Annotated in this window: 63 protein-coding genes; 27 read left to right on the top strand and 36 right to left on the bottom strand. The window is 42.5% G+C overall.

What is annotated here, in order from left to right; translation table 11 throughout:
* The 19 genes from F597_RS0117075 to F597_RS0116960 all read right to left on the bottom strand — a co-directional run.
* A partial coding sequence (locus tag F597_RS0117075; RefSeq protein ID WP_026327413.1) for a cysteine peptidase family C39 domain-containing protein occupies positions 1-290 on the bottom strand: 290 nt, incomplete at its 3' end.
* A gap of 33 nt (positions 291-323) precedes the next feature.
* Complete coding sequence (locus tag F597_RS0117070; protein WP_044060437.1) at positions 324-1,601, bottom strand: HlyD family secretion protein; 1,278 nt, start codon at positions 1,599-1,601, stop codon at positions 324-326.
* Between the two features lie 205 nt (positions 1,602-1,806).
* Complete coding sequence (locus tag F597_RS0117065; protein ID WP_019540970.1) at positions 1,807-2,700, bottom strand: lanthionine synthetase LanC family protein; 894 nt, start codon at positions 2,698-2,700, stop codon at positions 1,807-1,809.
* Positions 2,701-2,710: 10 nt separating this feature from the next.
* Entirely contained in the window at positions 2,711-3,589 is an 879-nt protein-coding gene (locus tag F597_RS21110) for a glycosyltransferase family 2 protein (RefSeq protein WP_019540969.1), read from the bottom strand.
* On the bottom strand, positions 3,582-4,475 hold the full coding sequence (locus tag F597_RS21105) for a glycosyltransferase family 2 protein (protein WP_019540968.1): 894 nt from the start codon (positions 4,473-4,475) through the stop codon (positions 3,582-3,584). The genes F597_RS21110 and F597_RS21105 overlap by 8 nt, the downstream gene beginning before the upstream one ends.
* 559 nt (positions 4,476-5,034) lie before the next feature.
* Complete coding sequence (locus F597_RS0117035; protein ID WP_019540964.1) at positions 5,035-5,991, bottom strand: IS1595 family transposase; 957 nt, start codon at positions 5,989-5,991, stop codon at positions 5,035-5,037.
* A gap of 612 nt (positions 5,992-6,603) precedes the next feature.
* A complete protein-coding gene (locus F597_RS23005; RefSeq protein ID WP_019540962.1) occupies positions 6,604-6,726 on the bottom strand; it encodes a hypothetical protein in 123 nt (40 codons plus the stop codon).
* A gap of 78 nt (positions 6,727-6,804) precedes the next feature.
* The gene (locus F597_RS0117025) at positions 6,805-8,226 is read right to left on the bottom strand and encodes an L-fucose/L-arabinose isomerase family protein (RefSeq protein ID WP_019540961.1); all 1,422 of its coding nucleotides are present in this window, start codon (positions 8,224-8,226) and stop codon (positions 6,805-6,807) included.
* A 25-nt stretch (positions 8,227-8,251) separates the two neighbouring features.
* Positions 8,252-11,386: a glycosyl hydrolase gene (locus F597_RS0117020; RefSeq protein ID WP_019540960.1), complete on the bottom strand. Its 3,135-nt coding sequence runs from the start codon at positions 11,384-11,386 to the stop codon at positions 8,252-8,254.
* 19 nt (positions 11,387-11,405) lie between these two features.
* Complete coding sequence (locus tag F597_RS0117015) at positions 11,406-13,847, bottom strand: alpha-L-rhamnosidase-related protein (RefSeq protein ID WP_019540959.1); 2,442 nt, start codon at positions 13,845-13,847, stop codon at positions 11,406-11,408.
* 140 nt (positions 13,848-13,987) lie between these two features.
* Positions 13,988-15,121, bottom strand: a complete 1,134-nt coding sequence (locus tag F597_RS0117010; RefSeq protein ID WP_081624409.1) for a DUF4998 domain-containing protein — start codon at positions 15,119-15,121, stop codon at positions 13,988-13,990.
* A gap of 26 nt (positions 15,122-15,147) precedes the next feature.
* Positions 15,148-16,401 (bottom strand): DUF4959 domain-containing protein, encoded by a 1,254-nt coding sequence (locus tag F597_RS0117005; RefSeq protein ID WP_019540957.1) that lies wholly within the window; start codon positions 16,399-16,401, stop codon positions 15,148-15,150.
* Positions 16,402-16,434: 33 nt separating this feature from the next.
* Positions 16,435-18,357: a RagB/SusD family nutrient uptake outer membrane protein gene (locus F597_RS0117000; RefSeq protein ID WP_026327582.1), complete on the bottom strand. Its 1,923-nt coding sequence runs from the start codon at positions 18,355-18,357 to the stop codon at positions 16,435-16,437.
* Between the two features lie 59 nt (positions 18,358-18,416).
* A complete protein-coding gene (locus F597_RS0116995) occupies positions 18,417-21,536 on the bottom strand; it encodes a SusC/RagA family TonB-linked outer membrane protein (RefSeq protein ID WP_019540955.1) in 3,120 nt (1,039 codons plus the stop codon).
* Between the two features lie 624 nt (positions 21,537-22,160).
* The gene (locus F597_RS0116985; protein ID WP_019540954.1) at positions 22,161-23,324 is read right to left on the bottom strand and encodes a DUF4998 domain-containing protein; all 1,164 of its coding nucleotides are present in this window, start codon (positions 23,322-23,324) and stop codon (positions 22,161-22,163) included.
* A gap of 35 nt (positions 23,325-23,359) precedes the next feature.
* Positions 23,360-24,565 carry a DUF5000 domain-containing lipoprotein gene (locus F597_RS0116980; RefSeq protein WP_019540953.1) on the bottom strand — a complete coding sequence of 402 codons (1,206 nt, stop codon included), beginning with the start codon at positions 24,563-24,565 and terminating at the stop codon, positions 23,360-23,362.
* A 32-nt stretch (positions 24,566-24,597) separates the two neighbouring features.
* Positions 24,598-26,532 carry a RagB/SusD family nutrient uptake outer membrane protein gene (locus tag F597_RS0116975; protein ID WP_019540952.1) on the bottom strand — a complete coding sequence of 645 codons (1,935 nt, stop codon included), beginning with the start codon at positions 26,530-26,532 and terminating at the stop codon, positions 24,598-24,600.
* 22 nt (positions 26,533-26,554) lie between these two features.
* Positions 26,555-29,683, bottom strand: coding sequence for a SusC/RagA family TonB-linked outer membrane protein (locus tag F597_RS0116970; protein WP_044060427.1), 3,129 nt, complete (start codon positions 29,681-29,683; stop codon positions 26,555-26,557).
* Positions 29,684-30,002: 319 nt separating this feature from the next.
* Positions 30,003-30,884, bottom strand: a complete 882-nt coding sequence (locus F597_RS0116960; protein WP_019540950.1) for an AraC family transcriptional regulator — start codon at positions 30,882-30,884, stop codon at positions 30,003-30,005.
* Between the two features lie 190 nt (positions 30,885-31,074).
* Here F597_RS0116960 and F597_RS0116955 point away from each other — a divergent pair, with 190 nt between their 5' ends.
* The 6 genes from F597_RS0116955 to F597_RS0116930 all read left to right on the top strand — a co-directional run bounded on the left by F597_RS0116955 (position 31,075) and on the right by F597_RS0116930 (position 42,741).
* Positions 31,075-33,912: a glycosyl hydrolase gene (locus F597_RS0116955; protein WP_019540949.1), complete on the top strand. Its 2,838-nt coding sequence runs from the start codon at positions 31,075-31,077 to the stop codon at positions 33,910-33,912.
* A 204-nt stretch (positions 33,913-34,116) separates the two neighbouring features.
* Positions 34,117-34,674, top strand: coding sequence for an RNA polymerase sigma-70 factor (locus tag F597_RS0116950; RefSeq protein WP_019540948.1), 558 nt, complete (start codon positions 34,117-34,119; stop codon positions 34,672-34,674).
* A 55-nt stretch (positions 34,675-34,729) separates the two neighbouring features.
* Complete coding sequence (locus F597_RS0116945) at positions 34,730-35,737, top strand: FecR family protein (protein WP_019540947.1); 1,008 nt, start codon at positions 34,730-34,732, stop codon at positions 35,735-35,737.
* 195 nt (positions 35,738-35,932) lie between these two features.
* A complete protein-coding gene (locus F597_RS0116940) occupies positions 35,933-39,292 on the top strand; it encodes a TonB-dependent receptor (RefSeq protein ID WP_081624410.1) in 3,360 nt (1,119 codons plus the stop codon).
* A gap of 11 nt (positions 39,293-39,303) precedes the next feature.
* Positions 39,304-40,929 (top strand): RagB/SusD family nutrient uptake outer membrane protein, encoded by a 1,626-nt coding sequence (locus F597_RS0116935; protein WP_019540945.1) that lies wholly within the window; start codon positions 39,304-39,306, stop codon positions 40,927-40,929.
* 138 nt (positions 40,930-41,067) lie between these two features.
* A complete protein-coding gene (locus tag F597_RS0116930) occupies positions 41,068-42,741 on the top strand; it encodes a hypothetical protein (RefSeq protein ID WP_019540944.1) in 1,674 nt (557 codons plus the stop codon).
* A gap of 150 nt (positions 42,742-42,891) precedes the next feature.
* Here F597_RS0116930 and F597_RS0116925 read toward each other — a convergent pair whose 3' ends face one another.
* From F597_RS0116925 to rhaB, 6 genes are all read right to left on the bottom strand, one after another.
* Entirely contained in the window at positions 42,892-44,661 is a 1,770-nt protein-coding gene (locus tag F597_RS0116925; protein ID WP_026327578.1) for an alpha-L-rhamnosidase-related protein, read from the bottom strand.
* 136 nt (positions 44,662-44,797) lie between these two features.
* The gene (locus F597_RS0116920) at positions 44,798-47,077 is read right to left on the bottom strand and encodes an alpha-L-rhamnosidase-related protein (RefSeq protein ID WP_044060426.1); all 2,280 of its coding nucleotides are present in this window, start codon (positions 47,075-47,077) and stop codon (positions 44,798-44,800) included.
* Between the two features lie 12 nt (positions 47,078-47,089).
* Positions 47,090-47,998, bottom strand: coding sequence for an AraC family transcriptional regulator (locus F597_RS0116915; RefSeq protein ID WP_019540941.1), 909 nt, complete (start codon positions 47,996-47,998; stop codon positions 47,090-47,092).
* 218 nt (positions 47,999-48,216) lie between these two features.
* A complete protein-coding gene (rhaT, locus tag F597_RS0116910; protein WP_019540940.1) occupies positions 48,217-49,245 on the bottom strand; it encodes an L-rhamnose/proton symporter RhaT in 1,029 nt (342 codons plus the stop codon).
* Between the two features lie 3 nt (positions 49,246-49,248).
* Positions 49,249-50,514 carry an L-rhamnose isomerase gene (locus F597_RS0116905; RefSeq protein WP_026327576.1) on the bottom strand — a complete coding sequence of 422 codons (1,266 nt, stop codon included), beginning with the start codon at positions 50,512-50,514 and terminating at the stop codon, positions 49,249-49,251.
* Between the two features lie 105 nt (positions 50,515-50,619).
* The gene (rhaB, locus tag F597_RS0116900; RefSeq protein ID WP_026327575.1) at positions 50,620-52,086 is read right to left on the bottom strand and encodes a rhamnulokinase; all 1,467 of its coding nucleotides are present in this window, start codon (positions 52,084-52,086) and stop codon (positions 50,620-50,622) included.
* Between the two features lie 302 nt (positions 52,087-52,388).
* On the opposite strand from rhaB, the gene F597_RS0116895 reads away from it, so the two are divergent.
* The 15 genes from F597_RS0116895 to tal all read left to right on the top strand — a co-directional run bounded on the left by F597_RS0116895 (position 52,389) and on the right by tal (position 74,432).
* Positions 52,389-53,387: a LacI family DNA-binding transcriptional regulator gene (locus F597_RS0116895; protein ID WP_026327574.1), complete on the top strand. Its 999-nt coding sequence runs from the start codon at positions 52,389-52,391 to the stop codon at positions 53,385-53,387.
* Positions 53,388-53,589: 202 nt separating this feature from the next.
* Positions 53,590-54,267 carry a D-lyxose/D-mannose family sugar isomerase gene (locus F597_RS0116890; protein WP_019540936.1) on the top strand — a complete coding sequence of 226 codons (678 nt, stop codon included), beginning with the start codon at positions 53,590-53,592 and terminating at the stop codon, positions 54,265-54,267.
* A complete protein-coding gene (locus F597_RS0116885; protein ID WP_019540935.1) occupies positions 54,267-55,487 on the top strand; it encodes a carbohydrate kinase family protein in 1,221 nt (406 codons plus the stop codon). Before F597_RS0116890 ends, F597_RS0116885 begins: the two co-directional genes overlap by 1 nt.
* A 5-nt stretch (positions 55,488-55,492) precedes the next feature.
* On the top strand, positions 55,493-56,659 hold the full coding sequence (locus F597_RS21100; RefSeq protein ID WP_019540934.1) for a mannitol dehydrogenase family protein: 1,167 nt from the start codon (positions 55,493-55,495) through the stop codon (positions 56,657-56,659).
* Between the two features lie 191 nt (positions 56,660-56,850).
* On the top strand, positions 56,851-59,085 hold the full coding sequence (locus F597_RS0116875) for a GH92 family glycosyl hydrolase (RefSeq protein WP_026327572.1): 2,235 nt from the start codon (positions 56,851-56,853) through the stop codon (positions 59,083-59,085).
* Positions 59,086-59,119: 34 nt separating this feature from the next.
* A complete protein-coding gene (locus F597_RS0116870; RefSeq protein ID WP_019540932.1) occupies positions 59,120-61,030 on the top strand; it encodes a GxGYxYP domain-containing protein in 1,911 nt (636 codons plus the stop codon).
* 369 nt (positions 61,031-61,399) lie between these two features.
* Positions 61,400-62,746 (top strand): dihydrolipoamide acetyltransferase family protein, encoded by a 1,347-nt coding sequence (locus F597_RS0116865; RefSeq protein WP_019540931.1) that lies wholly within the window; start codon positions 61,400-61,402, stop codon positions 62,744-62,746.
* 183 nt (positions 62,747-62,929) lie between these two features.
* A complete protein-coding gene (gene lpdA, locus F597_RS0116860) occupies positions 62,930-64,285 on the top strand; it encodes a dihydrolipoyl dehydrogenase (RefSeq protein WP_026327571.1) in 1,356 nt (451 codons plus the stop codon).
* 165 nt (positions 64,286-64,450) lie between these two features.
* Positions 64,451-66,910 (top strand): alpha-ketoacid dehydrogenase subunit alpha/beta, encoded by a 2,460-nt coding sequence (locus F597_RS0116855; RefSeq protein WP_019540929.1) that lies wholly within the window; start codon positions 64,451-64,453, stop codon positions 66,908-66,910.
* Positions 66,911-66,998: 88 nt separating this feature from the next.
* Entirely contained in the window at positions 66,999-68,174 is a 1,176-nt protein-coding gene (locus tag F597_RS0116850) for a PHP domain-containing protein (RefSeq protein ID WP_019540928.1), read from the top strand.
* Positions 68,175-68,252: 78 nt separating this feature from the next.
* The gene (locus tag F597_RS0116845) at positions 68,253-70,262 is read left to right on the top strand and encodes an SDR family NAD(P)-dependent oxidoreductase (RefSeq protein WP_019540927.1); all 2,010 of its coding nucleotides are present in this window, start codon (positions 68,253-68,255) and stop codon (positions 70,260-70,262) included.
* 45 nt (positions 70,263-70,307) lie between these two features.
* Entirely contained in the window at positions 70,308-70,655 is a 348-nt protein-coding gene (locus tag F597_RS0116840) for a four helix bundle protein (protein WP_019540926.1), read from the top strand.
* A gap of 85 nt (positions 70,656-70,740) precedes the next feature.
* Complete coding sequence (locus tag F597_RS0116835) at positions 70,741-72,009, top strand: zinc-binding dehydrogenase (RefSeq protein ID WP_026327570.1); 1,269 nt, start codon at positions 70,741-70,743, stop codon at positions 72,007-72,009.
* 113 nt (positions 72,010-72,122) lie between these two features.
* On the top strand, positions 72,123-73,421 hold the full coding sequence (locus F597_RS0116830; protein WP_019540924.1) for a class II aldolase/adducin family protein: 1,299 nt from the start codon (positions 72,123-72,125) through the stop codon (positions 73,419-73,421).
* A gap of 54 nt (positions 73,422-73,475) precedes the next feature.
* On the top strand, positions 73,476-74,432 hold the full coding sequence (gene tal, locus F597_RS0116825) for a transaldolase (protein WP_019540923.1): 957 nt from the start codon (positions 73,476-73,478) through the stop codon (positions 74,430-74,432).
* 43 nt (positions 74,433-74,475) lie between these two features.
* Here the strand turns inward: tal and F597_RS0116820 are convergent, their stop codons facing one another.
* Positions 74,476-75,180: a S24 family peptidase gene (locus tag F597_RS0116820; RefSeq protein ID WP_019540922.1), complete on the bottom strand. Its 705-nt coding sequence runs from the start codon at positions 75,178-75,180 to the stop codon at positions 74,476-74,478.
* Positions 75,181-75,297: 117 nt separating this feature from the next.
* Between F597_RS0116820 and F597_RS0116815 the strand changes: the two genes are divergently transcribed.
* The 5 genes from F597_RS0116815 to F597_RS21800 all read left to right on the top strand — a co-directional run bounded on the left by F597_RS0116815 (position 75,298) and on the right by F597_RS21800 (position 83,276).
* Positions 75,298-75,495, top strand: a complete 198-nt coding sequence (locus F597_RS0116815) for a hypothetical protein (RefSeq protein ID WP_019540921.1) — start codon at positions 75,298-75,300, stop codon at positions 75,493-75,495.
* Positions 75,496-75,674: 179 nt separating this feature from the next.
* Positions 75,675-78,782: a SusC/RagA family TonB-linked outer membrane protein gene (locus tag F597_RS0116810; RefSeq protein ID WP_019540920.1), complete on the top strand. Its 3,108-nt coding sequence runs from the start codon at positions 75,675-75,677 to the stop codon at positions 78,780-78,782.
* 19 nt (positions 78,783-78,801) lie between these two features.
* Positions 78,802-80,712, top strand: coding sequence for a RagB/SusD family nutrient uptake outer membrane protein (locus F597_RS0116805; RefSeq protein WP_019540919.1), 1,911 nt, complete (start codon positions 78,802-78,804; stop codon positions 80,710-80,712).
* Positions 80,713-80,745: 33 nt separating this feature from the next.
* Positions 80,746-81,990 (top strand): DUF5000 domain-containing lipoprotein, encoded by a 1,245-nt coding sequence (locus tag F597_RS0116800; RefSeq protein WP_019540918.1) that lies wholly within the window; start codon positions 80,746-80,748, stop codon positions 81,988-81,990.
* Positions 81,991-82,013: 23 nt separating this feature from the next.
* Positions 82,014-83,276, top strand: a complete 1,263-nt coding sequence (locus F597_RS21800; protein WP_019540917.1) for a DUF4998 domain-containing protein — start codon at positions 82,014-82,016, stop codon at positions 83,274-83,276.
* 64 nt (positions 83,277-83,340) lie between these two features.
* Here F597_RS21800 and F597_RS0116790 read toward each other — a convergent pair whose 3' ends face one another.
* Positions 83,341-84,735: a glycoside hydrolase family 140 protein gene (locus F597_RS0116790; protein WP_019540916.1), complete on the bottom strand. Its 1,395-nt coding sequence runs from the start codon at positions 84,733-84,735 to the stop codon at positions 83,341-83,343.
* 193 nt (positions 84,736-84,928) lie between these two features.
* Here F597_RS0116790 and F597_RS0116785 point away from each other — a divergent pair, with 193 nt between their 5' ends.
* Positions 84,929-86,062, top strand: a complete 1,134-nt coding sequence (locus F597_RS0116785; protein ID WP_019540915.1) for a glycoside hydrolase family 183 protein — start codon at positions 84,929-84,931, stop codon at positions 86,060-86,062.
* Positions 86,063-86,076: 14 nt separating this feature from the next.
* Here F597_RS0116785 and F597_RS0116780 read toward each other — a convergent pair whose 3' ends face one another.
* The 9 genes from F597_RS0116780 to F597_RS0116735 form a co-directional block, all read right to left on the bottom strand.
* On the bottom strand, positions 86,077-87,384 hold the full coding sequence (locus F597_RS0116780) for a hypothetical protein (RefSeq protein WP_019540914.1): 1,308 nt from the start codon (positions 87,382-87,384) through the stop codon (positions 86,077-86,079).
* 56 nt (positions 87,385-87,440) lie between these two features.
* Positions 87,441-89,714, bottom strand: a complete 2,274-nt coding sequence (locus F597_RS21090; RefSeq protein WP_019540913.1) for a GH92 family glycosyl hydrolase — start codon at positions 89,712-89,714, stop codon at positions 87,441-87,443.
* A gap of 53 nt (positions 89,715-89,767) precedes the next feature.
* Complete coding sequence (locus F597_RS0116770) at positions 89,768-90,979, bottom strand: hypothetical protein (protein WP_019540912.1); 1,212 nt, start codon at positions 90,977-90,979, stop codon at positions 89,768-89,770.
* Positions 90,980-91,096: 117 nt separating this feature from the next.
* Positions 91,097-92,239, bottom strand: a complete 1,143-nt coding sequence (locus F597_RS0116765; RefSeq protein ID WP_169337996.1) for a DUF4998 domain-containing protein — start codon at positions 92,237-92,239, stop codon at positions 91,097-91,099.
* Between the two features lie 65 nt (positions 92,240-92,304).
* Positions 92,305-93,513, bottom strand: coding sequence for a DUF5000 domain-containing lipoprotein (locus tag F597_RS0116760; RefSeq protein ID WP_169337995.1), 1,209 nt, complete (start codon positions 93,511-93,513; stop codon positions 92,305-92,307).
* A gap of 29 nt (positions 93,514-93,542) precedes the next feature.
* On the bottom strand, positions 93,543-95,450 hold the full coding sequence (locus F597_RS0116755) for a RagB/SusD family nutrient uptake outer membrane protein (protein ID WP_052319833.1): 1,908 nt from the start codon (positions 95,448-95,450) through the stop codon (positions 93,543-93,545).
* 4 nt (positions 95,451-95,454) lie between these two features.
* The gene (locus F597_RS21085; RefSeq protein WP_342662305.1) at positions 95,455-98,016 is read right to left on the bottom strand and encodes a SusC/RagA family TonB-linked outer membrane protein; all 2,562 of its coding nucleotides are present in this window, start codon (positions 98,014-98,016) and stop codon (positions 95,455-95,457) included.
* Positions 98,013-98,639, bottom strand: coding sequence for a carboxypeptidase-like regulatory domain-containing protein (locus tag F597_RS23050; RefSeq protein ID WP_342662304.1), 627 nt, complete (start codon positions 98,637-98,639; stop codon positions 98,013-98,015). Before F597_RS23050 ends, F597_RS21085 begins: the two co-directional genes overlap by 4 nt.
* 1,048 nt (positions 98,640-99,687) lie before the next feature.
* On the bottom strand, positions 99,688-100,439 hold a 752-nt coding region (locus F597_RS0116735; protein WP_019538922.1), incomplete at its 5' end, for an SDR family oxidoreductase.

Below are 100,439 nucleotides of genomic sequence, written 5' to 3'. Positions count from 1 at the left end.
GCATACGCCACCACAAAGTGGTTGTCGTTCCAGAAGACAATGGCGGGGAAGGGGATGCTGTTCACCACATCGTCGACGGTGCATTTGATGGCCAGGGTGCGCAGTCCGATGCTTTCGGCGCCGGTGCTCAGGTCGAGCAGTGAAACGCCTTCTTTGGTAATCCCGCAACGGTCGCGCAGGTATTGCAGCGAATAGAATTTCCCGAAATGTTTGGCGATGACCTTCAATGATGCCGGCCCGCAATCCTGCGAGTCCATCTGGTATTCCACGGGGAAACGGTTGAATAACATATGCTTGCCTTCCTGTCGTTTATTATTTGTTGTTTATTTCTCAGTCTTCGCTTTCAGGTTGTCAAACAGCCGTTCGATAAGGCGTTTCCTTTTGGTGATGATCTCGGCCGTCCCTTTCGACTCGAAGTCGAGCGGGAGGAATTTCCCGAAGTTGGTGGTTGTCCCTCCGGGGAAATCGATCACTACCAGGTAGGCGTCGCTTGTTCCATTGGCTGTTTCTATCTTTTTGGTAATACGCGAAACGGATTTTACAACCCCTTTGAGCAACCCGTATTCGTCGTAGGGGTAGTTATTGATCTTTACGTTCGCCGTTTGTCCCGCTTCCACTTTCCCGGCTCCGAAAGAGGGTATCATCACTTCCCCCAGGATGTTGTTCCTGTCGGGGATCACCGTGAACAGTTCCTGCCCCGACTGCACGAAGCTGTTGTCGCGCCAGAAGCCGAGGTATTCCAGTTCCCCCTCCACCGGGCTGTATTGCAGGTAACGCTCCTTCCAGAGGCTCACCGCATTGGCCAGGGCATTCTTCTGCGTGATGAATTCGGAGTAGGTTTTTTCCTTGCTTTCCGTTTCTTCCAACCAGATCCGTTGTATTTCCATCATATTGCGGCTGATTTCCGATTGCTTCAATAAACGGCTGCTTTGCAGGTTCAGGAGGGATTCCTTCAGTGAAAGGTGTGCCGCCCTTTGTTGCTGGTAATCCTGCTCGCTGATCACTTTTTTGTCCAGCAGGATGCTGTCTTGTATCAAGCGGTACTCGGAGTCTTCCAGTATATTGGCTTTCAGTTCCAATTCCCCTTTAAGGTTTTCAATGACAAGCCTGTCCGAATTGACCTGGTGCCGCAGGTTTTGCCGCATGGTGGCGTAAATGTCGGAATTCAACAAACGGTTGTATTGCAGGAAAGAAAGCATGAAGGCATTGTATGCGGAACTCACGTCGCCCAACAGCAGCGAGTCGGGTAATGCGCAGTGTTCGTTTTCGAGTGCCGCGGGGTTGTTCAGCAAGGAGTCAACCCGGAGGATATGCCGGTAGTCTGCCCCGCTTTCGATATAGGAAATCACGGTTCCTTCCCCTATTTGTGTCTTGTCCGGCTGTAAAAGGATCAGCCGCCCGCTGGTGTTGGCTACCAGGCGCACGGGTGCGGTAACGGCCGTTACCGATACCTGCCCGTCCACCGTGTCGGGGTATTTTATCAGGAAACCCAACAAAATGATGACACCCATTAGAATACCCACGCAAAGGGCTACCCATTTGGTCCAGCAGGTGGGCATCCGCTCGATGATGGACTGCACTTCTTCCGATCTTTCAGCCATGGAGTCCGGTTGTTTGGGAATTACAGCCGGTAAATTCGATTTTTCTTCATTATCCATACTAAATCTTTAAGCATCCTTTCATGTCAATAAAACTTCCCCCGCGTGTTTTTACGTTATCAGAATAATAATGCATTCTATCAATATCCCCATAGCTAAACAGAAATTCAGTAAATTTACTCTGGTTAGCTGTATTGTGAGTTAAAAACTATATGAGTCCCAGCCACGTTAAATGACTTTTGTCCGACAAGCAGATCAACGACAGGCCGAGTCCGGAAAGACCCGTTAACAAACCTGCATCTCCTTTCACCTGCGCCTGGTCGATGGCCCGCTGTACCATAGATGTTTCAACTTCTTTCCCTGTTACGATATCCCGGCGAATACGCTCTGCCTGCGCTTCAAACAGGGAGTTTGCAATAATGTTTCTATTTACCTCGACAAGTTTTTCAGAGAATAATACCTGTGTCTTATAAAAGAAATTGAACCATCCCCAAGGGTCGTCTTTGATATAGTGACTGTCGAACAACTTCATATTTTCCTCAAACACTTTATAGGCTTTTTCCGAAATACCCCGAAGGTCATATAACAGGTCCAGTGCATAGGGGAAACAGTAAGGTGTCCGCGTTAGTTGTAATTCGATCAGAAGCACTACTTTTTCGATTATTTCTTTAATTTTATCCTGCTTCCCGCTATCCTTTATCCTGGAGGAAAAATACCTACCTATCCCGATTGTCTGTTTGAAAGAAGATAAATCGATAAAAGTTGACATGTGTTTAGAGAGAATATTATCGAAATCTTCTAAAATTTCATCCGGATTGGCATTGAAATATTTGTTTTGTACCATATAGGCAATCCCCGTCCCCATACCGCTTAATCCATAGGGGTAATTAACGGGACTTTTCCCTTTCATCTGCCTTTGGGCTTCTTCAATTAAGTCGAAAGCAAAATCATTATATTTTTCTTGTTGAGACCAACGGGAGTAATGGCATAGGAATACGGCAACTCCAATTTTCCCGTGATACAAACCGGGAAAATAGGGGATTTGCTTTTCACTGTAAAACCCGTCTGCAATATGGCTTAAAAAAGTTTTAATATTTTCCATTGTGTAAAAATTACAAACCCAGAGGTTTTTCTAAGTTCAAAAATCCGTTTTGGTATAACCCGTCAATTATTTCTCGCATAAAAAGGAAATAGAGGTCTGACGAAAATACGGACAATTCCGTCAACTTTTTCATGGCCGGCATGAATTTTCCCGTCAATTTAGGTTTTATTTCCTCACTGTCATCTAATTTGGATAATAGATAGTCGATGAATTCCTGATATATCACGTGTGATATCTTGAGGGATTCTGGTAAAGTAACATGGCTTGTTTGCGTGTTGGAAGTCCGGTACCAAACCAGTATTTCAGGAATATTCTCAATTTTCCCTATTTTGATAACATCTGTCCAGAATTTTGTATCGACTGCAAAGTGGTAACCTCGCCTATAGCGGATATTATATTTATCGATGATTTCCTTACGAAAAAAACATGTCGGGTTAAATATAGGACCGGTTCTCCGTCTTAAATATTCCAGGATGATCCGGTCATATTCAAGCGTAGGAACCCAATCCATCGATACTTTGCCGAAAGTCCGCATAATTCCGCCGCAAGCCACGATATCGGGACGGGATTCCATAAAATCGTATTGCATTTGGAGACGGCGCGGAACCATCATGTCGTCATGGTCGAGCAGTGCAACATATTTGCCCTGCGCTATATCCACTCCCCGGTTAAATGTCCCGACAAAATCATGGGGACAAAGTTCGTACCGGATACGCGAGTCTTCATATGTTTTTATAATATCGGCAGTGCCGTCGTAGGAGCCGTCATCCATCAGCAATAACTCGAAATCGTTGAAAGTTTGAACCAAAACACTGTCAATAGTTTCGCGTATAAAAGTCGCTGAATTATAAACCGGGATCAAAATGGATATGGCAGGCATCTTATTCATTGCATTGAAGTTGTGAGGAAAAGGGTTCTTTCAGGTTGATAAATCCGTTTTTATACAGCCCTTCGATAATTTCCCGCATAAGCGAAAAATAAATATTGTGCGATAAAAAGGATAGATCGGTCATTTCTTTTATTACTGGCATAATGTCTTTAATCAGTAAAGATTTCACCTCTTCGTTATCATCTAGTCCGGAGAGCAGGTAATCAACCAGTTCATGAAAAATTACTTCGGCAGTTTTCTGCATTTCCAAACGGTTAATTTTGCTGACTTGGGCATGAGAAGTCCGGTACCAGACCAAGATTTCAGGAATATTTACAACCTTGCCTATTTTGATAATGTCCATCCAGAATTTGATATCTGCATGGAAATAATAACCAGGTTTATAATGTAAGTGATAGGAGTCTATACTTTGCTTGCGGATAAACAGTGTCGGATTGCAAAGATACATGGCCTTTCTACCAATAAATTCCAATATTATCTGGTCATATTCATTAACGGCGAGCCACTTATTTGAAGAAATACCAAATTCATGCATCCATGCACCACAGGCGACTATATCAGCATGAGTCTCCATAAAGTCGAACTGAACCTGTAGCCGGTTTGGTACCATGATGTCGTCGTGGTCAAACAGTGCTATGTACTTCCCTTTTGCTTTGGACAAGCCCCGGTTAAATGTTCCGGCAAAATTGTGCGGACAACGTTCATACCGAATGCGTGGGTCTTGGTATGTTCCAATAATTCCGGCTGTATTGTCATCGGAACCGTCATCCATCAATAACAACTCAAAATCTTTGAACGTTTGAGCCAACACACTGTCAATAGTTTCCTTAATAAAATTTGAAGAGTTATAAATGGGAATAAGAACTGATATTTTAGGAATACTCATTGTTTTTTATTTGACGCCAATACACCTTAATATTTAAGATAATTTGAACAATTAGGAATAATCATTTCTTGATAGTTTGATTGGCTATATTAATAAACATGTCATCATATTTTAAGTTCTTTTCATTATTAATATACGATAATGAATGTAAGGTTCCGGCAAACAGGTCTGCATTATTTTGCATACTGTCTTCATATAAAATGTATTCGGCGGTTAATACTTCCGAAATAAGATATTTGTCTTTATATATATCATCGAGTACATGTCTGAAACGAACAGTCTCGTGTATTTCTTCAATGATAATTTTTCCTTTAAAATCGCAGATATTATTATTGACTTTGGATTGCCCGCAAACAATATATTCTGATGGATTACCTTCATTTTTTTGATACTCAAGAATTTTATTTGGAGGCGTTGATAATTATCACCGATAATGCCAAGAATACGACGAGGCTTCAAAATGTCGGAGAAATTATAATTCAAATATTTCGTGTTTTGGTTGATTTCCAAAAGACTGTCTCCGCTACTTGTCAATATATCCGTATATTTTAGTAAATGATTATCCGCAATATGACCTATTGTGAATTTTGGATCTGAAATCGGGGCGATACGAAACAGCGGCTATGACAAGCCTGTCGAAAAGTTTCTCCCCGAAGAATCTCCGGTTGAACTTATAACAGAATTCATCGAGGTAATATTGCAGGTATTCGGGTTTGAGTTTATTGTGGTGCACGTCCAGTAACAGGCGCTTGACATTGCTGATTGCCGTGTGTACCCAGGGTAAGACCTTCTCCACCTCTTCAGGTTTGACAACTTGGGAGGTATGCGAGTTCACATGCTGTTCGAGTTCCACGTAGGATGTGGAATCATCGGTCGTCAGATCCGATTCCCCGTCGACACGTTCTTTGACAATTGGTGTGATTGTAGCGGATTTTAAATTGGGAATGACTTTCATTTTCAGGTGTCCCGCCTTTTTGGTTTTCTTTCCTTTGGCCGGGGTATCCACAGGAGTGCTTTCGCACATCACCAGTACTTTTGTCTTTCCCTGGCTGCCCCGCCCCCTTTTCAAGGGTTTATCCTTCTGGTCTTCGGGCACTTCGGTTGTAAAAAAAGCATCGTCGAGTTCGATCTGCCCCGTGAGTGTATATTTATCATCACGTTTGCCCATCACTTCCCGCAGTTTGCAAACCATCTCCCAGATGGGTTGGTATCGCTTGTGCCCCAGTTGCCGGCGGAGCTCCTCCGTGGAGAATGATTTCTTCGTGCTTGTGAGTAAGTGGATGGTGATGAGCCAATAACGGTAGGGTAGTTTGGAGTTCTCCATCACCGTGCCTGACCGCAGCGAGGTGCGGGAGTGGCACTTCTTGCATTCGTAGCTTGACTTGTTCCCGAGCCAGTAATGATCCTTGCAGTTACATCTTTTACAGGTAATACCGATTTTGTCGCGCTCCTCCTTGAATTTTTGGCGGCAAGCGGCCTCGTCGGGAAACTCTTGAATAAATTGAAGTAGGTTCATAATCTATTGATATTTAGACTGTAAATATACAACTTCTCTGTAATATGAGAAAATATATATCGTTAATTATCAACCGATTTTCCAGCAATTTTCCTAATAAATGTTTAGGACTGGTTGCGGATAATCATATTTTAGTATTATGTCATTTTTAGTGACCGTCTGGGCATTCAGCCCGATGGATGCCGACATCATCAGGCATATAATCGTTAAAACCTTAATTGTTTTTATAACTTATGCACTTTTGACGCCCAAGCATTTAATGAACAACAATCGTTATTTTATCCTTATACTGCCTCTTATCAGTAGGGTAACTGTCAGGATAATCTATCGCTGTTTTATTTAGAAAGGATGAATAATAGGTGGTTTACTCAATAATATAATAATCAGTCCAAGAATTACGACCAATAATTTGAATATAGTTTTCTTCATAAATGACATAATACCTATTAATCCCAATGCGAAAATGAATACAGAATACCGCTGATTATTATAGAATATTTGATACAATCCCAAAATAGTAGCACACGAACTCAATATCAATATTGCAGAATAAATAACTTTTCGCCAAACAGAACCTTGCTTTGCCATAAACGCTATCTGATTCCAATGTTATCATCCCTTCATTGACAATAAATCCACTCTGTGGGGTATATATGAAGCCGGATTTTGTGCATTTACTGTTAATCCGCTACCGATTATCAGGCAGATTACAAAATTCAGAATAATTGTTTTCATAGGTGTTCTTTTTAGTTGAACTTGAGTTTTTAATGATCGTGAAATACTGTTTCAGGTATTATTTTATTACGCAATCCTTTAAGAAATAACTGTTATGGGTATGTCTAACATAAAAGCATATTTCTTTAAGATACCGGTTACGTGGCCGATCCCGATTGAGCAATGATGAGAGGGACCGGCCTTACTCCATCTTTTAATAAATTCCTTGGCTGAGACGGAAAATTTATACCTGCTGTTCAGATTTCCGATGTTCAGGATGGGGCCCGGTACGGACTCCCCTTCAGCGGCAAGGAGCGATAAACCGTCGTTCCCTTCTACTACGGATAACAGGGTTACAGGACCCTGTTTTACCGACATTTGAATAGAGAGCCCTTTACCGGGTTTACCATGGTATACGGGTAACGGAACCAAACGAACTTTTCCTTCTGAGATGATGAAATGAGCAGGGCCATCGTGTCCGAGCATTATAATATCGTCATTGAAATCCATCGCATAGAACTCCGAGAAACAACCACCAATACCCATCAATGCCATGATTTTCATCGCCTGCACATTTTTTATTTCATATTCCCCGGCTACAGGTATATTTTTTCCGGTTAATAAAGTATTCCCTGCAATAACAGACGTGATGATGTTTTCATATTCGTTTCCGTTCATGCCGGCATAATAATATGCCATTGAGCCCAATCTGTGCTTCTCTACTAACCTGTCCAACGCGACGGAGGTTTGTGCGGCTCTTTCGATTTCATACGGAGAACAGGAGTCGTCGATGACAAAAGTTCTTTCAAATTCTCTGATTTTCTGTTCGACCTCCTCTTTCCCGACAGATTTTCTGATATCTGCCAACTCACACATTTCAAGTATTTCCATATGCGTGCCGAAAACCGTACTTTGCAATGTCAGGTCGGAATATACATCGACCATCCCGCCATAATAATTACCAAGCACTCCCATACGGTTTTTTCTCATCCCCGAGGAAATTTTTGCGGCTGTGATCCATTCGGAGATCTCTTTCCATGCTTCACTGTCTTCCAGGTATCCCGAAACGATATCATATTTGACACGGGCACGGTTGAAAACAGATGAAAACTCAGGAACGGAACAAGCCTGACAGTTTGCTAACCATTCACCGGTCATAGCGCCCCTGTCTGTCATACTGTTCAGTTTGTTGTATTCTATTGCCGGTAACGGCTGCATATTCAGTAATATAACCGGTATATTCAACCGGTTGACAACCGGTATGAGGGTAGAGGAGAGGGCGTAGGTAGAGATGAATATAAATAATAGTTCCACATCTTCTCTCTTCATAAGTGAGGCAGCATCATTCGCCTTGTCGATGTCATCTACCATTCCTGCGTCGATAACCTCAATGTTGTCATAAGACCGCATCTTATTTTTTATCCTGTCCTGGTAACCGGTTAACCGCTCGAGAAGACCTTCGAATTGTCCCCAGTATGTGTTCAGTCCGACACCGAATAATCCTATTTTTACTTTTTCCATGATGGTATTTTTGTTTTAGATATTCCTATTTGTAAGAAATGACAATAAAGTCTTCCATTAAACCGTAATCGAATAAATTGTAATCATTTCCCGGATCCTGTCTGTGTACACCATTCCAATGCCATGGGCCGGCTATGCCTTTGTCGTGATTATAGTGAGGACCTAACAAATTCTTTAAACTGCCGATTACTCTGACTTCTATCTTGTTGTTGCCTTTCTTCAGATAAGGCGACAAATCGAAGTTGTATGGTTGATAAGCTATTATACCGGTTTTATGCCCGTTTACATATACTTCCGAGAGCGTTCCGTTCCATTCTTTCAATTGAAGTGCATAGCGGGCGGAAGTGTCTTCTATTGTGTAATTCTTACTATAAGATACGTCCCATGAATAATAAGGCTGCCCTTGTTCTTTCCAACTCCCCAATTCCAGCTTCTCAACAGGTTCCCGTATTATCCATCCTTTAGCTGCCGGTTGCAGCGCGAAATCTCCCAATATATATACAGGGGCGATCTCTGCATATATGCTCATAGGTTGCACGCTGAGTTCAACAATATTTACGCCGGTCCCGACATATTCCCCTATTTCATATACGCCAAAGCGTGAATCCAGCCATCTTTGCTGAGGATCGGACGAAACCGGTTTACCGTTTATCCTCACTTTCCATACGTCGGGCTGTTCTGCCACTAATCGGATATTGCGTTTGTCTATATTTCCGGCTACGATAAAATGATATCTTACCTTTATATCCCCGGTTTTGAAAGTATCTTTCTCTACAACGGTCTGTCGGTATTGGACTGCAGAATTCCACGGATTATTCATTCCGAAATGCCGGTAAAGAAGAATACTTGCTTCCACTGTGTACAGGTTTTTATCGTGATGACTGTTTTTTATGGAATTATCATCTATTATCAGGTTACAAAAGTCGATATTCAGCACATTGTCCTGCATCCTTTTTATTTCTAACGGACTGTCAGCCTCGAGTTGCTTCCCATCCACCATACGGGGTTTCAATGGATATTCATTACCCTTTGATGATGAACTGAACAGAATAAGGCTTCCGGCAGGAGGTAGAATAAATTCGGCTTCGACGAATTGTCCCTGTTGTGCGTATGGATAACCGGAGATGTCGCCCGACATTCCATCAATCTCTGTCAATGTTTTGCCTTCAACCGAGATTTTTCCTTTAGCGGTTTCGGTCAAAGACGAATTTACGAGAAATACCAATTCGCCGTCGTCGTAAGTCCTCCTGTGATGATAGAGGTCATTACCTGTTATATTGCTAAAACTGATCTTATTGCTTTGCAAAGACTCTTTAATCGCCTGTTCCGTCGATTCTTCCGTGTATGTTTTGATTTGAGATGAATTGTCAGTGAAAAACCTCTTCAATTCTGCGCTTTCTTTCCCATCCACTAATGTGGGCGTAGAAAATGCGATCAATACTCCACCTGCATCGACGAATTTTTTCAATAAGCTGAAAGTCATTGTATTCAGGTTTTCGGTCATGGGAGGGATCACAACCTTTTTGTATGCCCTTTTCCCTACAACAAACGAACTTTGACTGATTTTTCCATGATCCTTGATTATATTTTCAGACCCGAGGTCGTATTCGACCTGGCTTTTTTCAAGTTTCGTGACGAAATTCTGGAAATTGATACCAATCTCCATTGTCTTAGGATGCCCCTTTATGTACGAATAATATAGCCACGCGGTGGTTGTCGGTTCCAGAATAAGAACATCATTGATTTGTTCTCCCTGGCTTAACAGCATTGACAGGCGTGCGAAATAATCATTTTGCGATTTATAGTTCGACCACCAGGGCGACAGGGATGTAAATACCGGCGGATAATCATATTTCCGTGCGCCCGTAATGGTCATATGCGATAAGTGCTGGTTCATGAAATTAACGCCTAAAACATACTCCCAATCACCCAATCTTTTCAGGTCTTCGAATGTCACATCCCAGCCTCCGCCTCCGTAGGTTTCGCTTAGTGCCCTTACATATCCCATTTGGTTGGCAACACTGCTTAGTTCTTTTACTGATCTTACATTGCCGAACTGGGCCTGGGGATGTGAATCGTTGAACTGATTAAACAGCATATCAATGGCAGGTATCTGATGCCACGCATACATGGCCATGTTATCGCCACCGTGCGACATATCGGGCCATCCGTGTTCCCAGTAATGCCCTGTCCAGTACATATTCTTCTTTTCACAATACTCGAACCAGGGTTTAGCCCAACGGTCGATAAACATTTGGGTCAATGTTTCCATATAGTTATGGCGGACTTGTTTCCAGTTTTCTTCTGTTTCACCGAGCAAAGGCAATGCACTCTTCAGGTCATAGCCCCATTGTTTTTGAAAAACCCCGAACAGATCGGGAGTCCAGCGCATACCTCCGGGACTGGATACATTCGGTTCATCAGTAAAAACGCCTTTGATTTCCGTGCCTAATTTTTTTCCGAAATGTTTTTCATAGCCGGACATGGTTACTTCTATAAATTTTTCAGTAACCCCTGGATATAACAGATCTACGTATGAATAACCCCCATGCCAGTCGGTACGGCCATAATAGGTCTTATTATAGAGGTAATATTCTCCTTTGATATTTTTGTAATAATCCAATGTGGAAGTTATATCGGTAAAAGTAGAGCCTTCTTTTTTCAGGCACAGGAAATAATCTTTTGCATTGTCAGGTAGTATCTCTTTTTTTTCAGGATTCAGTCCTTGTCCCTGATTATATGATTCCGGCATTTGGGCCGGAACATGTCCTCCTGCAAATCCGCTGGGATAGGAGTTTTCGTCATAGATCCAAATGTCCATACCCAATTTTTTCCCTGTTTCCAAACTATATTTGTACAGATCGAACCACTCATCTGAAAGATAATCGGTGATCATGCCCGGCCGGGGATGTACAAATGCTCCTCCGAACCCCTGGTCTTTGAATTCTTTCAGCATCCTGTCTATATCGTTGCGCGTTACTTTCGTGTTCCAAACCCATAAAGGTGCTGACCGGAACGATTTTGAGGGGTTCTTTAATTCTTTTTTTATTTTTTCGAATTTTATCTCCCTGGGTTGTGGTGGCGATGCATAACCTATGTTGCAATATAGGATGAATGCAAGAATGATAAAACTTTTATTCATGAGTATCTTTGTCTTCATAGTTCAGTATTTATTCTTTTTATTTAATAGGAATTAATCTGGCACTGCTCTCATTTTCAATTTTCACATTATAGCCTAGGGGTATTTGTAGTGCGTACTGGATTGTATTATTTGAACGGCTCCATTCTAATTCTATCACTTCTTCGCCAACAGGGATAGAACCTTTACACCATTCTAACGTAAGATCGGTGAAACGTATGGTGATGTTCTTATTCATATAATCGATATCTTTTATTCCTAAAATATCTCTATATAACACATGTCCGATGTATGAAGCAAAACCATGATTACAACTGGCATAGCTTTGCATGTGTTCCCAAAGCGTACCTGTTTTGTCAGCCATTGGATAGAAAAAATCCTGAATTTCCATGATTAAACGGCTTTGCAGATTGTAACGGGATAAAATGTCCATACGCATATAATTACCCATGAAAGCATTCGCACGAAACACATCCGGATAAGCGACCGTATCATTACGGTCAGGGCCAAACTCATATACCAGTTTTTTCCATAATTCCGGATGTGAATCGGGGGTTGCCAAATTGAAAAAGAAAGCATAATACTGACATACTTCCGTTGTATTTCCGGTGATTTTCAGTTTGCCGTTTTCCCGGACGGCGTTATCTACAAAAAAATCACCATTGTACGATTGATGAAGTACGGTCTTCCGGATATCTTCCGCCTTTTTTATCCATTCGGTATTTCCATACAAACTGCCGGCGCTTGCCAATGCTGCGCTATACAACATATTGGTGGGATAATTGACATCTTGTACAAATTCATTGGCTTTCGACCATTCGACAAATACCCAACGTTCTAACTTTTCAAGTAACCCGTCTTCATTTTCAAAACCTGAAAAATAGGTAAGTAGTTTTTCTATGCGGGGTTTGAGTCTGGCAATTAATTCAGGATCGCCTCCATGCCGTGCGTAGTCTTCTACCTGTAGAATAAACCATAACGACCAGTTAGGTATAAAATTGCCGTCGTTATGATCAGCCGGGTAACACATAGGTATCATTCCTTCGGGCAGAAAGGCGAATCTTTCGGGCAAGGCATAATTTTCTAAAAAATTGTAAGATACAGCAGAATGCCCTGTCAACTCTCTTTCCGTAATAGAGCTGAAATAACTGTCGCACAACCAGCCCGCACGTTCACGCGAAGGACAATCCATAAAGACATCCACTGCATTTTGACGGAATGTCTGTTTGGCGGCATTAAATATTTTGTTCAGTTTATCATTGCTGCTTGCGAAAAAGGCTTTTTTGTTATCGGGCCAGGCAAATTCCCGTAGATAAATCTTTTCTATTTGACATTCTCCTTTTAAAACGATTACTTTCAGATATTTGAAAGTATAGGATTCCAGCGTTTCCAGATCATATTCTCCGGGCTGAAGTTCATAAACAATATGATTACAGATGTCACTTTGGCGTTGTTTGGTCTTTACATCGCCATCTATCAGTATTTCATCAAAATATAAAATCAATCTTGTTGTTTCAGAACATTTTAGTCTTGTGCCTATAAAACCGGAGAAGTTTGTGCCAAAATCATAGATGTTGTATTCATCTTTTTTGAGCCTCCACTTTTCCCCGGAAATAATAGTTTTATTAATAACCTCCTGAGATGCTGTTACAATTTCCTGAATCTCCTGTGAGACCGGATATACTTCCAATTCTTCTTCGGTAAATCCCTTGAGTGTTTTGCCTATTCCGGTCAAGGCGCGATCTTTATGATAGTTTTGGGGGATAATTTTCTTTACGGTGCCTTTTGAATGGATTACAACGGGTTCTTGTATCTCAAATTCCGGCATGGCTACATTACGGGGTAGAAGCCGTACAGTTGGGAATTGTGTTAATTTCAGTTTTTCTACCGCTATTTTTGAGGAAGTGCGCCACCGGTCATAATCCTCTTTCATTCGGTAATATTCCGAAAAGGGACGTTGAAAACTGTAACGCTCCACCTTTTGGAGGCGTTCTTTCATTTGAAAAGCTTCGAAATCCTGTCCCGACCCGGTTGCCAGCACTACTTTTCCGTTAATCTCCGTTTCCGCCAATAGAAACGAAGGCTGATCGAGGGTATAATAAGAGTTGATATTATAACCGGCTACTTCTATGGCAAGAACATTCTCGCCCTCTTTTACAAATTGTCCGACAGGATATTCGTCAATCCGGAAATAACCGTGGGCAGCCCGTGCAGGCCCCGAACCGATAAATTTACCGTTCATAAAGACGCGATAGATGGTTGATGCCGATATTTTTATTTTGACATCCTGACCGGTTTTAGCGGTAAATATAGCCCTGAACCCGAGATTCAGGTTCAATTCCTTCTCCCGTCCGTCTGCCCATACCGGAACAGCTTGCTTTACCTGTATGTTCTTATCGGCTGAAAACCCCGTCAAACAGCAAAAAGCAAAGAAAGAGATTATACCTACAATAGAGACTTTTTTTAAGAGTAACATTTGCATCTAAATTGCTTATTAATATGCAGGGACGTACTTATAAGTAAGTATGTCCCTGCAAAGTAACTGAATTTTATGTATTATTAAAAAAAATACTTGAAGAACATGCTTGATTTTTTACATACATAAGAAAAACAGTAAAAGGTTTAATATCCGTATACTTCCAGTTCCATAAAACTTATATAAGTATTGGGTGCGGCTTTTGAGTCGAGAAATACTATCGCTATGAACTGGCCTGTTATTGATGTTGGAAAGTTTATGGTGAAACTATCGCCCCCGGGATATTGGACCTGTGCTACGGGCTCTCCCCACGAGGGTTGAGGCGCATCAGGAGTTATCGGTGCATCGCTTACATAAATCTCTATATTATTCAGGTAACGCCAGTTTACAGGTGTCGGGGGATAGATAATAAGATTATCCACCTCTAACAATTGTTTCATATCAACAACTACGCATTGAGGTAATGGGGTTCCTACCCTGGAATGCCAGCCTGTGGCTATGTTTCCGTCAAGAATAAGTACGGGTTGACCGCCTCCGCCATCACCCCAGCCATGATTTCCGTTCCTGGCTTCGGCAGTCCATTCTGTTCTCGGGTATTTGTACAAAAACGGTTTTTCATATGTTACCCATTCCCTTCCTACCGAATCAATTCCGTTGGGGGGTAGAAAAACTGAACGGTATTCAAAAAGTTCGCCTGGTTTTATATCCGGACAAATCAAAGTACTTTCATCGGGATTTATGCGTATTGTCCTGATTTCACCCGAAGAGATCATATAGCGCACTTCTGAATAAACCAAGTCTGATGTTTTATTGTTCCATGCAATTATACCGTTCTTGTTCTCATCACGCAGGGCACTCGCAATAGTGCGATCTGTAGCGCCCATTAAGTAATTATCGCCATATGATGTTCCGGTGACTTCGGTTGGGATGGAGACATTTCCTTGCTGATCGAAAGTTTTAACATAAAACGTGTAAGTACTTTCTCCTAAATTGTCAATATCCACTACAATCGTGTCTTTTTGATTATCAAGGTTCACTTTTAGTGAGTCAAGATAATTATTCCAGTAAACCATGGCATGGATTATGCTTGGGTCTTTTGCCCCGAGCCAGGTGAGCCTGAGTTTATTGTAACCTGCCAACACCTTAAGCGAATCCGGTCTCTGAGGATATTTCAGTCCGTTAGGAACGATAAATTCCTCGTAAACACTATCCATATCTTTGCATGATGATACGTATCCCGCGATAAGTGTTATTAGTAATAAATATATTATTTTCTTCATACGATTTTTATATTTTTATGAATAAACTATTCATCATCCTTTAATTGTCCCCAAAAAGTCAATTCCCCGATAATTACCTGGCTCATAGAGGCATCGGTCCCGTAAGTATTAAATGTGGATAATATCTTAATACGCAGATGGGTAACCGTCTGATAGGGATCGGGAGCCTCGTCGGTAGGTACCAGATCAAATTCCGTCCTATTATACCAGTAGTCATTGTCCTCATCGGTAATAGGTCCCACTTCACGACCTTCTCCGTAACCCGAAGGTTTGAGTTGCTCAAACTCACCTAACAGTTTCCAGCTATCATCCCAGCTTCCATCCGGGTTAGGATTGTCACTACCCCATACCTGGAATACGCGCGGTGCGGTACCGGAATATAATTCGTAATTCGAACGCGGCCATTTCTGGATACGGCTGATCGACATCTTGTACCCGAGTTCAATGGTGAACCATTGAGGCATGGGAGCGCTATGCGAGGATGCGTAAAATTCACCGCTGCTATGTGCTTCCGGTCCTGTCCATAACATTTCGAGCCGGTATCCGCTATGATTTTCTGCCGGTGTAAAATAATCGGTAGGCAGTGCGGCATTTCTGAAACGATCTTTTGGAAGTTTTATTTCTTCAATGGGTGTCAGTGTTTTAAATATAGTGTCCGATACATTATTCCACCTGTCCCGTAAATATGCACCAAAATAAGCCGGCTTTGGATTCAAGCCTCTTCTGGCAAACTTCATCGCAACCGATTTTGTATGGAATGTCTGCAGATCAATCCATTGTGAGGGTGAGTTTCCTACCGTATCGGCCATCAATACGATGGCGAGGTCGGCATTGGAATAATTTTCCTCTAACGATACAATTACTCCTCCAAAACTGGCATCCATGTCAAATTTCACAGTTTGGACGGGAGGAAGTAACGGCTGGATTGTTGTTGAGACAGGTTCCGATAACTTTTCGTTGACTCCTACGCTATAGAGTTTTACTTCCTGCGGATCGGTATTTCCAAAACCTTCAACCACTAATGTATCCACATATCGTGAGGCTTTTGATTCGCAAATCTCGTTATTCCGGGTGTAGACTACCTTTACTCCCAGTAGATTGTCATCATTTGGTATCTTGTATTTGATAGTAGCTCCGCCCGGCTTACTGGTTACTCCTACTATTGTGACGGGACCAGGAGCGGGAGCCGAGTCATCGATATGGTCGATCCGCCCCTCTTCCTTACATCCGTAGATGCAAACGGGAATGATTATACATAATAAATAGAATATTCGTTTCATATGATTATTTCATTTTTAAGTTTATCTATTGTACTACCATCCGATATTTTGCACCAGATTCGGGTTCTGTTCAATTAAGCTGGTCTGAATCGGCCAGAAGTAATCTTTCAGTGCAAAATTCTGTTCTGCGAGAAGAATTTTCTGATAATAGTCTTCCGGTCTGCTGGCCGTAACTTTAAAACCGTAAATACCTTTTTCATATTCGGCGGGGGCTTCTTTCCATCGGCGCAGATCCCAGAAACGTTGTCCCTCAAAAGCAAGTTCAATCAGACGTTCGCGATGGATGATCTGTCTCATCCCCGCCTCGGTATTATATCTTCCGGGACTATTGCTGTACTCGTCCCAGGCTTCCTTCACTCCGGGCAGGCCGGCCCTGGAACGTACCGCATCGATATAATGGAACATGTCGCTGCTATGCGCTCCGTTAGGCCCTTCCGATTCATTGATGGCCTCGGCATAGAGCAGGTACAGATCGGACAATCGCATCATAGGCCATGGATAAGTGATTGCATCATATCCCGTTGCGGAAGTTTGTCTGTTCTGATAATGAATTACTTTTTTGAGATAATAACCGGTCACCGGCCCCCAGTCATATCCTTTTTTCTGTTGGGCTCCGCCGGCGCGGCATGCCACCCAGAACAGATCACCCGGAATGGGATCGTTTACCTCGGGTTTTTGCCCGTACCATAATCCGCCATCGAATCCCATCCATGCATAGAACCTTGGCTCGCGATTGAAGTTGAGTTCAACGGTGGTGTAATCCCTGCGGAGATACCATCGATGAGTGTTATCTCCCACACGCAAATTATAAGGATTCACACCATTCCACTCCAGGTCGTTTTCGATCGGGATGCCTTTATTTGTATAGAACATTTCTGCAACCTTTAACGGAGGTTGAATATGGTTGTATAAGTTAGGCATATCGGGATATTGATCCCATTGCAGATTTGGTGAAGAGACCATTTGCAGGTTTCTGTTTGCACCTAAGGATGTATGCGTATTTGCCCATATTATTTCACTGTTCCATTTTTCTGTAATGGCGTTTCTCAGATCCAATTCCTGGCGGATGGTGTCATTTACTCTTACCCGGCTTTGGTGTGTAAACAGTTCCATATTGGCTTCCTCACATAAATCTATGGCATTGCCACAAGCAACCACAGCTGCATCCCATCTGGCTTTTATCTCTTCGGCTGTCTTATCGGTTTTAAATAGTTTTGTGCCTCTTTTGTCCACCAAGGTTGCCTGATCGGTATTGTTATTGAAGAGCGGACTTGCCGCATACACCATGATCTTTGCTTTGACAGAGGCTGCTATCGGTTTAGTGATCCTTCCCAGTTCATCCCTGCTCTGGACATTTAACGGAAGGTCCACCATGGCTTCATCAAGCAATTGAATTACATAGTCGAAACATTCTTCCATCGGGTCACGGTAAACACGTACTTCTTCCGTGCTTGCAGTTATGGGGAGGTTTTCTTTTATAAGCGGAATCGGGCCCCATTTACGCATTAAGTGAAAATGAAACCAGGCTTTCAGGAATTTGGCTTCGGCGATCCATTGCAATTTTTCCCATTCCGGAAGGTCTGGCACTGTTTCGACATTTTCAATCAGAATGTTGCAGCACCTGATCCCCTCATATATTCCATTCCAATCATTTCCGTAGGGGTTGGTGGCATTTTGGAATCCACGTGCTACGTTGAACATAGTTCCACCCCAATACCCGTTACTTTCCCTTCTGTCGTAGATAGACCACAACTCGTCACCGGACATATAGCCGTGATCATTGTCCAGATGTCCTTCCGATGTTAAAAACCCATAGCAGGTGTACAAATACCTGATCGCAGTGGAACGCATTGTAAATGCGGTCTCCAAGGTTGCCATACCATCATCGGGGACAATATCAAGATAATTATTGCAAGCCGGAAAAATCATTAGACAGGCTATGACAAATATCTTCAATTTGTTTCTATATATTTTGGGAATATTCATTGTAATATAAAGTTATAGGTTAATACTAATTAATTAAATGTCAGATTCACTCCAAAGTTAAATACCTTCTGTATAGGATAACCAAGACCATTCCCGGCCATTTCTACATCCCATAGTTTAAATTTGCTGAATAACAGCAGGTTGGTTCCACTGAAATAAACCCTGAGTTGGTTGAGGTGCAGTTGTTTCTGCCATTTACCGGGAATGGTATAGCCCACCTCCAGTTGTTTGAGCCTCAAAAAGGAACCGTCACGCATAAACCATGTGCTCTGTTGCGTGTTATTTGCATTGACTATCGGGCTTAGTCTTGGCCAGAATGCATATAAGTTCTGATTGTTTTCAGACCAATGACTGTCTGCAATCACTTTAAGGAGTTGTGTTTGATGAGCAAAAGGAGATATTCCTATAAATCTGTTATTACTATCGAATCCCGCGGTATTTATCCAAAAAGATTCGTTAGCCAGCCCCTGAAAGAATATAGAGGCGTCAAATCCTTTGTAACCGGCTGAAAATCCGAATCCATAGATTATTTCGGGAGAGGTGGGGTTACCTATCGGTACCATATCCGCCGGGGTGATCTGCCCGTCGCGGTTCACATCGGTATATTTAATATCCCCGCCGCCATACTCTCCGCCAAACATTTGGGGAGGTGAATTCCTGGCTTCGGCATCATCTATGAACAGGCGTTCAGCAATATAACCCCATTGTTGATTCAGGGAATAACCAACGCGCGACCGCCAATATTCCTTGTATTCGGGTTCTTCGTAAACTTTGTACTGGCTGGTCGACCAGGTAAAGTTTGCACGGGCGGATGTCCAGAAATCTTTGTTCCATACATGTTGATAATCCGACTGGATATCTATTCCGTGTGCGCTGGCTTCACCTATATTCGCTCTTACGGAAGCCTGTAATCCCATGGTTGAGGGTATCGCAGCACGGGTCATCAATATGTTACGGCGGTGTTCGGTAAAATATTCCGCAATAATATTTACTTTATTCCACAAGCCGAGTTCGACTGCATAATTTTGTTTTGTAGAGGTTTCCCACGTAATGGCATCATTGGCATACCGGTTTATCCGGATACCGGCTCCACCTTTATCTACGTTCTCGCCAAAATAGGCACCCCTGTTACCATCTTCCATATTTACCTGTGAAAGATAAAAGAAACGGTCTTCTTTTTCGCCGATCTGGTCATTGCCCACTAAACCGTAGGAGTAGCGGAGTTTCAGGTTATGAATGGTAGGCTGTAAATGCTTCCAAAAAGATTCATTGGAGATTAACCATGCCACACCGGCCGAGGGGAAGAATCCCCAGCGATTGTTCTCTGCAAAACGCTCGGAACCGTTATACCCGAAATTGAATTCTGCAAAATAACGACTGTCGAACGAATAGGTAGCACGACCGGCCAGTCCCACGTTGCGGGAAGGCAGTGAAAGCTGCAGGCTTCCCTGGTTTGCTGCCAGCCATTCGCGGGTCGTGAATACCAGTAATCCGCTTACACTATGCATATCGAACGTGTTGGCATAGTTGAGGCGGGACTCGGTATATGTAGTGGACTCAACGGTTTTGGGGCTTTCGTTGTATCCGAGATATTCTGTCCCGTTTTCATTGATCCGTTCCAGATGATACTCACCCGTAAAACTGTCGTAGTTGCCACGCAACTGGTACCAGAAAGGGGTATATGACCTGTTCACGCTATATTCCGCTAAACGTGAAATATTCATCAATGCCATGAAACTAAGTCCTTTGGTGATAAAGTCAAGGTCCTGGTTTAGCTCCAACATAGCCAGCATTTGAGATCGTGATTTGTCCTGGTAACCTCTCACCATTTCGGCATAAGGATTCGTGTAATTCCCCTGATAGTTACCGAACATGATATGTTTTACATACTTGAAATCTTCATCGATGGGATAGTAAGCCGGAAATAGTACGGGATTAGAACGCATGACCATCCTGTATACATCTTCTCCCGAATACATGGGGCCGGTGTAATCGTCGAAATTACCGGAAAGCCTTACACCTAATGTGGTCTTTTTGGTAATATCGATATCTACATTTGCCCTCAGGTTATAATTCTTGAAGTTGATGTTATTGTTGAAACTATTCCGTTTATCTACTTTTAATATCCCGTTATCTTTTGAAAATGCTGCTGCTACATAATACCGTGCAATACTTCCCCCTCCCGTTACACTCACATTACCCCGTATATTTTGGGTGTGGTCATTGAAAAGCATATCGTACCAATCATTTGCCGGATAAATATAAGGGCTTGAGCCGGGACGCATTGTATTCTCTATTTTGTCCTGGCTATAAGGGAGTTCTCCAAGTGGATTCCGCGTTAATACCGCCTCGTTGTGCAACTTCATGAATGTGACAGGGTCGGCAAGTTCAATATTACTTGTCGGCTGTGAGATAGAATTTTCCACACGTACGAATATTTTGGCCGGACCTTCCACTCCCCGTTTGGTAGTTACCAATATCACCCCATTCGCTCCCCGGGCTCCATATAAGGCAGTAGCTGTGGCATCCTTCATGATGGAAAAGCTGGCAATATCATCCGGTTGAAGGCGGGCAAGGTCTGTAGAGGTTAATTCTATGTTGTCGATTAATATCAATGGACTGGTATTTGCCCCGAAAGTGGTTATACCGCGAACGAAGAAATCAGCATTGTCAGCTCCCGGTTCTCCGCTACGCTGATAAGCTATTATTCCCGCCATATTCCCCGCCAGGGCGGTTGTCAGATTACTCGAAGGTACTTTTAAATCTTTTGTGTTCACAGTAGTGATGGCGCCGATCACACTCTCTTTCTTTTGCTTACCGAAGGCTACGATTGTGACCTCGTCAAGTTCGCTTGCCGCCGGTCTCATAGCTACCTCAATATAGCTTTGAGCCCCTACTTCGATGGTTTGGGATTCCATCCCGAGGAAAGAGAATACCAGTTTGTCCGAAGAGGCGGCCCTTATCTCGAAGGTACCGTCTATGTCGGTGGTTACCCCTCTGGTTGAGTTCTCTATCAGGATACTGACTCCCGGCAGGGGTTCACCTGTTTCCGCTTCTATCACCTTTCCCCTTATTTGTGCTTGCTGTGCAGGTAAATAAAGAGGAACGAACAGAAGAATACATAGTAAAAAATTCAATTTCTTTTTCATCTCATTTTCATTTGCTTTAGATTAATAATTAGAATTTGTTTAGATAGTTAAATGGTACTGTCAAAAAAGAGAACTTTTTTCTCTTTATGTGATAATAAATGATCCGATGCCTGTAGGAATTCCATACAGGCATATAAATTCGCCTCATATCGGAATTATTTCCTGATAAGAGGTTTTTGTTTTCGTTAAAATAAAAAAATACTTTTTTGTTAACTAAGGTTAACGGGGGGGGGGGGGGGGTAAAAATTGTAAAACTATCCATCTCTTTTAGAAATGAATTCATATCATAGAAAAATATATAATTTATTTGTGTCATATTGGCAAATTACAATGAGTTGAGGTGATATGATTTCCTCCTCGTTTTGTTTTTATGGCCGCTCCTAAACAATATAACAATAAATTTCCGGAGGTTTAATTTCTGTTTTTGACAAAATTTATACAAAAATACCTTTATGGTATACTTTAGGGCTATGGAAAATGATATTTAACCTGAATAAAATGATATTTTATATAAAATGGCTGTAATTCTTCAATCCTGTTGATGCCCGATATCCCTTGATATCCCTGGCAAGGGGAGATCCAAAAAGGTTTTGAACGCTCCCCTTGCCAGACAGATAATATGAATTATTTAGAATAAATATCAAATTCTCCGACAGACATTATATTTGTTCCATTTGAACCGCTGGCTGCATACATTTTTAAATATCTGACAGGTATAGGGTTTTCAATGACAAATGTTTGTTCGCCACCCCTATTTTCATAATAATACTCTCCTAACTTAGTCCAACCTGTCTCATCAATCAGATTTCCGTTTGGGGCGTCATTCCTCCCCCAAAGGGAAAATTTATCAGGTAGTCTTACGTCATAAGTTTGACCTGCATTTAAACCGAATATGGAAGGCCATATCGAAAATCTACTAAAAAGTACATCTCCACCTAAATCAAATACCATCCAGTGCGGATAATTAGCCGAGACCAGTGTGTGCCATCTATTATTATAATTATCATCCAGCACATTTTTTGCTGCATTATCACCCGAATCATGCTGGTTTGAATATCCTAAGATGATAATTTCAGATTTTATCATTGAGTAGTCACCATCGTATGTAAGGGTGGTTTCTTTGAAATCAGTATAGAACACTTCAAAAGCCATTTCATCAGGTATATATATTGTCCGATACATCGGCATATTGCCAGGCTTGAGGTCTGTTATAACAGAACTTTTTTCTGAGAGAGGTACCTGTAAAATAACATTTTCGTTCTCATTGTTAATATAGGATACTTCTGTGTATCTGGCATCTGATGATTCATCTACGTTTCCCCATATCAAGATCCTGTTTCCGGAACTATTTGTGCTAATGGAGGTAATCCGTCTATCGATCATGGTACTTTCGTATTTTTCCCCTAAAGTTCGTCCTGACACTTCATAAGGTAAAGATCTGTTCCCATATTGATCTATATTCACCAAATTAAATAGATAACTTTGCTCAGGCAGGTTTTCTATGATTTTATAGAATACGCCGTCTTTATTTCCTATTTCCACATCTACTGAATCGGCATGGTTATTCCAATAAATACGCGTTGTTTTTACCCTATTCGTTTGTATGAATATTTCAAATTGTAAACGTTCTTTCCCTGCTCCAATGGCGACAGAATCGGGAAGAACTGCATAGGTGATCTCACCGTCTTTTAAGAACCTATCACTTAGTTCGTTCATGTCTGAACAAGATACCAATAGTAATAGAAATATCCCTATCGCAGCATAAATTGCCTTTATTAAATTCTTCATATGTATTGTAATTTGTAAGCTATGAATACTCTTTATTATTGTAAGACGGATGGCCGGTTATCCCCATAAATCTCCACCTCGCCGATTTGAAAATTCGCACCATCGGCCCAGGTTCGTTTTGCTAATATTCTTATATAGCGGACCGGCGGGTTATTGGGATCATTTGTAAAATCCTCTCCGTTTCGAGCCTGTTCTTCATCTTCAATGGACAGTTGTCCAAGAGGTAATCCCGAGGGTTTAATAGATTCACAATCCATTAACTTGGTCCATTGTTCCCAGCCTGATTCTGCAGGGTTATAGGCTATACACCCCCATACTTCAAAGTTTCTCAAATTCCCTTCGTGAAAAATGTAATTCGTATTCGATGTTCTTTGAAACAGCCGTAAACGACTGATCTTTCCTATTACTCCCAAATCAAAAGAGACAGATTGAGGCCATATACCCGTTCCGGCTGGAGAACTGTAGCACGGGTCTCCTCCATTGTTTCCGTCCCATATTCTATGAATATCGTAATTCGAATTATACGGGGGGATATCTCCTGCTGTAGTTACTTTAGCAAATTTCAATTTATCGAATTCCGTTTCATAGATAGGAGTGATTGTATCGTATCTGAAAGTACTTTTATTTCCCCAGTGATCTTGAAGATAAGTACGGAAATAGGTGGGGATGGTATCCATACCTCTGATTGTACCCTTTCCATTGATTGTGGAGCTATAGAATGTTTCTTTAGGGACATACTCTTTGTTATCATCCAATACTTCGATATTAACGGAAATCTCTGCCCTGTTGGGATTTTCCCAGATGGCCAATAATCCCCCGAAATCAGGTACTATGGACAATGTTTTCGAGATCGAAATAATATTAGGAGTGAGCGGCTTTATCATTTCTGTATGAGCCGGCGATTCATTCCGGCTTTTATCTACTGCGATTAATCTTACTTGATATTGGATAGTATCTCCAAAACCCTGTACGACCAATGAATCCACAAAAGCAGAGGCTTTACTTTCTACTTCTGTTTCTTCATTGATAGAATAAACTGCTTTAATGTATAATAAATCCTCATCAGCAGGAAGTGTATAACGAAAAACTGCTCCTCCTGCAATGCTTTTTACGCTTACATTTGTTACTATTCCTGGTGGAACATTGTCTATAGGTTGTTGACCTACAGGTTCTTCATTCCCGCATGAATAAAGAAATATTGTCCCTAAAAATCCAGATAGAATATTTTTTTTCAGTTTCATATCTTTATAATTATAGTATGTGCTTGATTAATTTACCAACCGTAGTTTTGGACGAGATTCTTATTCACAAACAAATTGGACTCTTTTATCGGCCAAAAATAATCTTTTACAGTAAATCTTACTGATTCGTTTCTTAAAGGAAGGATGACATAAAAATCTTCCGGAGTATCTCCCATGATATTCCATCCTAAAGGATCCGAATTATAAATATCGATCTCTTTCCATCTGCGTATATCCCAGAAACGTTTTCCTTCAAAGGCCAGTTCTATGGCTCTTTCTCTGTGTATGATATTCCTCCGGCCATCTTTTGTGTTGACTTTTTCAGGGTTGGTAGAATATTTTGTCCATGAATCAACGATTCCCTCCAATCCTGCACGGGCACGAATCATATCCATATATTTGAATATCTCTTCGGCGGGACCATCTGCTTCATTGAGAGCTTCAGCGTACATGAGATACAGGTCTGCCAACCGATATATTGGAAATGGAAAATATTCCCACGTGGTTCTATCATACTGTTGCGTATTTTTGAAATGACTCATTTTTTTTGCACCATATCCTGTAATAGAGTTCGCTTCCCCAGCCTGAAAACCGGATATCTGAGTATCCATGAATTCACAATGCTTAGCATCTTTGAAAGTGTTATATCCCGCTCCCAGATAAATACCTTTATCAAAAGCAATACTTGCATAAAAACGGGGTTCCCTGTTATAATGCAGATAAACAGTCTTTTCACCTTCTTTTATATAGTATATTTCATCTCCGGAAGAAGGCACCGGACGAATGGAATGCCTATTCTGATACCAACCTTTCGCTTGCCAGTCTTTATCTTCCTCTATAGGGACACCGTTAGATGAATAGTATTTGTTAACCAATCCCAGAGTAGGCGACCACTCACTTGTAACAGCAGATAAAGTAGTAGGACTCATTCGGACAATTCTTGTTGAAGCATCTCTTGCCAGAATTCCACAATCATTATTGGTTCCACCCCATATTAGTTCTGAATTCCATCTATCACAAATTGCTTGTCTGTAATTTATTTGCAATTTCAATACCTCTGGTTCATTGATTAACAATGGCTCAACTTGGTTATACAGTCTCTTTCCCTGGGCATGGCTGGCTTCTATAGCTTCGAGACAGGCATCAGCAGCTATTTTCCATTTATTTGGATCGTAGTTCTGAGGAAATAATTGGCGGTCCTTATTATCCTTCATTCCGGAAAAATCAGTGTTACCGTTAAATAATGGACTTGCGGCAAAGAGCAAAACCTCCGCTTTTAAAGTCATGGCAACTAATTTATCAACTCTTCCAGCCTCAGTCCCTTCTACTATTTCTTTTGCTTCAGGAAGATCAACGATAGCCTCCTCTATCAGCCCTGTGATATAGTTTACAACATCATCAATGGGCTCTCTGTAGACTTGTACATCCTGTACATTTGCTGAGATGGGAAGATTTACATCCACAATGGGGATAGGTCCGTATCTCTTCATTAAAGAGTAATGATAATAGGCTTTTAAGAATTTAACTTCTGCGATCCATCTTCTTCGATTATGCTCCATCAAATCTCTCACATTACCGATATTTTCAAGAAAGATATTGCAGTCACGAATACCTACCCATAATGAGCGATTACCATCCCATGTATTCATTACTGGTTCATTGGTGTTCTGTAGTCCCCGTGTTATCCTTGTTCCACCCCATGTGACAAATCTTGTTCCCGATTCTAACTGAACGTATCTTTGTGTTGTCTCATCAGAACCGGTCATCGCAGGATCATTTTGGATGTCTCCAATGGCTGGTCTGTAGCTGTAACACCCGTATAAATATTTTTCCGCAGCAATACTGTTTTTGAATGCATAATCTATTGTTGCGACATTGTCAGGAATAACATCCAGATAATCGCAGGATAATACGGTAAATGCTACTAAAATATAAATTAGTGTATCTTTTATTCTTTTTGTTTTCATTTTTATTTCATTTAAAAAATCTTTAAAAACCTAACTGGATACCTACATTCGCTACTCTCTGAACCGGATAGCCTAACCCATTTCCTCCCATTTCCGGATCCCATAGCTTAAATTTGCTGAAAGTCAGAAGATTAGTGCCACTTATATATATGCGTAGATTTGACATATGGGTTTTGGACGCAAGATGATCGGGTAATGTATATCCCAATTCGACAGATTTCAGACGGAGAAAAGTTCCATCACGCATTAACCATGTTGAGGTCTTGTTATTGTTCTCTATAGAAGAGGGCGAAAGACGTGGCCACATAGCATATATATCCCTGTTTGTTTCCGACCAGTGACTATCTGCAATTGCTTTTAGTAATCCCTGTTGGCCGCCAATGAAAGGAGTTACATCAACCACACCATTATTAAAATCATTGTAGGTTGCCAGCCAAAATGAAGTTCGTGCATTTCCCTGGAAAAAGAAGGAGAAGTCGAATTTTTTATGTCCGGATGACAATCCGAATCCATATGTTATTTCAGGAGTCGTGGGATAGCCTATTGGCGCCATATCCAATTCTGTAATCTTGCCATCACCGTTCAAATCCTTATATTTAATATCCCCGGCTTTATAATTTCCGAACTGTGTCGGAGAATTACGCACTTCTTCTTCATCTACAAACAAACGTTCCGCAATGTAACCCCAGGTTTGAGTCAATGGATAACCTATACGAGATCTCCAGGGTGCATTGGGGTAATCGGGTTCTTCGTATACTTTAAATTCGCTGGTGGCATATGTGAAATTCGCTATACCGCTTATCCATGTATCTTTATTGAAAGAATGATTCAGGTTGACAGAAATATCAACCCCATGGGCTGCGGCCTCTCCTACGTTTGACCTGGATGGAGCTTGGAGCCCCATAGTAGAAGGAATAAAAGCCCTGTCCATCAGTATATTATTTCGATCTTCCTTGAAGTATTCTGCTTGAATATCTATTTTTTCAAACAAGCCAATTTCCGCAGTGACATTGAACTTCTTTGAAGTTTCCCAGGTAATTAGATCATTCGCATATCGACTCACTGCTATGCCGCTTTTACTCAAACCGCCACTATTTCCAAATGTTCCAAATGAAGAACGATGGCTGTCACTATTCATATTCACATTAGAGAGGTAAAAGAATCTGTCATTGGCATCACCTATAGCATCATTACCCGATAACCCGTATGTAGATTTTAACTTTAGGCTACTGACTATTTTTCGTAATCCATCCCCATAGAAACTTTCGTTTGAGACATTCCATCCGATACCCGCAGAAGGGAAAAATCCAAAACGTTCTGCCTTTGAAAATCGTTCCGAACCGTTATATCCGAAATTACCTTCAAACAAATACCGGGAATCATAACTGTAAGTGAATCTGCCTGCAAAATTCATGTTTCGGTAGGGAAGCGATTTTTGCAGATCTCCTGCATTGCCAATCAGTTCATTACGTACGGTATATACTAAAAGCGCCCCCACATCGTGTATTTTATCAAACTCACGGTTCCAGGTCAGGGCACTCTCGAAGTAAGTTACTGCATGTACATTCTTTGGACCTTCGTTATATGAGAGATAATCTGTTCCTTGTTCTTCATTGAGAGGAGAAAGGGTATATGTGTTTTTTTCCTTATTATAACTTCCTACGGTATAGTAGAACGGAGTGTATTGCCTTACTACGTCGAAATAGGCATATCTGTTTGTATTAAACATGGCCCTGAATGAAAGTCCTTCTGTGATGAAAGTAAGATCTTGTTTTAGCTCAAATTGGGCACTCATCTGGCTTTCCGAGTATTCTTTGTATCCTTTCACCATTTCGGCATAAGGGTTATAATATTGCATATTGTCATAATTCCCGAACAATACATGTTCCGTGTATTCATTTGCCGCGTCAGGAGCATAATAAGGAGGAAACAACACGGGATTTGTATGCATTACCATTTGAAAAATACGTTGTCCGCCTTCGGGAGGACCTTTATAGTCGTCGAAGGCCCCTGATAGGCGCACGATAGCCTCTGTTGTCGGAGTGATATTGATGTTTACGTTCGACCGTAGCATGTATCGATTTAACTTGACGTTATTGTTGAAATTATTTTTCTTGTCAACATTTAAAACCCCATTATCATTAATAATACTACCTGCAAGATAATAACGGGCAATTTTACCTCCCCCCGACACGTTCAGATTCAGACGGTGATTATTGGAATAATCCTTAAATAACATGTCGTACCAATCGGTTGCCGGATATACATAAGGATTAGTGCCGTCTATGGTATTTTGTATTTTATGCTCCGAATACATCAATTTGCCAAGGGGGTCTCTTGTCCTGATAGCTTCGTTATGTAATTTCATATAAGTAACAGGATCTGCCATTTCAACCATTTTAGTGGGCTGTGAAAATGCTTCTTCAAATCTGACATTTATTTTAGCTTTTCCTTCCCGGCCTTCTTTAGTAGAAACGAGTATTACACCGTTAGCTCCTCTTGAACCGTAAAGAGCTGTTGCTGTCGCATCTTTCAATATCGAGAAACTGGCTATATCGTCTGGTTGCATTCTTGCCAATTCTGTACTGGACGATTCATTATTATCTATAAGGATCAAGGGATCCTTCTTATATCCAAAAGTTGTTACGCCGCGAATAAAAAATTCGGCATTGTCCAGACCCGGTTCACCGCTTCTCTGATATGCTATTAAACCCGACATACGTCCGGCCAAAGCTGTTGTTAAATTACTCGAAGGTACTTTTAAATCATCAGGTCTTACTGTTGTAATAGACCCAATTACACTCTCTTTCTTTTGCTTTCCGAAAGCTACAATGGTGACCTCATCAAGTTCACTTGCAGCCTGGCTCATGACCACCTCAATGTATGTTTGTGATCCTACTGCGATGGTTTGAGATTCCAGTCCGAGGAAAGAGATTACCAGCTTATCTGAAGAAGTAGCCCTTATCTCAAAAGTTCCATCAATGTCGGTAGTAACTCCCCGCGTTGAATTTTCAATCTGAACCGTGGCACCAGGCAAAGGTTCACCTGTTTCCGATTCTATCACTTTCCCGTTTACCAGCTTCTCTTGCGCAGATAAACAGAAAGGGAAAAGGAGCAAAATACACAGTAAAAAATTTAGCTTTTTTTTCATCTTATACTTTCATTTGTATTAATAATTAAATTTTACTTAAAATATTGAAGAAGGTATTGATATTGCAGAAAAAGTATACTTTTACGTAACTATCTTTATATTAATATTTTGACATGTAATAATGGGAGATGGGATCCTACTCTTGGTATTGCTATATTTGGAAAAATATAGTAATTTAAACACATGGCAAAGATAGATCGGTTGAATTGCTTATAGATGCAAAAAATGATTTTAAAACAGCGTGATGTGCTGCTTTTTTGTTAAATTATATAAGGTGGAAATTGATTGTTACCAGCCCAAATAATCCTCTAAAAATCGTTCATTTCCTGTAGTTAGAGGGTGATTGGCCTGTTCTTTTTTCGAAGAAGGATAGAAAGTAGTCATAAGTGCCAAAGCCTAGTTCATCGGCAATCTCTTTGAGTGGTTTAGAAGTCTCTGTCAGCAGTTTTTTTGCTCTCCTCAGCTTTAATTCATGAAAAAACTGTAATGGAGCATAGCCTGTATATTCTTTAAATACCCTTCTGAATGCCGAATAACTAATACCTAAATTCACCGCGATCTCTCTCATATTGATATTTTCATTGATGTGTTCAATCATGATGATCTTGGCTAGTTCAATCTTTTGGATTGATTCTTTTGACCGGAAGTTCTTATTTTGAGTCAATGATAAAACAGTTCCCAATATATTAAGGGCTATGCCGGCCAGATATTGCTGGCTGGCTCTTTTATCCTCTTTCGCTGCTTTTATAGCAGTGGCATATAAATTTACCAAATCTCCATTTATCCCTACGTTGAGGATCTGATTCTCAGGGGAAATAAAATCATGGGCAACAATGTTGTCGATGATTTTCCCGGTAAACCCAATATAATATTCGTCCCAGCCATATTCTTCCGAAGGACTGTAAGTGTGCCACTGCCCCGGAAACAGAAGAATGACCTGGCCTTTGGCGATATCTGTTTTTCTGGTTGTGTCGGAGGAAAAAGAACCTTTGCCTTTACTGATATATACGATGTGGTGTGATGATAAAATACGACCTTTATCAGGTCTGAAAAAATGGCTTTTAGGATGTTTGGTGGGAGGATAGGGCGTATGGGGAGGGATTGTTTGAAACCCAACTGAATCGACCGTTAGTCCAAACTTTTTATCTTTTTCATTGATTAATAGATATTTAAAATCTATACCTGAATCATTATACCACATAATTTTTCAATTGAAAATTACAAAGTTATAACTTATTTAAATAGATTATTCATCAGTTATTCGAATTATTTTAGGGCAGATAGTAAGAAAAAAAGAACAAAAAACAGAGTTCTTCTTACTCAAAAAGGTGTAAATTGCGCCTTTTTACATTATATGACTGACACCATAAACATAATATAAATAAAACAACATGGATAAAAATAAGTATTCTTTTTCCAGACGTTCATTTATAAAATCCGGATTAGCCCTGACCGCACTTCCTTTTGTAAATTCATCCTCTTTATTTGCCTATGAAAACTCAACAGAGGTGAAAGATAGTTTATATGATCTGTTTCAAAATCCTCCTGCAACGGCCAAACCCTTTGTGCGATGGTGGTGGAATGGTAATAAACTTACGGCAAAAGAAATATTGAGAGAGTTGGATATAATGAAAGAAGCCGGTATAGGAGGTGTGGAAATAAACCCAATAGCCTTTCCCGGAGGTGATGATTTAGGTCTTCCTTCGTTGCGCTGGCTCAGTCCGGAGTGGATAGAAATGGTAAAAGTGGCATTAAAAGGAGCTGAAGAACGTGGTATTGTATGTGATATTATCGTAGGCTCAGGTTGGCCTTTTGGAGGGGAATTCTTACAAACGGAAGAGCGAAGTCAGTTGATGACTATTGTCAGTTACCATGTGGAAGGTGGTGGAGTGAAAGAGTTACTTACCGGGGATATATTTAAAGAAGCTGCTCCTGTTATTCATTCGCCGTACGATAGACCCTCTTACGAAGTTTATTCGGCTTATCTGGCTCCCACAAAATTAGACCGTTTTATTGCTCCTGTAGAAATTTCTGTTGATAAAAATGCAGATTTACAAAGAATTGAGATACCGGAGGGCGAATACATCTTATATATTCTGGTAAAAATATCCGGCTTTCAGGCTGTCATAAACGGTTCACCGGGAGCGGCCGGACCGGTGTTGAATCATTTTGACCGGGAAGCAGTTGAGACTTTCCTGAACCGCATGTCCGACAATCTGTTCCCGGCTCTGAAAGGATTAAAAGGATTCAGGGCCCTGTTTTGCGACAGTATGGAGTTGGAAGGAGCAAACTGGTGCAAAGACTTTAAAGAACAATATATCAAGCGTAGGGGTTACGATGTTACGCCTTATCTCCCATTTATTTTATATAAAGTGGGGCATATGGGGCACGCAGTAGAAGGGGGTGAAGTAACTGAATTGACCGGAGAAGCAAAAGAAGAGGTTGCCAGGGTTAAACATGATTTCTATGTGACTTGTATGGAAATTGTCCGGGATCATTTTGTGAAGCCCTATACAGCCTGGTGCAATAAGCATGGCTTCCAATCGAGGATGCAACCTTATGGGCGCGAATTCCATCCGTTAGAAGGATCGTTTTATGTCGACATTCCTGAGTGTGAAACATGGCTTTTCCAATCAGGTACAGACGAAGAGAGGCCGTTTACCGGTCGGACTGCTTATACCAATGTAAACAAATTTGTAGCGTCGGCAACACGTTTGTCAGGGAAGAAGATTATCAGTTGTGAAGAGGTCACGAATACGGATGATGTTTTTAATGTACCCTTGCAGACCGTTAAATTGGGAGGTGATCAGAGTAATTTATCAGGAGTAACTCACTCTATTCTGCATGGTTTCAACTATAGTCCGATAGAGGCTTCCTTCCCCGGATGGGTGCGTTATGGCACGTTTTTCAACGAACGCAATACATGGTGGCCTTACTTCAAACTATGGTCGGCCTATAAAGCACGACTATCTATTTTATTGCAGGAAACAGTGCCTTACGCCGACATTGCCGTTATGCACCCCTTGGCTGATATGTGGACTATCCATGGCCCACAACGCGATCCGTTTCCGTCTCTTCACTATCCCGGCTACCAATACAGGGTATGGGAGGCAATTCATCAAAATGGATGTAGTTGCGATTATACCTGTGAGAGTGTGATACAGCAAAGTGTGATGAAAGAGGGATATCTTCAGTACAACAGCAGAAAATATCATACCCTTATCCTGTTGGAAGTGGAGTCGGTGCAACCTGATACGGCAAAGGCGTTGGAACGTTTTGTAGAAGGGGGAGGTAAATTAATTTTCGTGGCTAAAGAACCTTATAAATCGACCGGATTGAGAGATTATCAACAGAGAGATAAGGAAGTCAGCGATATCATATCTTCCATGAAGCATAACCATCCTTCGCGTATTTACCATATTCCTGCTCCTGAAGATGATATGCATGTATGGTTCAGGACGATGCAGCAACAGTGCGGTATTGTTCCCTATGTGAAGATTGAAGATCCCAATCCATTTATAAGTCAGATCCGTCATACGGCCGATGGAAAAGAGATTTTCTTTTTTGCCAACTCTCACGTATCAAAAAGTTTCCCTCTCACGCTGACATTTCCATACAAAGATAAGATTGTATGGTTATGGAATCCTGAAACCGGTGAACGATTTATTTGTCCGGGGGTATCAAAGAATAATGCGACAAGTGTATCATTTGAGATAGAGCCTGCAGGCTCTAAACTGCTGGTATTAGAGAAATATGATAAAGGTAAGAAATTGCCGGAGTCTCCCAAAGAGAGGACAGACTACAAAGAATTGAAAAACTGGCACGTACGGATGGAGCATATTAACGGAAATGTAGAAGAACGGAGTATTGTTGAGATGGTGGATTGGTCGAAACAGGAAGATACCCGTTCTTTTGCCGGTAATATATTTTACGAAAAAAAACTGGAAGGCAGCATCTCACCGTACAATTATATCGATTTAGGTCTTGTTGTCGGTATTTCGGAAGTAATCTTAGGAGGTGAAAAAATTGGTATTAAATGGTACGGAAAACATTTGTATCACATACCTTCACACCTGTCCGGAAAAAAGGACCTTATCCTTCAGGTAAAGATCACTACTACGGTGGGTAATTACCTGAAATCGTCCGAGGACAATGAAATTGGGCAGAGATGGACCAGTCGTCAGCAGTGGCATCGAATGGGTATGCTGGGGCCCGTGAAATTGATATAGACAGGTAATACCATGTTAATAAACCATGGAAAAGAGCGACTATTCCTTTTATTTGGACAGCGGTGCAAAATATTATAACTTTGTGCCCATCAGGTTGGACGTTTTTTTCTCTTGAGATAGAAGTATATTCCCAGGTAAGTTACATCTATTGAGAGTAATAGAGGATAGCTCAGCTTATTTGAATTACTGGAAATAGACCTATAGATGAAAGACAGGAACAAAGAAATTCGTCTCAAATCTTTCAGAAATTATTACGAGACAAACGTATCGCAACTGATATTGTTTGCCCGGCGTTTTGTTTCTGTAGAAATGGCCGAAGATATCATACAGGATGTTTTCCTCGATATATGGGATTATGTCGGGATAAATGAAAAATTACCCTCCCGTTCTTATTTATTTACAGCTGTAAGAAACAAATGTTTGAATAGCCTCATAAGAGAACGGGTGAAAAAGAACTATATACAATCAACCGAGCTGGATAACCGTATTTTAGGCCTTGATTATTACGATTCTTTTGAAAAACAGATCATAGACAGAGAAGATATGCAGTATGTCTATGACGAGATTGAGAAGTTACCTGAAAAATGCAGGGTCATTTTTAAAATGGCCTATTTCGAAGAAAAGAAAAATGCAGAGATTGCAGAAATTCTGGATATCTCTATCCGTACCGTCGAACACCAGTTGTATCTGGGATTGAAAACATTACGTAACCGGTTGACGACCGACGGTGGAAAAAGTTTATTTTTTTTATTTTTCTTTTAAGTAAATATTTACGGCATCTTGTCTTATTAATAAAGAGAATCGTAATAGTAAAGTGATGCCATCTATAACTGAAGAAATAATCATTCGATCAATTCAAAAAAATGCCACTTCCGAAGAGCTGGACATTCTCAACAAATGGCTGAAGGAAGAAGAAAATGTAGCTTATTATTGCCAACTCGAAGAGATCTGGCATTCAGGGAAAAGTTTGCCCAAAGAAGTCATTGATAAAGGTTGGCAGTTGCTTAGCGAAGAGATTGATGTGCATTCAAAAAAAGTACAACCGTTTATTATTCCGGTTAAAAAGCGGAAGAGCAGATGGCTTCGTTATGTTGCTGCTGTATTTACAGGTGTACTGATTGCCTCGGTCGTTTGGATGAGTTTGTCCGATATCTCAAAGGAATCACAGCAACATATTCTTGTTCAAAATGTGGTTTACAACAAGACAGGTGTACAATCCGTCGTTTTACCCGATTATTCGGAAGTCTGGATGAATGAGGATACCCGGATAACCTATCCCGAAAAGTTTATAGGAGAAACCCGGAGGGTCGCTTTAGACGGAAAAGCATACTTCGATATCAGTAAAGATCCTGAAAAACCTTTTATTGTACAAATCGGGGATGTGGAAATAGAAGTTACCGGAACGGAATTTTTTGTAGAATCCGGTATGGAAGAGGAATCGCTGGTAACCCTGATTTCCGGTGCTGTCAGTCTGAATTATAAAAACCGGAAAGGCGAAAGCCAATCCACCTCTCTTACCCCTGGTGAACAAATCCGCATAAACCGTTTGAACGGCAGTGTGGAAATTGAAAATGTCGATACCGGTTATTATATCGCATGGAAAGACGGGACTTACAGGTTCACGGATGAACCTTTGGAGAGAATAGCCGCCTTACTGGCTAAACGTTTTGACCTGGATATCCATATTGCTCCGTCCTTAAGAAATAAACGATTTACCGGCAGGGTGATGCCGGGGGAAAATGTGGAAGATATTTTAGAGTCGATCGGAAAAAGTTATCCGGTCAACTATCGTATTTCAGGAAAAGATATTTATGTGATTGAATGATAGCGTCTTATGTTTAATTAAAAAAGTAATGCCTATGGAAAAAGTGAAATGAACCTTGTTTGAAGTATCTTAAAAAAAGCCGGAAGATAGGGGCTATCCTCCGACTCACTCAGTTTTCAATTTATTAATCACCGCCAATAACCACATATCTTGCAGGATCCGGTTAAAGGCTACAAATTAAAAACAAACAAATGTATGAAAAATTGTAAACCTGGAATCCCTATTCCTAAATTTTTTTTGTTTATTATGAGAATGACATTCTTTTTGTTTGTCATTGGTGTTTTCCAGACCTATGCAACTGATTCTTATGCACAGGTAACACAACTGACAATCCATGAAAATGAAATTGAATTAGGCGAACTTTTCACTAAAATTGAAAAGCAGACCGATTTTTATTTTTTCTATAATAATGATCAGATTGATAAGCATCTGAAAGTCTCTGTAAATGTAAAAGATAAAACTATCTCCGAAGTTTTGGATCTTGTGCTGAATAATACCGGCATAACCTATCAGGTACATAATAAAGCGATCATACTGAGTTCCCGTAATATATCAGCAACCCGGACTCAACAACAAGCCAAACGACAGATAACCGGTACAGTGAAGGATGAAAACGGGGAGCCGATTATTGGAGCCAATGTAGTTGAAAAAGGAACGACGAATGGTACGGTAACCGATATAAATGGAGAGTTTTCCCTCTCTGTATCAGATAATGCAGCTATTCATGTCTCATATATCGGATATTTACCCCAGGAAATAAACGTCGGGGATAGAAATGATTTTCAAATAACACTCAAGGAAGATCTCCAGACTTTAAACGAGCTTGTGGTCGTAGGTTATGGGACACAGAAGAAAGGACTGGTAACCGGATCCATCTCATTGACAAAAGGGGAAGAGATAGTCAAGAGTCCCTCTCAGAACTTAGGCCAGTCATTGCAGGGGCGAATGTCGGGGGTAATAATGAATGTCAGATCAGGAGAGCCTGGCTCAGACGGGGCATCCATAAGCATTCGTGGTAAAAGTACAACCGGCAATACCGATCCGTTGATACTGGTAGATGGTATCGCCAACCGTAGTGGGAACTGGGACCGCATAAACCCGGACGATATCGAAAGTATTACTGTTCTGAAAGATGCTTCGGCAGCTATTTACGGGTCGCGTTCGGCGAACGGTGTAATTCTGATAACTACCAAACGAGGCAAAGAAGGTAAACCCACGATAGATTATTCTTATAATATAGGATTTCAACAACCAACCCGCCTCCCTGAATTGGCAGATGCCGCAACATTTGCAGAGGTATTCAATGAAATTGAAGAATATGAAGGACGTGTTCCCCGCTATACGGCCGAAGAAATAGAAAAATTCCGCAATGGTTCCGATCCGATTAACTATCCGAATACCGACTGGTTGAAAGAGACCCTCCGGGAGACTTCTTTGCAGCAAAAACATAATATATCGTTAAGAGGCGGAAACGAAAGGATTAAATATTTTATCGGTGCCGGATTTGCCGACCAGGATGCCATCTATAAAAACAGTAATACCTACTATCGCCAATACAATATACGATCGAATATCGATGCACAGATCACCAGGTACCTCAGCGCGTCGGTCGATCTTGCCGGAAGAATTGAGGATCAGCATTATTCAGGATCCGATGCAGGAACCATCTTTTATAGTTTGCTTCGTTCCTTCCCCACGTCATTGGCCCGCTATCCCAATGGATTACCTACCGCCGGGATGGATGTCGGTAATCCGGTGACACTGGTCACCGACGAAACCGGATACCGAAACTATAATAAGTCGGTTTTTAACAGTACATTTACTGCCAGGCTCGATCTATCGTGGTTGACCGAAGGATTGTCGGTCGACGGATACATGGCTTTCGATAAAGAAGGCATGGAAAGAAAAGAATGGAGAACTCCCTTTTATTATTACGTCTGGGATCAGGAAACCGATACCTATGAAAAAAAGAAAAACGGTACCCGTGATTATGCGTCTCTCAGGCAGGATTATATCCCCCGCACTTCGCTTACTTTCAATGCGAAGGTAATGTACAATCGCAGGTTTAACGATGTGCACGGGCTCGACCTTTTGTTAGGCTATGAGCAAAATGAATTGAAGGGAAATGACTTCTGGGGGTCCCGTTCCAATTACTTATCGACCGCCATTGACCAGCTTTTTGCAGGAAGTACCAACAAAGAGCATTATGATAACGGAGGCAGCGCGTACGAGCAGGCCCGTATGAGTTATTTCGGACGGCTGGGGTACGACTATGCCGGTAAATACATGGCTCAGTTCAATTTCAGGTACGATGGTTCCTATATTTTTGCAGCGGGTAAAAAATGGGGATTCTTTCCCGGTATATCACTCGGATGGAGATTGTCGGAAGAGAACTTTATCAAGGGGAATCTGCAATGGATAAATAATCTGAAGATAAGAGCCTCTTACGGGCAACAAGGGAACGATAATGTGGGGGCTTTCCAGTATTTGCTGAAATATGCAACCGGACGGAATTATGTTTTTGGCAATACCGATGTGCAAGGTGTTTATCAGGAAGGCTTTCCTAACAAAAATATCACATGGGAAGTTGCCGATACTTATAACATAGGACTGGACGGTGATTTCTGGAACGGTTTATTAGGTGTCGAATTTGATATTTTCAAAACCAAAAGATCCAATATCCTGCGGCAGCGGAATGCCTCTATTCCACAATATACGGGGCTGAAAGACCTGCCCGACGAAAACATCGGGAAAGTAGAAAATAAAGGCGTGGAATTACAGCTAAATCACAGAAGCCGGATCGGGGCAGTGAATTTCAATGCTTCGGGAAACTTCTTATATGCCCGTAACAAGGTCATCTATATGGACGAAACGCCCTGGGGTGAAGGGTATGATTATTTGAAAGAAGAAGGGATGCCTTTAGGTGCAGGCCTTTATTACGAAGTAATAGGTGTCTTTAAAGACCAGGCGCATCTGGAGTCATATCCTCATATGGAAGGAGCACGCCCCGGAGATCTTATATTTAAAGATGTAGACGACAATGGAGAGATCAACTCGATGGACCGGGTAAGGCAGCCACTGACTAATTTTCCGGAAATAGTGTTCGGCCTGACATTAGGCGCCGATTGGAAAAACTTCGACCTCTCCGTTTTATTGCAGGGACAGGGCCGGGCCAAACAAGCGGTATATTCGCGTGTCGATCAAACCGGGAACTTCTATATGAGCCAGGTGCAAGACCGATGGACGCCCGATAATATAAACGGCACGCAGCCAAGGGCAGGGGGCAGCATTAATTCAATGGAGAGTTACGGCTCTACTTATTACCTTAAAGATGCCTCTTTCCTTCGCCTGAAGAATATGGAGTTGGGATACACTATTCCTGAGAATAACTGGTTGAACCGATTGAGCATTTCCCATTGCCGGGTATATGTAAGCGGATATAACTTATTGACTTTTGATAAGATAAAGGAGATAGATCCCGAAACACAAGACGGCAAAGGCACATATTACCCGCAACTCAGAATATTCAATGTGGGTGTTAATATAACTTTTTAAAATGTACTTGTATGAAAAATATTATATATATCAGTATATCAATACTCTCTTTCCTGTTTATCTCCTGTGATGATTTTCTTGACAGGAAACCCCTCGATAAAATGACGGAAGAAGATGTTTTCAATGATGATGCGTTGTTGACAGCTTATGTAAATGCCTGTTATAATGCCTATCCCAGTGGTTTCGAAGAAGCCATGATGTCTTCTACCACCGATGAAACTTATACCCGGCACGGGAAAGAAAGCTCTATTATCGTCTCCAGGGGAGAAATGACCCCGGATAACATTACGATTTTCGATAGCGGCCGGTTTTCGAATTTTAATTACTGGGAAAAGGCCTACGAATACCTGCGCAACGTCAATACTTATTTCGAGAAGATAGACGATGCCAATGTTTCGGAAGACCTCAAGGACAGGTTGACCGGCGAGATGAAATTCATTCGTGCATTCATCTATTCCAATCTGATCTGGCGTTTTGGCGGAGTTCCGATTATTACACGTTCGTATGATCTGAATGAGAGTGATTATTCCGTCCCCAGAAATACGTACGACCAATGTGTGGATTTTATATTGGCCGATCTGGAGGATGCTATAGAGAGGTTGCCCGACAAGATGGAAGGGGTTAATTCCGGCCGCGCTTCCGCCGATGCATGCAAAGCGCTTCGGGCAAGGGTGCTGCTTTATGCAGCCAGTCCCCTGAACAATTCCGGTAACGACCAGACTAAATGGGGAAAAGCCCGTGATGCGTCGTTAGAGGTAATTAACCTGCCGGGATATGAACTTTCTGACGATTACAGGGCCATCTTTTTGGAAAACAACAATAAAGAAGTTATATTCAAAAGAGAATATACCAAAGCAAACGGTCATAGAATGAACCTCTTCAACTCTCCTAATGGTTACGACGGGTGGGGAGGTAACTGTCCTCTGCAAAACCTGGTCGATGATTATGAAATGAAAGCAACCGGAAAGCAACCGGAGGAAGAAGGATCAGGGTATGATCCGGCAAACCCGTATGAAGGCCGGGATCCCCGTTTCTATGCATCAGTTTTGTATAATGGAGCGATGTACCGCGGACGCGAAGTGGAAGTATTTATCCCCAAAGGAAAAGACAGTTCGGAAGGTGATGTGGGCAGTTGGAATACTTCGCTGACAGGATATTACCTGTATAAATTCATGGATGAAAGTCAACCGTTAAGCGAAACCAATACGCAGCCGTGGGTATTTTTCAGGTTGGCCGAATTTTATTTGAATTATGCCGAAGCGCAATATCATCTTGGTAATGAGGCTGAATGCCGGGACGCCATAAACATCGTGAGAAGCCGCAATGGAGTGGAAATGCCTCCTGTTACCGAATCGGGGAATAACCTGCTTGAAAGGCTTTATAATGAACGCAGAATAGAGTTGTCTTTTGAAAATCATCGTTATTTCGATCTGCGCCGCTGGCTTATTGCCGAAACTTATGAAAATATCGATGCTATGGGAGTACAGGTAATTAAAAATAGCGACGGGACGTTTAAGTATAATCCCATTACAGTGCTGGAGAGAAAATTTTTACCCCAACATTATCTGCTTCCGATCCCCCGGGCCGAAATTCTTAAAAGTAAAAATACGCTGAAGCAAAATCCTGATTATAACTGAACAATCATTTGAGGGTGTATCACAATGTGATTTCACCCTCTTTTCAGTTGTACCCCGGTCAGAAAACAATTATAAATATTCGATTCTCAGAAGCTTGTTTCTATTTTGAGACAGCTTCAAATTTAATCCCCAATAATTATGAAGTGTGTAAAATCAGTAATTTTCTGCTTTCTTATCCTTTCGTGTGTTTCATGTAAGTCAGCAGAGGAAAAAGAGCGGTCTCCACGGATAATTAATATTGTCAATTTCATCAGGAAAACCGACTATCGTCTGGAAAATGCAGATTCACTTTTATTTGAAGCAGTTGAAAAACAAATAGAGTTGGTCAATAAATATGATTTTCCGGCTACCTTTTTATTTCAATATGATGCCCTGATCGATCCGGAATATCAGAAACTGATGAAAAGCAAGCTTGATCCAAAATGCGAGATCGGAGCCTGGTGGGAAATTACCCGGCCTCATGTAGAAGCGGCAGGGATAGAGTGGCGTGGTGAACATCCCTGGGTATCCACAGCCAATATAGCCTTCACTACTGGGTATACACCTGAGGAACGAGAGAAGCTGGTGGATGTTTATATGGCTGAATTCAAAGAGATATATGGCTATTATCCGAGATCAGTGGCTTCATGGTATATTGATTCCCATACGTTGGCTTACATGTATGACAAATATGGAGTTGTTGCTTCGGCTAACTGTAAAGACCAGGTGGGAACTGATGGATATACTTTATGGGGAGGCTATTGGAACCAGGCCTATTACCCGAGCCGTAAAAATGCTTATATGCCGGCGCAGTCGGAACAAGGGCAGATCCCCGTACCTGTTTTCCGTATGCTGGGAAGTGATCCGATGTATCAATACGACAATGGGGTCGGTAGTGACAGACAGGGTGTAATATCGTTAGAACCCGTATACCATGATTCGGGAAAAAACCGGAAATGGGTGGAATATTTCTTTCAATCTATCGTGGATGGACCTTCCCTGGCTTTTAACTATGCCCAGGCAGGACAAGAAAATTCTTTTACCTGGAACGGTATGGGAGAAGGACTGAAAATGCAGTTCCCGATTATAGACTCATTGAGGAGAACCGGGAAAATACGGTTGGAAACGCTGGAGGCTTCAGGTAAATGGTTTAAAGAACAATTTACCACAACCCCGGCAACGGCGGTGACTACTTTGTTTGATGTCAGGAACAAAGGAAACAAATCGGTTTGGTATAACAGCCGTTATTACCGTGCTAATCTGTTCTGGGAAAAAGATGGTTTTTGTTTCAGGGATATCCATCTGTTCGATGAGGATTTTGAATCGGAATATTTGCATACTCCCGGGACAGGCGGACAGTTTTACTATTATACGCTCCCCGTTATCGACAGGTTCCATTGGAGTACGCGCGATGAGTTAACAGGCCTTAGAATTGTAGAATCAGATAACAATGGAAAGAAACGCAATGTCGTTCTGGCGGATCCGGTAGTCACTGAAACGTCAAAAACAACATTGAAAGTCGAATCGAAAGATCAGAATGGGAATAACTTCATTATAGTCTTCTATGAAGATAAAATAGACATTTCATGCAAACCAAAGGAAAAAGGTTTTAACTGGATGTTAGAATTGAAAGTTCCACAAGAGAGAACAGACCGGTTACCTTTTAAGAAATTTGATCAGTTTTCCATATCTTCTGAGTTCAGGGGATTTAATTATGAAATTCTGTGTGAGAAGGGAGATATTGTCAAAGGAGAGAATATCGATTTTGTATTCAGAATAGTACCTGTTAACAATAAATTAGTAATAAACGGAAAAGTGGGAGCAGGTAAGTAAAATACATTTGTAGGGACATTCTACCAAGGATGTCCCTACAATAAACTTATAACTCTATCACAGGAGTTGATCCCTATAAAAGAGCCTCTGTTGTCTTAATATCCCGGATTTTGTGCCAGATCCATATAAATAGATAAGCGGGACTCTTTATTATCTTATAATCTTTATTTCTTTCGGAGCATCAATCTCACTTTTTATTTTTCCGTCGGCTTGTTTCACATGTTTTACTGTTACGACACCGTAAGGTGTAGGAAATGATCCTTCCGCAAAAGTGAGATCTCCCAGGTTCGGACGTATGCGGATTACCTTTGATCCGGGTTCGATCACCTGGATCCCCAATACGTGTGCCGTTAACCAGGCGGTTGGTCCGGATGCCCATCCGTGACAGAGACTGGCCCTGAGGCCGATATAGCAGTGATCGCCCCCGTCGGCATGAATATCGAACTTCGATGGGTCAGGAAGTTGATCGATCGGTAAGGCATTCAATCGTTCTTCATAATTGAAATTTTCCCAGAAGGTGGTGGCGCCCAAATCGAGCATTGCTCCCCAATAATCGGTGATAATATTCATTGCTTCCCTGTATTTACCGTCTTTCGCCAATGCTTCCAGCATGTAATAGCCATAGAAGGTTGCGAAATCAGTGGCCCCGTTTCTGAGTATAACCGGAGAAGCCTGATTGGGAGCCAACATCCCTGCCAATGTGAGTAATGAGGCTGCCTGTTTATTCCCATGATCGGATGGAAGGTGTTTATGTAGTGATTCAGATGCTTTTATACATACATTATTGAGTTCCCTGTCATTTAACCATCCGGCAATATCCTTTCCTGCTTCCAAAGCCATCATCGTTAAAGACTGGAGTCCGGCATGGATCACGTTGGAATCTCTGGCCGTAGGCCAATCAAGAAAACGCCCTCCATCGAGATTTTCCCTGCCGTCCGGCCCTATTTTTGAAATGATCTGACGGATCAAAGACGACAGATAGTCCTGCTGTTCTTTCAGATAATCCAAATCCCCATGATACAGGTAAAGATCGCGATGTGCAATTACCCACCACAATGAATAGGAGGAGATCCCGTTCATCCATCCGGGTAGGGGAGTAGTATTCCTTCCGAAATTGAGACTTTTTTTCACCACTTCGTGATCTCCGAACACGGTGTTTATCGTCATGATTTCCGGATGGATGTCTCCCAGCCATACCAACCGGTCTCTTTTTATTCCGTCCCATAGGTATTCCTGCATATTCAGATGAACGGTATAGGCTCCCGTTTCCCATATTTCGTTCAGTCGTTCGTTATCGCATTTGAATGAACCCAGATAAGGGATATTCCTGTACCGGAAGATCGCTCTTACTGATCGTAGCGGCAGTTCAACACCTTTATCCAACAGATCTATTCGTACAAACCGGAATCCGGAATTCCCCACCTCTACGGTTCCTAACCAGGGGAGTTCCAGTGTGTAATCTCTTAAAGAATGATCATTGGTGGCTGAACCCATGCCCGGAACACTGTTGTCAATACAATCACTCATGGCTTCCGAAACCGACTCTCCCAAACGGATACGTACTCGCACCGGCTTTTTCTCGCCTCTTATCGCGGCTGCAATTTCTATTCCGCCGTACAGTTCTTTTCCGAAATCCAGTAACACCGAAGCCTGTGCTTCGTCGTCCGACCGGAGCACACACATGCCTGCTCCGCTGGTTGAGAGTTGTCCGTCGAATTGTGTCAACAGCACTTCGGCGTTCTTCACCTGTTCGTTTTTATTATCCGATTGCCAGACTATTTTTACAGGGGTAAGATATGCTCTTGTAATTTCGTCTTTGATCAGTTGTCCCTGAAAGGTTCTTTCTGCCAAGTATTTTTGAGCCGGAACGTTTCCCGCTAAAAGAAAGAGAAAAAGAATAAAGAATAAACGAGTTTTCATATGATTGGTGAGTTAAGAACTTAGAAGTTAGAACTGGGAACTTAGAATTATCAATTATCGTGCACAGTACACTATCGCCGAAGACATTATCGAGCGAAGCACACTATCATTCGTACTATTGCAAGTGGCTGGAAAATTATCGTTCTACAGAAAACTGCCATCTCCCTGAACCAATATTCTCAATGACTGAAAAGTTTCCGTTCCTTCTATATTTTACCGGTTGGCCATTGATGTGTACGGTCTGCCTTCCGGAATAGAAAGGAAGGTGTATTTCCGCAGTAGTGTTGGCCGGAATATCGACTTCAAGCCGGAACGATTGACCCGGATCATTGGTAAAACTTGCCGTTATATCACCCCGGATGGTCGGATGTTTGATTTCAGCCGATTTCAGCAAATCCGGCTGCGGCTTGATCCGTATCTTCCGGAAACCCGGTTCCAATGGTTCTATTCCCATCAGTTTCCGTGGGATCAGGTTGGCAGGTGCAGCGCCCCAGGCATGGTTCCAGTCCTGATTGGGTTTATATTTGTTGTCCCACGCTTCGAGTGTGATTGTAGAACCGACACGAATCATATTATACCAGCTCCTTTCACCGGTAGAAGTCAGCAGCTGTAGTCCATATCCGGCATCGTGGGCATCATAAATGGCATCAAGCAGGAATTGTGAACCGTATACACTACAAGCCATTCCACGGGAACGGATAAACTCCAACACACTGTTGATCCGGTTTTCAGGGACTAATCCGAAAGCGAGTGGAAACATATTGGCATGGAGGGATGCATGGTCTGTACCAATGCCATCGATATAAACACCTCTTTTTTTATCGAAAAGGTGCTTATTGAAAGATTGTTTCAATTTGGCAGCACGTTCGTTATAGAATTTCTGATCATCTGTCTTTCCTAACGTTTCTGCAATTTGCGCCATCAATACCAGGGTTCTGTAATGGAAAGCATTGACTACCGTGTTGATATCGGTGAAGACAAATCCGTCGGTCTCACCGCTTTCCTCCTTTTCCAATCCGAGAATACCGGTATGCGGCCAATCGACAATATCCCGTATCTGCCCGTTGAAATGGATAGATTGAAGTACTTCCGGTGTTACCTTGCCTGTACGGGTACTGATAAAACCTCTTTCATCGGAGAGCGCTATCAGGGTTTTTGCCTGAAGGTCTTCATAAAAGTGTGCCAACGAGAGTTTATTACCGGTGTACATATAATCTTCCCATGCTATGAGAACGGATTGCAGATGCCACTCGGTTGGCCAGGTCGGCTTCCGTATCAGGTATTCATGCGTGTAGCGTGCCATGCTGTAATCACGGGCTACGCCGTAGTGCGATAGTTGGTTGATCAGTGCATCTGCTTCGTAAGGAATTCTTTCCCGGTCCCCGTCAATATAAATACCAAGGAAGGATGTTGCCTTTATTGAGTATTTACTGATATCCCAAACCTGGTTGAGTATTGTGTCGGCACTGTGGAAGTGAGAGTCGAAATCGTTGAACGGATAAAAAGCCGTCTCCCGTATCAGGTCTTTTTCCTCTAGCGGATGTTTATAATTTTCTATTTCGCAGTAGCGGAATGGGGTCACTTCTCCGATATATTCCGGCATCAGTACAGCCTGTGGCCCGGTATTTCTTTTATCGGGACGAATGGCGACCACATAGGTTTTCCAGCCTTTATCAAGTCTTATTTTGTATTGGGAGTAACGAATGGAAGCTTCCGGAGATCGGTTAACCTCTCCGTTTTTTTCTGTTTCTCCCAAATGGATGGTTACACTATCGGTTCCGGTGTCGGAATATAGATTCACCCTTACTCTGCCGAAAGATGCTTTACCGAAGTCGGCAAAATAACGCATCTCATCGATCCGGTTTATTTTTACCGGATATTCGTCTTGTTTCTGAATCGGATACCGGTCTGTTGCGTAATCGGCTAGATTTTGAGCTGTTTTAAAAGCCGAAATTCCGGAAAAACCTGATTCTTCTCCACGATGATCCCATGTTTTTACTTTCCAGAAATAGACTTTTCCCGGTTCAAGTTGTTTGCCGTTATACAGAATATTGACAGAACAATTCCCTTCCACTTTTCCGGAATCCCACAGATCAGCAGAATCTTTCAACAGAAAATCCCTCTCTGAAGCGACTAATAACCGATAGGCTGTTTGCAGGGTGTTTTTTTCCCGGGAAGGTACTACCCATCCGAAAAATGGTTTGCGGGTACTTATTTCAGTAAACTGGAAATTCTCTCTTTGAGAAACCACTTTATCTATCGGTGTTGTTACAGGATAGCCGTTTATATATACCTGTTCGGTCTGTGATAACAGATTCACTGTTAATTCGTATGGAACGGATTGCTCCTGTGCGTTGGCAGTAATGGACAAGAATAAATATAAGATCGTGGGTAATATTATTTTTCTGATATGCATGAATGACTGAAATTAGTTGCTGTTTTGTTTTATACGTCCTGAATTTCTGTATTCCATAGGGGTAACCCCGACTCTCTTTTTAAAGAAGGATAAAAAGTACTCATAGGAACTGAAATTCAATTCGTAGGAAATCTCCTTTATAGAATAATTGGTTTCAGCCAATAACTCCTTGGCCTTTCTTAATTTTAATTCCTGAAAATACTGTGCCGGGGCATAACCGGTGTACTCCTTAAATGCTTTCCTGAATAAAGAGTAGCTGATCCCCAGGTTGGTAGCAATCCCTTTGATATCGATATTTTTATGGATATTTTCAATCATGATAACTTTTGCCCGTTCAATTTTCTGAGCGGATTCTTTAGACTCGAAGTTCCTGTTTTGTGCCAGCGATAAAATCGTACCCAGGATATTAAATGCAATTCCTGCCAGATTCTGCTGTGCAGCCGTTTTATCTTCTTTAGCCACTTTAATGGCTGTAGAAAACAGGTTTACGAGATCTTCGTTCACCCCTACACTGAGAATCTGATTCTCCGGAGATATGAACCCGTTTGCTACGATATCATCAATGATCTTTCCTTCAAAGCCGATGTAATATTCATTCCATCCTATTTCTTTGAGTGGGCAGTAGGTATGCCATTGGCCGGGAAAAAGAAAAATAACCTGTCCTTTGGTAATATTTGTCCTTTTTGTGGAATCGGAAGAAAAAATTCCTTTTCCTTTACTGATATAAACGATTTGATATTCCGATAAAATACGTCCGTTATTTGGGGTGAAGTAGTAACTTTTGGGATGTTCTGTGGACGGGTACACCGTATTAGGTGCTATGGGCTGAAAACCAACAGTGTTGACCGTTAACCCGAATTTTTTATCTTTTTCGTTTACTAACAGGTATTTAAAATCGATTCCTAAGTCGTTAAATCTCATGTTTTGTCTGTTTAGATTTGCAAATTCATTTTCATTGAAAATGGTCGTTGTCTGTATCGTCGATTTACATATATAAACCGAATTTTATTGCTCCCTGTTGAGACTTTCAATAGAAGTCAGCGATTTTCGCTTTGCTTCAATTCCCGCCGCACCATCAACTTATTGCGGCATATTGCAAATATTGTCAGGTCAGTACATGATTCATAGAACTGATAGGATTAAAACAGATTGGGTATTACCAAAGAAAATATCAAAACTACCATCCCGATAACCAGGAAAATGACGGCCTTTTTTCCTGCACCTTTCCACTCTTTGAGGATAATGCCCCATACGTTGCTGAAAACCACGTTTAGAGACATCAGTATGCTCCATGAAAAAGCCATCATCACACTGCCGGGTTCAAAAAAACTTTGTCCCATACCCAACCCGAAAAATTGAGAATACCAGAGAAGCCCTGCCAGTGCACAAAACAGAAGATTATTTACCAAAACGGCTTTTGAGGAGTGTTTTATTTCACTGCTCGTTTTATTTTTCCGGTTCATATAGAGACAATAAACGAGATTGGTGACAAATCCGCCAAGGGTGACCAATAGTGTGACCGGATTCTGTGCAAACAACTCCTTTGCTCCGGCAGCAATGGCCGCTTCTTTTACCGGTATCCCGGCGCTTAATCCCAGACTGAAACAGGCACTCATTACACCTGCAAACAACGCGATAAGAAGTCCCTTTTTCAGGGCAAAATCTTTGATCGCTTTTTTCCTCTCCTCTTCGGACATATTTTTTGAACGGAGGCTACCGGCATACCCTACTAATGCAATGCCTGCCAGTGTAACGGCAACAGCCACCAACAAAACCAATCCTTTCGGAGAAAAAAGATCCGTACCGGTAAGCATTGCGGGGATAAGTGTCCCGAAAGCAGCACAGGTTCCCAGCGCCACTGATTGTCCGAGTGCGATACCCAGAAAACGCATACTCAATCCGAAAGTCAATCCCCCGACTCCCCAAAGTACCCCGTATCCAATAGCTTTCCATGAGGCAGCTGCATTGGTAGTATATATTGCGATCAATTCCGATGGCGTACTGGCCATGAATGCCCCCAGAAGAGGAAAGAGCAGCCATGCGAAAATTCCCTGCATCAGCCAGAAGTTTTCCCATGACCACTCTTTTATCTTATTGATGGGGACGTATGAGCTTGATTGGCCCATACTTCCCACAGCAATAATAATTAAACCCAGAATTGTATTCATTGTTTAGACTCGTTTAGAGGTTACCTGATCTTCATACTCCTGGACATCCTGTACATAAGCATCGCCCACAGGTACGTTCTGCTGCTGGCAATAGTAATTATATACCGCGTTCCAGGGCATTGATTTCAATTCTTCCAGATAAGCCAGCCGTTGGAAATTTTTATCCTGCAGTTCAAATTCCCTTAATTGTCGGGTCGGCTCGAGCAGCGCTTGCAACATCGCTTTCTGTGTAGCGCGGATTCCCACTATATAAGCTCCCAGGCGATTGATAGATGCATCAAAATAATCGAGCCCGACATGTACACGATCGGCATGACCGGAACGAACAATCTCCTGAGTTAAAGCCAATAACTCGTCGCTTAAGATCACTACGTGATCACTATCCCAACGTTCCGGACGACTTACATGCAGATTAAGTTCAGGAACAAAAAGGAGCATCGAAGAGATTTTATCGGCTATTGATTCGGTCGGATGGAAGTGCCCGGCATCCAGTGTCAGCATCATATTGTTTTTTACCGCATAACCCATATAAAATTCATGCGATCCCACTACATAACTTTCGCTTCCGATACCAAACAATTTACATTCCACACAATCTTTCAGGTAATCTGTACTGATCTTTTCGGTGAAAACATCGTCGAGTGCCTCTTTCATCAGTTGTCTGTGGGCAAAGCGTGAAACGGTTTTGTCCTTTTCTCCGTCGGGAAACCAGATATTGTGAATACAGGGATCGCCTTGCTGCCGTCCGATTTCAGCTGCGATACGACGACAACGGCGCAGGTGCTCTTTCCAGAACTCCCTGATCTCAGGATCAAAATGAGAGATCATATATCCGCTCTCACCTTTGGGATGCGAGAAAAGGGTACAGTTGAAATCGAGTTTTACGCCGACTTTCTTCGCCCAGTCGATCCATGATTGAAAATGTTTTGGTTCGATCTGATCACGATCGACGAATTCACCGCCAAAATCGCCATAGATGGCATGCAAGCTTATCCTGTGTGTTCCGGGGATCAGCGTGAGCACTTTCTCGAAATCACTCCGTAGTTCCTCTATGGTCCTGGCTTTTCCGGGATAGTTACCGGTAGCCTGGATGCCACCTGTCAACTCTCCGTCAGGATTTTCAAATCCCGACACATCGTCTGCCTGCCAGCAGTGAATGGATATAGAGAGATTGTTCAGTTTCTCAATAGCCTGGTCAACATCCACTCCCAGCGATGCGTATTGTACCTTTGCGTCTTCATACGCTTTTTTAAGTTGTTCTTCCTTCATACCTTTAAATTTAAATTCAAGATTCAAGAACCAAGAATCAAGATTGTTATTTACTTTTATTGTTATTTTTCATTATTAAATCATCACATCATCACATTGATTATGCTATATATTCCTGTAAATATTCAGGTAATCACTGTAGTGGCTCTCCCATAGAGCAGTATCTTCTGGCTCGAATGTATCGAGATCAATGGAGTTTCTCACGATTTGACGGATTTCTTGTTTGTCATTGACTATACCGGCAGCTTTTGCCTGTAATAAAATATTTCCCATTGCCGTAGCTTCTGACGGGCCCGCAACGACCGGCTTGCCGATAGCGTTGGCCGTAAAGGTATTGAGCAATTTGTTTTGGGATCCCCCGCCGATAATATGCAGGATATTGATAGGGAATGTGGCAAGTTGTTGAAGATCAGCCAATACCTGCTTGTATCGAAAAGCAAGACTTTCGTAAATACAACGGGCTAATTCTCCCATTGTTTGAGGGATATATTGATTTGTTTCTTTACAATAAGACTGAATAGCCGTAGTCATGGATCCCGGGGCAGCAAAGCATGGTGAATCGGGATTGATAAAACATTTGAAAGGGACTGACTGTTTTGCAGCGGCTACTATATCTTCATAAGTAACCGGTTGATAGCTCTCCCATTCTTTTTTGCATTGTTCAATCAGCCACATTCCACAGATATTTTTCAGCAGGCGTATAGATCCGTCGGCACCTCCTTCGTTGGTAAAGTTAAGTCGAAAGGTTTCGTCATTGATTACAGGCGTTTCCGATTCGATGCCCATTAATGACCATGTTCCTGAACTCAGATATGCGAAGTTTTCATCTTTCGCAGGCGTAGCCAAAACGGCCGAAGCCGTGTCGTGACCTGCAACGGCTATGACGGATAGATCCTGTATGCCGGTCAGGCGCTGTACAGATGGGGATATATTGCCTATCTTATGTCCCGGATATACCAGCATTCCGAAGTGATTGCCATCCAGTTGCAGTGCTTGAAGAAGCGAACTGTCGAAATTTTGTGTATAAGCATCGAGCATTTGTGAAGTGGAGGAAATGGTGTATTCTGTCACCGCCGTCCCCGTCAGCAGATAGGATAGAGCATCCGGCATAAACAGTATCTTGTTGATGACAGGATAGATCGATGAATTTTCATGCAGGAGAGTGTCAAGTTGGAAAAGAGTGTTAAAGTTCATGATCTGAATTCCCGTTTTTCGATATACCTCTTCTTTCGGAATTTTGGAGAAAAAACGCTCCGGTGCATCGAATGTCCGGGAATCCCTGTAACTGTAAGGCATACGCAATGGTTCCCGATCCTTTCCGAAACAGACAAAGTCTACCCCCCATGTATCAATACCCAGGGATGTGACGTGCAGCCTGTGAGATTTGACTTCCCGTAGTGATGTTATAATCTGATTATACAAATAGAAGAGATCCCAATATAAACGATTGTTCACTTCGATTATAGGATTAGGGAAACGACTGATTTCCTTTAACTCCAGTTGATCATTTTGTATAGTTCCCAGCATTGCCCTTCCGCTGCTGGCGCCCAAATCGATTGCTAAGAATGACATTAAATTATCTACACTCATGATGAGGTTAAATTCAATTTTTTTTAAGATTGTCTGCAAACTTACAGGATAAATTGAATATATGCAATGAAATAAATGATTTTATGACTGTGTTTTTTGATAATGATTTGGATCTTTTTGGTGACAGGTTTATTTTGGGGAATTATTGTAGATTTTTTGCATCCTCGGTTATAAAGTATAAAATAAATAAAAAATAATAAAATCGGCGTTTTCTGAAAAAGAATTATATTATGTTTGCAAAGGAAAGTTATTTTATATAGATTTAGTCAACCGGTTTAGCAAATATGAAACGAGTATCCATGCAAGATATAGCAGACAAGTTGGGACTTTCTAAAGGAACAGTCTCTCTTGTATTGAGCGGTAAGGCTAAAGGCAGTCGTGTGAGTGAGGAGACGTGCAGGAAGGTTAAACAAATGGCTGCTGAGATGAACTATCAGCCGAATGAAATTGCCCGTAGCCTCAGTACAGGAAAGAGCATGTCTATTGGAGTTGTTATTACGGATATCTCAAATGAATTTTTTGGAAACCTTACCTTCCATATACAGGAACAGGCGAAGAAATACGGCTATACGGTGATTACTTCAAACACAAACGAAAGCCCGGAGGAGTTTTACGATGCGGTTACCACATTATTGAACAAGCAGGTGGACGGTATTATACTGGTTCCGGTAGATGAAGGGCAGGAAGTCCTCCTTAAAATCATGAAAAGAAATCTTCCAGTGGTGCAGGTAGATCGTTATTATCCGGATATTAAGGCCAACTACATCATTATTGATAATTATAAAGTATCCCGTGATGTAATTGAAGTTTTGATCAGAAAAGGTTTGCAAAGGATTGCAGTTGTTTGTTATGATATTAATCTGAATGCATTGACAGACAGGCGGCAGGGCTACATCGATGCACTGGACCGTCATGGTTTATTAGACCCTGCATTGATAAAGAATATCAATTATGAGAACCAGGAAGAAGAGATAAAAAGAGCCATTATCGACCTGAAAAATAATCCCGACAAAGTTGATGCAATATTTTTTTGTTCCAGGAGGGTATTTATTACCGGGGTAAAATATATGCACAGGGAAGGCATAAAGATCCCCGAAGAGATGGAAGTGGTGTGTTTTGACGAAATCGATTCTTTTTCTATTACCAATATGCCTATTACCTACATTAAGCAACCTATAAGGAAAATGGGGGAAAAAGCAGTGGATATTCTTATGGAACAGATGAGCGGAATAGACGAAATAAAAGAGTGCGTCTTCGAAGCCGAGATTGAATATTCAATCTGATTGAATTTTACTGATTTATTGATAGGAGAATTTTTATAATAAATAAGTTAACCGGTTTAGCAATGTGAGGGATCAGATATCTTACAGTTCTCTCTTACTTATTAGGTCGGTCGGAGCTTTAGGCATGTTATTATTTACGGTATGAGGATTGTAAGAAAAGAGAAATAAGTGTCAATTGTCTAATATTAAAAAATAAAAAAGGATGAAACGTAGCGAGATCAATCGGATTATTTCGGACGCAAAAGCATTTATGGGAGAATGGAAGTTTTCATTGCCTCCATGGGCGTATTGGAGCCTGTCAGACTGGGGAAAAAATAAAAAGAGTGCTGCTGAAGTGATGGAGAATATGCTTGGTTGGGATATCACTGATTTTGGTTCCGGAGATTTTTATAAAAGAGGATTATTCTTATTCACTTTACGTAATGGCAAACTCAATGTGGATAGAAAACCTTATGCCGAGAAAATAATGATTGTTGGGGAAAATCAGGAGACCCCCATGCATTATCATTGGTATAAGATGGAAGATATTATTAACAGGGGCGGAGGCAATTTAGTCATTGAATTATACAACTCTACCCCTGATAATGGGTTTGACGTGACCGATGTACGATGCAAGAAAGATGGTGTGAGTGTGGTTGTTCCGGCAGGCGGTAAGGTAATACTGGCCCCGGGCGAGAGTATTACGTTGGAACAAGGTGTGTACCATCGTTTTTACGGAGAAGAAGGGAGAGGTAAGGTCCTGGTGGGTGAAGTCAGTATGGTAAATGATGATTCTACAGACAACTGCTTCTACGAGTCGGTAGGGCGATTCCCGTCTGTAGAAGAAGATGTGGAACCGTTACATCTGTTGGTGTCTGATTATAAAAAATTTCTGGGCTGATGGTGAAAAAACACTTTAAAATATCCGGAGTAGGATGTGCTTTGGTAGATTATTTGTTTACTCCTATAAACTTCAGTGGAGAGACTTTCAGCCGTTATATATCCGTGAGACCGGGCGATGGAGGATTATCTCCCGGAAAGCTTGTTTTCAGAGACGAGTTTGAAGCATTCTCCGGTAGAGATTATATGGAAGTGAGGGAGCTGCTCACAGCGGGCAACTCTCCGCTAACATTGAATATCGGAGGACCATCCATTGTTTCGTTGATTCATGCCGCTCAGATGCTGGACGGTACTGTGGCGGAAGTTTACTTTTACGGTAGTAAAGGGCGCGACAAAGATGCGCTGTTTATTGATGAACGATTACAGAAAACACCATTGAAGACTGGAAAATACAAGGTGTCCGATCAATATACAGCCTTTACCGACGTACTTTCGGATCCCGGTTATGACCAGGGGTTGGGAGAACGTATCTTTATCAACAATATCGGAGCCGCATGGGATCTTTACCCTGAAGATATGGATGAAGCGTTCTTCGAAAGTGACATGGTCATTTTCGGAGGGACTGCTCTAGTCCCTCATATTCACCGGTCGCTCTTGGAATTACTTAAAAAAGCCAAAGCTAAAAAATCTGTTACCGTAGTCAATACTGTTTACGATTTTCTCAACGAAAGGAGTAACCCAGGAAAAGCCTGGCCGTTAGGATCTACTGTGGAGACCTATCGTTATATCGATTTGTTGATTGCAGATATGGAGGAAGCCCTACGATTGAGCGGACAAGCAACTATTGCAGAAGCCCTCTCTTTCTTCAAAAGAACAGGTGTAGGTGCAGTGATTGTCACACATGGAGCAAACCCGCTTTACTATTTCTGTAACAGTAAATTGTTCGGCAGGGCAGAGGGTTGCAAGCTGGTTTCAGAAAGGGTGAGAAATGAGATTGTCCTTTATCCTGAACGGGTAGGTGATACCACAGGATGCGGAGACAATTTTGCGGGGGGAGCAATTGCTTCTATTGCCGAGCAAATGATGGATCCTCATAAAGAAAGGGTAAATATAGATGAAGTAATTGCGTGGGCTACGGTATCGGGCGGATATGCCTGTTTCTATCATGGAGGAACATTTTATGAAGAATATCCGGGACAGAAACGGGAACTAATAGAACCTTATTACAGGGATTATCAACTTCAGAAGACAAATCGACCGTTCATACCAGACTACAGATAAACTCAATGAATGAGAGAAAAATTGTTATTTTTGGAGCCGGGAAGATTGGGCGCTCTTTTATAGGGCAGGTATTCAATTTGTCAGGGTATGAAGTCGTTTTTGTGGATATCAATAAGCAATTGGTCGATCTGATAAATCAACAGAAACAATACCGGATAGTCATCAAAAACGGAGAAGAGGATGAGTTGCTGATCATTCGTAATATAAAAGGTATATACCTTGATGAAGAGGAACAACTTATGTCCGAGTTGAATAATACAAAAATTATGTCCCTTTCCGTGGGACAACAGGGAGTAGGCACAGTGATTCCTCTGCTGGCCAGATCATTAGTTATCCGACGGGAAAAATATGGAGATGTACCCCTGGATATAATTATAGCAGAGAATATAAGAAACGCGGATAGGCTTATCCGGAAAGAATTGGAAAAACAGTTGCCGCCGGATTATCCATTGGAAAAATTGGTGGGATTAGTGGAAACGAGCATTGGAAAGATGGTGCCTATCATGACACAAAAGGATATCGAGGAGGATCCGTTACAGGTATTTGCCGAATCTTATAACTCTTTGATCGTTGCAAAAAACGGATTTAAAAACCCAATTCCCGATATTCCTTTTCTGGCGCCCAAAGAGAATATCAAAGCCTGGGTCGACCGCAAACTTTTTATCCACAATTTAGGGCATGCTGCGACGGCTTATCTTGGGTTTAAAAAATATCCGGATGCTGTTTATATCTGTGAAGTACTCGAAGATCAAGAACTTCTTGATACCGTGAGGCAAACAATGCTGCAATCTGCTGAAATCCTACGGTCATTATATCCGGAAGAGTTTACCCTGACCCAGCTGAAAGAACATATAGATGACCTGATATGTCGATTCAGAAATAAAAGTTTAAAAGATACCCTGTTTCGTGTGGGGTGTGACCTGTACCGGAAACTGGGCCCGGAAGACCGATTGGCTGCTCCTGTCCATGCTGCTGTCCGGCTGGGAAAACCTTATCACCTGATCCTGAATGCAATTATCGCAGGAATATCTTTCAGGGCTAAAGATGAAAACGGTAATTACTTCCCTTCGGACAGATTGTTCTTTGAGGAGGCAGTAAGAGGTCCCCGGTATATATTGGAGAATGTGTGTAAGATAAGGTGGGAAAGTGGGAAGGTGGGAAGGAAAAACTAAATGATCCCGACAAGTCGGAATAACTTGTCCCGATTTATCGGGAAGTAGTGTTGATTAATGTACTAATTAATAAAGAAGTCAAGAAGATGGCGTAGGTTTAATGTATTAATAATCAGTAAATTATTTAGTTTGAAAAATCTTGAATCTTGAATTTTGAATTTCTATAGTCTTGGTTCTAAAATTTAATTGAAATGAAGAAAATAATTTTATTCGTAGTCCTGTTTGGAATAATATTGAATAGTTGCGGGAAGATGACAACCACTTCCAGCCGGAAAAAAGAGCCGGTCGATTACGTGAATAACCGTATCGGCAATATCAGTATTCTTTTGGTTCCCACATTCCCGGTGACGCACCTGCCTAACAGTATGTTGCGTATGATCCCTGCTCATAGGGAATTTGTCACCGACCGTATGGAAGGATTGCCGCTGAATGTACCTTCGCACCGTCAGGGTGATGTGTTGTACCTGATGCCCTACTGCGGCGAACCGGATGGGCTGACGCCCAACCTGAATTATCGTTACGACCATGAAGAGTCCACACCCTATCACTATTCGGTATATCTGGACGATCATGGCATCACGGCCCGTTTTGCACCGGCTGCCCGTGGAGCGGTATTCGCCCTGACTTTTGAGGAAGAGGCTCCCCGATATGTTATGCTACGTACGGTCGGAAACGGAGAATTACATGCCCAGGGTAATACTATGCACGGATATGAAATGTATCATGGAACAAAGCACTATTTTTATCTTGAGTTCGACCAGGAGCCTGTGGAGACAGGCAACCGGGATACGGAAAGCCGGAAAGCCTGTTATGCCGCATTCGATAAGAACGTGAAAGAAGTGCGCATACGATACGGTATCTCATATATCAGCGAAGAACAGGCACGTCGGAATATGGAAAAAGAGGTTCCCGGTTATGATATCGATGCACTGGCAAAGGCTGCCCGTGCGCAATGGAACAGAACTTTGGGGAAAATAGAGGTGGAAGGTGCTACCGAAGACCAGAAAACAGTCTTTTATACCTCACTGTACCGCGCACACGAACGTATGATCAATATATCGGAAGACGGGAAGTATTACAACGGTTTCGATGGGAAAGTGCACGATGATGAAGGTATTCCGTTCTGGACAGACGATTGGATCTGGGATAATTATCTGGCACTGCATCCGTTGCAAACGATCCTGAATCCAAGGGCGCAGGAAGAAAAGCTGGCTTCCTATATCCGGATGTATGAACATTCCGCAGAGAAATGGATGCCTACATTTCCCTGTGTATTCGGTGATGCACATTGTATGAACGGCAACCATGCCGCCGTGATGTTTGCCGACGCACTGGCCAAGGGTATTCAATTTGATGTGGAAAAGGCTTTCGAGGGGATGAAGAATACTGTGCTGACCGAAACTATGATCCCCTGGGCACGCGCTCCAAAAACAGAACTGGATGATTTCTATCATGAGTATGGATGGTTCCCTGCGCTTTATCCTGATGAAAAGGAGACCGTACCTGTTGTCAGTGATTTTGAAAAACGAAATGCAGTGGCAGTAACTCAGGCGGCTTCATATGATGACTGGAGCATTGCACAGATGGCAAAATCGCTGGAGAAAGAGGATGATTACCGGTTCTTCCTGAACCGTGCATTCAACTACCGCCATCTGTTCAATAAAGAAACGGGTTTCTTTCACCCGAAAGATAAGGAGGGTAAATTCATACAGCCATTCGATTATATATTTTCCGGAGGGATTGGTGCCAGGGCCTACTATGATGAAAACAATGCCTGGACATATATCTGGGATGTACACCACAATATTGCCGACCTGATTGACCTGTTCGGAGGCAATCAGCCTTTTATTGAAAAGTTGGATCAATTGTTTGTGGAGGATTTGAAATTACCCAAATGGCAGTATTATGCCATCCATCCCGATGCTACAGGGAATGTCGGCCAGTTTGTAATGGGAAACGAGCCCAGTTTTCATATTCCTTACCTCTATAATTATGCCGGTCAGCCATGGAAAACGCAGAAACGTATACGTATGCTGCTTGAAAGCTGGTTCCGTAACGACCTGATGGGTATCCCCGGTGATGAAGACGGCGGCGGTATGACCGCGTTTGTGGTCTTCTCGCAATTAGGGTTCTATCCGGTATCCCCCGGCATCCCGGTTTATACGATTGGCAGCCCTATCTTTACAAAATCGAGCATCAAACTGGATAATGGGAAGGTTTTCACTGTGAAGGCCGAAAATGCTTCGGGGAGTAATAAATATATACAATCGGCTACACTGAACGGTCAACCGTTGAATCGTACCTGGTTCATGCATGAGGACTTAGTCAATGGCGGTACATTGGAACTGATCATGGGAGATCGTCCGAATAAAGACTGGGGATTGGAATCACCTCCTCCATCGGCCGCAGACATGCAGGGGTTTTAAATATTGTTTAATGAGTGATAAATGAATTGTTTAAATGAAAAAAACAATAGGTTATCTGGCTGCAGCGTTAGTTCTGCTCCCCGTTATTCTATGTATTCTGATTTCTTGTAAAGAACAGAATGTTATCGGAGTGTATGATTTGAGATATACCCTCTCTTATGATTTGAATGATACACAGCAAGTCGGGAGTTTATGGGATGATATCCATGCTGTCGCCACTTTACAGGGAATTGTAAACAGAAAAGGTCCGTGCCTATTTATACATTATATTGTTACCCACGGTATAGATATAGACAGCTATTGGTGGGATAAATACCGGGAGCCCGGAAGATGGCTGCATGAAAAAGATACTGTGGTATATCAGGATATTATACAATTGATAGAGGCATATAGAAAAGATATCAATGGTGTCGTGTTATATGATTCATCCATTGCATCGACCAGTAACGTGGCTTCAGCTGTGGCGGGAATTGAAAATCTGATAGCTGTTCGTTATGATACTGATCCTAACAGCCTGTATTCACGTATAGTACTCAATGGGCCTAAACTGAAAGTGATAGCAAGGCTGATCAAAGAAAACGGTACACCCCTTTTTACAGGCACCGGCATTATACCCGGGACGGATCGGATGTCGACCGGATCCTTAAAAAATGATCCTTATATATGGTTTATCGAGAATTATATGAAGACTAACCGCTGTTCAGGTGAGTTTGGTGCTTATTATATCGACCAGAAATGGCGGGAAAAACCAACGGCTACGGTGGTAAACCATCATACCCTTACCAATCATGATTTCTTCGTGAGTAAGAAAGCTTTTTTCTTCGATTTATCTCCCTGGGGTGATGAGCCGGCCACTGATGATGAAACGCAGGTAACGGGTACCGACCTGAATACGCTGAAAGAGTTCTTGAGTGAGGCCTACAGGATCAATAAGGGTGAAAAGATGTGCTATATAGGTGGTTTCCCGTCATGGGCTTTTAAATATACGCAGCACGCGGGGGGAATACATGAAGATGTAGCCACCGAATGGGAATTTTCTAAATTGATCGGAGCCTATAATGCGTTTAAGGATGCCGATGCCATTGGGTACGGAGCCTTGGCAAATGCTTCCTTCTGGACTCATTTCCCGTTGAAGGAAAGATATCCTCAACGAAGAGTGTCCCTGGAAGAGTTGAAACAAAGAGGATATTTAGATGAAGATGGAAAGGTCGATTTCAAGGGAAGGAACTTTTTTATATTTTATGTGGGAGATTATGATGCCTCTTCATGGGTGGTTCAACGTACGCCCTCCATTTGGGATGACGAAAACAGGGGGAAAGTGCCTATGATGTGGGCGATTAGCCCGGTGCTGGAAAACAGGGTGCCGATGGCGCTGGATTATTACCGGGAAAGTGCGACACACAATGACTATTTTGTAGCTGCCGACAACGGCGCGGGTTATCTTATGCCGGGAATGTTACAGGAACCTAGAGAATCTGGTTTTAAATCGGGATTAGATAGCTGGGCAAATCATTGTAAACCTTACTACGAGCGCTGGGATTTAACAATCACCGGTTTTATCATCGACGGAACCGCCCCGGGTCTTTCTAAGGAAGGACTTGATTGTTATGCCTCATTCAGTCCTGACGGCATTGTACCGCAAAAAGTGCCTTTGACTCTGTTACATGGCGATATGCCTGTATTACGATCTGATTATGATATTATTGCCGATGATCCCAAAATTGCTGTCCAGCATATGTTAGACAGGGTAAGAGTAAGACCGGTACCTTTTCATTGGTTCAGGAATATTCTTAAGACACCTACCTGGTATGTTGAATTTATGGATGAACTGCATTCGGCAGACCCTGATATTGAACTGCTGGATGCTCCGACATTTTTTGAGTTGTACCGGATCTGGCTCCGTCAGAATCCGGCTGCAGCCACCGGCAAAATAGAAATGGAATAATTATTTATCTGATGAATTTTGTTTTTAAAATAAAGTATTGTATCAAAAAGAATATATGAAAGATCAATTATTGAATCGACAGCGAAAGCAAATTCTGTATATTTGCCGATGCTTTCTGTGTGGCTCAATTAAATGTAATGAATAGAATGATCTTTAAATATCCGAAAATATTGTCTATTAATTTAATGGCATTTATCTTTGGATTCTACCATAGATAATGATATCTTTGTGTCAGCATAGTTCAGCACAGTTGACGGTAGTCAAAATTATGTATATTTGTAGAATATAAGATACGCCTCGGATAAGCTTCAAGCAAGCTTGACTTATCCCTCGGCTTTCATTATATTTGCATACTTAAATCATGCGTAAATGGCAGTTGTAGTAATCATGCCCAAACAGGGGCAATCAGTGGAAAGTTGTATCATTACCGAACTGAAAAAGAAAAAAGGTGATACCGTGCAAAAAGGAGATATACTATTTTCTTATGAGACGGATAAGGCTTCGTTTGAAGAAGAAGCCCCTGCGGGGGGAGTCGTACTCGAATGTTTTTACAGCGAAGGCGATGAAGTGCCCGTATTGGAAAATATGATGGTGATCGGAGAACCTGGAGAAGATATTTCTTCATTGTTGGTCGGGCGTGAATCTCCGGCTGAGGGGAATAAAGGCGTGTCTATGGAATCCCGACCTGCAGACTCTTTAACAAGTGAAAAACAAGAACAAAAAGAGAGTTCTACCCCCTTTACCGTACAATCGGGAAGAAGTCCTGTTTCCCCGCGTGCCAGAAAATTGGCAGAGAAAAACGCTGTGGATACTTCCGGCCTTTCAGGGAGCGGTCCTAAGGGACGTATTATAGAAAAGGATATACAGGCGGTCTTGCATGATCGACCGAAGATGACACCGCTGGCAAAAAAACTGGCTGCGGAACAAGGTATGCTGCCGCAGTCGTCCGGAACGGGGCTTGCAGGTACGGCCCGGGCTTCCGATCTGTCCGTTCCTGTGAACAGTGTTTACGGAAAGGATTACGAAGAACGGAAGATATCCAATATGCGCAAGATCATCGCCCGTTCTATGCACGCTTCCCTGCAAAATTCGGCGCAGTTAACCCACCATTTGGGTGCGGATGCCAGAAGAATATTAGTGCTTAGAAAAAAAGCAAAAGCAATGCTTGAAGAGGGAAGCCTTGACATCAATATCACATTGAACGATATGGTCTGCTTCTCAGTCATCAGGGCGCTGAAGAAGTTTCCCAATGTAAATACCCATTTTCTGGGTGACAGTATCCGCTATTTTAGTAAAATACATCTTGGATTGGCGGTAGACACCGAAAGAGGATTGATGGTGCCGGTCATACGTAATGCTGATGATCTGTCCATTACCGGTTTGGCCCGACAGTTCAAGGAAATTGCTGCTGCTTGCAGGAACGGAAGCGTGAATCCCGATATACTTTCTCCGGAAGCGGGTTCGTTTACCGTTTCGAACCTGGGAAATTATGGCGTGGAGATGTTCACGCCGGTCATTAACCTGCCTCAATCGGCTATCCTGGGTGTGAATACCATCGTACTGCGTCCAAAAGATATTGGTGACGATGTATATGCTTTTGTTCCTTTTATCGGACTGAGTCTTACTTACGATCATCGTTCATTAGACGGAGGAGAAGCTACACGCTTCCTGAAGCAGATTGCCATAGAAATAGAAAATCTGGAATTTGAAATATAAGAACCAAGAGCCAAGATTCAAGACAAAAGATACAAAGTTTTAATGAATTGTTGGGTGCTTGGTTGTTATATATGGTAAATGGTTTTAGAAATGTTTTAAATAATAAATTATGCCGGTAACCGGTCTGAATATAGCCTTTATAATCCTGGCTCTTGATTCCTGGTTCTTGGCTCTAAAGAAAATATTATGTACGATTTACTGATTATCGGTGGAGGCCCTGCCGGGTATGTTGCGGCGGAACGGGCCGGACATAAAGGGTTGAATGTGATACTGTTTGAGAAAAAAGCGATGGGTGGGGTATGTCTGAATGAAGGTTGTATTCCCACCAAAACACTGCTTTATAGTGCCAAGACTTATGAAAACGCTTTGCACGGGGATCTCTATGGTGTTTTTGGAGATAATATCCGTTTTGATTATGGAAAAATGGTCTCCCGTAAAAAGAAAGTGGTACGTAAACTCGTACTTGGTGTAGAAAGCAAGATGAAATCCAACAAAGTGACGGTGATAAAGGGAGAAGCCGTTATCAACGGACGCTCATCGGAGGGGATTGAGATAACCAGTAATGGTGAAAAATATATAGGAAAAAATCTCCTTATCTGTACAGGATCGGAAGCATCCGTGCCTCCAATACCAGGGCTGCAGGAAGCGGGAGAAATCATCGTTACCAACCGCGAGATACTTGAGCTGACCGAACGGCCCGAATCTCTTGTTGTTATTGGCGGAGGGGTGATTGGTATGGAGTTTGCCAGTTTCTACAACAGTCTGGGAACCCGGGTTGCTGTAGTGGAAATGCTTCCGGAAATTCTTGGAGGACTCGATGTGGAGATTTCTGCCATGCTTCGGGAAATCTATACAAAGAAAGGAATTACGTTCCATCTGAACGCAAAGGTGACACAGGTAGATGGTCACAAGGTCGTGTTTGAGAAAGACGGAAAAACGGAAACAATAGAAGGTGAAAAGATATTACTGAGTGTTGGTCGTCGTCCCGTTACGCAAGGATTCGGGTTGGAAAACCTGGGAGTAGAGTTATTGCGTGGCGGTATCAAGGTGGATGAAAAGATGCGTACCAATGTCCCCGGTGTTTTTGCTGCTGGCGATGTAACCGGTTTTTCGTTGCTGGCTCATACGGCAAGTCGTGAAGGAGAGGTGGTGGTGAATAACCTCACCGGCAGAAGCGATATCATGCGTTATAATGCCATTCCGGGTGTGGTCTATACCAATCCCGAAGTGGCCGGAGTAGGAGAGACCGAAGAATCGGCCAAGGCAAAAAATATTGCCTATAAGGTAGCCAAGTTACCCATGGCTTATGCCGGACGTTTTGTCGCTGAAAACGAGGGCGGAAGCGGACTGTGCAAAGTGCTGGTCGGTGAAAAGCATGGCGAGGTGATCGGCGTACACATGCTGGGTAATCCCGTCAGCGAAATCATTTACGGAGCCTGTATCGCTATTGAACAGGAAATGACGCTGAAAGAGATGCAAGAAGTGGTCTTTCCGCATCCTACCGTGAGTGAGATTATTAAAGAAACCGTCTTTTTATAGTGGAAAGGAGTATTAGAACTTACAACTTGGAACTGAGAACTTAGAACTTAGAACTTAGAATTAAGAACTAAAACTTCTAAATTTTCTCTTTTCTATACTTCTTGACTTCTGAGTGTAGTATAATCTTCAAATCAATAAATTAGCAAATTAATAAATCAAGATAAAATGCCCAAAGTTCAACTTATAGATCCGACCGAAGCACGCAAACCCGGCTTTGTGGAGTTTCAACCGATACCTGTCAACCAGTACCAGAAAACGGTACAAGATGAAAAAGAGAATTTTACCACAGAGGAATTCAAGGCGATTTACCATGATATGGTATTGATCCGTGAATTTGAAACCATGTTGAATCTGATCAAGACGCAGGGAGAATACAACGGTACTCCCTATAATCATCCCGGTCCCGCTCACTTGTCTATCGGACAGGAATCGTCGGCAGTGGGTATGGCCTGGACGCTGACGGTGGACGATTTTATTTTCGGGAGCCACCGTTCACATGGCGAAATCCTGGCCAAAGGAATGTCAGCCATCCATCAACTGGATGACCATCAGCTCATGGATATCATGGAGAATTTTTTTGATGGTGTGATCTATGAGATCGTGAGAAAAGATTTTGAAGGATCGGTCAAAGAACTGGCAAAAAGATTTCTGGTATATGGTACATTGGCCGAGATCTTTGCCCGTAAAACCGGTTTCAATAAAGGATTAGGAGGCTCCATGCATGCCTTCTTCACTCCGTTCGGCGTCTATCCCAACAATGCCATCGTGGGCGGATCGGGCGATATAGCCGTCGGCGCTGCTTTATACAAAAAAGTGAACCGCAAGCCGGGATTGGTCGTGGCAAATATCGGGGATGCTTCCATGGCATGTGGCCCGGTGTGGGAAGGAATCACCTTTGCTGCAATGGACCAATTCAAAGAACTTTGGAAGGGTGATATGAAAGGTGGTCTTCCGGTAATCATCAATATCATGAATAACCAGTATGGTATGGGAGGGCAGACCTGTGGTGAAACCATGGGGTATGGTATCGCTGCCCGTATCGGGGCCGGAGTGAATCCGGAACAAATGCACGCTGAACGGGTGGACGGATATAATCCGTTGGCTGTTATCGATGCTTATAAGCGTAAACGTAAAGTGATCGAAGAAAAGAGAGGCCCTGTCCTGTTAGATGTACTCACCTACCGTTATAGCGGACACTCACCCTCCGATGCTTCGTCGTACCGCTCTAAAGAAGAGGTGGAAGCATGGGAATCGCAGGACGGTATCCGCAGCTACGGTGAGCAGTTGCTGGAAGCGGGAGTAGCTACTCAGGCCGAACTCGACTCTATCTCCGACAATATACGGGCTCTGGTATACGAAATGTTCCTGAAATCGATCGATGATGAGATATCACCAAAGATGGAGAATCCGGATGTTATCGGCGACATGATGTTTTCTGACGGTTCGGTGGACAGTTTCTCCAATGAAAAACCGGAGGTGCTGATTCCGATGGAAGAAAACCCACGGGTGAAAAAGATCGCAAACAAAGAACGTTTTGCATTCGATGCTGAAGGTAAGCCGTTCAGTAAGATGAAACAGTTTCAATTGCGCGATGCTCTTTTCGAGGCGATTATCGATCGTTTCTATAAGGATGCATCCCTGATCGCTTACGGTGAGGAAAACCGTGACTGGGGTGGTGCGTTTGCTGTTTATGGAGGACTGACCGAGTCACTGCCCTATCACCGCCTGTTCAATTCGCCAATCTCAGAGGCATCCATCGTGGGAACGGCTATCGGCTACGCCATGTGCGGCGGGCGTGTGATTCCCGAAATCATGTATTGCGATTTCATCGGCCGTGCCGGAGATGAGATTTTTAATCAGTTGCCCAAATGGCAGTCAATGAGCGGGAATGTGCTGAAAATGCCGGTGGTTGTCCGTGTTTCCGTGGGATCGAAATATGGTGCACAGCACTCGCAGGACTGGACGTCGCTTGTAGCCCATATCCCGGGTTTGAAAGTATGCTTCCCCGTGACGCCTTATGATGCCAAGGGATTGATGAATACCGCATTGCAGGGTACCGATCCTGTGATTTTCTTTGAAAGCCAACGTATATACGATATAGGTGAGCAGTTCCATGAAGGAGGTGTTCCTGCCGGTTACTACGAAATACCTATTGGTGAACCGGATGTGAAGAAAGAGGGTAGGGATATTACGTTCCTGACCATTGGCCATACCCTCTATCCGGCTTTAGAAGCCGCGAAGGAACTGGAAGACAAATACGGTATGAGCGCAGAAGTGATAGATGCCCGCTCGTTGGTACCTTTCAACTATGAAAAGGTATTGGAGTCGGTAAAGAAAACCGGAAAAATCATCGTTGCCGGTGATGCCACCGCACGTGGATCATTCCTTAATGACCTCGCTGCCAATATCGGTCAACTCGCATTCGATTGGCTCGATGCACCCGTATGTGTGTTGGGTTCACGCAACTGGATCACTCCGGCATTTGAACTCGAGCAGTCTTTCTTCCCCCAGCCAGACTGGTTCCTGGATATGATCAATGAACGGATCCAACCGCTTAAAGGTTATATCCCCGTACAGAACTTTACCGATGGGGAGTTGATCAGAAGAGCAAAGAAAGGTGTTTAAGTTGATGTGATAATTCGATGATGTGAAGATTTGGTGATTAATCAATCTGCTAATCGGTATATCGGTAAATATTCTAATTAATTATTTGATGATGAGCCAATTGGGCAGGTCGGCTGTTGTAAAAGTAAACGCGCACCTGCATACACCATACTCTTTCAGTGCCTTTGCCGATGTCAATGATGCATTGGACAGGGCGGTTGCCGAGGATGTAAAAGTGGTGGGAATAAACGATTTTTACACTACAGAAGGATATCAGGAGTGGGCTGATGGTTGTAATAAGCGACAACTCTATCCTCTTTTCGGTATCGAATTTATCAGCCTGAATGAAGAGGACCAGAAAGCGGGACTGCGTGTGAATGATCCTGCAAATCCGGGACGTACCTATCTGAGTGGAAAAGGATTGTCATATCCTTTCCGGTTAGAGGAGCCCTATGCAACAATGTTATCCAATGTTCGGGATGAGGCCAATCGACAGGTAGAAGCAATGTGCAACAAACTGAACGGCCTGCTTCGACGGAAAGAATGTGGTTTTAAGCTTGATTTCAAACGGATAACCGACGAATTGACAAAAGGACAAATTCGTGAGCGCCATTTGGCAAAAGCGTTGCGCATAAATGTCTATGAAGTTTGTGATAATGACGAGTCGAAAATAAAGGAATTGTTGGAGTTGCTCTTTGATGGAAAGATGCTGAAATCGGCGGTGGATAACCTTGCCGGCGTGGAAAATGAGATCCGGGGTAACCTGTTGAAAGCGGGTGGGGCAGCATTTGTTCCGGAAGAGGCTACTGCTTTCCTGCCGATGGAGACAGTACAGAAAATCATCATTGCTGCCGGTGGTATTCCTACTTATCCCTTTTTAGCAGATGATATAAATGGGAATTATACTGATTTTGAAAGAGATCCGGAACGGGTAGCCAAACAGCTCACGCAACGGGGATTTCATTCGGTTGAATTTATCACAACCCGCAACGATGTCCGGCTTTTGGAAAAATATGCCGGCTATCTTTATGAACAGGGTTTTGTGGTGACTTTCGGCAGTGAACATAATACGCCTGCAATGGAGCCAATTGAACTATTTGCCCGGGGAGGTGCACCTTTGACCGAAAAACTTATGGAGATTAATTACAAAGGGGCTTGTCTCATTGCGGCACATCAACATTTAGTAAAACAGGGATTGAACGGATATATAGATCAGAACGGTTATGCGGACCGCTCTAAACGGCATGAACTGGAAGCTTTAGGTGATCAACTCATTTCGAACTGAGGGTCCCCACAAAATATCTAAATGTCTCTGCTTTAGTTGCAATCATATGGCTTACGAAACTGAATACATATAAAAAACATGATAAAGATGGAACAGCATTCTCAAACCTTTCTACCTGAAAACGACATTTTCGGAATACGGGATTTAATATATATATCACGGTTCTACGGACAAGACAGTCGTTTTGTGATAGCTGGTGGCGGTAATACATCCTACAAGAATAAAGAGAAAATATGGGTAAAGGCCAGTGGCGCGGCATTGGCAACGATTACCGAAGAAGGTTTTGCCGTGCTCGACAGAAATAAGCTCGAAATCATGTCGGAGAAAATGTATAGTCCGAATTCGACGGAGCGGGAAGAGCAGGTGAAGAACGATCTGGCCGAAGCTACCCTTACCAAAGGGAAGCGTCCTTCGGTGGAGACATCGATGCACAATGTGATTGACTATCCTTTTGTGGTCCATCTGCATCCGACGGCAGTGAACGGATTGATGTGCGCTCAAAATGCAGAGTCCGAACTGAAACGGCTTTTCGGTGAAAAAGCATTGTATGTGGAATATACTGATCCGGGTTATGTGCTATTCAAAAAGGTATATGACCGGATCAAAGAGTATCGTGCGGCATACGCCGAGGAACCCCAGGTGATCTGGTTGCAGAACCACGGTATTTTTGTCGCTGCTACTACCATCGCAGAGGTACAGTCGATCTATTCAGAGATACTTCACAAACTGGAGCAGGCTGTTTCTACGCCGTTACCCTCCGGCGAAAGAGATACCTGCCGTTGTACAGAAGAAATCTTGCCGGCTCTTCGGATGATGCTGTCTGGCAGCGGATTGAAAACGCTGACGGTAAGGAAAAATGAACTGATCAAATATTTTTACGATAATCCCGGTAAACAGCAGGATATTGCCAAACCATTTACTCCCGATGCCATTGTTTATTGCAAATCGAATTATATTTTCCTGAACGATGAGACACCCGAAGCCGTGTTGGAAGAAGCCCGGAAGACGATCCCTTCGTTTACGGGGAAACTGGGTTATCAACCTAAAGTAATACTGATAAAAGGAATTGGACTGGTCGCTGTAGGTGATAATGCCAAACAGTGCGATATCATTCTGGATGTGTTTGAAGACGCAATGAAAGTAGCCTATCTTTCACATTCATTCGGCGGACCGCACCCAATGACGCAGGAGCAGATAGATTTTATCGACAACTGGGAGGTGGAAAACTACCGCCGTAGCGTGTCGGCAGGAATATCCCGGGGACGTGCGGAAAATAAAACCATTGTGATTACCGGTGCTGCCCAGGGTTTCGGAGAGGGGATCGGGCGATGCCTGTTACAGGAAGGAGCCAATATCGTGATCGCCGACCTGAATGAAGAGGCGGGTAGGGTCACGGCCGAAGAGTTCAACCGTATTGCGAAAAGCAACAGGGCCTTTTTTGTGAAAACGAATGTAGCTGAAACGGCAAGCCTGGAGAATCTTATCCACGAGACCGTATGCCATTTCGGGGCAATTGATTGCTTTATCAGTAACGCCGGAGTGCTTCGTGCGGGTGATCTGGACGATATGACACCCGAGAATTTTGATTTCGTCACCAGAATAAATTACAGCGCCTACTTCTATTGTACGAAAATTGTCAGCAAAATCATGAAGTTGCAGACAAAGTATGCTTTGGGCGATTATTATGCCGATATTATCCAGATCAATTCCAAATCGGGACTGCAAGGCAGTAAAGCCAATTTCGCCTATGCCGGAGGGAAGTTCGGGGGTATCGGGCTTACCCAGTCTTTTGCTTTGGAGCTGGCCCCATACCGTATCAAAGTCAACTCTGTTTGTCCGGGGAACTTCTATGAAGGACCTCTCTGGAGTGATCCGGAAAACGGGCTCTTTGTGCAATACCTGAAAGCAGGTAAGGTACCGGGAGCAAAAACTATAGAGGATGTGAAAGCGTTCTATTTATCTAAAGTCCCTATGGGAAAAGGTTGTACGCCCGAAGATGTAACCAGGGGAGTACTTTACCTGATGGAGCAGTGCGGTGAGACAGGACAGGCTTTGCCGATCACCGGCGGGCAGGTGATGCTTTCTTAGACAAAAGAATCAAGAACCAAGATTCAAGACAAAGGACAAGTTGAGATGCATAATTTTAAAAAATTAGATATTTGGAATAAATCAGTGGAATTTGTTGCTGATATATACCGGCTAGTCAATAGGTTTCCTCAAATTGAACGTTTCGGATTGGTTACTCAAATGCAAAGAGCTGCAGTTTCCATACCTACTAATATTGCCGAAGGTTCAGCAAAGTCAAGTAATAAAGATTTTGCACGTTTTCTTGAAATATCACTTGGATCCGCTTATGAATTAGAGACAGAGTTACTGGTATCTTTTAAATTATCATATATTGAAGCTGAAACATATGAACAATTCCAACAAAAACTATCAGAATTGCAGCGTATGATAAATGGTTTCAAGGACACTTTATAGTATAAAATTGTCATATAACCGTCCTAAATCATGACTCTCATGTCTTGATTCTTGGATCTTGGTTCTTGGCTCTAACAATAATTATATGAAAACGAGAGCAGTTAGATTGTACGGCAAAAAAGACTTGCGTCTGGAAGAATTTGATTTGCCGCCCATCAAAGAGGATGAAATCCTGGCCAAAGTGGTGACCGATTCATTGTGCATGTCATCCTATAAAGCTTCTTCACAAGGGACGGATCACAAGCGTATTCCCGATGACGTAGCGGAAAATCCTATTATCATCGGTCATGAATTCGCCGGTGAATTGCTGGAAGTGGGTTCCAAATGGGCTCATAAATTTAAAGCAGGGGATAAGTTCTCCATTCAACCGGCACTCTACTACGAGAATGGCCCCGTGGGTATCCTGAGCGCTCCCGGTTATAGTTACAAATATATCGGCGGAGATGCCACCTATGTGATTATTCCTAACGAAGTAATGGAGCAGGACTGCTTATTGAAATTTACGGGTGAGGGATATTATCCTGCGTCGCTGGCAGAGCCGCTCTCCTGTGTAATCGGTGCGATGCATGCCAACTACCATACTACTCCCGGCAGTTATAAGCACAAGATGGAGATTGTGGATGGAGGAAAGATGGCTATTCTTGCGGGTGTCGGTCCAATGGGACTTGCAGCTATCAACTATGTGCTCCATCGTGAAGACCGTAAACCATCACTGTTGGTGGTGACCGATGTAGACCAGGCCCGGTTAGATAGGGCTGCCTCAATCTATACGGTTGAATTTGCCGAATCCAGGGGAATTGATCTCCATTATATCAATACCGGTGCGATGGAAGACCCGGTGAAAGAACTTAAAACTCTGAGTGGTAATTCCGGTTATGATGATGTGTTTGTCTTCGCACCGGTCAGACCGGTAGTAGAGCAGGGGGATGCTATACTGGCATTCGACGGTTGCCTCAATTTCTTTGCCGGACCCAGTGACCCCAATTTCAGCGCCACGTTCAACTTCTACAATGTACATTATGCCTATACACATATTGTCGGCACCAGTGGAGGTAATAACGACGATATGGTGGAAGCACTCGATATTATGAGTAAAGGACTTGATCCAGCCGGACTGATCACCCATATTGGTGGATTGAATGCAGTAGCCGATGCGACCAACAACCTGCCCAATATCCCGGGTGGAAAGAAGCTGATCTATACACATATTGATATGCCGCTCACTCCGATATCCGACTTTGAAAAGCTTGGTGAGACCGACGAACTTTTTAAAGAACTGGCTGTTATCTGTAGTCGCTATAAGGGATTGTGGAGCGTGGAAGCGGAGGCCTTTTTACTGGCTAACAGCAAATAATGATGTGATAATTTACTGATTTGATGATATGCTGATTAGTGTTTATAATCTGCTAATCAGTACATAGATAAATCTACTAATCAATTTTAGTCTTTACTCTTTATTCAATAAAAATGAAACAATTAGATGTGAATTTAATGCATCCGGTGGAACAGATCAATGTGATCATCGGAAGAATATATAGCAGGGGGATGACCACTACTTCCGGAGGAAATATCTCCATCAGGGATAAAAACGGCGATATTTGGATTACCCCTTCGGGAGTGGATAAAGGGTCGCTTACTACCAAAGATATCATGCAGGTGAAGAGGGATGGAACCATTATCGGGGTGCATAAACCCTCTTCGGAGCTCCCTTTCCATAAAGCTATTTATGAAGCCAGACCCGAAATAACCGCTATCATCCACGCCCATCCGCCTGCACTGGTCGCTTTTAGTATTGCAGGTATTGTTCCCGACACCAAGATCGTTCCGCAGGCACACAACATTTGCGGGGATATAGGATTTGCACCTTATGGAACTCCCGGTAGTGAGGATCTGGGCGAGAAGATCGCTTTTGAGTTCAAGGATACCCGTTATAAGGCGGTGATCATGGAGAATCACGGGATAGTACTGGGTGGAACCGATATGATGGATGCCTATCAGCGGTTCGAAACGCTGGAGTTCTGCTGCCGCACTATTGTGAATGCCAAAAGACTGGGACAGGTGAATTATCTGACTGATGAACAAGTGGCACAGTATGTAAATCACTTGCCGAGAAACATCTCTCATTTTATGGATATTGAGCATCCTTCCGATGAACGGGCAATCCGTACGGAGATGGTGAATATTATCCGTCGGGCCTGTGATCAGGGGATGATGATATCGACCTATGGTACGGTGTCTGTACGTTGGAGAGGTAATGATTTTCTGATTACACCAAGTAATGTAGCGCGATGGGATATTGTACCGGGAGATATCGTCCAGATAAAGAATGGCATGGCCGAAGCGGGAAAAACACCCAGCAGGTCGGTAGCCCTGCATCAACGTATTTACCAGTTGAACCCGCATATCAACTCTATCATCTGCACACAATCGGTGAATCTGATGGCACACGCGGTGAGCGGCTCAAAATTTGATGTACGCACAATCCCCGAAAGTTGGATCTTCCTCCAGGATGTCCCCTCCATTCCTTTCGGGCTGATCTATAATGATGTGGATAGTGTGGCGAAAATGTTTAACCACAATCGGGTTATTCTGGTAGAAAACGACAGTGTTTTTGTGACAGGTGATAAATTGTTGAATACGTTCGACTATCTGGAAGTAGCTGAATTTTCAGCTAACTCGCTGGTGATGGCCTCTTCGATCGGCTCTTTGCAACCCATGGGTGACAAGGAGATCGACGAACTGCGCATCGCGTTTAATGTAAAATGACAATAATGCATTTTAGATGATGGTTGATGATGGTTGATTAAATATCAATGACCTATGAATTTATTAGAGCAATTGAAGCTGTATACCAAAGTAGTGGCTGATACGGGCGATTTTGCTTCTATTGAAGCATACAAACCGGTCGATGCAACTACGAATCCTTCTTTGATTTATACTGCATCGCAAGACCCGAAGTATGCTTCGCTGGTAGATGATGCTATTGCCTATGGTAAAACGCAGCTAACCGGCAAATCCGGGCAATTGGCAAAAGCGATGGATAAGTTGGCCGTGAATTTCGGATTAAAGATTTTGGAAATTGTTCCAGGAAGGGTTTCTACTGAAGTCGATGCCCGCTTGTCGTTTGACACTGAAGCGTCGCTGATCAAAGCCCGGGAATTGATAGCTCTCTATGAGACATCGGGGATTTCGAGAGAACGGATATTGATAAAACTCGCATCCACCTGGGAAGGGATAAAGGCCGCAGAAATACTTGAGAAAGAAGGAATTCATTGTAACCTGACCCTTCTCTTCTCTTTTGCACAAGCGGTTGCGTGTGCCGAAGCGGGTGTCCGTCTGATATCTCCCTTTGTGGGCCGGATTCTGGATTGGTACAAAAAAGAACGGGGTGTTCCGGAAATTGCCGCTCATGAAGATCCGGGAGTGCTTTCTGTGAAAAAGATTTTCAATTATTACAAGAAGTTTGGTTATAAGACCCAGGTGATGGGAGCCAGCTTCCGTAATATCGGAGAGATAGTGGAACTTGCCGGATGTGAATTGTTGACTATTGCTCCAAAGTTCCTCAAAGAGCTGGAGAATACCGAAGGTGTCTTGGTCCGGAAATTGAGTGAGGAGGCTGCCAGACAATCTGGGATTGAAAAAATCAGTATCGATGAGAAAACATTTCGGTGGATGATCAACGAAGATGCTATGGCCACAGAAAAACTGGCGGAAGGGATCAGAAACTTTACGAAAGACTTAGAGAAACTCGAAGAACAAATGGTGAAAAGGCTGTAATCCTGCCACCGTGAATATCATCGAGTCTTGTTTCATACCGGGTTTATTCCAACATTATCACTCCAACCACAATAGCGATACCGGTTATTTCATCATTGGGGATTTCAAACGGAGGGTATTCTTTATTTTCAGACACTGCAAGAATATTGTTATTGTCTTTACCCTCTTTTATTCTTTTAACCAAAACGCCTTGCTCACGGGTTGCTATAACGTAACATTTATTCCACTGTATAAAACGACTCCCTCTTATAATGGTACAGGCTATTATATCACCGGAATTGTATTTCGGATACATGGATGATCCGCTAACCTCTATCATGAAATCAACTTTATGGTATTTAAATTTAGGTATAACGTAATAATCCTCTATATCCTGGGGAGCTATCTGGAAATCCGGATTCCCGAATTTTGCAATGGCAATGGGATTGATTAACGGTATCGGGGTTAAATCAGTAACGTTGCCGGCCGTTTGTTTCTTATCTACGAATGAATCTGGTTGATCCGCCATCATTACAACCGCATGTTGTGTTGTCCCTTTTAACATCGACCCTTTACCGGTGAGAAGCCATTCAGTATTGATTTCCGGATAAACTGATAAGATATATTCTAATTTATCTACACCTATTGTCTTTTTATTTCTCAATTGAGATCCAAAAGATCCATTTGAAAAGCCAACACTCTCCTCAAAACGTTTTATGCTAATGCCTTTATAATCAATGTACTCTTTTAACCGGTCAAGCGCAGACATAAACCATAGAAAATATCTTATTAAAAATTTGCATATTTAGAAAATATCTTATATTTTTGTAAAATGTATCAAATTCAACACGTTGTAAAGGTAAGCAATTTCTAAGTAAAAATAAATATGGAACCGAAAAAATTGGTAAAACCGACACTTCCTCAATTTTTACCACATGGCTGGAAAACCGAGGTAGCAAAAGTGCTGGGAGTACATCCGATGACTATTACCAGAAATATAAAAAGAGGCAAAGGGTATATGTATGAACGTATCGTTGCGACTGCCGCAGCAAAATACGGTGAGAAACGAGAAGCCGGACAATAGTTTTTTAAAACAGTACTGTGCACGTACACCATGAATGATTTTGAAAAAATTAAATAATGAAATTGTAGAAACTATATACCATAGAAACTGAGATGACTTTACAAAATGAACGCTTAAATACAAAGCACTCTTATAGATTGCGTTATCAAATTATTAATCTAAAACAAATAAAAAATGAAATGAAAAGAAAATTAAATCTTTTATTATGTATTCTCCTTCTCTTTCCTTTAAGTTTGTTTGCACAACAGATCCAAGTGAAAGGAAAGGTTGTAGAGGCAGAAACGGATGAATCTCTGCCGGGTGTAAGTATCATCGTGGACAAGTCGACAAGAGGGGTTACTACGGACGTGGACGGAACGTTTGAAATAAGGGTGTCTCCTTCCGACAAGTTGGTTTTTTCCTTTCTTGGAATGACCCCTCAAACCATTGAAGTAGGAAACAAGACGTATATCGAAGTAGCACTGTATCCATTAGCCAGTGAGTTGGACGAAGTTACGGTTGTCGCTTTCGGCACACAAAAGAAAGAGAGTGTAATTGCCTCTGTATCTACAGTAAGACCATCCGAACTGCAAGTTCCTTCAAGTAACCTTACTACCGCTTTTGCCGGACGAATTGCCGGATTGATATCTTACCAAAGGACCGGAGAACCGGGACAGGATAATGCCCAATTTTTTATCCGTGGCGTTACCAGTTTCGGTACAGGTAAAGTAGATCCGTTGATCCTGATCGATGGCGTGGAAATGACAACCGAGGACCTTGCCCGGCTAACAACCGATGATATTGCCAGTTTTTCTATCATGAAAGATGCCAATGCGACCGCTTTGTATGGTGCAAGGGGAGCCAACGGAGTCATATTGGTGACTACAAAAGAGGGCCGGGAAGGGGGTGTAAAAGTTCAGTTCCGTACGGAGGGTTCTTATTCTTCCCCAACAAAGAACATCGAATTGGCAGATCCGGTTACCTTTATGAAACTGCATAACGAGGCGGTACGCACGCGATCTCCCGGAACGCGTCTTCCGTATGACGAAAAGAAAATCAATTATACGGAAAGAGGTATAGATCCGGTACGTTACCCGGCAACCGACTGGCAGGATATGCTATTCGATAAGAATACATTTAATCAGCGTTATAACTTGAATATCAGTGGGGGAGGAAAGGTCGCCCGCTATTATATAGCCGCTTCCTATTCGGTTGATAATGGAATTCTTAAAGTAGATAAACGGCAGAATTTCAATAACAATATCAAATTGAATAAATATTCGTTGCGTTCAAATGTAAATGTGAATCTGACGCCAACCACGGAAGCCATCATACGTTTGAACGGAATGTTCGACGATTATCAGGGGCCACTGGATGGAGGAACCGATTTGTATATGAAATCCATCTATGCTAATCCGGTTTACTTTTTACCTTATTATGAACCGGACGAGGCAAACAAGTTTGCAAAACATATTCTCTTTGGAAATTCAACCACAGGAAGTTCCCTAAATCCCTATGCAGAGATGTTGAAAGGGTATAAATCGAACGATCGTTCAACCATGTATGTGCAATTCGAATTGAAGCAAAATCTGGATTTTATTACCAAAGGGTTATCCTTAAGAGGTATGTTCAATGTAAACCGGTTTGCTCAATTAGAGGTCAGAAGGCAGTATTTCCCGTTTTATTATAGCTTAGCTCCTGCGGTTGCCGGCATGGATAGTTATCGGTTGATTGCACTGAATCCTGATGGAGGAACCGATTTCTTAAACTATGTTCCGGGAGATCGAAAAATGGAAAATACCATGTATTTTGAAAGTGCTTTGCAATACAATACCACGATTGCCGAACAACATACCCTGTCCGGATTATTGGTCGGCACAGTACGGGAAAAGAAAGATAACACCTACAACACCTTGCAACTATCTCTTCCCCAGCGTAATGCGGGATTGGCAGGAAGGGCCACTTACAGTTACGACGACCGTTATTTCTTTGAAGCCAATTTCGGATACAATGGTTCTGAGCGTTTTTCAGCAAACGAACGATGGGGATTTTTCCCTTCCGCGGGTTTAGGCTGGATTGTCACCAACGAAAAGTTTATGGAACCATTGATTAATACAATCTCCAAACTAAAACTCAAAGCAACTTACGGCTTAGTTGGAAATGATGAAATCGGAGCGCAAGAAGATCGTTTTTACTATCTTTCGGATTTGAATATGTTCGACAGTGGCAGAGGGATCTCTTTCGGCGATAATTTTGGTTATTCTCAGTCCGGCATCTCTATTGGCCGTTATGCAGATCCTTATATTACCTGGGAGATCAGCCGCAAGAGCAATTATGGTCTGGAATTGAATCTATGGAACAGCCTGGAAATACAAGCCGATTATTTTACAGAAAACCGAAGCAATATTCTTCAGACACGTGCAGATATTCCGACTACCATGGGATTGCAGGCAATACCCAAAGCCAATATCGGTGAAGCAAAGGGAAGTGGAGTAGATATTTCTGTGGATTACAATAAAGCCTTCAATAAAGATCTATGGGCTGTGTTAAGGGGTAATTTTACCTATGCGACGAGTGAATATGTAATTTACGAAGAACCGGATTATTCCAGTGTCCCATGGAGGTCGCGCGTAGGAAGGAGTATTTCCCAGCAATGGGGATTTATAGCCGAACGTCTTTTTATTGATGATGAAGAAGTGAAAAACTCTCCCACTCAGACTTTCGGAGAATATGGTGCGGGAGATATTAAATATAAAGATATCAATAGAGATGGACAAATTGATGAAAACGACCTGGTTCCGATAGGTTATCCGAAAACACCGGAAATCATTTATGGATTCGGTTTTTCAGCCGGTTATAAAGGTTTCGATGCGTCTGTTTTTTTCCAGGGTTCGGCTCGCTCTTCTTTTTGGATCAACTCTAACAATGCTGTACACGACATTTCTCCCTTTATTAACGATCGTTCCTTATTGAAAGCAATTGCAGAGAGCCATTGGTCGGAAGATAACCGCGATATCTATGCTTTCTGGCCCCGGCTTTCTGAAACAAGTATCAGCAATAATAATCAACCAAGTACATGGTGGTTGCGTAACGGTTCATTTTTGAGACTAAAAACAGCTGAGATCGGCTATACGCTACCCGGAGATTTAGTAAAAAAGACACATCTGCAAAATATACGTGTATATGCGTCAGGAAGCAATCTGTTTTTGTGGAGTGGCTTCAAGCTGTGGGATATTGAGCAGAGTGACAGGGCTTTTAATTATCCTCCGCAACGGATAGTGAATGTAGGTGTGAATATTGAGTTCTAACGATTAAAAAAAGTATTTTATGAAACATATGATAGAAACGACAAAACTATTGGTTGTATGCCTTAGTGTGTTTTTTTTCGCAAAGTGCTCCGACTATCTGAATGTAGTGCCTGACGGAGTAGCGACGCTGGATAATGCCTTTTCCAACCGGTTTAATTCCGAAAAATTCCTGTTTTCCTGCTATAATATGCTACCGAATCAGAACGATCCGTTTACCTATCCGGGGAATGTCGGATTTGATGAAATATGGTGGGATATTGATGTAAGCGGTTTAAATACCCGAAGCGGTTCACGGATTGCCCGGAATGATCAGAATTCTGCAGCCCCCTTTCAAAATTATTGGGATGGTGCACGGGACGGGAGACCATTATGGGTAGGGATACGCGATTGTAATATATTTCTGAATAATATACACAAGGTTCCTGACCTGCAAACATGGGAAAGATCCCGCTGGATTTCAGAAGTGAAATTTATTAAAGCTTATCTCCACTTTTTCCTTTTACAATTATACGGACCGATACCTATTATGGATACGGACGTTCCGGTAAATGCTTCACCTGAAGAAGTGCGCGTTTATCGTGAACCGGTAGAAGAGGTCATTGAATATATTGTAAATCTGTTGGATGAATCAATGGAACATCTTCCCGGTTATATCGAAGAAAGCACCACCGAAATGGGGCGTATTACCAAACCGATAGCAGCATCGGTAAAAGCAAAAGTACTGGTGTGGGCGGCCAGCCCGCTGTTTAACGGCAATCCCGATTATGCGAATTTTAAAGATAACCGGGATATACCCTTTTTCCCTACTACAGCTGACAACAGTAAATGGATCCAAGCGCTTGAAGCGATCAGGGAGGCTATTGATATTTGTCATGATAACGGTCATGCATTATACCGTTATCAACGTGGTTTTGAGACAATGTCGGATACGACCCTGCTGAAATATACGCTAAGGGGCGCTGTGTCGGAAAGGCCTTATCTGAATCCGGAAATTATCTGGGCGCATCCGGCCTACACAAACGCCAATCAGTTCCAGAATTATTGTACACCTAAATTCTTTAGCAGTTATGGAGGTACAGCCGAATTGAGTGCTACATTGAAGATAGCGGAACAATATTATACGAAAAACGGAGTGCCGATTGACGAAGATCGGGATTGGGATTATTCTACGCGTTATGAAACAAGGCTGGATACCGGTGCATTCCATAAATATTATATCGGTAAAGGAGAAACAACCGCAAAACTGAATTATTACCGGGAACCCCGTTTTTATGCACATTTAGCGTTCGATCGCAGCCTTTATGAAGCTCTGGCTCAAAAAGAGGAAGAAACGATCGTTATCAAAAATAGAAGCGGAGACAGTCATGGTGTAGTGTTTTCCGATGCCCATATATCCACAGGTTATTTTATAAAAAAATTAGTTAGTTTCCGGTCAGGGACTACAACCACCTCTCCAAGCCCTGTAAGGTTTTCTATTCCCGTGGTCCGGTTAAGTGATCTTTACCTGTTATATGCTGAAGCGCTGAATGAAACAAAAGCCGCACCTGACCGGGAAGTTTATCAATGGGTTGATAGTATCCGTCTCCGCGCCGGATTGGAAGGTGTAGTCGATTCCTGGGGCAAATATTCCAACATTCCGGGTAAGCCGTCCTCCAAAGAAGGTATGCGGGAGATCATCAAGCGGGAACGCATGATAGAATTGGCATTCGAGGGACAACGTCCTTTTGATCTCCGCCGCTGGAAAGACGCTGTACGCTATATGAACCAGCCAGTACAGGGTTGGGACTACCAGGGAGTCAAGCTGGATGAATACTATGTAGTGGTCACTTATTATAATAACCGTAATTATACAATGAAAGATTACCTCTGGCCTTTGAGGACCGGCACTCTTATTCAAAACCCCAATTTGGTACAAAATCCAGGATGGTAGATAATTATAACCAAACACAAAAAATATCAGAATATGAAGCGAAAGAAAATAAATATAAAAAAGCCACTTTTCTGTTTCAACATAACAGGATTTGTGGTCGTATTCCTTATTTTTTCCTCGTGTAGTGAAGACAAAATAGGGCAGAATCCTACCGACAGCACCCCGCCGTTACCTGTAACAAATGTACGTACGGAGCCGATACCAGGAGGCGCAAAAATCTTTTATGACACGCCAAACGAAACGGATATCTCTTATGTAACGTGTGAATACTTGTTTCAAGGAAAGAAAAAAATATCCCGCGCATCCATTTATAACGATTTTGTAACCGTAGAAGGATTATCCGATATAAGTCCCTGTGAATACATCCTTTATCTGGTTGATCACAGTGAGAACAAATCAGCACCTTATGTGGATTCATTCATTCCCCTAGAACCTCCCTATCAGACTATATTTAAAACATTGGAGATGGAGCCTGATTTCGGAGGAGTGGTGATTCGCTGGAAAAATGAAGGAAATGTGATGATTGGGGCTTTTCTCCTGGCGATGGGTGATGACGGTGAATGGGAAGAATATGATCTGGCCTTTTCAACATTGAAGGAAGACAAACGTTCTATCAGGGGATACAATACTGATCCACGCTTATTTGCTGTTTGTCTGATGGATAAGTTCGGAAACTATACGGATACATTGAAACTGGAACAGATTCCGTTGTATGAAAAAGAATTAGACAAAAAACTCTTTAAAGACGGGCACTTAGCGGGCGATAATACGACTTCACATAATAGTCGTCCGATAAGCAATATCTGGGATGGCAGTATTTCCGTGATATGGCATACGGTCCCCGATGCAGGATTTACCCCTCCGCAGACATTTACCATTGATCTGGGAGTGGAAGCCAAACTAAGCCGTATGATGCTATGGAACAGGCAGGACGGTTTTATCTTTGCCCAACACAATGTACGTTATTTTGAGGTATGGGGTACAAAAGAACTGAAATATCCTATTAACGACGTCAATTACTCAACCGGCCCATGGCGTGATGACTGGATCTTGTTAGGCGACTTTGAGCAAATCAAACCGTCCGGTCTTCCGTTAGGACAGACAAATGACGAAGATGTTGCAGCCACTGCTGCCGGAGGCGAATATATATTTGAATCCGGAGTGGGTGAAATACGATATATCCGTTTCGTTGTAAAAGAGACATGGGCGAGAACCGCCGCTTTGCATATTGCCGAAGTATCCGTATTTGGTGATGATGGTGTGAGAGATGTAGAATGATTAATTAAATTACACGAAAGAAAATGAATAAACATATAATTTTAAAAAACTATATCGGGAGAAGAGGCCGTTCCTTCATTATCTTACCTGTATTTCTTTTCATGATGATGGTAGCCTGTGACGATATGAACAGTATTCATCAGGAATATTATGACAGGGGTGAAGATATTTATACGGGTGTGGTAGATTCGATCAAAGTTCATCCCGGCTATGAAAAAGTCCTGCTTGAATGGGAAATAAATGCGGATCCGCGTATTACCAAAGTAGTGATATATTGGAATCAACGGACAGATTCTGTGCTTATTGACGTAAATCGTACACAAAGCGGGGCCATTCAGATGAATCATTATCTTGAAAACCTGAGAGAAGGGGATTATACTTTTGAATTTATCACACGAGATAATGAAGGTCATTATTCTATGGTACAGCAAGCTGCAGTATTGATTTACGGTGAATCATACACACAAACGTTAAGGAACAGGAACGTTGCATCTATAGCCAAGCAAACGGATGGAAGCATGTTAATTACATGGGATCCAATATCAAACAGAGAAATTCAGTATACAACTATAACTTATACGAAAGATGGCATCACAGAGTTTGTCCGTATAGAAAATACAGATACGGAAACTTCTTTAACAGAACTCGAGACAGGAGATAAAATCAATATTTTTACAACCTATCTTCCCGAAAACGCATTGGAAACTTTGGATTCTCCTGTAAGAGAATATACGCTGCCTAAATTGGAGAGAGAAATCAATAAAGCAAAGTTTTCAATCATTGTTTTAACAGGTGATAATACTTCGGTAAATAACAGCCGTGATCTTTCCCGAATATGGGATGGGTCGCCAACGAATCCGAATATCCTGCATACGGTAGAGAATGCTGCCGGGTTTAATTTCCCGCATCATTTCACCTTCGATATGGGAGTACTGGCTGAAATCAGCCGTTTACGTATCTGGCCGAGAACAGATGCCGGAGCTTTTACCGGCCATAGTCCCCGTTATTTTGAGATCTGGGGTACCAATGAACTGAAAAATGCTTCCGATGATGAAACCTATTGGAAGACGGAGGCCTGGAAAGAAGACTGGAAGCTTATGGGAGATCATGAGATCATAAGGCCTGGAAGTGATCAGGCTGCAGCATGGGCTGCCGGTTGGGAATATGATGTAAATGAAGAGATCGGACGGGTACGATATATCCGGCTGGTCATCAAGAATCAGAATTGGCAGGGATCCAATTGTGTAAATATCGGAGAAATAACACTATGGGGTGATGACCTGTAAACTCCGGGATTTAACTTGAAAAGGGGGAGTGGCGGAGTGTATATCTGCCGCTCCCCTATTTCTATCAGTACCTTTCCATAATTAATATCCAGTCATTGTTTTTTCCTGATGACGGTGGATTTGCCTCGAAAGAGCCTTTGGCTGCTTTGGTACCTATCCCGGTTTTTTTACCTGTACGGGGATTAAACCAGTTAAGTTTTATTTTTTTTGTTCCGGAAATTTTTTCCAGAGATACTTCCAGACTATTTCCATGCGGGAAGTACACAAATGCGTATCCATCTCCTTTTGTTGCGATAGCAAAGTCCTTAGTGTCCGTTTGCTCAGTTAAGATAATGGTGTTGTCAGGGTGTCTGCTGAAAAAATCATAAGACTCGAATAACCTGCGGGCATGTATCAGATCCCAGGCGCCCGGCAAGTCAAGAACATCATACCAGTTGTTACGGACGCCTCCTACCGGCACATATTCCGGAGCCATGAACTGCCATATGGGGTGACAACCGTAGGTATGTCCGAACGCTCCACTGAATAAACTCCAATACAATGCGTGTCGTACGTTACTTTCATCAAACCACAGATCGACGCCTTCAGGCTGCCCTCTTACCGGGTGATCTTCGTAACAGGGTTCCAGATTGATGGCCGGTTTAGTGGGTTGTCTGTTATAATCCCCGGTAATCAGCTTTTCAAAGATATCGTAGGTATAATAGGCATGTCCGGTCTGACAACTATTGAAATCGAGCCAATCGTAATCATGAAACCAACTTCCGGATGTTTCCGCACCAATCGGATGGAAGGTCATGAGATGATTGTTATCTGCCGATTTGATTCCTTTGCCCATAGCGTCCCAGATGTCTTTGTTCCTGCCACCACCACTGCGATCTCCTCCGTTGATCCAGATGATATTGGGGAAATCTTTGTAACGTTCTCCCAAATATTGCCCGTAAGCATAAGCATTGTCGGTATCGAATATTACAGGGCCTGTTCCCCATTGAATATCCACTTTATCCCCCCATGTAGGTAGCAGGCCAATATACATTCCCTTTTCTGCGGCTTTGTGTATTACTTTATCGACCCATGCAAAATAAGCTTCATTAGGTTTATGAGGATCGTTATCAAGAAGAGGCCTGTCACCGTTTTTGTTAGGAGTGTTGAGCCCGTTCAATTCAGCAAGGATCACTGCCTGGATCACGTTAAACCCTTTTTCCCTGCGGTTCTCAAAGTAGGTGTCTATCTCCGTTTCATTCAATCTGTGAAACAACTCCCATGCCGTATCGCCGAGATAAAAGAATGGCGTGCCGTCGGCATGGCAAAGGAACCGTTTGCTGGGATGGACTTCCAACCTGCCATGAGAAAAATCAACCGCTTTCCCTTGCCATTTATCTTCCTGGGCATGTAGCATATACGTAGAAAAAATGAATCCAAGAGCAAAAAATAATACCCTGATCTTATGGTTTGTGTTCATGATTGTATGTTGTTGATAATAGATATATTATTCCTTAAGTCTTAAGTTGCAAAAATATGCTGCAGAACAAATATACATGATTTTTCTAATAAATAATAGGTTTTCTGCTTGTTTTGATGTATTTTCACCCATAGAAAAGTTGAATAATTCAGGTTATGTCTATCAAATCGTTCCATTAAAAAGGTTACTGCATATGAAAATGAAATTTATCCTGTTTCTGTTGCCTCTGGTAGTGTATTTTTCTATGTGCCGGGATGTGAAAAAGTCCTCCGACCCCCGCGACGTCGTTGTGGATACGACGATGATAAAAATGCTGATTCCCGGCGATGGCTCGGGCGTATGGTCGGGAGGAGACGGTGCGATTTCCGTTCCGATTAAAAAAGACAAGAGCCTCTGGCTTTTCGGGGATTCTTTCATGGGAAGGATCGTAGACGGGAAACGCGATAGGGAAAAGTCCCGGATGGTATTCGGTAACCTGATCGTGGAACTGGACGGCGAAAAGTCCCGGACCATTCATACCGGCACGCCGGAGAGCCCTGCCCCGGTCGTGGTCAGTGAGAAAGTGGACGGGCATAATACCGTTTACTGGCCGCACCACGGATTTGTTAAAAACAATATTCTCCACGTGCTGATGACGCAGATCGTTTTCGAAAAGCCGGGTATGTGGGGATTCCGTGCTAACCAGATACGTTATTTCCGCCTGCGCCTTCCCGATTACACCCTTATAGACGACGAGCCGGTGGATTCCTATAAGGTCAACGGCGTCAATCTTGGATTCGGCTTTCATGAACACGAGGGCTATTATTATTGCTACGGCAATCACGTGGAAGGTTTTTCCGCAACCCTGCATGCCGCACGGGCGAAATTGGTCGACGACAAATTACAGGAATGGGAATATTTCGACGGAACGGACTGGAGCGGAGATCCGGAGGCTACACGACCACTCGAAGGAATCGACGTGGGCGTGAGTTCCCAGTTCAGCGTTTTTCCCTATCAAGATAAATTTATTTTGTTGGTTCAGGGAAGGATGGTAAGAGAAATATACACATTCATTTCCGACAGCCCGACGGGTCCCTGGCGTAATAAGAAGCTGATCTACACTGTGCCGGAGCCGATCGAAGACGAAAGATTGTTTGCATACAATGCCATGGCACATCCGCAGTACGAGCGGGACGGAATGTTCCTGGTCAGCTATTGCATGAATACGAGCGACGTGGAACAGGCGTGGAACGACGTGAGGGCAACCATCCCGTATTTTATCTGGATTACTTATGAGATGGTGCTGAATGAAGTCCCGCAACAACCGGATCCGGAGAATGTCTCATAAAAGTAATGTAAATATCATTGCAGCCATATCTCTTTCATTGTTTCCTCCAAGTTCATCCCCTGGGGAAAATCCGGTGTACGTGTATTGGCATGGCATTTTCTGACAGGTTGACCGCTTCCGGGAACCATGATCCGGCATACGGGCATCTGCAGGAATCCATTGGGATCGTTTTCTCGTATCCAGTTATAGGCGTAACACAACCAATCTTTTTGATATGCTTCGCTCTGAAGACAAAACCATGTAATTTCATCATATCCCCACACAAAATGAGAATCGACGGTTGCCTGTCCCGGGGTATCACTCACTCCGAAATTATCAAACTCTACTAGATAGGGCAGCGATTCGCAATACCATCCGGAAGGTGTAATACTTCCTTCACTACGGACAAAGAAAGAGTCTCTATATCCTTTTTCTAAAATGCAATGTTGCGGTTTTTCCGGGATTTCCTTCATCCGCAGAGGGAAAGAGTTGAAATCCAACAGGCTTTTTCCCTCAACGACCATCCCGCCAAAGGGTGTATGCGCATCGAGCAATACCCAGTTTCTGCGGGCATGTTTTCCGGCATAACTCCGTATTTTATCAAGCACTTTCGTCCAGTGTTCGTAATTCTGGTCTTCCATACCTATCAGGGCAATTTGTCCCAGATGAAGGGCTTCACAACCTATATTTATATAACAGCCGGCTAAAAACATAAACCATAATTGTGTTTCTGTTCTGGTTATATCGGGAACGCTTGTCTTTTCGTTCCAAAACCCAACAAATTTTCCATTCAGGTTCAACATATCATCGTAGTGAAAATTACGCTGTTCGGCAGGCATACCCAATTCAGCAAAAACCCATTCAGGGATCCTGATATTGTTTACCCCGACACTTACCGCTTCAAAAAGTGCTGCCTGGAAAATAACATCAGGATCATTTTTGTGCACTTTTGCTGCCAGGATTTTCGCGTTATCCAAAAAATCAGGATTATTCAATGCTTCTTCGTCGCCCCAACGATAAATTGATCGTCCAATAAATTTGGCACCCATATTTTGTATCAATTTTATATCCCGTTCCTTATCGGGATAAGTTGCGTCGTTACAAAAAGGGTCTACGGTTAAAAATTCCGCCATTGTAACAGCCCTGTCGAGATAGTTTTCAAGATTTTTCCTGGTTATTCCTGCTCCATCAAATATATATCCTGATTTTTGATCATTCCCGCTACCATTACTACACATCACAACCAGTATACACAGGCAAGTTATTCCTTCTACTCCTATCTGACGGAACCTATCGAGTATAGTTATATCTTTTCTGCCAAACCAGCGCCAGGTCTTTTCCATAATTTATTTTGCTTTCTTTGTTTTTTCGTGCTTTAAGCTTTAGAATGGAGCCGGGCTCACAATCTGATATTGATAAGATAAAGAGAGGGCAATTCTCCATCCATTGACCATTTTGAAGGTTTGTCTCCCATGATAAAATCAATAACCGCCCCATCTATAATATCTGAATGGCGAAACCAGCTTCTGTTATAAGGCTTTCCATTCAGGTTACAGGATTGTATGTAAATATTTTTATCATTCACCCCTTCTGCATTTATGATGATTTTCTTATTATCGGAGATGATGATTTCTGATTTTTGATTTTTGGGTGACGAGATTAAATACACGTCCGTTCCAGCAACCGGATAAAACCCAAGAGTATGGAAAACGTACCATGCGGACATACTGCCTGAATCATCATTTCCAGGTAATCCATCAATTCCGGTAGTGTAGTTTTCACGCAGAATTCTATGAATCATCCTTGAAGATTTCCATTGTTTGCCAATATAATTATACAATAATGGCGTTAGAAAACTGGGCTCGTTGCTTACATTATAATAACCGGAGGTATGAGGATTGGTGCTAACGGACTTCTTTGTAAAAAAGGTATCCAATCGTTGTTCAAACCTTTCTGTTCCACCACAATAATGAATTAATTCTGCAATATTATGAGGGACATAAAAAGAATATTCCCATGAATTGCCTTCATAAAGCCAATCATCCAGGCTGCCTACATGATGTAGATCCCAGTCCAATTGCCATGATCCATCACGATCTCTTGGTATAATGAACCCTTTCGCGCCCTCGTCCTCAACAAATGTATTCCATAAATTCTTCCAGTTATCTGATCTCCTGAGATATTTATCCGCAACCGACTTTTTCCCCAGCCCATCAGCAACCACTGCAATACAATAATCATTAAAAGCATACTCCATGGTCCGGCTACCAGCCCGCTTGTGTTCCGGCGCAAGGTATCCCAATGAATTATAATCAGGTATTCCTGCGCGACCATATTTATCTTCATTACCACCAGGAGGAACTTCTGCATTTTTTATCATTGCATTTAATCCCACACTATAATCAATCCCTTTTAATCCCTTTACAAAAGCATCGGCAATCAATACATCCGAATTGCTACCCCCTTGTGTTATCCCGGTAGAATTTCCACTTCTTGCATCGGGCATGTAACCTTCATTTTTATAGATATCAAGAAGTGCGTTGATCATACCAGCCTGACGTTCAGGATTTATCAGCAGGATGAGAGGGTGGGTTGCCCTGAAAGTATCCCAGATACAATAAAAATCATCATAATATGGTTTATCGGAATTCCATTTTGGGTTCTCTCCTGTACGGTCGGTCGGTTGTAAAAATGCATGGTATAATGCTGAATAGAAAATTTCCAAATAGTCCTTGTTGGCTTGTTGAATTTTGATTTTACCAAGTTCTTTATTCCATGCATTATAGGCATCATCCTTTATTTTAGAAAAATTCCAATGGTCTATTTCTTTGGAAATATTACTTTTTGCCTTTTCAACTCCGAGGAACGATATTCCGACTTTTACACTGATAACTTGTCCTTTTTCCGCATCGAAAGAAAAATATCCTCCAACAGGATCCCCTGTATCCGCCTCGCTGTTTGACTTCGGATTGATTTTACCTGATTTCCATGTGCCTGCTTTTTGTGCTGGAGTATCCAAAACGGCATAAAAGTAAACTGTATATGCGTCCCCATTTCCCCAACCTTTGCGTATCCGGGAGTAACCCTGAATTTCCGTGTCCGAGATAATCTGGATTCCGGAACCTACAAACTCCTGGGTCCAGTCATCGTCTACCCATGTCAGGTAACTCCCAAGGTCAAACAAGATATTTGATTGCCCTCCTTCATTAAATCGATATCTATGAAATCCTACACTATGAGTGACTGTGAATTCAGCATTGATATTATAATCTGTATAGTCGACTGAAAAAAAACCGGGTTCTGCCAATTCATTTATTCTTTCAGATCCATAGTTATATACATCAATTTCACCGCGGGTTGCCATTACCAGGATATTACCATATTTTGGATTTCCTCCTGCTCCAGAGGCATGCGTGTGGCTGAATCCGTGTATTTTCCCATTTCTGTCGTATCCTGAATTGGTATTTTTATTATTACAGTCCGGACCAAGTTTGACCATCCCAAATGGCATTGCTGCACCGGCAAATGTATGTCCTCCTGTCCACCAATCTTCGGCAGCACCCCAAAATGGATCGGCATGTTTGGCGTAATCATATTCATTATTTTGGGCGAAACTATTAGAGAACATCAAAATAACAAATATAATATCAAGAACTATAACTTTATTTCTCATCTTTATATTATTTTATCCATTGTTTATGATACAGGTAATTATGCAGTCAAAAATTAAGAAGATACTATTTCATTTTTTGTGATCATATGTATAGCAGATATGGCATTCTGATTATTTTTAATGTCATTCCAATTATAAATACACATGTACCTCACCCTATTGTCGATCAGTGTATTCTGTAGCGCATTCTCCCAATCTGCTTCTGAACGCTCTCCCACATACAACCATTCGACGGCTCCCCAATAAGGCGCATCGCTTGACTCGAGCGCCTTCATAGCCATAACGTCATTTTTTGGGTTTGCAGCATGATCATAAAAGCTCCATCCCGGACAAGAGTATTGATTTACAGCTGCCGAATATAATGTCTCGCCCTGGCTCCATCCCCCACAATGGGTGAATATCTTCTCCCTTGGAATCTCATTATCTACAAGGAATTTGCTCAAATCTTCGAGGTGTATCCGGACCACTTTTGTGATGTCTTCTTCCTGTAATTGACCTGAAACGGCCAATCCGAGCGTACTAACAGCGGCATAACCAATAGTTTTTACACCGCGGTCTGGCAGGAAGTCCATGTTTATTCCATAATCCGGATCATTTGGTTCCGGTTTGTCAAGCAATGCATTTCCATTCGGATAGTACCATGTATTCACTCCTATGGAACTTTCCCATCCCACTTTGACTCCCACAAACAGGTATTTCTTTTCTTCGGGAAGATTTTTCCACCAGTTTACAATAATGGGCACTAATCTTCCCATTCCCGCATGACAGGATTCACGGTACACCGTACTCATCAGGTTGGGAGCAGGACGAACACGGAGTTGGCGGCCCCAATTGCGCCAGCCGATCTTCATTGCTGAATCCGGGCTCCAGTTGAACCATTCTACATTTTTTTTGTTTTCCTGGTTATAACCCGGTATATTTTCATCCCACCAATTCCATAAATCAGAGCGGTACTCCCACCACTGTTCTCCATCCAATTGAATAATCACAGGCAATTCAAATTGCTCGGAAAGTGAAAGATAGTTTATTAATTTCGACTCGGCTTCGGCAGGTTTATAATGCAGGTAAGAAACTATAAAGCCAATGCCAACAGCAATATCATTTTTTTTGTCTGTCTCAAACGTTTTTTTAATTTCCTGAAATGATTCCTGTGTGCCACTCACACCATTTATAAGAATGAATTTTTTTGGTGATTCATCTTTATTGCCACATCCCGTGATATACAAGCACGCTAATGTAATGATAATAATAGTAAGTCGTGTCATTTTATTGATGAAGTAGAACAAATCCGTATCCACCCCGGGAAAGTCAGGGTATGCTGACTTTCCGGAATGGACTTGGATTCAAGAAGAGAAAGAATTTAATATTCTACAATAGTATGCTCAATATACATAAGTATAAGCACCCACCTCCGGGATAGCAATATTGGGCGTATTTCCCCAAGGAGTCAATGCAATCATCCTGAAGAACCTGATATCTTCTTCGCCATAGAAATCGAAAGTCTGGGTAATGTCTGCAATATTTTCCACATTATACGTTCCCATCGGATTCCAACTGATTCCGTCCTTACTCACCTCTATCATTATTGTTTTAGGTGTCTCATTCCTTCTTTGGGTAATCATGGACATACCCGAGACATTTTCCTTGATTTCTCCCATATCAATCGTAAGTGTATGAGGATAATTCATTTGAGGTGAGACCTGATTTACCCAGAGCGTTGCAAGATTATTATCGATGGTGAATTCGGGTGGCCGATACGATGCCCCCGCGCGTGAATCGAAACTTGAAGCGGTTGCAGTCCAGTTTGTCTTCTCAAATTGGAGAGGAGCTCCTTTCGCTGCTATGGTCCGCATATTTGTATAGAATGTATCTATCGATGTTGGCGGAACATACACTGTTCTATAGTTTAAAACCGGATCTGATTCAAAATCAAAGTCATAAATAAATGTAGTATCTACATCATTTTGCACTATCAATTTGGTTTGTGCACCAGAAAGATCCTTATAGTAGAGTTCACTCCAGATAGCTGTCTTATCATTCATACTTCCCCACAGCACCATGAGAATATCATCTTTATGATTGGCGCTATGTAGCATCCGGGGTAGTAGTGTTCGCTCGTAGACATCGCCAAAAACAGTTCCGATACCGTCCCGCGGAACTGACCTGTTCCCTTTCAGGTCGTAGGTGAATATCTCAAAAGAATAGGTTCCTTCCTCCAGATTATCAACGACCACATAGGAACTGTCTTTGTCACCACTCGACTGAATGGAAACTTCCAAAGAATCGGATCTATTGTTCCAGAATATCTTTGCCGAATTGACATTGGGGTCTCCAAAAATATTCCAGGAGAGAGCGACCCGGTTTCTTCCCGTAAATATTTTCAGGGAATCTACCGGTGCCGGATACACTTTTTCGCCGTTCTCCCAGAAATGGCGGTATGTCTCATCCATATCTCCACAGGATGAAAAGCCGACCATCAGGACGATGCAAAGTATATAATAAACTTTATTGATTGAGTTGTTCATATTCATTATATTTTAGATAGAATATAGATATTTTGCTGTAAATCAATCTAAATGAAGATTTAATCTTATTCTTCGAGGGCTTTTCCCCAGAATGTCATTTCGCCGATATACATATAGGTAACGTTACCCCAGAGTTCGACAATCCTGACGCGAAGATATCGGTAACCCTCTTCCTCCAGGACAGGAAAATCGAAATCTTCACCGTCATGAACGGCATATTGTACATCCTCGGTTGTCCAACCCGACTCCTGACCGGATGGTTTGATCGATTCAAAAGTTCCGAGCAATGTCCAGCTATCCCAGCTTCCATCCGGGTTGGGTGCATTGCTGCCATATATTTCAAACACACGAGGGTCTCCTGCCGCATATTGTCCATCAGCCGCTGTTGCGTTAGAGGATGCTAATCTATGATAGAATTTAAAGCGGCTTAACGACGATTTTACGCCAAGATCAAATGTAAACCATTGTGGAATACCTGTATTGGGTCGGGTATGGAATGCCATGGTTGTCGTCCCCCATATATCATCCCAAAGCTTACCCATATGATAATCAGCATTTGGATGGGGATCGTAGGTGTCGGTGGGCAGATGCAACGGCCTGAATCTGGATTTATCGAGTTGTTCTTCGAACCAGGGAGTGAGGTCTGCATACACCGTATCGGAGTAATTGTTCCATCGATCCAATACATAAAGGCCAAATCTTCTTGGCTCTACTTCAAAACCCCTAACCGCGAAAGCGCCATCTTTCCTTTTGGTATAGTAAGTATCATAAGTGTAAAAGTCACCCACTGAATCGGTCGTGATTACGCTTAACTTTATTTCTGCTTCACTTTCGTTTACGAAATTCACTCTAACTCCCCCAAAAGTAGGTTCCATTGTAATGGATTCAAAGATCGAGATAACAGGGGGGGTGAGCGGAGTGATGGTTACATCCGCTGGCAATGATCGTACGCCATCCCGGGAAACCGAATAGATTTTGATGTTGTAGTCATTGGTATCCGGAAAACCTTCAATCTCTAAATAGTTGCTGTAATAAGAGGCTTTCTTCTGGATTATGTTACCTTTGAGCGTATACTCTGCCATTATATAGAGCAGATTGTCGTTTTTAGGCAGCGTATAGGATATCTTTGCTCCCCCGGGAGTGGGAACTACCTGTATATCCGTCACAGGAGGTGGGGCGGGGCTGTTTTCATCGGTAGGTATCCCGCGCCAGACTTCATTTGTACACCTTGGCATACAGATGATGATAAAGATAAGTAAAATATATTTTTTCATAAATTTACCGTTTAAAATATTATCATAATTTACCATCCCGGATTCTGTACTAAGGCGGGATTGGCTAAAAGTGTATTCTCATTGAGCGGCCACAGGTAATCTTTTAACCTGAATGTTTGATTAAAGATCAATCTTTCCCTGTAATAACCTTCGGCGGATGATTGGTCGAGATCCCATCCAGTAATGGGCTTGTTCAGTTCTGTGGTGGCGAGCTTCCATCTGCGCAGATCCCAGAACCGTTTACCTTCAAATATCAATTCGATCGTACGCTCCCGCTGGATAATTTCCCGTAACCCTGTCTGGCTTTTATATTTATCGGGGTTTATTGAATAAGTACTCCATGCTGCCTCCACGTCCTGTAAGCCTGCTCTTCTCCGTATCTTGTTCAGGTAAAAATAAACCTCTTCGCTTGGTCCATCTGCCTCATTCAACGCTTCGGCATATAACAGATAGAGTTCGTTCAGTTTGAGAACGGGCCAGGGGTAATTCTCCCGGGTAAAGGTGTTTCCGGATCCGATTACACTCTGGAAGTGGGTATACTTTTTCGGGAAGAATCCGGTTGTTGAATAGGAGTTCATATTTATGGCGGCGGCGGGTTGGCCTGCTTTCGATGAAACAAACAATATATCCGAATTCTCATCGTTGTAGCGTCCCTGCCCATACCATATACCGCCGTCGAATCCGAGGCTCGCGTAATACCTGTTCTCACGGTCGAAGTGAAGCTGTACCGTAGTATAGCCCTGCTTCAGATTAAATCTATGGTCATACCCCGGTATTTTAAGCCTGAATCGATTGTTGTAATCCCAGGTAATATCCTCATCGATAGGGACACCGTTGTCGGAATAGAATAATTCGGCAATTTTCAATGGAGGCGCGATATTCCCTTGTGCTCCGGTGTTGGCGGTGAGGGCGGGATCCAGTCCACGCGGGGTGGCATTAGCCTGTATTCCTGCTGACATACTGTTCGTATTGGCCCAGATCACTTCCGGGTTCCATTTTTCATTGAATGCATTGCGTATGCTCATTTGGATTAGTGTGGTATCAGATAAATTATACTGTACAAATTCCGGGTTATATTCATATAGCCTGTGTCCCAAAGATTCGCAGAACTCGATTGCCTCTTTACAGGCATCTGCTGCTTTTTGCCATTTCTCAACATCGAATGTGGTATTGAACAGGGAAGTTCCATCTTTATTGGTGAACCCGGTATAATCGGAATTACCGTTGAAAAGAGGGCTTGCAGCCGTAACCAACACTTTGGCCTTCAGCGAGAGTGCAATAGCTTTGGTAATCCGTCCCAATTCCGATACCTCGAAATCAATTTTATCGGGTAGAGCGGCCTCCGCCTCTTCCAGTAATTGCACCACGTAATCGAAGCACTCGTCTACCGGTGAACGGGGTATTCTTACCTGCTCCGCAGGAGCACCGACCGGTAAATTCTCTTTTATCAGCACGATGGGGCCATACATTCTTATCAGATAATAATGGTAATAGGCTTTCAGAAATTTTACCTCTCCAATCCATCTTTCTCTTTCGTATTCGATAATATCGGGTACTAAATGGACATTTTCCAGAAAAACATTACATTCGCGAAGCCCCTGGTATAGGTCTTTAGAGCCAAGAGATCCTTGCCAACTGTTTACATAAGGATTTACAATCCGTTGATTACCACGGGCTATTTGCCATGCATTGTTCGTATTCGACGCTACCAACCATAGCTCGTCCCCGGCGAGTAGTGCAGGATTCTCATTTAAGGAGGCGTGGGAGGGCATATAGGAATAGCAGGTAAAGAGAAACCTCTCTGCCGTACTTCTCATCCTGAATGCGTAATCTATGGTCGCTATATTGTCCGGCGTTACATTCAGAAAATCGTTACATGCCGGCGAAAGGGCCAACATAAAGATTATCGAAAGCCTGAGTATATTTTTTATTTTCATTGCTTTAAAAATTTAATTGAATTCCAAGGTTGAATACTTTTTGTATGGGATACCCGAGTCCGTTACCTCCCATCTCCACATCCCAGAGCTTGAAATCGCTCCAGCTCAACAGATTGTTTCCGCTGACATAGATCCTGAACATTTCCATATATGCCTTTTTCGTTATCCGGGTTGGGAGTGTATAGCCAACTTCCACTTGTTTCAACCGGAGGAAGCTGCCATCCCGCATAAACCACGTACTGGTCTGGGAGTTATTGCCATGTCCGGCGCTTGATACGGAAAGACGGGGCCATAAAGCATAGATATTTTGGTTGTCTTCCGACCAGTAGTCGTCTGCATATGCTTTCAATAACTGATTCTGTGTCAACTTCTGCGGCCACCCTGGTCGATCTCGCAATTCATCTGCATTATAGTAGTACTGCCTGAAAGGTGCGGTGGCATGGGGATTTATCCAGAACGACTCCCGGGCTAACCCCTGGAAAAACGCGTTAAAGTCAAAACCCTTATATCCCGCTGAAAAACCGAAACCATATACAATTTCAGGTACAGTGGGATATCCGATGGGAACCATGTCTAACTCGGTAATTTGCCCGTCATTATTCATGTCCCGGTATTTGATATCTCCTCCCCCGTACTCTCCAAAGTTTTGTCGTGGTGATTTGGCAGCCTCTTCATCATCAACAAATAAGCGTTCTGCCAGATATCCCCATTGTTGATTGATAGAATAACCAACATGCGATCTCCAGGGGGCAATATCGTTGTAATAATATTCCTCATATACCTTGAACTTACTTTTTGCAAACGTGAAATTAAACCTGCCCTGCAACCAGAAATCCTTGTTGAATACCTTGTTGTAATCCACCGAAGCATCAAATCCTTTTCCTTCCGCTTTCCCTACATTGGCTTGTGGCGTTGCCGACAATCCCATTTCCGCGGGGGTAGATGCACGGGATTGCAAAATATTACTCCGGGACTCTTTATAGAAATCCAATTCTATCCGGAATTGATCCAAAAGGCCAATCTCCAGCCCCAAGTTCGATTTTGTAGAGATCTCCCAGGTAATTTCAGGATCGGAGTAACGTAAAATCGATATCCCCGGGCGACTGTAACTATTATCCCTTCCAAAGATAGCCCCTCTGTTGGGATCATTCATTTGCACATTCGAGAGGTAAAAGAAGCGGTCTGTGGGCGATCCGATCGCATCATTACCCGATAAGCCGTGTGTTCCTTTGACCCTGAAGCTGTTTACTACGTTTAAGAGTGGTTCCCAGAACTTCTCGTTAGAGACCGTCCAGGCTAATCCTACCGAAGGGAAGAAACCCCATCTGTGTTTCGCGTGAAAGCGCTCGGAAGCATTATAACCGAAATTCAATTCCATATTATACCGGCTGTCATACGAATAGGCAGCTCTTCCAGCCAAACCCACATTCCGGAAAGGAAGAGAAGACTCCAGGTTGGTGGCGTTGCCGGTGACCCTGTTTTGTGCTAAAAATACAAATAACCCGTTTACTGCGTGCTTATCATTAAAAGTCTGGTCATAGCTAAGTGCCGATTCCGAGTAAAAGTCGGCCATCACTTCTTTACTTCCCGGGGCATAAGAGAGCTGTTCTTGACCTGCGTATGTTCCGTCTTCATTCAGTAATGATAATTTGAATGTATCTGTCAACTTGTTATAACTGCTTGCCTGGTACCAAAAAGGGAGGTAGGCTCTTTCTGTTTCAAAATAGGTGTTCCGGCTTGTATTGGCCATGACACGGAATCTGAGTCCCTCCAAAAATCTATCCAGATTCTCACTTAACTCGAATTGGGCCATCATCACCGAACGGGAGTAGGCTTTATAACCTCTTACCATATCTGCATAGGGGTTAAGATAGTAATTTCCCGTACCATCATCAAAGTTACCGAACAGGATATGTTGCACATAGGCATGATCAGCGTCGGGCTCGAAATAGGGCGGGAACAAGACAGGATTGGTACGCATCACATTCCTGTAGACCTGTGTACCTCCGCTTATTGGCCCTGTATATTCGTCGAATGTAGCGTTTACCCTTACATCTAACCGAGTGGTTGTAGACAGATTCACATTTACGTTACTGCGGACAGCATAAGTCTTCAGGTCTATATTGTTGTTAAAGTTGTTCTTTTTATCGACTTTCAGTAACCCGTTATTTTGAGTAAATCCGCCTGCTACGAAATAGCGTGCCACTTTACCTCCTCCGCTTACATTGAGATTGACGCTATGATTTATCGTGTGATCCCTGATCAACTCTTTACGCCAGTCGGTAACAGGATACATAGCTCTGTTTAATCCGGCAGCGGTGTTATCGATCTTTTGTTTGGAATAAGGCAATATCCCCAACGGATCCCGTGTAAGGACCGCCTCATTATGCATTGTCATGTAGGTAATGGGATCCGCCAGTTCCACGTCCTTTGTGGGAGTGGAAAGATAATTCTCTACCCGAATAGATATTTTAGCAGGCCCTTCTTTACCCTCTTTGGTTCTGATCAGGATTACCCCGTTTGCTGCACGGCTCCCGTAGAGAGAGGTAGCGGTGGCATCTTTCAGGATGGAAAAACTGGCAATATCATCCGTCCGTAGACGGGCCAGTTCTGTGGATGAACTTTCAACCCGTCGATAAGGATAAGGGGATCCTTCTTATAACCGAAAGTGGTTACCCCACGGATAAAAAAGTCAGCATTATCGAGGCCGGGCTCCCCGCTCCTCTGGTAAGAAATTACCCCTGCAACCCGTCCTGCCAGGGCAGTGGTTAAGTTACTCGAAGGAACCTTGAGTTCACCCGGATTAATGGTGGTAACCGATCCTACGACATTCTCCTTTTTCTGTTGTGCAAATGCCACAACTGTGACCTCGTCCAGCATATCTGCCTGCTCTTCTAATACAACATTCAGCACCGTTTGGTTATTAACAGGAACAATTTTTGTTTCTAACCCTACAAAAGAATATTGAAGTTTATCGGTCGGCAGAACTGCAATCGAATAATTGCCGTCTATATCGGTAATCACACCTCTCGTGGAACCCACGACAGTGATTGTTACACCCGGTAGAGGTTCATTTTGCGAATCAACGACCGTTCCTCTTACGGTAATGTTCTGGGCTAACATTACAAAGGATGCTATCCATATAAATATAAATAGAAATCCCCCTTTTAAATTTAATGAATTTTTCATTTTCATTTTTGTGTTTTTAATAAAACATAGTAAAAAGTATGATTCTAAAGATATTCAATGGTAAATGGTAAGTCTAGGATTGTATTACCGATTTCATCTGCTCCATAGGGAGATATTCTAACCATTTGTCCACAACCGGGTTGTGGATATCCTTCATTTTGGGATGAGAAGCCTGAGTTCAACCCTATTTTCAAAAAAGAAATAATTTTAGATTCTAGGTTAAGTCGTGTTCTGAAAGTATTAAATCGGTCTCCTACGATAATTCCCTCTTTGTTGGTGACGGTTCGGTTGGTTGTTCCGCTTTCAATTACGTTTACCCCGACCAGGGATTCGCCCCCAGTGTCAATGACAGGAACGTTTACGTGCTTTGTAACTCTCTGTTGTTCAATTGTTTGAATTTCGGGGGGGGGGGGGGGGGGGTCATACCATATGTAAAAAGCTTACAGGGAAAGAGAAAAGCAGAACCATGATAAAACCGGCGAGCCTCAGTTTTATGGTCCCATCTCCCACCTTAAATTTTCCTGGATTGAGAAAAAGTTCTTTTTTTTCTTTCATAATGATCTAATTAAAAAGTGAATAATAAATGGATTAATTATTGTGAGTGTCGGAAAGATTAATAAGGGGCGTTGTGTACGTACACAGAATGTGAGACAAAATTATCATAGAATCATTCCTTACATCTGCAATACCTTTACATTTTATCTGTTTCATCAGCTATCTGTTTGATTTTTCTATGCGTTATTTTACTGACACAGACCTTTAGCCTTACCGCTAAAGCAAGAGGGATACTTCCTTTTAAGGGACGCTACTGATCTGCGATATCTTATATGAGTCTTTTCCATATTATTATATAGTTGCTAAACCGATTAACTAAATATAAAGAAAAATAATTAATATTTTATATTGCAAATAAAATGTATATTTTTACACAAGTCAAATATTTTTTATTTTTTTACATATTATATATTTATTTTATGACAAGAGATATGGAAAGCTATAAGATTCAGGTTGGTATCCCGGCTTTCCAATAGATGGAATAAAAATATCGTCACATGGCAAAACCGTTGAATCCTCCGTCTATGGTGATGGTTGTCCCGGTCACAAAGGATGAGGCATCGCTCACTAAATAGTGGATTGCCCCGCACAGTTCCTCGGGTTTTCCCATCCGTTTGAAGGGCGTCTGGCGTATGACATCCTCTCCCCGTTGGGTGTAACTACCATCGGGGTTTGTGAGCAAATCCCGGTTCTGTTCGGTGATAAAGAAACCCGGTGCTATGGCATTTACCCGTATCCCCTCGCCAAATTTGGCAGCCACCTCATTGGCCAGGAACTGCGTGAAGTTGGTGACCCCCGCTTTTGCCGCGGCATATCCGGCTACGCGTGTCATCGGACGGAAGGCGGCCATCGACGAGAAATTAATGATATTCCCCTTTTTTTGTTCCACCATGGGTTTGAGAAAAACCCTGGAAGGCAGCACGGTGCCGGTTAGGTTCAACCGGACCACCTTGTCGAATTCATCCAGATCCAGATCGAAAAAGGTTTGTGCGGGACTGATGTTGGCTCCCGGCATATTCCCACCGGCTGCATTGAGCAATGCGTCGATACGCCCGTACCGTCCCAATATCTCTTCCCTGTTCCGTACCAGCACAGCTTCGTCCAGCACATCAGTTCTCAGGAACAGCGCTTCCTTGCCTTCCGATTTGATTTTGTCTACACTCCCCCTGCCTGCCTCTTCCCGGCGCCCCAGGATAACTATTCTGGCGCCCTGGCCTGCCAGGTAGGATGCAATTACACTTCCCA

The organism is Proteiniphilum acetatigenes DSM 18083, from assembly GCF_000380985.1.
In the GTDB taxonomy this organism is placed as follows: Bacteria; Bacteroidota; Bacteroidia; order Bacteroidales; family Dysgonomonadaceae; genus Proteiniphilum; species Proteiniphilum acetatigenes.
The sequence above is the reverse complement of the archived record's forward strand: the minus strand, read 5'-3'. Positions and strand labels throughout refer to the sequence as shown.

Bases quoted from the DNA above. Each gene is read 5' to 3' on its own strand.
- F597_RS0117070 (WP_044060437.1), bottom strand. From the start codon at position 1,601: ATGGCTGAAAGATCGGAAGAAGTGCAGTCCATCATCGAGCGGATGCCC.
- F597_RS0117065 (WP_019540970.1), bottom strand. From the start codon at position 2,700: ATGGAAAATATTAAAACTTTTTTAAGCCATATTGCAGACGGGTTTTAC.
- F597_RS21110 (WP_019540969.1), bottom strand. From the start codon at position 3,589: ATGAATAAGATGCCTGCCATATCCATTTTGATCCCGGTTTATAATTCA.
- F597_RS21105 (WP_019540968.1), bottom strand. From the start codon at position 4,475: ATGAGTATTCCTAAAATATCAGTTCTTATTCCCATTTATAACTCTTCA.
- F597_RS0117035 (WP_019540964.1), bottom strand. From the start codon at position 5,991: ATGAACCTACTTCAATTTATTCAAGAGTTTCCCGACGAGGCCGCTTGC.
- F597_RS23005 (WP_019540962.1), bottom strand. From the start codon at position 6,726: ATGAAAACAATTATTCTGAATTTTGTAATCTGCCTGATAATCGGTAGC.
- F597_RS0117025 (WP_019540961.1), bottom strand. From the start codon at position 8,226: ATGGAAAAAGTAAAAATAGGATTATTCGGTGTCGGACTGAACACATAC.
- F597_RS0117020 (WP_019540960.1), bottom strand. From the start codon at position 11,386: ATGAAGACAAAGATACTCATGAATAAAAGTTTTATCATTCTTGCATTC.
- F597_RS0117015 (WP_019540959.1), bottom strand. From the start codon at position 13,847: ATGCAAATGTTACTCTTAAAAAAAGTCTCTATTGTAGGTATAATCTCT.
- F597_RS0117010 (WP_081624409.1), bottom strand. From the start codon at position 15,121: ATGAAGAAAATAATATATTTATTACTAATAACACTTATCGCGGGATAC.
- F597_RS0117005 (WP_019540957.1), bottom strand. From the start codon at position 16,401: ATGAAACGAATATTCTATTTATTATGTATAATCATTCCCGTTTGCATC.
- F597_RS0116995 (WP_019540955.1), bottom strand. From the start codon at position 21,536: ATGAAAAAGAAATTGAATTTTTTACTATGTATTCTTCTGTTCGTTCCT.
- F597_RS0116985 (WP_019540954.1), bottom strand. From the start codon at position 23,324: ATGAAGAATTTAATAAAGGCAATTTATGCTGCGATAGGGATATTTCTA.
- F597_RS0116980 (WP_019540953.1), bottom strand. From the start codon at position 24,565: ATGAAACTGAAAAAAAATATTCTATCTGGATTTTTAGGGACAATATTT.
- F597_RS0116975 (WP_019540952.1), bottom strand. From the start codon at position 26,532: ATGAAAACAAAAAGAATAAAAGATACACTAATTTATATTTTAGTAGCA.
- F597_RS0116970 (WP_044060427.1), bottom strand. From the start codon at position 29,683: ATGAAAAAAAAGCTAAATTTTTTACTGTGTATTTTGCTCCTTTTCCCT.
- F597_RS0116960 (WP_019540950.1), bottom strand. From the start codon at position 30,884: ATGTGGTATAATGATTCAGGTATAGATTTTAAATATCTATTAATCAAT.
- F597_RS0116955 (WP_019540949.1), top strand. From the start codon at position 31,075: ATGGATAAAAATAAGTATTCTTTTTCCAGACGTTCATTTATAAAATCC.
- F597_RS0116950 (WP_019540948.1), top strand. From the start codon at position 34,117: ATGAAAGACAGGAACAAAGAAATTCGTCTCAAATCTTTCAGAAATTAT.
- F597_RS0116945 (WP_019540947.1), top strand. From the start codon at position 34,730: ATGCCATCTATAACTGAAGAAATAATCATTCGATCAATTCAAAAAAAT.
- F597_RS0116940 (WP_081624410.1), top strand. From the start codon at position 35,933: ATGAAAAATTGTAAACCTGGAATCCCTATTCCTAAATTTTTTTTGTTT.
- F597_RS0116935 (WP_019540945.1), top strand. From the start codon at position 39,304: ATGAAAAATATTATATATATCAGTATATCAATACTCTCTTTCCTGTTT.
- F597_RS0116930 (WP_019540944.1), top strand. From the start codon at position 41,068: ATGAAGTGTGTAAAATCAGTAATTTTCTGCTTTCTTATCCTTTCGTGT.
- F597_RS0116925 (WP_026327578.1), bottom strand. From the start codon at position 44,661: ATGAAAACTCGTTTATTCTTTATTCTTTTTCTCTTTCTTTTAGCGGGA.
- F597_RS0116920 (WP_044060426.1), bottom strand. From the start codon at position 47,077: ATGCATATCAGAAAAATAATATTACCCACGATCTTATATTTATTCTTG.
- F597_RS0116915 (WP_019540941.1), bottom strand. From the start codon at position 47,998: ATGAGATTTAACGACTTAGGAATCGATTTTAAATACCTGTTAGTAAAC.
- rhaT (WP_019540940.1), bottom strand. From the start codon at position 49,245: ATGAATACAATTCTGGGTTTAATTATTATTGCTGTGGGAAGTATGGGC.
- F597_RS0116905 (WP_026327576.1), bottom strand. From the start codon at position 50,514: ATGAAGGAAGAACAACTTAAAAAAGCGTATGAAGACGCAAAGGTACAA.
- rhaB (WP_026327575.1), bottom strand. From the start codon at position 52,086: ATGTCATTCTTAGCAATCGATTTGGGCGCCAGCAGCGGAAGGGCAATG.
- F597_RS0116895 (WP_026327574.1), top strand. From the start codon at position 52,389: ATGAAACGAGTATCCATGCAAGATATAGCAGACAAGTTGGGACTTTCT.
- F597_RS0116890 (WP_019540936.1), top strand. From the start codon at position 53,590: ATGAAACGTAGCGAGATCAATCGGATTATTTCGGACGCAAAAGCATTT.
- F597_RS0116885 (WP_019540935.1), top strand. From the start codon at position 54,267: ATGGTGAAAAAACACTTTAAAATATCCGGAGTAGGATGTGCTTTGGTA.
- F597_RS21100 (WP_019540934.1), top strand. From the start codon at position 55,493: ATGAATGAGAGAAAAATTGTTATTTTTGGAGCCGGGAAGATTGGGCGC.
- F597_RS0116875 (WP_026327572.1), top strand. From the start codon at position 56,851: ATGAAGAAAATAATTTTATTCGTAGTCCTGTTTGGAATAATATTGAAT.
- F597_RS0116870 (WP_019540932.1), top strand. From the start codon at position 59,120: ATGAAAAAAACAATAGGTTATCTGGCTGCAGCGTTAGTTCTGCTCCCC.
- F597_RS0116865 (WP_019540931.1), top strand. From the start codon at position 61,400: ATGGCAGTTGTAGTAATCATGCCCAAACAGGGGCAATCAGTGGAAAGT.
- F597_RS0116855 (WP_019540929.1), top strand. From the start codon at position 64,451: ATGCCCAAAGTTCAACTTATAGATCCGACCGAAGCACGCAAACCCGGC.
- F597_RS0116850 (WP_019540928.1), top strand. From the start codon at position 66,999: ATGATGAGCCAATTGGGCAGGTCGGCTGTTGTAAAAGTAAACGCGCAC.
- F597_RS0116845 (WP_019540927.1), top strand. From the start codon at position 68,253: ATGATAAAGATGGAACAGCATTCTCAAACCTTTCTACCTGAAAACGAC.
- F597_RS0116840 (WP_019540926.1), top strand. From the start codon at position 70,308: ATGCATAATTTTAAAAAATTAGATATTTGGAATAAATCAGTGGAATTT.
- F597_RS0116835 (WP_026327570.1), top strand. From the start codon at position 70,741: ATGAAAACGAGAGCAGTTAGATTGTACGGCAAAAAAGACTTGCGTCTG.
- F597_RS0116830 (WP_019540924.1), top strand. From the start codon at position 72,123: ATGAAACAATTAGATGTGAATTTAATGCATCCGGTGGAACAGATCAAT.
- tal (WP_019540923.1), top strand. From the start codon at position 73,476: ATGAATTTATTAGAGCAATTGAAGCTGTATACCAAAGTAGTGGCTGAT.
- F597_RS0116820 (WP_019540922.1), bottom strand. From the start codon at position 75,180: ATGTCTGCGCTTGACCGGTTAAAAGAGTACATTGATTATAAAGGCATT.
- F597_RS0116815 (WP_019540921.1), top strand. From the start codon at position 75,298: ATGGAACCGAAAAAATTGGTAAAACCGACACTTCCTCAATTTTTACCA.
- F597_RS0116810 (WP_019540920.1), top strand. From the start codon at position 75,675: ATGAAAAGAAAATTAAATCTTTTATTATGTATTCTCCTTCTCTTTCCT.
- F597_RS0116805 (WP_019540919.1), top strand. From the start codon at position 78,802: ATGAAACATATGATAGAAACGACAAAACTATTGGTTGTATGCCTTAGT.
- F597_RS0116800 (WP_019540918.1), top strand. From the start codon at position 80,746: ATGAAGCGAAAGAAAATAAATATAAAAAAGCCACTTTTCTGTTTCAAC.
- F597_RS21800 (WP_019540917.1), top strand. From the start codon at position 82,014: ATGAATAAACATATAATTTTAAAAAACTATATCGGGAGAAGAGGCCGT.
- F597_RS0116790 (WP_019540916.1), bottom strand. From the start codon at position 84,735: ATGAACACAAACCATAAGATCAGGGTATTATTTTTTGCTCTTGGATTC.
- F597_RS0116785 (WP_019540915.1), top strand. From the start codon at position 84,929: ATGAAAATGAAATTTATCCTGTTTCTGTTGCCTCTGGTAGTGTATTTT.
- F597_RS0116780 (WP_019540914.1), bottom strand. From the start codon at position 87,384: ATGGAAAAGACCTGGCGCTGGTTTGGCAGAAAAGATATAACTATACTC.
- F597_RS21090 (WP_019540913.1), bottom strand. From the start codon at position 89,714: ATGAGAAATAAAGTTATAGTTCTTGATATTATATTTGTTATTTTGATG.
- F597_RS0116770 (WP_019540912.1), bottom strand. From the start codon at position 90,979: ATGACACGACTTACTATTATTATCATTACATTAGCGTGCTTGTATATC.
- F597_RS0116765 (WP_169337996.1), bottom strand. From the start codon at position 92,239: ATGAACAACTCAATCAATAAAGTTTATTATATACTTTGCATCGTCCTG.
- F597_RS0116760 (WP_169337995.1), bottom strand. From the start codon at position 93,513: ATGAAAAAATATATTTTACTTATCTTTATCATCATCTGTATGCCAAGG.
- F597_RS0116755 (WP_052319833.1), bottom strand. From the start codon at position 95,450: ATGAAAATAAAAAATATACTCAGGCTTTCGATAATCTTTATGTTGGCC.
- F597_RS23050 (WP_342662304.1), bottom strand. From the start codon at position 98,639: ATGAAAAATTCATTAAATTTAAAAGGGGGATTTCTATTTATATTTATA.